A 112974-nucleotide genomic window follows, 5' to 3' on the forward strand; every position below is an offset into this window, starting at 1 on the left:
TTGTCGGGTGCGACCACCGGAACGGTAAGCTTCGCAGACGGAGAGACCTTCCAGACCATAACCATCGACGTGGTCGGCGACACCGTAGGCGAGCCGAGCGAGTTCTTCGATGTAGTGCTTTCCAACCCGACTGGCGGTGCGAGCATCGGCGCCGGAACCGGCGTCGGGACAATCGTGAACGACGATCCGCTCAATCTCGAAATCGGGGAAATTCAGAGCGCAGGCCACACCTCACTGTTTGTCGGCAACGAAGTTACCACAACCGGTGTTGTCACAGCGGTCGCTTCCAATGGCTTCTACATGCAGGACCCGGATGGCGACGGCGATAGCGCGACCTCGGACGGTATCTTCGTATTCACCGGAATTGCCCCGACAGTCGTCGCTGGCGATGGTCTGACCGTTGTCGGAACCGTGAGCGAATTCCAGGGTGGCGGCGATCCGGCGAACCTGACAATCACACAGCTGACCGACGCTGCCATCACGGTCGATTCAACGGGCAACGCACTGCCCGATGCGATCGTCATCGGCCCCAACGGCATCACCCCGCCGACTGAAGTGATCGAAGATGATGACTTCACCAGCTTCGACCCGCTAACCGACGGCATCGATTTCTGGGAAAGCCTCGAAGGAATGCTGGTCACGATCGAGAATCCGGTCTCGGTCGATTCCACCAATGGCTTTGGCGAATTGTGGACCGTAGCGAGCGACGGCGCGGGCAATCTGTCCGCGACCAATGTGTCCGACGAAGGGCTGGTCGTGATCGAGGGCGGCGACGGTGGCCTGGGCGAGTTTGACGCTGGTGCTGGCTCGGACTTCAATCCCGAGAGAGTGCAGATCGATTCTGCTGGCCCCTTGAACGGCGTCGATGTTGCCATTCCGGATGTCACGCCCGGCACGCTGCTCAACACTGTGACCGGTGTGGTGGACTATGGCTTTGAGAACTATCAGGTCCGACCGACGACCGATGTAACGGTCGCGCAGGCGAGCACCAATATCGCGGAAACCACCGCTCTGGTGCCGGGCGCGGTCAACCAGCTTTCGCTCGCGACTTACAACGTGCTCAATTTCGATATCAACGAAGCGGATGGCGACACAGATATCGCCGAGGGACGGCTTGCCGGAATTGCCACCGACATTGGCATCAATCTCGCCGCGCCTGACATCGTTGTGCTGCAAGAGGTTCAGGACGACAGCGGGTCAGCCACTGACGGGACCGTCTCTGCGCAGATGACGCTTGAGGCTCTGGCGACCGAGATCTTCAACCAGACCGGCATCCAGTATTCCGTGTTCGACAATCCCTTTGTTGTCGATGGTGAGACAGGCGGACAACCGGGCGGGAACATCCGCATTGCCTTCCTCTATCGCGACGACCGGGTCGATCTTGACGAGGCGTCTGCCTTCACGATCACCGATGATACCGGCGCAATCGACGCAGCGTTTGCCAACTCACGTGCGCCGCTGGGGGCGAATTTCACCTTCAACGGCCAGACCGTGACGGTGATCGGCAACCACTTCACTTCGAAAATTGGTTCCGACAGCAGCTTCAGCGCGATCCAGCCGCCGACCAATGCTGGCGCGGTGGCGCGAGCGGCTCAGGCAGCTGCGGTGAATGCGCATATCGATGAGCTGCTAGCCGCCAATCCCGATGCCAAAATCGCAGTGGCAGGCGACTTCAACGAATTCCAGTTCGAAGAGCCGATGGAAGTGCTGACAGGCGAGCTCGATTTCGACGGTGCGACAGTCAGCCCCGGCAGCGAAACCGTGCTTGAGAACCTGACCTTTAAGCTCGACGAGGACGACCGCTTCAGCGTGCTGTTCCAAGGCAACGCGCAGGCGCTCGATCACATTCTGGCGACCAGCAATCTGGCCGACGGAGCGCAGATCGATGCGGTCCACACCAATACACCCCTCGGCAATCCGAACTCCGACCACGATCCCTTCCTCGCGGTGTTCAATGTCGGCGTGCAGGACATTGTCGGCACGAACCAGTTCGACGACACGCTTGATGGCAATGACGGTGAAGACGACATCGATGGCCTGCGCGGTGATGACACGATCAACGGCAATGGCGGCGACGACAACATTGATGGCGGCCGGGGCGAAGACACAATCGATGGCGGTGATGGTGACGACATGATCGATGCCGGTGCCGACAATGACGATGTCATGGGCGGCGCAGGTGATGACATGATCGACGGCGGCGACGGCGACGACATGCTCGATGGCGGCGACGACAATGACAAGATCAACGGCGATCGTGGCAACGATATGATCATGGGCGGCGACGGCGACGACATGCTCGACGGCGGGCTTGGCGACGACATCCTTTTTGGCGGCGAAGGCAACGATATGCTGATCGGCGGGTCGCAGCGCGACATGCTGTTCGGCGAAGGCGGCGACGACAACCTCGATGGCGGTGCACGCGAGGACGAGCTCGATGGCGGCACCGGCATGGACACGCTGACGGGCGGCACTCAGTCGGACCTGTTCATCCTTCATGCCGACCAGACAGCAGCCGACGCCGACACGATCACCGACTTCGAACGCAACATCGACGGCATCCGTATCGATGGTTCGATGGGGCGGACGATCACCTTCGTTCAGGCTGGTCCTGACGTGCAGATCCTGTCGGATGGCGTTCTGGTTGCGACCGTGCTGAACGCGGCAGAAGCCGATGTGCAGGCCGCTTCTCTCATCGACGGAGGGGGTCTCACACTTCAAGGGACTCGCGGGCCGGACACGCTCACTGGCGGCGCGATGGATGACATCATCTTTGGCGACCGCGGCAATGACATCATCGACGGTATGGGCGGCGACGATACGATCGATGCCGGTCCGGGCGACGACAATGTCATGGGCGGCGCGGGCGAAGACACGATCCTTGGCGGCGATGGAGCCGACATGATCAGTGGCGGCGACAATGACGACACCATCACCGGTGATCGCGGCAATGATATCCTCAGCGGCGATGGAGGTGACGACATGATCACCGGCGGGATCGGTCTTGATATGCTGAGCGGTGGAGCCGGAATGGATATGCTATCCGGCGGCGATCAGGCAGACTTGCTGGATGGCGGCGCTGACAACGACACGCTCGATGGTGGCCGGAGCACCGATACGCTCGATGGCGGCACCGGGATGGATATGCTGACCGGCGGCACGCAGGCGGACCTCTTTATTTTGCACGCCGATCAGACCGCTGCCGATGCAGACACAATCACCGATTTCGAGCGCAATCTCGATACGATCCGGATCGACGGTGCGGGCGGCAAAGCGATCACGTTTACGCAGGTTGGCCTTGATACCGAGATTGCCGCGGACGGTGTGCTGGTGGCGACGGTGCTCAATGCGACGAGCGCTGACGTGCTTGCGCAGACCAGTTTCGATGCGCCTCCGGCCTCGGCCATGTCGCAAGCGGCTCCTTCGGCGGTGGCGCAGTCGATCGGCAGCGTGGCGGTTATGTTGAGCGACGTGAATGACGCGGCCTTCGTGTTCAACGATGCAGCATCTGCGCCTGTGACCACCACAGGTTACAGCCACACCAAGGTGCCGCTGTCCGACATGTTTGGAGCGGTGCCAGAACCCGCGACAGGCAAGTTCGCTCTCGATGGGATTGAAGCGGAAGATAACCCGTGGATCGAACACGGTTCGTTCGGGTTCGAACCGATTGCGTGATGGAAAGGTGACGGGCGGCGACCGAGAATTCGCCGCCCTCGCCCCGATATTTTAGTTGCGAAACGCGCGAGCGAACTGATCGACCAGCGGCTTCGTGACGAAGGAAAGCATCGAGCGGCTGCCAGTTTCAATAAACAGTTCGGCCGGCATGCCCGACACCAGTTCAAGCCGGTCGGTCACGTCTTTTGAACTTTCGTCGAGCACCACTCGCACCCGGAACAACCGTGCCCCTGTTGCGTCATCGGTCACTGGGTCGGCTGAGACGAAGGTCACCTCGCCTTCCAGCTCTGGCGTCGTCGCCTGATTGAATGCCGACAGCCTAATGCGGGCAGGCTGGCCGACTGCGACCCGATCGATATCGCTGGGCAAGACCAGGCCATTGAAGACGAGCGCATCGTCCTGCGGCACGATTTCGACAATGGTCTCGGCAGGCCGCACGACTTCACCGACCGCGCTGTAGGCGAGCTTGTCGACAGTTCCAGCGTATGAGGCGCGGATCTCTGACCGGTCGAATTGATCGCCTGCACTCGCACTCGCGACGCGCTGTTCATTGATTGCGGCTTCGACTTGCGCCAGCTCCGCACCAGCATCGGCGCGCGCGGTCTGGCCGATCTGGATGCGTTGCTCATTCGCCTGCGCGATCCCGGCATTGGACTGCGCGATATTGGCCTGCAGCGCGCCGATGTTCCCATCGAGATCGATCGCCGTGCGCTCCATCTCGTTGAGACGCCGGATGGTGACGTAACCCTTGTCATGCATCTCGCGCAGCATCTCCAGCTCGGGTTTGATCAGCGCCTGCTGCTGCTCGAGCGAAGAAATCTGCGCGTTGTAGCCATCGATCTGGCGGCCAAGCTGGTTCACCCGCTCGCCCAGCTGGGCGCGCAGGCTCGATTGCTCGGACCGATTGAGCGCGAAGCGCCGCTGTTCCGCCGCCATCGCCGCGCGCGCTTCATCGCTGTCATCGCTTAGCAACTCGGCGGGGAACCGGATCGATCCGCGATTTTCGATTTCAGCCGAAAGGCGTGCACGCTGGGCCAGCAATTGCGCGAGCGAGCGTTCCGAAAATTCCGCGCTGACCGCGCTCACTTCGGTGTCGAGCCGCAACAGCAGATCGCCTTCTTTCACAGCATCGCCATCGCGCACCAGAATCTCTGCAATCACCCCGCCGGTCGGATGCGCAATCCGTTTGACCCGCGTTTCAGGTGCGACTTCGGCCGTGGCAATCACCGCGCCGCCAATCGGCACCAATGCTCCGCCCACGATCACCAGAAGCGCCAGAATGCCAGCGGCGATCATCGCAGTGCGCGTGCGTTTGCGCGCCCGTGCATCATAGCTCTCAGCCAAATCGCCAACATCGGCTGCTGCGGTAATAGGAAGCTGCGCGTTCACGACTGCTTCTCCGCCAGCTCATCTGTGTCCGCATCCTTGGGCGGCCTGATCGGCGTCGCGTTGGGCGCGGTCACCATCTTCGAAAGCACATCATCCCGCTCGCCAAATGCCGACATCCTGCCATTCTGCAGCACCAACACCTTGTTCACTTGGCGCAGCGCCGAAGGCCTGTGCGCGACCAGAGCCACGATCGCTCCGCGTTCCCGGACCTCACCAATCGCGCGGTCCAAAGCCGCTTCACCATCGGCATCCAGGTTCGAGTTCGGCTCGTCGAGCACCACCAGAAACGGATCGCCATAAAGCGCGCGGGCCAATCCGATCCGCTGGCGTTGGCCCGCCGATAGCTGAATACCCCCGGCTCCGACCACGGTGTCATAACCTTGCGGCAATCCAAGCACCATGTCGTGCACACCCGCCGTCCGCGCCGCAGCAATCACGGTTTCGGGCGATGGATTGGGTTCAAACCGAGCAATATTCTGCGCGATCATGCCGTCGAACAATTCGACATGCTGCGGCAGGTATCCGAGATGCGCGCCCAGATCGTCGGGGTCCCATTGGTCGAGACTGGCCCCATCCAGCCGCACCGCGCCTTCCGCCGGGAGCCACAATCCCACGAGCGCGCGCGACAGAGTCGTCTTACCTGCCGCACTCGGTCCGATGATGCCCAGCGCATCGCCCGCCTCCAATTCAAACTGGATGCCTTCGAGCACCGGTGTCTCGCTACCCGGCGGGACGACGGCTAGGTGCTCGACCCGCAGGCTTTCGGTCGGAGGAGGCAGCTGCGTCGCTTGCGCATCCTCATCCGGAAACGCCTCGAACAGCCGATCAAGCCGCGTCCAGCCCTGTCTCGCGCTGGTGAACGCGCCCCAATGTGCAATCGCCTGATCAATCGGAGCCAGCGCTCGTGCGGCGAGGATCGACGCCGCGAACACAATCCCGCCGCTTGCCTCTCCTGCCAGATAGAGCAGCGCTCCGACCGTCAGAACCAGGCTTTGCAGGAAGAGGCGAAAGATACGACTCACACCGCTGAGCAGGCTGCCCGTTCGTGTGACCCGGTCCTGCGCGGCATTGAGCTGTGCATTGGCCGCATGCCACATGTCATACATCCGTTCGCCCATTCCGAGCGCGCGGATCACCTCGACATGGCGGCGGTTGTCATGCGCCAGTTTGGCGCGATAAGCGCGCGCCTGACTCGCATCTTCGCTGGGCGAACGCGATGCGCGATCATTGAGCAAAGTCAGCGCAATGAGCACCAGAGCGCCGACCAGAGCCGTCACGCCGAGCCAGACATGCAGCACGGTCAGCAGGGCGACAAACAACAGCAGCCATGGCAAATCCATTAACGCCCCCGGCCCCGGAGAACTGAGGAAGCTGCGAATGCTATCAAGATCGCGCATCGGAGTAAGGCCATCATCGCCATAATCCCCGGCCCGCAAAGCGAGCTGCGAAATCGCGCGGTGAACCCGGCCCGTCATCCGCGCATCCAGCGCTGCGGCGACGTCGCCCAGAATGCGAATCCGCAGCAGGTCGAACAGGCCCTGAAACAGGTAAACCACCACGATCATCGCCAGCAGCCCGAACAAGGTCGCGGTGCTGCCGCTGGGCATCACGGAATCGTAGATCAGCAGCATGTAGATCGGGCCGCCAAGCAGCAGCACGTTGATGATCGCGCTCAGCCAGCCGACCGAAATCAACGCCGACTTCGACCGCGCTATCGCGCTTCGCAATTCAGATTCTGGCGAAGGACCCATAGAGCGCCGGGTTGTAGTGCTTTTGCGACAAGATGGCGACTCAATGCTTCGCTTGGGCGCCCATTCGATCCGTCTGACGCCCTGCGTGATTTTCATGCCTCGCTCAGTACATTTGACGCGCGCGGCCGATCACCACTAGCGTGCGCGCATTGGTGCGAATGCTGAGTAAGGATACATGCATGGAATTGGCGGACCGCACGGAGGCGCTCTTTCGACTGCTGGATTGCGAGCGTGCATCGGCGACCGCCCTCGCCCATGCCATGCGGCCTTGCGAATACACACCGCGCACGATCTTGTCCCACCAAGGCGACCACGACGATCGGCTATGGCTGATCCTTGAAGGCACCGTGCAATTGCAGGCGATTTCCAGCGAGGGTCAATCAACCGTCATCTCTGCGTTCGGACCAGGGGAATTGGTCGGTGCGTTCGCCGCTGCGGAAGAGAACGCCTTCGATGCGAGAGCGCTTGGGCGTGTGCAGGCACTACAGGTGACCGCGATCGAGCTTGATCGGCTGTTTCAGGAATGTCCCGACCTGGCAGCGGGAATGTCGCGCATTTATTCGGGGCAGTTGCACACCGTGCTGGACCGATTGGCCGCGCGGGTAACCCTGTCAGCGGTCGGGCGTTGCTATCGCGAGCTGCTGGCCCTGGCAGGTCCATCGGATTTGATCTCGCCGCCACCAGTGATTGCCGCGCTCGCCCTGACCGCGCAGACCACACGCGAAACGGGTTCTCGCGCGATCAGCACGCTGGAGCGGCGGGGTATCATTGAGCGGTCGAGCGACAGGCTTGAAATCGTGTCGCGCAGGATGCTCGAGGATTTGGTCGTTTAACCGGTTATGAATTGATCGACCAAAGCGAAATCGGGCCGCTGAGCGAGGCCAGTTCGCCAAGCTCTTCGATGTGAATGTCAACCGCCAGAACGCGCGCGATCATCGCCGATTGATAGTCGGTCAGAAATTGCCCGCGCTCGGCTGCTTGGAGTAGCCGGTCGGTACGGTCGACAATCATCGGTCCGGGTTGTTGATCCGGGAAAACATCGATCGACAGCGCACCCGTGATCGCTCCGGCCTCCGCTACAACGCTCTCCATTGCGGCGAGGCACTCTTTGGGTTTGCCTACAAAGCCTGTGCGCGCTCCAATACCCTGCGGCGTGAGATCATTCCGATCAGCCAGGACGTCAGCATCGGCGGCACTCAGGCCATCGAAGCAGACAATCGCCGACAAGCAGATGTCGAGCGCTGAACCCTCAGAGCTAACGGTCGGATTACCTCCGCCAAAGGCTCGCGTGCTCTCGATCCGGTGCAGAGGCCTTCCCGACATCCGCCAATGTCCGACATGTAAACGCTCGGCCTCGCCCGGAGCAACGATCGTAAGAGCATGCGCATGGCTGCTCAAAATGTCGGCATTGCGAATGGCCTGCCCCATGGAGACAAGGCTGGCCGTATCAATCGATAGCGCGAAGGGGTTGTCCTCTTCGCCCGTGCCTGGAGGCACATGCTCCACCCGTTCTGCGCGCTCGATCAGAGCATCGAAGCGCTTGCCCCAATCCGCCCGGTATGGTTCGATCGATCTAGCGCGGAAATCCTCAATCGGGTTCGGCAAAGTGACTACAAGGCGCGCGCCCAATGCGACTGCGGCCTCGGCGATCATTATATCGGCCCCGGCGGCAAGCGCTCCAAAGGCAAAACCTGGTTTGAGATTGGCGATCGCCGCGTCGATCTCTTCGCGCAGCCCCGGCGCATCGGGATCAAGCCCAATCAGGCCACTGAAATGAAGCGAAGGAGGCGGACGGAACCGATCAAGCCAGGCCGGATCGCCTCCCTGCACCTCGGTAATCGCTGCAAATTGTTCGAGCGTGCGAGCATGATCTTCCCAAGCCTGCGGAAGCTTGGCGACGCCTTCGGCGAGCGCGGCCTCAGCCTTGGCTTGCTCGCCGAGCAACAAATGCGCCTCGGCCCGCGTAGCCTCGCGCCAGAACGGCGTCTCGCCCTCGTCGGTGTTGTTGTCGATCAGTTCGAGCACCTGCCGCGCGAGCTCATTCGTCCGATCCTCTTCACCCGCAAACAGCGCGAGCGCAGCGGCGTTGATCAGCGGATAGCTATCGGCCTTGAGCGCATGGGCCGCGAGATAGGCGTCGGTAGCCTCTCGAAACAGCCGAGCGCGTTCCTCATCAGCAGCGCGCCAAGCGAGGTCCTTAAGCAACCGCCCCTTGAGCGTGAGGACCTTGATGTCATTGGTAACGGCTCGAAGCCCCAACTCCCCAAACACACCCCAAGCCCGCACCGGATTCCCGGCACGGGCGAGTTGGAGGATTTTGGTTGGGAGGGGGGTCAAGGTCTATTAGTCCGTTGACTATGGTCTTCGTGGACGACCGTTACCGCTATCAGGGTCAACAGCGATGGGAATGACCTTCTTCGGATCGGCAATGTCGCATGTTTTGTTGATAGGGTCGGGCTCCTCGCACATTAGGAGGTTGAAGTTGATCGAATAACTCGTTTCACCCTTGTTGCTACTCGCCATGTCATTACCATCTTCATCTTTGAAATAGTTCTCGTAGTATAGCCCTTCGTGTGAAGAATTTCCGAGTCCACCTAATTCTGCACCACCAAAACTCAAATTTGGATGCCTCTTTATTGGCCTTGGCATTCTAAACTGATCGTCATGGGCGCCCCAATCAGTGAAAACCATTGGAGTCGTTGGGTTAAAGGCAATGTCTGTATTGTCTACAAAAACGTAAACTCTTTGCTGGGACCCATAGTAGATCTCATCGAAATGTGATCGGATTTTGCCCAGCCTAGGGTGCTCAATTGCGCCGCAATCCTCCCCACCGTTTCTCCTCAGGAATTCAATCGCACACACGACATCGTCGTCGTCCTTGGACTTTGAAGCGGGAAAATATGCGTGGCGAGCGTTCAGCTTGGCTACGCTAACTGGATCGCCAAACTTCATATAAATGACGTGAAAATACTTTGGCGCAAATTTGCCATTGGAACAGAGGTTTGGATCTCTGCCTTGAGTGTCTGGCACACCCTCTCTCTCCTCTGACTCCAAACAATTAATGTAGGATCGCGGATTGTTCCCAAAATTTCGGCCAACGCCGGTGGATGCATCAGGAGCAATCGCTCCAGCGTCAGTGTTTATACCGGGAAATTTTTGAAAGACCCTATCAGCAAATATCAAAATTGATGCGGAAACGAGTATTCCTGCAGTGAGAGTTCCAACAACGAAGTTTCTATTATTCATCGACCTCACCCCCTGTGAATTCTAATAGAATTTGATCCATTTGCGCCGAAAAGTGATGATCCGAATAATCAGATGCAAGGTCCGCTGCAGCGCGATAATCGAATTTCCAGTTTTTATTGGAACGGCGCTTTGCCTCGGCAACCAACAACAATGCTCGGACGCGAATAATTGCTATCTCACCATTGGCTGGATCTTGATCATTGAGCTTCGCAAGCTTCGAAATGACTGGTGCCAGATCGTCAGGGACACTGTCACCGATACCCGCCTCGATCGCGATCTCAGCCCGCCCGATTAGTGGCCAAGTATGCCTCAATTGATACTGGAAGTTTTCCGGGTCGTCGCTGAGCAGCTCCTCAATGAGGGTTTGCTCCAACGAGCGCTCAACTTGAGCCTCTTCGAATTGTTGTGCACGCATTAGCGTGTCTGCTAGCCATCCGCGACGATTTGCGAGAGCCATAATTGGCCCGCTTTCGGTCGGGGCAGCAGCGACTGCCTTTGTCATATAGGTTATGGCTGCGCGACAATTGTTGAGCGCATCTTCAATACGATCTTGCGAGACACGTAGTTCGCATAAGTTTCCGTAGGAGTACCCAAGTTCGGTGAGGCTTCGAAGCGTGCCGGGTTCAACTCTGAAAAGTCGTTTGGCATGAGCTAAGTACCCCATCCAGTGTTGCTCAACACTGATCACGCCAATCTGTGATGCAGCAAAGCCCGCCCAATACTCGCTTTGCGCGTGAGCGAATATCCGGTCAGGATTGTTGGGCTCTCGCTTCAGCAGCTCTTCGGTTGCACGGTGTGCTTCCGTAAACTTCGCGAACGCAGAATCCAGATCGCCGGTCGCTTCGTCATCTTCCCCCATCGCATGAAGAATGATGGCTCGCTGTTCGAGACTGTCGGGCGGCAGCTGCGAAAGATCGCCTTGTTTGGTGTAGTATTCCAGAGCCCGCTCATTCACCCCTTCCATGAGCTCGTAGCGACCGACGCCTTTCAACTGACTGCGCAAGTCGGTCATCATGTAGGCGACCATCCCGTCGGCCTCATCCCGCTGAAACTGCGCCTCGTTGCGCGCCTGGAGTGCGATCGTCGTCATGACGCCCATGGCTATGGCAATCACCGCGACCAGTCCCGTGACGGCCATCACGCGGCGCAATTGTCTTTGGGTGTCGCGTTGGACCAGCCGGTCGAGCGGGACGCCGGCGATACCTGCGACGACCTTCAGGAAGCCCAGCCGCCAGCCGTCGCCTTGTTTGCGCAGGTCCGCTGCGAGGGGTTCGGTGCCGCCTTCCGTTAGCGCCGCCGGGAAGGCCTCTGCCGGTTCGCCGCGCAGGATCGCCGCGAGGATCGGGCGATCGGGATGTCGTTCGCGGAAATAGGCGATTTCCTGATCGACCCATTCCGACGCTTTGGCATCGGGCGAGCACGCCACAACCAGCACTTCGGAACAGCCCAGCGCATCCTTGACCGCGACAGACAGGTCCTGCGCCGCCGAGAGATCTTCCCGGTCTCGAAAGACCTTCCCGATCTTGCCCTGCCGACCGTTCAACGCATCGATGTGGCCCAATCCCTTGGGCAATCGATAGCTCTCGATCTGCGAATGCAGCTTGCGCACTGCGGCTGCGTCCGCATGGCTGTAGCTGATAAATGCGCTGAATCGCTGCTCATGCGCAGTTTTGACACTGTTCGGCTTGTCCGCCCCGTTTTCCATCCCAACGCCCCCACGCTCAGGAAATATTGCGTGAGAGTGTCAATGAAAATTCTAATATTGCAAGACATCTGTTCTTCGACGAACGATAAACTTGGATCGTATGAACGCTCGAAGATTTTGGCGAGCTTAAGTATCAAGCGGCCGTGAAACAGAAATTGATCGGGAAGTGATCTTCTATTGAGTCCGAGCGACGTCCAACAAATGCATCTTAGTCTCCGCCAGCGAAACCACATCGCCGTATTTGGCATTCATATCGAAGAGATTGGCGCGGTGGACCTCGCGATGGCGATCACCCACCGCCTCTTCGACCACGACCGGAATAAAACCATGCTGGCAGGCATCCACACACGTCGCCCGCACACAGCCGCTGGTGGAAAGACCTGATATGATCAGACTGTCGTGCCCTTGCGCGGTCAATGTCGCTGCCAGTGATGTTCCGAAGAATGCACTCGCATATTGCTTAGAAATGACGAGCTCTTCTTCGTTGGGCTCCAGCCCCGCAGGCCATGCGCCAAGCGGACTTCCGCGAACGAAACTGGTCAATGCGCCAACCTTTTGCGCGAACCTGCCGCCGTCCACCATCGAAGGGTGAAATTCGACATTGGTGTAGATCACCCGAACGCCGGCATCCCGCGCAACATCGCGCAGTTCGATCGCCGCCGCGAGGGCGGCGTCGACACCGGCATAAAGCGGACTGTCTTTCGCGAAATAGGCTTCGACGAAATCGATCAGAATCAGTGCAGGCTTTCGCCCAAACCCAATCCGCCCCTCGAAGACGCCCGCATAATTGCTATTTACGTCTTCATCTGCGCTCACCTCGGGGCTCCCTTAGAAATTGTAGCCGACTTCGACACCAAAGCGGCGGCGCGCGCCCGGTGAGATGAATGATCCTCCAAACTCGATTGCGGGAATCACCTCGTTGAGGAACTCCCGGTTGAGCAGGTTGTCGGCGAATGCGGTGACCCGCCAGCTGTCGCTTTCAAGGCCAACACGCAGATCAAGCACGCCAAAGGCCTCGCGCTGGGTGACTGTATAGTCGGCATCACCAACGAATGCGGGGAGTGCGAGTGCCGATCCGGGCAGCAGGCCGCTGAATAGTGTAGGCGACGGATCGTCCTGCACCGTGTGGAACCAGGTTGGACCGGTGATGCGATAATCGGCGCGGACCAGCAGGTCGATCGTGCTCGCCAGCGGCGCCACGATCTGCGTGCCAAGGTTGATCGTGTAATCCGAAGTATAGGGCGACTCGTTTCCGACCGTGTTCGGGCGCGAGGCGTTCGCGATTATCTCGCTTTCGGTCACGTTGAACGCGCCGAAGAAGTCCCAACCGGGAATGACTTCGAAGTTCACGTTAGCCTCTGCCCCGTAGACCTCGACCTCATCGATGTTCGAAACAACGCGCAGCAGGCCAAAGGCGCCCACGAAGAATTCGAAGAACTGCATGTCATCGATTTCGGTGTAGTAGCCCGCGACGTCGAAGGTCAGCTTGCCATTGGCAGCCGAGCCCTTGATTCCCGCCTCAAACGCGCTTGATGTTTCCTTGCGGTACAAGTCCTCGATCAACACGTTGGTGCCGATGAACTGGTTGAATGCCTGGTCGACAATCGCGGCCGAGCCCTGATTGTTGAAGCCACCCGACTTAAAACCGATGCCCCAGTTGGCATACAGGTTCACGTTATCGCCGAGTTCGTAGCGCAACGAGATTTTCGGCTGAATTTGCTCGAATGTCTCCGACTGGGGAGGGATTGGTCCGAATGCCTGACCCGGATTGATCGGGCCGCCGGTAAAGGGGTCGGTAGCGTTCGGTACGAGGCTGCGGACCGAGCGATCTTCGATATCGTAGCGCGCAGCCAGACCGATTTCGAACCGGTCGCTGACCTCGTAGTCCACCGAAGCGAATACGGCATAGACGTCGGTCGAGAAGTCATCGTTGTAGAGCTGCGTTGTCGGGTTGATCGAGTTTGGCCCGTTGAACAGCTCTCGCGAGACTCCCTGCCCCAGATCAGCGCCAAGGCTGACACCGGTCTCCCGATCGATGTGAAGATAGTAGGCGCCGACCTGCCATTGGAACGGGCCGCCATCGTTTGAAGCAAGGCGGATTTCGCCGCTGATGTCGCTTTGCTCGCGGATCTGCAGCTGCGTGCCATCGCATGTTGTCGGGCTGAAACCACCAAAGGTCGAGCCTGTCGCTGGATCGAAGATAAATGGCACCGGAGTCTGGCCGATAAAGGTCGGCGCGTTAAGCGGGAAGCCGGTCAGCTGCGCTGTCGAGCCAAAGCACGCGGCAGACGCATCCGCCGATGCCTGCGTCCCCGTGGGGAAGGTGAAGCGCGCAAAGTCTGCCGATGTGCCGTCTGCGATCAGCAACTGATCGACGTCGCTGTACAGCGCCCAGGCCGTGAGCGTTACCGCGTCGAATTCATGCTCGATCTTGGCCGAAACCTCGAAAGTCTGCTGTTCATTGATCGGGCGGATATTGCCGTAGAAATCGAAGGGATGGTCGTTCACGTCCTCAAAGAACGCCGGATCGACGCCTGCGAAATTCGGCAGGTGGAACGATGTGTTGTAGTTGATCGACGCGCCCTTCAGATCGGCATAGCGCGCTTTGATATCGATCTCCGTGGCGGGTCCGAGATTGGCGACGAAGCGCCCGTCGACTGACCATGTTTCCTGATCGTCGACCACGTTGTCATTGAGGAAGCGGTTGAAGAAGAACCCGTCCGTGGTGTTGTAGCTGCCCGAGAGGACTAGACCCGCGTTCTGGCCGATCGGAGTGGAGATGTATCCGTTGGCCGAATAGGTGTTATCTTCGGCAGCGGACACTTCGATGCCACCTTCAAGGAAATCCGACGGCTTGAGCGTCTGGATGACAATTGCACCTGCGGCGGCGTTGCGTCCGTATAGCGCGCCCTGCGGACCTTTGAGTATCTCGATTTGGCGCAACGTGCCCTGATCCTGGTTTAGCTGGGCGGTGTTGGTTTTGAGGATGCCGTCGACGACGAGCGCGACCGAGCTTTCCGCGTCGCGTGCACCGTTAATCCCGCGGATGTTGATCTGGGTGTCGCCCGCTTCGGCGGTGCCGGTCACGATTGTGACACCGGGGGTTAGCTGTACAAATTCATCCGCACGTTCGATCCCCGTTTTCTCGAGCGTGTCGGCGGTGAAGACCGTAATCGAGCTTGGCACTTCACCGAGCGTTTCCGACTGACGGCGGGCAGTGACGATGATGGCGTTGTCATTCTCGCTCTCGGCGCTGGCCGTCGCATCTGCATTCTGCGCGACCGCCGGACTGGCAAATACTATTGCGCCAAGCGCGGCACCGAAAGCGAGTTGGGACTTCTGGAATTTCATCACCGGGTTCTCCCTGAACCAATCGAGTTGAAGATAGTTTTTGTTCTGGTCGGGGCGCCGGGCTCTTCCTTGCTCCGGCTGGATTGCCGCCCTGCCGCAAATGCGCCACGCGCGTCGCTTCTCACGATCACGCTCGCGATTGGTAGACTGACATTGACAGATGCGTTCTGCAACGCGCGGCAAACTCCCTTGACGCGGCCCCTATTGTATACAATTTGAATGCGTCAAGAATAATTGGGTTCCTACAAAATTTGGCTTGGAAAGGGTCTGGATTGGTGATTTTCTGCTACAGTCTGGTCTCGGGCGGAACGGCTCAATGCCGTTTCTGTTCCTTTCTGTACCCTTTAGGTGCCTTTCAATGACACGTGCGTCAGACCAGGCCTATGGCAAAATTCGCGGCTTTTTGCTGCGCGGCGAAGCCAAGCCTGGCGAGCAGCTGACCGAAGATCAGCTTGCGCAGATTACCGGCGTTAGTCGAACTCCGGTTCGCGAAGCGGTAAGTCGGCTTGAGGCAGAGATGCTGCTCGTCCGCAACGAGTCCAAACGCATCTTCGTCGCCGACTGGAGCCGCGATGATATCGACGAGATGTTCACTTTGCGCGAAATGCTGGAAGGTCACGCCGCAGAGCGCGCTGCGGACCGCCTGAGCGAAGCTCAGATCGACGAGCTTGCAGCGGTAAATGCAAAGCTCCACGCAGCCGTTGATTGCGAGCCGCCCAACGTCGTCGAATTCCTCGACGAGAACCGGATCTTTCACGAGATCATTACCGAGGCGGCGCAATCCCCACGGCTCGGTCAAGTGCTAGCCATGCTGGTGGAGCAGCCGGTCGTCCTGCACACCGCGCGCAGTTACTCAGTGAAGGACCTGCGGCAATCGGCACGCGATCATGACGAGCTGATCGCCGCATTCAGAGCCCGCGATCGCAGCTGGGCACGAGCGGTCATGGCGAGCCATCTGCGCCGTGCCTTTCATACTTTCGCCGATGCTGCGGAAGTGGCGGAATAAGGCTGCCAGTCCCGGCGTTCTACGTCAGATAATGCCGCGATCTTCGAGGTCAGAGCGGGTCGCGCTGTCCATGCCAAGCAGCTCGCCATAGATCTCTTCATTGTGCTGACCGAGATCGGGGCCAACCCATTCGATATTGCCCGGCGTCTCTGACAGTCTGGGCGCAACATTCTGCATTTTGAAATTCTCGTGGCGGGGATGCGGAACATCGACAATGGCTTCACGCGCGGCGAAATGCGGATCTTCCAGCATCTCCGGTGCACGGTACATATTGCCTGCCGGGACACCATGTTCCTCACACAGATCAAGTACTTGCTTGCTCGTATGCTGTTTGGTCCATTCGCCGATCAGGTCGTCCAATTCAGTCTGGTTCCGACCGCGCGCGACATGGCTGTTGTAGCGCGAATCATCGCCAAGTTCCGCCATGCCCATCATCGTCGCCATACGCTTCCACACGCTGTCCTGATTGCCCGCTACAAGCACGCTGCCATCGCTGGTAGGATAGACATTGGACGGTGCAACCTTGGGCAGGATTGATCCCGTCCGCTCGCGGATATGCCCGGTCACTGTGTACTCCGGCACAGTCGATTCCATCATCGCCAGAACCGACTCGTAGATCGCCGAATCAACCACCTGACCTTTGCCGGTTTTATGACGGTGATTGAGCGCCATCATCGCCCCCAGGCAGGCGTAGGTGGCAGCGAGCGAGTCGCCGATCGACAGCCCTGCGCGGCTAGGTGGACGGTCCGGCTCACCCGCGATGTAACGCATCCCGCCCATCGCTTCTCCAATCCCGCCATAGCCCGCGCGAGGCGAGTATGGGCCAGTCTGGCCGTAGCCGGAGACGCGGATCATGATGAGGGCTTCGTTGATCGCCGAAAGCTCTTCCCAACCGAGCTTCCAGCGCTCGAGCGTACCTGGGCGGAAGTTCTCCAGAAGAAAGTCGGACTTCGCGGCCAATTGCTTGACGATGGCCTGCCCCTCCTTCTCACGCAGATTGAGCGTGATCGACTTCTTGTTGCGCCCGACGACCGAGAACCACAGCGGCACGCCCTGCCCCCAATTGCGCATGGCGTCACCAACTTTTGGCGGTTCAACCTTGATCACCTCGGCCCCGTGATCGCCCATCAACTGTCCGCAAAACGGGCCAGCAATCAGCTGTCCCATTTCAATCAGTCGCAATCCGTCGAGAGCACCCTGAGCCATGTCTACGCCTTTCAAAACTGGTCTTTGATCATGGGTGACGGAAAGGAACCTAAAAGGACCAGAGAATGCCCTAGCGGTTCACAATCGCACCCAAGCAGGGCCGCGCCTATAATCGGATGATTTGCATTTGTATACAATTTGCGTATTGAGCGCGCTCATCATTTGACGAACGAGATGATTTTTCGATGGCCCAGAACAGCATTGAACTGGTCGAAGTAGGCCCGCGTGACGGGCTTCAGAACGAGCCGGATATTGTCTCGACCGCAGACAAGGTTGCGCTCATCGAAAAGATGATTGGCTATGGAGCCAGGCGGCTTGAAGTTGCCAGCTTCGTCCACCCGAAACGCGTGCCGCAGATGGCGGATGCCGAGGACGTGATCGCCGCTTTGCCCGACCGCGAAGATGTCACCTACATTGGCCTGACCCTGAACAAGCGCGGCGTATTGCGCGGGCTTGCGACGCGCGAGGGCGGCAAGCGCGGGATAGATCAAGCGGGGTGCGTGCTTGTCGCCTCCGACACGTTCGGACAGAAAAACCAAGGCCAAACCATCGCGGAAGGGATCGCCGAGAACCGGGACATGATCCGCTTTGCCAAGGCCGAGGGGATGCGCGCCCAGGTCACAATCTCAGCAGCCTTTGGCTGCCCATTCGAAGGCGAAGTGAAACCCGAAACAGTACTGCGAATCGCCGAAGAAATGGCAGCGGAGGAACCTGAGGAAATCGCATTTGCGGACACGATCGGTGTAGGCGTGCCTGCGCAGGTGGAGGATCTGTTCGGCAAGCTCGGCGAGCTCCTGAATAGGAAAATCCCGATGCGCTGCCACTTCCACGATACGCGGGGCACCGGCATCGCCAACGCCTGGGCCGCTTATCAAGCGGGCGTGCGTACCTTCGACGCGTCCTTGGGCGGGCTTGGCGGTTGTCCATTCGCACCCAACGCAACCGGCAATATCGCGACCGAGGACCTTATCTACCTGATGGAGTGTTCGGGAATTGCGACGGGCATCGATCTGAATGCCGCCATCAAATCCAACCGCGAGTTTGCAGAAGTGCTGGCCCGCGAACTGCCATCCCGGGTCGCGCGCGCGGCCTGACTAAATTGAGCCAGGAGAAACCATGACTTACAGGCTGGGCGTCGATGTCGGCGGGACCTTTACTGACCTGCTGCTATTTGACGAAGACACGGGAAATTTCTGGCGGCACAAAACGCCCTCAACCCCGCACGATAGCTCGGAAGGCATTCTGAACGGGGTTAAGGCGATCACCGCAGAAGCTGGCGTATCCGCCGAGGATATCGCCTACTTTCTGCATGGTACCACCGTCGCGACCAACGCCGTGCTCGAAGGCAAAGGCGCGAAAGTCGGCCTCATCACGACGCAGGGTTACCGCGACATCATGCAAATCGCGCGGAGCTTTGTGCCCGGCGGATTGGCTGCATGGATCGTCTGGCCCAAGCCGCAGCCTCTCGCCCATCTAGAAGATACTGTCGAAGTGCCAGGCCGGATGGATGCCGATGGCAATGAAGTATCGCCGCTCGAGGAAGACGCAGTGCGGGCGCAGATGCGCAAGCTCAAAGGCAACGGTGTCGAGGCGCTGACCGTCAGCCTGATCAACGCCTATGTAAACGGTGCTCACGAGGCCCGGATCGGGGAGATTGCTGCAGAGGAACTGCCCGGCGTGCCGGTCTCGCTCAGCCACGAAGTGCTGCCCGAAATGCAGGAATATGAGCGCACACTGTCGACCGTCGCCAACGCCGCCGTCCGCCCTGTGGTTAGCAAGTATGTCTCTAACCTGCGCAACCAGCTTGAGGATCAGGGGCTCAAAGGCCGGCTTTCGCTGCTCCGCTCCGATGGCGGGTTGATGAGCAGCCAGAAAGCCGAAGAGCATCCGGTCAACATCCTGATGTCCGGCCCTGCTGGCGGCGTAACCGGAGCCCTTTGGGTCGGGAAGAATGCCGGGTTAAAAAACATTCTCACCCTCGATGTCGGCGGCACGTCAACCGATGTTGCCTTGATCGAAGGGTTGGAAGCGCGCCGGGTGCGCACGACCGAAGTCGGCCACCTTTCCGTTCGTGCCTCCGCACTCGACGTGAAGACGGTGGGCGCTGGCGGCGGTTCGATTGCACACGTTCCCGAACTGACGAAGGCGCTCCGCGTCGGCCCGGAAAGCGCTGGGGCCGTTCCAGGTCCAGTCGCTTATGGCAAGGGAGGCGAAGTTCCGACCGTCACCGACGCCAATGTCGTGCTCGGCTATCTCCCCGAGGACCTTCTCGGCGGCTCGTTCCAGCTCGATCGCGAAGGCGCGAAGAAGGCGGTCCAAACCGTTGCCGATGCACTTGGCGTTGGCCTGATGGAGGCCGCACGCGGGATCATCGACATCGTCAATGAAAACATGTTTGGCGCACTGCGGATGATCAGCGTTCAGCAAGGCTACGACCCGCGCGAATTTGCGCTGATGGGGTTTGGCGGCGCGGGTCCTCTGCATGTCAACGCGGTGGCAAGGCTAATGGGCAGTTGGCCCGCTGTATCGCCGGTGTCTCCCGGAGTTCTGTGCGCATTGGGCGATGCGACTACCCAGATGCGAACCGAAACGGCACGCAGTTTCTCGCGTTTGGCCAAAGATACGACGATCGCAGATTTGCAGGGCGTGCTGGATGAGATGGCGGCCCAAACGCGCGGTGAATTGCTCGCTGACGGTGTGCCCGAGGACCAGATCACCAGCCAGTTCGAAGTCGACATTCGTTATGCCGGACAGGCCTTCGAAGTCCCGCTCACGATCGACAAGGCAATTCTGGATGCCGACGGTATTGAAGGCATTCTCGCGCGCTTTGACGAAGAGCACTTGCGCCTGTTCACTTTCAACATGGATACGCCGCACGAAATCGTGAACCTGCGCGCTGTGGCATTGGGGCAAGCCCCTGCCCTGCCCGCCGCTGAGCTGCCAAAGGGCGATGGTGATCCATCGGCGGCGAAGATCCGCGACCACACGTTATGGATGGACGGACGCGAACAGGCCGGTGCGATTTATGACCGAGCAAAACTGAAACAGGGGGACAAGATCCCCGGCCCGGCAATCATCACAGAAATGGACTCGACCACGTTGGTCGAAAGCGGCTGCGTCGCGACTGTCGATCCGGTCGGCAATATCCTTATCAATCCAGTGCAGGAGGGCTGAACCATGCCGGCACAGATAATCGAAACGAACTCCACGCCCTTCGCAAAGATCGACATCGATCCCGTCACGCTCGACATTATCGAGAACGCCTTACGCAATGCCCGGGTCGAAATGGACGCCACGCTCGTACGCACCGCAATGTCACCGGGCATCCGCGAGCAGGGCGACGCCTTTCCGCTGATCTCAGACCCGGCGGGCAAGATGATCGTCGGCCAGTTCGGCAGCTTCATCGACGGATTCCTGAAGCAGTTCGACGGTACAATTGAAGATGGGGACATGATCTTCCTGTCCGATCCCTATTCCTGCGACGGCGCGGTCAGTCACTCAAACGATTGGCTCGTCCTGCTCCCTGTATTCAAGGACGGCCGTTTGATCGCCTACACGGCAATGTTCGGCCACCAGTCGGATATCGGAGGCAGCGTGCCAGGCTCCATGCCGATCGGCGCTTCCAGCATTTTCGAAGAAGGCGTGCGCATTCCGCCCGTGAAGATCTGGAAGAAGGGCGAGTACAATGACGACCTGATGAAGCTCGTCATGCACCAGACGCGCAAACCCGATTGGTGTCAGGCTGATCTCAACGCGCTCATCGCATCGTGCCGGGTTGCTTCCAAACGCGTGGTCGAGATGGCTGAGCGGTTCGGTGACGACGTCTATGTGTCGGCGACGCAGGAATTGCTCGCCCGCAACCACCGCGCGATGAAAGCGCTGCTCTCGCAGGCTGTTGCCGAAACGAAGGTCAGTTTCGAAGACTATCTGTGCGACGACGGCAAAGGCTTCGGTCCATACAAGATCAAGTGCTCGATGTGGCGCGAGGGCGAGAAGGTCATTCTCGATTTCGACGGCACCGACCCGCAAAGCGCAGCTTCGATCAATTTCCTGCTGAATGAGAACATGTTCAAGATGTTCTTCGGGATCTACATGATCATGGTCTTCGACCCACAGATCCTGTTCAATGACGGGTTCTACGATCTGATCGAGGTGCGCATTCCCGAAGGCTCGCTGCTCAAGCCGCAATTCCCGGCTGCCCTATCGGGTCGCACCCACGCGCTGGGGCGGATTTTCGACATTCTCGGCGGTCTGCTTGGCCAGGGGACGCCAGAGTTTCTCAACGCCGCCGGGTTCAGCTCTTCTCCGCACCTGTTCTATTCGGGTTGGGACAATCGTCCTGCGAAAGAGGGCGAATGGTTCCAGCTGTTCCAGATCGGCTTTGGTGGCATTCCCGGCAGGCCTTTGGGCGATGGACCGGACGGACACTCACTATGGCCCGGCTTTACCAACGTGCCAAACGAGTTCCTTGAACGCTATTTTCCCATGCGGATCGAGCGCTATTCGAGCGAGCCAGACAGCGGCGGCGCGGGCCTGCACCGCGGCGGCAACGGCATTCATATGTCCTATCGTTTCCTCGCTGACGGCGAGATCGCAATTCACGATGACCGCTGGTTCGTACCGCCATGGGGTGTGAATGGCGGACATCCGGGCATGCGAGCCAAGAAAGTGCTCGAACGCGCCGATGGTTCAACCGAAATCGTTGGCAACAAGATCGAAGATGTGGCTGTCAAAGAAGGCGATCTGCTGCACTTCATCACCTGGGGCGGCGGCGGCTGGGGTGATCCGCTTGAGCGCGATCCCGAACTGGTCGGCCTCGAAATCCGTCAGGGATTGGTAACACCACAAGGCGCGCGCGATTACGGCGTTGTTGCAGACGGTGACGGTCAAATCGACGAAGCCGCGACGAACGCCCTGCGTGATGAGATCAGGTCTGCGCGCGGAGAATTGCCATTGTTCGACTACGGTCCAGGCATCGACGATCTGCGCGCCAATTGCGAGGAAGAAACTGGACTACCCGCTCCGGTTCAACCGCAGTGGAATAACCGGTCAGCGGGTCATCGCAACGCAGCGTGATTGAGCATTCCGAGGTGGGATGGGTCGGAGTTGATATCCGGCCTAATTCCTGCCGCGCAATCTGTCCGCGAAGCCGCGTTTGGCTTCGCCAAGGCGACCTTCGATTTCGCCGCGAAGCTGCGTAGCAACGCCGTCCCTCGCGCCGGACCGGCGAACCGGCGCGCCGTAGCTGATTGCGGCTTCCTCGACGCCCATGCCCATCAGGCGCAGGCCGGGTGCACGCTCAATCGCGCCGATGGTCCAGAACTGGTCTGGATGGGCGTATTTGAACATCACATCGAACGGGATGAGGATGTAGCCGTCCTTGCCATAGCCAGGCCCCCATGAATTGCGGGCGATGAACATCTTTTCGCTGAGGTCATAGCCGACCAGCAACATCGCATGGCCGCTGGGTGGGCTCTGCACCGGCAGCATCTCTGGCGGCGGAATGATCCCCGTCTGATGCGCAACCTTGTAGCATTCGCCGGGCAAAACGATCCCGAAAGCGACCGGCAATTCCTGCGCCAGCGCAGAGATCGCGGAGGCTCCGGGAGTCCGCGCAAACTGGATGGCTTCGTAGTGCGTGGCATTCTCGTAGCACCCTTGGGTCGGCACCTCGTTCACCGCCACTTGCTGGAACGGCCACATTCGCTCTTCGCAAATCCCGTGGGCCATAACCGCAGCCATGCCATGATGAATGTAAGTCCCCTCGTCGCGGTCCTCGCGATCGCCCAGCTTGCGCGCATTGTAGTAGAGGAACAGCCGCGAGAGATCGCGCTCCGTGCGTTTGTCCTTCTTATGCAGCAACTCAACCGCGCCGACGATTGCATTTGCAACGCAGCTGTTCGTGCGCTGCTGGTTCTCCACCGGCGTGCAATATGGCCGGAGATCGATTGCCTTGGGAATGGCGGAGGTGGAGGCACTGGCCCCAGACGTCTCAAGCGTGGGCGCAGGCGCCGGACTATCCTCGAACAGGCATCCATTAAGTGGGTGGCCTTCATATGTCAGGTCCATCATTTCGCCTCTCCTCAGGCCTAGAATCCCGCCGGACAAGGTTCGCCCGGCAGGTGATTGATGTGGTATCGGTCGGTGACGATCTGGCCCGCGACATTCAGAGAATTGTCGACGTGGCAATCTGATCCATTCCAGGTCAGTGTGCCCTGGAACACACCCAGCTGGCTCTGATATTGGTAGGTTGCGTTGTTGCCGACGAACTGACCGCTAACCGTGAACGGGACGTTGTAGGTTTCGTCCATCCCGCTCGCTTGAAATGAACCGTCGGCACTGATCGCGAAGGGTTCCGCTTCACCGCTAAGCTCGCTGTACCAGTCTCCCGCAAGCCGGGCATAGGGCGATTCCGGCGGAGGCGGAGGTGGAGGCGGATACTCATCGTCCGGCACCGGGGGCAGGTTAGCGATGAATATTACGACGAGCGCCAATGCCCCAAAGCACCCGATCCCGGCCATTTTCATGGGGCTTTCGGTGATGCTCGCCAAGCCAGTCTTGCCGCTGTCTTCCCCGCCGCTGTCATGCAGTTTCTGGATCGTGTTGTTGGGATTCCGCCGCGTGCCGGGCTTGCTATTCATGGCTGCCAGCAGCCGTGTGCGAAATTCGTCTACCGACTGCGGGCGGTCGTTGCGATTGACGGAAATTCCGGACAGGATCAGCGCATCGACCTCCTCAGGAACTTCGGATCGGCTCGCCGATGGCGGCTGCCACATCGTGTCCGGCAGAGCATCCATCAGCAATTTGTAGAAAATCTTCGACAGCGCGAAGAGATCGGCGGACGTATCCACCAGATCGGGATCGGTTCGCTGTTCCGGGGCCATATAGGCCGCCGTCCCCAGCGCGGTTCCGCCAAGGCTTTCTTCGGCTCCCGCCACACGAGCAATCCCGAAATCGAGGATCTTGATTGAGGCGTTTTTCTCGTCCGGTTCAGCCGTCAGGATGATGTTTTGCGGCTTGAGGTCGCGGTGGATGATCCCTGCCGCATGGGCTGCTTCAAGCCCCGCGAGTAGCTCCATGATGATCCTGGCCGCCACTCTGACAGGCACTTGCTCGCGATTGGCAATCCTTGCGCGGTGCCATTCACCCAAGGTCGTCCCGCCGACATATTCCATTGCCACATAAGGGACGTTGTCAGCCTCATCGACATTGTAGACCCGGACGATATTCGGATGTGCGAGTTCTTGTGTGGTGACACCTTCTGCGATCAGGCGCTTCACCGCTTCCGCACCCGACAAAAGGTCCGGCCGGATCAGCTTGAGCGCAACTTCGCGCTCGCCGTGACGGTCGACCGCCTTGTAAACCACGCCCATCCCGCCGCGACCGATCAGCGATTGGACCGTGTAGCGACCGGCGAAGACATCGCCTTCGCCAAATTCAAGCTCTTTCGAGATGGCTTTGTCGCCGCGCCCGACCGTTTCGAACATTCCAACGGTCTGCATCGAGTCGAGTTCTGGCGTGATGTCGCCAACTGTTTCCTGCTTTAGCGACGCACCGCATTGGCCGCAGAACTGGGCGCCCCCGGCATTCTCGTGGTCGCATTTGCTGCATTTTGTCATTGGGAAGCGTCCCTTAGCGAAGGTTTTCTTGTGAGTTTCACGCCTGTCACCCGGCGATGTTCTCGGTCGAACCTGACGGTCAGCGCCACGGTTCCTGGATGATCTCGGACAGGTTCGATTGTGTCGCCGTCCTTCAACACCGCCCGCTCTTCGCAGGACAGGACCTCGCCATTGACCTGCAATCCGTTTCGCCCGCGAACACGCAGGACAAGGCAGTCATTCTCGACAAACAGATCGAAATGCCGCCGCGAAACCAGCAGGGAAAGACCGTTATCCACCTGACCGCTTGGCGATGTTACGAGGAGCCTGACGTCACTTGCACCGCCGGTTTCGCGCGATCGCTCGCGGCCGAACGCAAGCAATCCGTCGGGGGTCATGATCGGAAAGCCAGACGGGATGTGATCATTCTCGGGAAAGCCGTCAAAGTGGAATGCAGCCGAGCGGCGAACGTGCAAATCGCCCTCCATCCCCCGCAGACCGAGCGTGGCTTCTTCGCGGTCGAGGCGGACCACATTCATGTCGATCGCTTCGATGACCTTGCCACTGCCTTCTTCACCTCCAGCGGTGTTGTCGTGGATCTGGATAACGTTGCCGTTCATCTCGTTCTCGCTCGAGATCTGGATCGTCGGTCCGGAAGAGCTGCTTTCGCCTTGCACGGTCAGCAGGACGCGGGTCGAAAAGGCGAAGCGTTCTTCGCGCTGTTTGTAACGGGTCGAGACCGCGAACATTATCTCGATCTCGTGCATGCCCGGCTTGTCGATCTCGCGCGCGATCACCGAAGCGGGCGCGCGTTCCTGCGGACCGAGTTCTTCCCAGCCAAGCCGCTCCTTGCGCCAGTCTCCAGCCTCGCGGCTCCATAGCCCTGTGATGAAGAGCGGACGATCCTTTAAAGACGCGTTCATCAGTGCGAATGGCAGCGCGACCGACCCTCCAACAGGAGCATGCATCGTCGCGCCCGGTTCAATGATCAGCTTTGGCCCGACGCAAACCTGGCATTGCCCGTCAGCACCAACCAGGCCGCCGCATTCTGCGAAGGCCATGCAGCGCACGAGCGGCTGACCGCACTCGCCGCACCATTGCCCTTCATTGTCTTGCGACAGAGTTGTGCGGCAGCAATCCTTGGGGGAACGCAACCGGCGCATCAGGTGCGCATCCGGTGCCCGCAAGAGGTGCAGAACTTGTCTTTCGCCGCCAGCACCTTGCCGCAATTCGCGCATTCGACCTTGGCGGAGGAACCAGCCGCACCATCGGACGAAGCCGGTGCGCCTTTGCCCCCTGCCCCAGCGGCGACCCCGGTTGCGCCTTTCATTCCGGTATCGAGCATGCGGTGTTCATGCTCACGGCTTTCAGCAGTCATTTCGCGGACGATTTCCACCATCTTTTCACCGGAGGCTGCGCGGGCCTGAGCCTGAGCAATCGCTGCTTGTGCCGCTTCCGGGCTGAAGCTGGCAGTGATCGCGCCAATCTGCTCGGCAGACATGCCAGCCGCTGCTGCCATCTGCGCGACTCGGTTCTGCGCCTCGGATTCGCCCTCACGGATTTTGCGGTCGGTATCGCGGTCGGCCTTTTCAGACTCGATATCGTTCACACCGGCCAGGTTTTCGCGCGCAATCGCGTTCCAGTCTTTGGTCTGCTTTTGCTTGGAGCCCACTTGCGCGTCGTCGACCTTGATGTTCGAAAACGCGGTCTTCTCGTTCACGTCGATCTGAGCATCGGTGGTCAGCGCAGTCAGAGTGATCTGGTGCTTTGTTTCGAGCAGCTCGGTGTCGCGCTGGAATGCCCGGACGCGCTCTTGTGCCCGGTGCACATCAAAGGAATGGGCGCTGTCTTCAAGTTCCATCGCGAACTTGGCGGCGCGTTCCTGGCCCAGGATCTTGATCTCGTGATCGAGCGCTTCGGCTTCCTGCCGCCGCGTGGCCGCTTCGCGCGCATCGACGAACGACACCTCGCTGTTAAGGACCATGAGCTTGAGCTCATCTTCACCTGCTTGCTCGACCTTCTGCAGATCGACTGCGGCAGTGAGTTTGACTTCGGTTGCTTCGCTCTGGCGTTCCACTTCACGCTTCAGCAGCTCGAGTTGGTGGTCCATCGCGGCCTGTTGGCGCTCAATCCGAGCCTTCTCGAATTCCTGCCGCTCGGCATCGTTCATCGCGAACGTGATCGAACCGTTTCTGACCATCAGCCCAAGATCGCCGGTGATCCGCTCGGCCTCTGTCATCATGTCGGCCTGCATCTGATCCTGCATGCCGCGATTGCCGCGAATTTCATCGGAGTTGTGACGGCCGATGATGTGTTCAAAAATTCGGTCCTGAAACTGCGGCTCGAGCCGCTGCTGCACGTCATAAACCGACAACGCTTTGCGCCCAGATGGAGATATCTCGCCGCTTTCCAGATCGGTGTTCTGACGGCTGACACCGCGCATCAGGCCGAGGATATTGCCCGCCTTGTCGGGATTGAGCTGCATTTCCAAAGTCGCAACGCCGGCGATCTCGACATTGTCTTTTGAAATCCCACGGATCGGGAACTGCACCTGAAACGGTTTCAGGTCCGCCAGCATGATCGCGTAGTGATGCGATCCGCCGATCACGCCTTTGATATTCTCCCACAGCCCGCCGACGGTGAACTGCGTGCCTTTGAAGGCATCGATCAAGGCACCATCGCGAAACAGCAACGCGGCAAGGTCTGGCGGTGAAGCAAAGCGTTTTTCAAAGATGGTCTTGAACAGGTCTTCGCGCGCAAACTCGGCGAGGACATTCGGATCGGACAGCACCAGAGGGTTACTTTCCATGGCTCAAGCCTCCCATTTTTTCTTGGTGAAGTAGTGATAGATGTGGATCCCGATCACGAGCAGGACGATGATCGTTCCGACCGTGTGCTCGCGGATGAGGTATTCCAGCCGGCCAGCGGTGCCGGCCTCTTCGAGGTAGTCGCCCATCCGGCCCACGCCGAGAACCACGCCGCTCATCGCCGATGCAAGCGTGAAGAGCGACATCAAAAGCGATGCGAGCGAGGCGAAGCGTTCCGCGAAGCCCAGCGGGCCCTTGGCCGCTTTCAGCGCGGCGATCTCGTCGTCTTTCTCGCGGTCTTCGAGGGCATCTTCATGGGCCTCGCCCCGGTCGATGGCAGCTGAGCGAGCCTTTTCATCTACGGAGAGGAAATCAGGCTGCGCCTTCTTGTTTCGGCGCGCTGTGGAGGCAACCGTCAGGTTGTAAGCCCGCCTGCGCCACCACGCGACGACCATCAGCAGGAACCAGACGATTGCCACCGCGACAGTGATGCGAAACGCGATGTCGATCATGGGCCAGGCATCGGGGGGAATGCGGTCGACCACTGTCTGCGCCCCCTGCCGCGTTGCCTCAATTGCTTCCTGCGCTCTCTTCATAACTTCCCCGCTATATTTACGGCACTAAATATTGATCAAGTAATACTAAATATTACTCGATCTATATATTTGATCTGAGAAGTTGAATGCTTGACTTTTCACCAATTCACTTCAATAAAGTGGGTCAGAGCGTCGCTCCATTCACTTCGTTGACGAGAATTCAATCATGGCAACACCTCTGACAAATCAGGACATTCAAGCCCTCACTAACCAAAGGCGGAAAAAACCGATGAACCGGATCAAACTTTTTTCGGACGTGTTCCCGTACCTCGCAATCCCGGTGCTGGTGTATAATCTCGTCGCGTTCTTCGCGGGCGACACGGCGGACGGAAATGCACCCGCCATCCTCGCGACCATCGAAGCGACGGTTATTTCCCTGCCGATGCTGTCAGGTGTGAGATTGGAACTGAGCTGGGCGGACTTGCTGGTCGCGCTCGCAGTTGCATTCCTGTTTGTCGAAGTGGTCAAGGCAACCAGCACCGCATCGGCTGGCATCATCAATCACATGCTTTCGATGCTTTTGTTCATCGTCTGCCTGATGGAATTCGTGGTGCTGGAGAGCTTCGCCACCGCACCGTTCTTCATCATCACGCTAATCGTCCTGCTCGACGCATTGGCCGGCATGGTCGTCACCATCGTCTCCGCCCGCCGCGACTTTGGGGTGGAAGGCATCGGGACATGATTGCCCTAGCGCTGCGATTGCTGGGTGCGGCGCTGGGGGCCGGTGCACTCACCGGATGCGCCTTCGCTCCGCAATTGCAGCGCGTCGCCATGGATCAGAACCAGATGGTGGCCGAGGTCGAGGACGAGTTGACGCTGCTGAATATCGTGCGCGCCAGCCACCGTTTCCCGCTGCACTTCACCGCCGTTAGCGAAGTGAACGGCAATGTGGAGGTCAGCGGCAGCCTTGGCCTGGATGCAACGCTCAAGAGCGGAATCGACACTTTCGAGCCTGGCACGGGCCTGGGTGCCAAGACCGCGCCGAACTTCAGAGCGACCGTGCTCGCGACCGAGAAATTCCAGCGCGGAATTCAGCAACCGATCACGGCCCAAACCGTGGCGTATTATCTGGATGCGGGCTGGCCCGATCAGCTGATCATGGCTCTGTTTGTCGAGCGGGTGGATATCTACCGGCCGGGCGAGCTTGATGACGCTGCACTCTCGATCAGCAATGAGCCGGAGAAGACAGCACAGTTCGCCGGGCTGCTGTGCAATTTTGGCCTCGCTGCTCGCCCCACCGTATCGTCCCGTCCGCTCGCCGGATTTGCCGACCTGATCGACCTCGCCAAGCTGGAAGACAAAGGCACTGGCGCAGTCGAGCGCCGCAAGGAAATCGCTGCATTCCTGAATCTGATCGAGCAGGACGGTGTCTCACTGTCAGGTGACACTCTGTTTCTGACCGGATCGAGCAATTCGGTGGTTGTCGAGCAATTGGACGAGCCCCGGTGTGACAATGCTGCTGCCGCTCCGCTCACTGCGCAAGACGCCGTTATCGTTCCGCGTTTCCGGTCGACGCAGGGCGTGATCTACTTTCTCGGCGAATATGTCCGCACCGCGCGGCGGGGGAGCCAGTACCTCCTCCCCTTCTCCAACAGCGATTGCGATCCCGCCGCAGGGTCCGTGCGTCAATTCCGGCCGATAATGACAGTCGATCAAGGCAAAGGCTCAGCGCTGATCGCGACCCGGTTCGCTGACGAGCGCTATTACATTCCCGCAGCCGAAATAACTTCATGCGAGGATGGCGCAGTGGTTGGCAGCAGGACAATGCAGGTTGTCGCGATCGTCCAGCAATTGCTCAATCTGCACAAAAGCTCAGACCTTCTGCCCGCATCGATCAGCGTGACCGGCATCAACTGACACAATGTCCGATCGATCAGCCTAGGCAATCGGCGCCCCGGAACTGTGATAGACAAGCGAGGAGAGACCAATCCACGCTGTGAACATGATCACATAAGGCCAGCGCCGCGGCCACAGCCAGGCCACCAGCAACGTCGCGAGCGCGGTTCCGCCAAGAGCAATCAAGGCAGAGCTTGCCGCGTCAGTGCCGGTTCCAGTGAGCGCCGATTGGATCGCCAGATTGGCCCATTGGGCTGGCAGCAAGGCCAGCAGCCAGTCCGGCAACATGCCCGGGCGCGCTGAGGCTGTCAGAACCACCGCAGCCTCACCGGCGACCACGAATACGGCAATCCACCAGCCTTTCCCGGCTGCAGAACGGGCAAACAGGGCACCGCGCGCAGCGAAACTGATGCTGGCGATCAATACGGCAAGCCCGACTGAAAGCGGGCTTATCGGCATAGGCATGCCTAGCGCACGCGCCAACACTATGAGGCCAGCGCCCGTCAGGACGGAAAGGAGGACGCCGACCCACAGGCGCCCAGCAGCGGCCGCTGCGATCATGCCTGCCCCCATCAGGCCAACCGCCAGTATCGGACCGCCTACCGAGACAAGCGGAACCGGAGTGGTTGCATTCGCAAGCAGCAGCATGGCCATGGCGGGTGCCACGGCCCCCGCCAGCGCCACGCAAAACCATCCCAGGAATGGCCAAGTCGGTGCCTGGGTCTGCGACAAGTGTTTCATGAAATAGGCACTGATCGAAGCACTCGGCATTGTCGAGCGTGGATCCGCGATGGTGCGCTGGGTCGGCTAAGGCGAAGTTGGAACGAGCAGCGGCTATACTTAGAAACGCAGGCTTAGTGTGTCGCAACGATATCAATTCGCTCATTCCGGATTGGACTTGGGCGATGCGAACTTGGCATTCGGCATACAATAGAGGGCACAATAGCGCGCGCTTGCTTTGTTGGAGACGCGACGTGATTTTCCCGGAACGATTGCGCCAGGCTTAGAGCGAACACTCTTTAGGGAGGCCTTTGTGGGAACGCAGCCGGAGTGGCGGAATTTTTGCGATGAAAAGTGCAGTAAGTGGCGGAGAGGGAGGGATTCGAACCCTCGGAACCCCTAAGAGCTCAACAGTTTTCGAGACTGCCCCGTTCGACCACTCCGGCACCTCTCCGCATTCCTGTCTGCGTTTCTGGCTCGGCTGACTGGGTCTTTTCAAACCCGGTCGCGTTGCCGGAAGGATGGTCGAATACCCTGCCGCAGTGCTTAGGAAGCGCGCCGGTTAGCGCAGCGCCTGCGCCTTGCCAAGACCCGAATTCGCACAAAAGACGGGCATATCTCTCCTGCCCACCGCCTCGCCGCTTGTTTTGCGGTTGCGAAGAGCCATATTCTGCAGACTATGGAACGCGCAGAGTTCTTCTCCAGCCAAGCAGGGCGTACGATTGTTGCACCGCGTCAGACGCGGGCGCGCTTTGGCATCGGCGACATTGTGCGCCACCGGCTGTTCGATTTTCGCGGTGTCGTGTTCGACATTGATCCCGTCTTTGCCAACAGCGAAGAATGGTACGAATCGATCCCTGAGGACATGCGCCCCAAGCGTGAGCAACCGTTTTATCACTTGCTCGCGGAAAACGAGGACTCAAGCTACGTCGCCTATGTCAGCCAAGGCAATCTGGTAGCGGATGCTTCAGGCGGCCCCGTCGAGCACCCGACGCTGTCGCAGCTGTTCGAACAGTTCAAGGACGGGCGCTATCGGATGCGCCGTTCTCTAACCCACTGATTGAGATAAACCGCACTGGCGGCGTCAGCTCTTTAATTTCCAGCCTGACCGCAGCACCGCGTATACGGCCAGCGCAATTGCAAGGTTGAGCACCGCAATTCCGACAGCCGCGACCATCACATCGCCGCTGGTGCCAATGTCACTTTCGCCCAGGAACCCATAGCGGAAGCCCGAGATCACGTAGAAAAACGGATTGGCGCGGCTTACTGCCTGAAATGTCGGCGCGAGGTTGTCGATCACATAGAATGTTCCCGACAACAATGAGAGCGGCGCGATCACGAAATTGGTGATCGCGGCATTGTGGTCGAACTTTTCGGCCCAGATCGATGTTGCAAGGCCCAACAGCGCGAGCAGCACCGCACCCATCAATCCGAACCAGACCACCGCCCATAGATGCTCAACGCTGAGGCTAACACCCGGCCACAGCGCCATGGCCAGTGCCACGGTGCACCCAACTGCGACCGCACGCGTCACAGCCGCTGCGACAATCCCGCCCATCAACTCCCCCGGAGACAGCGGAGGCATCAGCAGGTCAATAATCGTGCCCTGTATCTTGCCTGACAGCAGCGAAAACGAAGAATTGGCGAACGCGTTCTGCATCATTCCCATCACGATCAACCCCGGCGCGACGAAGCTGGAGAACGGCACACCCAGCACTTCACGGCCTCCGCGGCCCAATGCGACGGTGAAAATGATCAAAAACAGCAGTGTTGTGACCGCCGGAGCCCAAATCGTCTGCGTCTGGACCTTGAGAAACCGTCGCACCTCCTTCATATAGAGGGCGAACAATCCGATGCGGTTGATCCCGGTGATGACGGGAACTCCTCGCGGCGGAAACCGGGTGCTCTCCCCGGTGGAATTCTTTACGGGAGCAGCGTCCGAAACAGGGTTCGCAGGTGCAGTATCAGCCATGGCGTCAGCGCCTACGGCCTTGCCCCCGCCCTGACAAGCCGGTCGCTGATACGCAATTTGAACGGAAGCAGAAACTTATGAGTTGGACTGACGAGCGCATCGGAACGCTCAAGAAGATGTGGGAAGGCGGATCAACCGCCAGCCAGATCGCCGAGGAACTGGGCGGCGTCAGCCGTAACGCGGTAATCGGTAAGGCACACCGGCTTGGGCTGAAATCGCGCCCGTCCCCGGTGAAGGCCAACGAAAAGAAGAAAGCGGCGAAGAAAGCGGCGGCGAAACCTGCTGCCCCCAAGAAAGCAGCACCCAAGGCGGCCAAACCCGCAGCCAAGCCTGCTACCAAAGCAGCTGATAGCGCCGGACCAGCTGCGGCGCCTGCGGCTGGGTCGAGCGGCGGTTCGCCTTCGCAGCCTCTGCCCAATCCCACGCCAAACCTGCCCAAGATCGTCTCCGTCGGTCCAGGAGGGTTCCTACGGCAGGGCCCCGGCGATCAGCAGCCGCCAATCCCGCCGGCTCCGCCGCGCCGACTGGTTCCTGCAAAGCCCAGCCCAGAGATCGCGGACAAGACGAGCCTGCTTGATCTGTCAGACAAAGTCTGCCGTTGGCCGATGGGCCATCCGGGTGAGCCCGATTTCCATTTCTGCGGTACACCGGTGAATCCGGGCTTCCCTTATTGTGTCGAACACTGCGGCCGGGCCTATCAGGCTCAGCTGCCTCGCGGTGCGCGACGCCCCCCACCGCCTCTGCCGTTTGGTGGCCCCAGAGTCCGCTAGCGGGTTCGCTAAGCAGCTCGCTGTCGCATCTGCAGCGCAGCTTCTTCGTATCTCACAGCTGATCGGCGCGGGTAATTCCCGCGCCGTTTGGCATTGTGGCTGACACTCAAGTCCATTGAGCACGACGTTGTGCCGTGGATAGCGCGATGACGCGACGCACCTGCGTGCTTGTGCGCCAACGCGGCGAATGTAGAAAAGCGCGGATCATTCAGGAGACAGTCCATGCCACTCACACTGCACCAAGCCTTCGTCCCGAACTGCCAGCAAATCCTCGCTGGATTGAGCGGTCTGGTTGATAAGGCTGAGGCTTACGCCAAGGATAATGGCATGGATGCATCGGAACTGATCGATGCCAAGCTCGCCGAAGATATGTGGTCGCTTCCTTGGCATGTGCGCGCTTGCTGGGTGCACTCCAAGCTGGTGCTGGACCTGTTGCCCTCTGGCGAATTCAGCCCCGATTTCACCGACCTCCCGCAAGACTTGGATGCGATGCGGGCGATGATCGCCGATGCACAGAACACACTCTCCGCCGTGTCGCACGAAGCTCTCGAGGAAATGTCCGACAAAACGATTGGTTTCGTGCTCGGCGGGAAGCGCCTGATGGAACTGACCGGCGCGAACTTCCTCCTGAGCTTCTCGCAGCCCAACTTCTATTTCCACGCAACAACGTTTTACGACATCTTGCGCATGAAGGGTTTGCCGCTCGGCAAAATGGAATTCATGGGACCGATACGCGTTTTAGGAAGTTAAGACCCACATGAAGAAAATCGCCTTTGTTGCCCTCCCCGCAGCCGTAGCCCTTACGCATCCCACCGCTGCACTCGCCGAACTTCCCGAGCCAGTGCGCGCCATGATCGATGCTGCGATTGCAAGTGGCGACGAAGCCGCGGTGCGGACCGTGATCGACCTTGCCAAGCAAACCAATCCGGATGATGTGGACGAATTGGATGCGATACTGGGCGGCTACGAAACCGATCTTTCCGCTGCAAAGGCGGAAGCCGCTGCGATGGAAGAGCAGGAAATCCGCAGTGCCGGCTTGTTCGAGAACTGGACAGGCAAAGGTGAGCTTGGAGGCTTTCGCGCAACTGGCAATTCGTCAAATTCGGGTGTGACGGCAGGTCTTTCGCTCACGCGAGAAGGGATTGACTGGACTCACAAATTGCGAGCCCGTGCGGACTATCAACGCAACAATGGCGTGACCTCGCGTGAGCAGTACTTCGCATCCTACGAACCGAACTACAACCTGTCCGACCGAGTGTTCCTTTATGGGCTGGCTCAATATGAACGCGATCGGTTTCAAGGCTTCTCGGCGCGCTACGCAGTTTCCGGGGGTATCGGTTATCAGATCGTTGACGAGCCCGACTTACAATTGTCGGCCAAGGCTGGCCCAGCCTATCGCGTGACCGAATTCGTCGACGGTACCAGCGAAAGCAGGGTTGCGGCCTTGCTCGGTATCGATTTCGACTGGTCCATCACCGATCGCCTGAAGCTGACTCACGACACCAATGCGGTCGCAGAAACGGGCGGTTCGGCGACAGTCATCGTGGATTCAAACAACACCAGCCTCAATCTGGTGACCGGGCTCAATGCCAAGATCAGCGACAAGGTAAGCGCGCGTGTGTCCTATGCCATCGAGTATGACAGCAATCCGCCTGTAGGTGCGGTCCAGACCGACACGTTGAGCCGCGTGACCCTGATCTACGATTTTTGAGCGCGATCAAGTCTTTGACCGTAGTTTAGCCCTTGCGCGCGAACCAGATGATGTGATGCGCGCCTTTGTTGTTGGGGCGTGATCGCACGCGGCGTTCCTCGACCGCGAAACCGGCATCCATCAAACGGCGTTTGAACGCGTGGTCAGGCGCTGCCGACCAGACCGATAGAATGCCGCCAGGTTTCAGCGCGTCGCGCGCTTTGCCGATACCGGTGCGCGAATAGAGCCGGTTGTTGTGATCGCGAACCAGTCCGTCAGGCCCGTTATCGACGTCCATCAGGATTGCATCATACTTGTCGCAGGTGCCGTCATTCGCATCGTCGATCAACGCACCGACATCGCAGATTTTCAGGTCCAGCCGTGGGTCCGACATCGCCTCCCCGGTCAGTTCTTTCATCGGCCCATCGGCCCATTCGATGATGCTATGCGAGATTTCCGCGACCACCACATCGGCGCGCTCACCCAGTAGCGAGAGCGCCTTGCGCAAGGTAAAGCCCATCCCATAGCCACCGATCAGGATGCGCGGTGCGTCCTTTCCCAGCCGTTCCAACGTAAGCTCGGCCAGTTGCTCCTCGGAAAACTGCATCCGGGTGCTCATCAACTCGTTGCGGCCCAGCACGATCATGAAATCGCGCCCATGGCTGTAGAGCTCGAGCACTTCGCCGTCGTCGATTGTAGTGGAGTCGATGAGTTCGCGTTTCAGCATGGCTCGCCGCTAGACGATTTCGTCTTCGTCGAACAGTCCATCAGCGAAGGCTGCGTCTTCAATATCGTTCAAGCGATCTTCTGCCGTCGCGTGCCGGTCCACCTCGGCAATGTGCATCAAGGCGTCGCCCTGATTGACCACCGGCAAATTGCTGCGCCCGATAATGACGCCTGAAATATGCGCCTCGACAGCCTCGTCCATGTCGCCAAACGGATCGGCGAGGAAACCGACTGTCTCGCCCTTTTCGACCGCCGCGCCGTTGGTTTTGGTCGCGCGGAATATGCCCCCGGCAGGCGCGCGCAGCCAACTGGTGCGGCGGCTGCGGATGGGCGTGGCTCCGACTTTGCGTGGCAGCCGGACGTTCATTCCGAGATGCGCCATGACGCGAAGAATGCCCTGCACGCCAACCCGCATGCTGAGCTCATCGAACCGCAGTGCTTCGCCCGCTTCCAGCAGCAAGACGTCGCAATCGTGGTCTGCCGCTGTCTGACGCAGCGAGCCTTCCCGCAGGTTAGAAACAATGATTGCAGGCGCGGCAAAGACCTCGGCCAGTTCGGCGGCTTTTGCCCGGCCTTCGCTGATGCGGATTTGCGGAAGGTTTTCGCGGTGCAGGCCAGCGGTGTGCAGATCAATCCCGATGCTGCTGCGCCCGATGATCTGCTCGGTAAAGTGATGCGCCAATTGCGCCGCGAGCGATCCTTTTGGCGAACCGGGGAAGCAGCGGTTGAGATCGCGCCGATCAGGCAGATACCGCTGGTGCTGAACGAAGCCGTAGGCATTGACGATAGGAACGCACAGTAGTGTTCCAGCTAATCGTTTTGCCGAAACCGCGTTGATCACCCGCCTGCATATTTCCACGCCGATGATCTCGTCGCCATGCACGCTGCCGCTGATGAACATGACCGGGCCGGGTTTAGTTCCGTGGATCACACGCACACGCATCGAAATTTCGGTGGCCGTGGAAAGGCGGCTGACGGGAACATCGATGGTCGCGCTAGTGCCGGGCTCGACCGTGTGGCCTGCAAATTCGAATGGCTGGGCGGAAGGGGGTTTGGCCAAAGTCTCAGAACTTTCGAGATGGGATCGGATCGGTGGGACTTAGGCGAAGGCGCGCAGGAAAACATCCGGAAAACAAAAGGGCCGCGAAGGATTGCTCCTGCGCGGCCCTGTTTGTCTGTGTGTGAAGGATTAGTCCTTCAGGAAGTCGGGCATTGATGCCGGGCCGTCATTTCCGCCCTTGTCGCCGCCACCGCCGCCGCCTTCGCGGCGCGGACCGCGACCACGACCGCCACGGCGATCACCGCCGCCTCGTGGGCCACGGCCACCCTTGTCACCGCGCGGTTCGCGCGGCGGGCGGGTGTCTTCCAGCTCTTCACCAGTTTCCTGATCAACGACCCGCATCGAAAGGCGGACCTTGCCGCGCTGATCGATCTCGAGGACCTTGACCTTTACTTCCTGGCCTTCGCTGACGACGTCGGTCACCTTCTCGACACGCTCGTTCTTCATTTCGGAGACGTGGACGAGACCGTCCTTGCCGCCCATGAAGTTCACGAATGCGCCGAAATCGACGATGTTTACGACCTTGCCTTCGTAGATTTTACCGACTTCAGCCTCTTCGGTGATGCCTTCAATCCACTTTTTCGCAGCCGCAATCTCATCGGCGTTCGAAGAGCTGATCTTGATCGTGCCTTCGTCGTCGATGTCGACCTTGGCGCCGGTTTCAGCGACGATTTCACGGATCACCTTGCCGCCCGTGCCGATAACGTCGCGGATCTTTGACTTGTCGATCTGCATCGTTTCGATACGCGGAGCGTGCTTGCTGACTTCACCGCGCGATGCGCCGAGAGCTTCGGTCATCTTGCCGAGGATGTGCGCACGGCCGGCTTTCGCCTGCTCCAGAGCCTGAGTCATGATTTCCTGCGTGATGCCGGCAACCTTGATGTCCATCTGCAGGCTGGTGATGCCTTCTTCCGAACCGGCCACCTTGAAGTCCATATCGCCGAGGTGATCTTCATCACCAAGGATGTCGGACAAGACGGTGAACTCGTCACCTTCAAGGATCAGGCCCATCGCAATGCCCGAAACCGGACGCTTCAGCGGAACGCCTGCATCCATCATCGAGAGCGAGCCACCGCAAACTGTCGCCATCGAAGACGAGCCGTTGGACTCGGTAATGTCTGACAGAACGCGGATTGTGTACGGGAAGTCTTCCGTCGTCGGCAGAACCGGGTGCAGCGCGCGATAGGCGAGCTTTCCGTGGCCGGTCTCGCGGCGGCTGGTGAAGCCGAAACGACCCACTTCGCCGACCGAATAGGGCGGGAAGTTATAGTGTAGCATGAAGTTGTTGTACGAGAGGCCTTCCAGCCCGTCGATCATCTGCTCTGCGTCCTTCGTGCCCAATGTGGTGGTGCAAATCGCCTGCGTTTCACCGCGGGTGAACAGCGCCGAACCGTGGGTGCGTGGAAGCAAACCAACCATCGCCTCGATCGGGCGAACTTCGTCGGTCTTACGGCCATCGATACGCTGACCATCCTTGAGGATCGCCTTGCGAACGATGTCGCTTTCCAGCTTCTTCACGAGCTTCAGGATGCCCATATATTGGCCGGGATCGCTTTCAGCGAGATCGGCGTAATGGTCGCGCGCTTTGGCACGAGCGGCATTGACTGCATCCTGACGTTCGCTTTTCTCGGTGATCTTGTAGGCAGCAGCCAGATCGTCACCGATGACACCGCGCAGCTCTTCGAGAGCGGCGCTCTTGTCTTCGACCGGATCGAGTTCCCAAGGGTCCTTGGCGGCTTGCTCAGCGAGATCGATGATCGCGCCGATAACCTTGCGGCTTTCTTCGTGAGCGAACATCACCGCGCCGAGCATCTGCTCTTCGGTCAGTTCCTTGGCTTCGGATTCGACCATCATCACTGCGTCTTGCGTCGCAGCAACCACGAGATCGAGATTACCTTCTTCACCCAGAGCATCTGTGACGGTCGGGTTGAGGATATATTCGCCATCGTTCGAGTAACCCACGCGTGCTGCGCCGATTGGACCCATGAATGGCAGGCCGGAAATGGTCAGAGCAGCCGATGCCGCAATCATCGCAAGAATGTCTGGCTCGGTCTCACCATCATAGGAAAGGACCTGACAGATCACGTTGATTTCGTTGTAGAACCCTTCAGGGAACAGCGGGCGACATGGACGGTCGATCAGACGCGACGTGAGTGTTTCTTTTTCAGTGGCGCGGCCTTCGCGCTTGAAGAAGCCACCCGGAATACGTCCGGCGGACGAGAATTTTTCCTGGTAGTGGACGGTGAGCGGGAAGAAGTCCTGGCCTTCTTTCACCGACTTGGCGGCGGTCACGGCGCACAGCACCACTGTTTCGCCATAAGTGGCCAAAACGGCGCCGTCTGCTTGACGGGCGATCTGACCTGTTTCCAGAGTGAGGGTTTTTCCGCCCCACTCCAGCGATACGGTTTTCTTGTCGAACATGTATTTTCCTTTTGACCCACGCCGCCTGATTGCGTGCGCGGGGCCTATGTTGTCTGGTCGTATCGCGGTCGCAGAAACCGGTATCCACTTTCTGCTGCGATACTCCCAATTCCGGGTATGCCGTCCCGGTCCGGTGTGGGGTCTTTTCTAGCCCCTAGGCCCGCGAACCGGATGTTCGCAGCCCCATATGCAAGAAGCGGCCCATGAGCGGGCCGCTTCCAAAACTCTTATTTGCGGAGACCCAGCTTCTGGATCAGTGCGTTGTACCGCTCGACGTCTTTCTTCTTGAGATAGGCGAGCAGGTTACGGCGCTTGTTGACCATCATCAGAAGGCCGCGGCGCGAATGGTTGTCTTTGTGGTTACCTTTGAAGTGGTCAGTCAGGTTGCGGATGCGCTGTGTGAGGATCGCGACCTGGACTTCCGGACTTCCGGTGTCGCCCTTGCCCTGGGCGTTGTCTTTGATGATTTTTGCTTTTTCTTCGGCGGTTACCGACATATCTTTTCTTTCTTACTCAGCGACATCGGGAAGGTTGAAGCCCCGGACCACTTTGGTCCTACCGTCTGAAATCTCCACTAGCGCCACCGGCACATTGTCCAGCATCGCACAGTAAAGCCCAGATGGTTGGGGCAGCTCAGACAAGACCCGGCCCTGTCGGACCGCCTGCGCGTCTGTCTGATTGAGGTGAAGGGCCGGGATGTCGTCCAGCCCCGCCCCTAACGGCAGGAGGAGGTCTTCAATGGGCGCGCCTCTACCGATTTCGTTGAGTTTGTCCAGCGAAATCGCTTGGGATTCGGTGAAAGGCCCCGCTTTGATGCGACGTAAATAGGTAACGTGGCCAACCGTTCCAAGAGCTCGCGCGATATCGCGGGCTAGCGAACGTATGTAAGTGCCCTTCGAAACATGCGCTGTCAGGGTGATGCTGTCTGCCATTTCGAGCGGTGCAGAAGGGTCATACGGATCGGGGCGGCCTGCAGTGGTTTGGAAGGCTGAGACAAGCTCCCCCTCCCCGGCATAGCCCGATCCAATGGTGAGTGAATGAATCGTCACGTGGCGTGATTTAAGTTCGACCACTTCGCCAGCACGTGCCCGGTCATATGCCCGCTTGCCATCGACTTTGAGCGCTGAGTAAGCGGGTGGCACTTGCTCAATCGGGCCGGTGAAATGTTCAAGCACTGCCGCAATCGCGGCCATCGGCGGGAATCGATCGACACGCTGGGTGACCTCACCCTCTGTATCGAGCGTATCAGTCTCGACCCCGAACTGGATCGTGAACTCATAGATTTTGCTGGCATCCAGCATGCGCCCGGCCAGCTTGGTCGCCTCACCCAGTGCAATCGGCAGCACGCCCTCGGCCAAGGGATCGAGCGTCCCGCCGTGACCGACCTTGCTCTTGGGATAGCCACCTTCGCGCAGATTTCGCTTCACCGCTGCCACCGCCTGCGTCGAGCCCAACCCACGCGGTTTATCAAGGATCAACCAGCCATTCACCATGCGGCGCGCTCTAGGGATGTGAGCCAAGAGCGTCCAGTCACAGACTTAGGGGATTTCCGAAAGGTCCTGGCACGCCCTGAATTTACTGTGCTGTGGCAGTTAGGGCCCATGAAACTGATCATTCATCCCGGCCTGCACAAAACCGGATCGACCTATCTTCAGCATGTGCTGAACACCAACCACGCGCAGCTTACGGCGCGCGGAGTGTGGTATCAGCCGCAGCAAGGCTACCCCGCGCATCACAGCGCGGCTTGGCAAATCCTGTGCGGTGATCCCGAGCCTCTGGTGACAATGATCGAAGAAGCGCGGGCCGCCAATTGCCACACATTGATCCTGTCTTCGGAAGACCTCGAAGGCGCGCTCTATGATGACCGGCCGCTGCACGCGATCGACGATGCGACCAACCAGACTGAGGTTCGCGACATTGAATGGCATGTCGTCCTGCGCGATCCCGGTGAGGCCTTTGCCAGCCTGTTCGCGCAGTTGCAGCATCACGTCTATGCCGACGCTTTCCAGCTGTTCTTCGATGTGCTGCGACGTGGCTTTGTGCATATGGCGGCACCCATGCCCGATACCGGCACGCCCTACTGGTATTACAGCTTCGACCACCTCAACGATCTTGGTCGGCTGGAAAAGCGTGCAGGCGCCCCGGTCATTGCCCACGATTTCGCCGCAAAGGCCGCTTTTCCGGGCGCTGCGATCCTCGAACAGCTTGGCGTACTCGACGCCATATCAGCCCTCCCCGGCCCCGAAGCGCGCAATGCCCGGCCAAGCCGCGATGACATCATCAAAGGCTATGTAATGCGAGTAGCCGAAGCCATACCGGACGAAACCGAACAGCAGCGCGTAGTCGACGGCTTTCTAGGGTGCCTCGAAAACGGCCTGGACAATATCGGCACCTATGCCGCGATGGTTGGCGAGCGTTTCGGCGAAAGCCAGCGCGCCGCCCTTGCCGGCTTTGCGCCGGCTAGCGTTACGCGGCAGCCGGATCCGGTTCGCTAGCCCTACCGATCGCGAATTCAGCCCGCTGTCCGAAGATCACGAGGTTTGCGAGCAACGAGACCACGATGGCCAGCACCAAAGTCACCGCCATGCCGTGGATGTAGTGGGCGGGCTCCCACACCATGCTCCAGAAACCGTAGAAGGCTACGCCAGCGACAACACCAATCATCGCTGCCGCGGCTTTCACATTGCGGAAAGCCAAGCCCACGACGAAGGCTGACAGGATCGGCATCGAAAGCAGGCCATAGAGTTCCTGAACGGTGTTGATCAGGCTTTCCTGGCTAGCAAAGAAGGGCACCAGTGCGAGCGCCAAGACACTCATCACAATCGACACGATGGCGCCAAGACGCCCCACCCGCTTGGGCTCGTCGACATAGGCCTCGTGGATGTCGCACACATACAGTGCGGCACTGGCGTTCAGGATCGAGTTGAACGTCGTCAGCACGGCGGCAAAGATTGCAGCGGCAAAGGCGCCTGACAACCACACCGGCAACACCTCACCGACGATCATGCCGTAGGCGGGGTCGCCCACATCGCCGAACAGCTTGTAAGACACGATACCAGGTACGACGACGATGATCGGCACGATCGCCAGGCGAATGCCTGCCGCGACGAGCACGCCCTTCTGTGCCTCTTTGATGTTCGGAGCCGCCATAGCGCGTTGCGTGATCGTCTGGTTGGTCGACCAGTAGAATGTCTGGATGAAGATCATGCCTGTCAGCAGCGTGTGCCACGGGATTGGACTGTCATTGTCGCCCACGAGTGTAAGACGCTCGGCGGGGATACCTGTGAGGTCGAAGTCGATCGCCTGGAGAGCCAGAAACACCACAAGTAGCGCTAAGCCGAGGACCAATACACCCGAATATGTATCTGACACGGCCACGGCTCGCAGACCACCAAAGATCGCATAGGCTGCCCCGACAATCGCGATCACAACCGAGACGGTCATGATCGTCGTAAGGTCGGTGCTTTGCCCGGTCAGCGATAGAAGGAACAGCGAACCACCATAAAGAATGGCAGGCAAGAATATGAAAAGGTTGCCGAACAAGAACAGCAGGCTGATCAGTGCGCGGATATGCTTGTCGCCATACTTCTTCTGCAAGAGCTCGGTCGTGGTCGTGCAATTGTTGCGATAATAGACCGGCAGAAACACGAAGGCGAGAATGAACAGGCCTGCGACTGCGGCGAATTCCCACCACGCTAGCAAAGCCATCTGGTTGCCGTTCATGCCGATCAACTGATCGGTCGAAAGGTTCGTGAGCGTGATTGAGCCAGCGACAAAATACCAGGCCAGTCCACCATTAGCGAGGAAGTAGTCCCGCTCATCGCCGTCGCCCGCCCCTCGCTTGCCACGGCAATGCATGTAGGTGGCAAAAGCGATCAGCGCGGTGATGATCAGGAAGACCGCTATCTGGACTGTGCTCATTAGGTTGTCTCTCCCGAAGGCACTCTCGCGGCGCCTGTCATTTCGCTACCTGTCACAAGTTCAGCGCGTCTCGGCAAGCCTGCCCTTAAGGAAATGGCGGACATTCCGCACAAGGAATGTCCGCCTCCCCCACGCTGGTCGGGCCGTGCAGGCGGCCCTGCCTGCGATCAGAATTTGGCGCGAACACCTGCTGTGTAGCGTGCCCCGGTGCGCTCATAGGTGAGCACCCGGTTCGGGAAACGCGAAAAGTCACGCGTGTCTTCGTTCAAAACGTTGAGCCCCTCGACAAAGACCTGGAACTGATCGGTCAGTTCATAGCTGGCCGAGAAGTCTACTTGACCGAACGCTTCGCGTTGGCGCGGCTCGCTCTGCACGTCATTCTCCTGCACCAGGAAACCATCGCGGTAATTGTATGAAACGCGTGCCGAGAGCGGACCGTTCTCATAGAATCCCGTGACGTTGACCGTATGCGGCGTGAACCCGTTGAAGCCGAGATCGCCGACCGGCGCATTGTCCTGGCTGGAGGTCACATATGTGTAGTTGATGATCCCGCCAAAGCCGTTGTCGAACGTTTTCTGGAAGGCGATTTCAGCGCCGCTGATGCTGCCCGAAAGGCCGTTGCGTTGGCGCGTGTCCTGGAAGGTTACGTCTACCGGAGTATCGACCGTCAATCCGCCATTGCCCGCCGGGAAGATGACGACGCCAGGCACTGGCAAGGTCGATTCCTCAAGGAAACCACCCAGCTCCTTGTGAAAGCCAGCCACGCTGAAATAGCTAAGCGAGTCGAAGTACCACTCGAACGAAACGTCGAAATTGTCCGCTTCGAACGCTTCGAGCAGCGGATTGCCGCCACCGCTAAGCGGCGCGTCCGAACGCCCGCCGAACGTATTGGCCACGCCCAGAGCCGTTAGCGTCGGGCGCGTCACTGTGCGCGCGTAGCTAAGCCGCAACACGGTATCGGCAGTCGGCTCAACCCGGAAGCTGACCGAGGGCAGGAAGTTCACGTAATCGTTCGGCACCGAGATGTTCGTTGCCGGACCAAAGACCGTGACAAGCTGCGTATCGCCCGGCGTTTCACGGAATTCGATCACTGGCTGATCGATACCGCTCGATATCACGTCGGTGAAAGCGATGCGGAAGCCGATATTTGCCGACCACGGAAGCTCGCCACCGAAATCGCCGCCCCACTCCGTGCTGAAGTAACCAGCATAGATTTGCTCTTCCACCGCAAAGCTACCGCCCGGATTGAACGACGGCGTGTAGATGCCAAGCACCGGATCAAGCCCGCCGCTGTTCAGATAAGCCAACACCTCGGCAGTGTTGCCACCGGTACGATCCGGATTCTGCAGATTGGCGACGCTGTTCAGCTGAGCGAACGCGTCTTCGAAACTTGCAGTCAGGATAGTCGAAGGAACCGTGTTCGCCCCCTCGACACCGCTCAGGAAGCCATCGAACGAGAACTCGCTGAGGATCGAAGTGTCGAACGGCACCGTGTAACCGCAATAGGCGCAGAAGATTTCAGCCGCGGAGATATTGCCGAACCCGGGCGCGGCAAAGTTGTCGAACAGGTTCTGAACCTTTTCGCGATCGGTGTAGATCGCGCCAAAGGTCGCGTTCAGCAGCGGGCCTGCATCGATTTCCCACTCACCGTCGAAGCGCACTTCGAAGACCTCATCTTCCACTGTCGTGCGGTTGACGTTTACAAAGTGGAGGCGCTGGATCGAGGTGTCGACAAAGTCCGCGTCCAGAATATTGGTAATCGTCGAAATGCCGCCGGTGTTGGTGGATTCGATCAATGGCGATGTTGGCGCAAGCGCGCCAAGAACGACAAACGGGTTCGTCCCATCACGGGTTGCGCGCGACCAGGAAACATCCGCGACAAAGGTCAGTCGGTCGCTGGCTTCGAATTCGAAGTTTCCACCGAATGCGAATGTCTCTGCCTCGCGATTGTTCGATGTCAGCACATTGTCGTTCTGAGAAAGACCAACCGTGCCAGCAATGTCGGGGTTGCGAGCCGCGAAGTCCTGACTGGGCCGGCTGAACGATGTGACCGTGCCATTCGCGTCGATCTGAGGATCGAGGAATGGCGGACTGAAGAAGCCAGAAAACTGCTGGTCGAACGAGTCGACTTCAAACCGTGAGTACAGACCGTCGAAGGTAGCCGTGAACACATCTGAAGGAGCGAACTGAAGCGCGCCGTTCAATGTGATGCGCTCACGATCTTGAACATCGCGGCTGAAGATAACCTGCTGCTGGACCCGCGCACCTGCTGGCAGTGCGCCAATGTCGGTCGCTTGCAACCCGGTGGAGGATTCTGGAGCGAAAATCGCTGCATCACCCTGACGCAGGGCGTAGCCGTTGGTGATGTTGCGATCAATTTGCGCGTTACGCAGATTATACGAACCGCCAAACAGCACGCCAACCGTTCCGTTGGACCACGATACAACGCCGGTGATGTCGGTGCCGATGTCTTCGCTCAGGTTCTCGTAAATTGCCGCTGCTGAAACGGACGCATTGAAGCCGAGGCGATCGATCGGGCGTGCGGTCGTGATATTGACGACCGCGCCGATGCCACCGGATTGGAGACCAGCCTGCGAAGATTTGTAGACCTCTGCCGACTGAATGATGTCTGCTGAAAGTACATCGAACGAGAATTGACGACCGGGGTTGTCGGTAGCGAGCGTGCGACCGTTCAAGAGCACCGCGTTGAATTCCGGGCCGAGGCCGCGAACTGTGATAGACTGGCCTTCACCGCCCGAACGGTCGATTGCGACACCGGTGATGCGCTGCAACGCTTCTGCAACGTTCTGGTCGGGAAACTTGCCGACATCTTCGGCGGAGATCGCATCGACCACAACTGCGCTGTCACGCTTCAGATCGATTGAGTCCTGGAGGCTTTTCTTAAAGCCGGTGACGACGATGACATTCTCTTCGCCTTCCGCGCTGGGGGTATCTGCGTCTTGCGCAAGGGCGGGGCTGCAAACTGCGATTGCTGCGAATGCAGCAGACTGGGCCAGGACGGCCCGCTTTGAAAACAACATTGCTCTCTCCCTTTGGGTTCACCCCTGTTGAGCGATCGCTGGCGGATCGGGGCGATACCGGAGACCCGGTGGGGTCGGGCTAGAAGTCTGCCGTGCAAATTCACGAGTTCCATAGGCGGATTGGACGGGCATGAACTTTTTGGGTTCAATCCACAGCCGAACCGGACGACAAATCATCCAGTGTCATAATTTTGCAACGCCAATCCCTCGTGGAGGTCGGCAAGTGCAACGTGAAATCCCAAATCCTAAAATCGGCTCGGATCGCGGCCAATCCGTGTTCGGTACTCGGAAGGAGACCAACCAACTGTTTTGCTGAATTGGCGGCTAAAGTGGTATTCATCGCAAAAGCCCAGCTCGTCCGAGATGTCGCGCAGCAGCACGCCCGGCTCCCCGAGCATTTCGCACGCACGCTCCATGATCAGACTTGTTCGGTAGCGACCGGGCGATCTGCCCGAAAGCTTGCGAAAACGCTTGCGAAATCCCTCGTAGGATTGCTCCATTCGCCCGGCGGCTTGCCGAACGTCCATAGAATCGGCAATCGCCGATTTTGCTTGTTCAAGCCAAGCGATATCATCGACCATGTCCTGCTCACCGGCCTCAACGATGTCGGTGAGCAATTCCTGGAGCCGAACCGTTTCGCGCATCAACTCGCTTTCGGTTTGAGCACGCGCTCCCCCGATCAAACCAAGGATCCGATCGCGCCAGAAATCCATCGGACGGAGCGAGACAACCGGTCGATCTTGATCAAGGCATCCGGACGAGCGCCACAGGTCAAACACCGGACCTTCGAAAACCATGTAGAATTCGTCCCAGCTTTCGCCGGGTGGCGGACCATACCAGTGCTCGATTTCGGGAAAGACGATGATCACATCGCCCGCCTGCACTGGCAATTCAACCCCGCGTTCATCACGGTAGCTCCCGTGACCGCGAGTGACATAGACGAGGTTGAAATGCGGTAGAACGCGCTGCTCAGTCAGCACTCCGACACCGTTGTGGAGAAAGCACGCGATCTTTATCCCTCCAATGGGAGACAGATGCAGATTCTGTTTGTAGACTTTTTCTTCCCACATTTGCGGACCTTTAGCATTGCAACCGAACTGGAATACCAAAAACTTCATGCCCGGCCAAAACGCCTCTTCACAACGCGCCTGCTTTGGCGTGAATATCCCGGTTGGCTGGAATTCCGGCCAGGGGAGAGATCGCGCAACAGACGCGATGGGACGATGGATGGATTCCTTGGATGGCTGATAACGCAGAAACTGGTGGTGCGTTCGCGCAGAGCGAGCACGGCGATGCCGTGGCCGGTGACGAAATGGCAATGCAGCAGCACGGGCCGGTGCCAGCCCATGACCCTGCCGAAGACAATGTCGGCGAACATCAGTTCTTCGAGCTGCGCGCCGCGGGGACGCTGGTCGCGATTGAAGCAACGCATGGCATGCGCCCGATCATTCTATATGCGGGCCCCGATCTGCCGGGTGTCGCCGCGAAAGATCTGGCACTCCTTGCAACGCGTCAGCACGCACCCGGCAGCGCGTCGGTTCCGCTGCGCGGCTCGATACTCAACGAAATCGGGACGGGAATTTCCGGCCCTTCCGGCCTGGTCGCACATCGCGCGGGACAGGATTGGGCAATCGATCTACGGATCGAACAAGTCCAGACTGTCGGCGAGAACGCAATCGCCATCCATTGCCACGACACCAATGTCGCGGTTGCATCATGCCATCGGCTCGCAATCGATCCCGAAACCGGTGTTCTGACCTGCAGCACCAGCATCGAGAACCATGGCAAGGACAAGCTGGAGCTGGATTGGTGCGCAGCCTTGTGCCTGCCTCTCGATCAGCGACTGGACCGTGTCCTTAGTTTCACAGGCCGCTGGTCGGGCGAGTTTGAAATCGAGCAGATTGATGCCTTTCAGGGCAGCATCGTACGCGAAAACAAAGCGGGCAGGACCAGCCACGACGCGTTTCCCGGCGGTTTTGCCGTGGCGGCGGATACCAGCGAAACGCGCGGGCTGGCGGTTGGGTATCATCTCGCTTGGAGTGGGAACCACCGTCTGCGGATAGACCGCCACAGCGATGGCCGCTCACTGGTGCAGATGGGCGAAATGACCTTCCCCGGCGAGATTAGGCTGGGACGCGGTGAAAGCTATCGCTCGCCGGACTTTATCGCCGCGTGGTCCGAAGACGGGCTGAATGGTGTTTCTCAGAGGTTTCATGATTACGTGCGCGGAAGCGTGATGGGGCCGCGCAGCCTCAGGAAACCGCGCCCTGTGCACTACAACACCTGGGAAGCGGTCTACTTCAATCACGACACCGACACCCTGATAGAACTCGCCGAAGCTGCCGCCGCTGTCGGCGCAGAACGGTTCGTGCTTGACGATGGCTGGTTCGGCAGTCGTCGGCACGATGGCGCGGGCCTGGGCGATTGGTGGGTCTCGGAGGAAGTCTATCCCGAAGGTCTCCATCCGATCGTCAATCGGGTCAAAGAATTGGGCATGGAATTCGGGCTGTGGTTCGAACCCGAGATGGTCAATCCCGACAGCGATCTTTACCGCGCGCATCCAGACTGGGTGTTGCAAGCTGAAGGAGTTGAGGCGGTTCCCTTTCGAGGTCAATTGACGCTCGACCTGACGAAGCCCGAAGTTTTCGACTATCTCTTCGGCAAGATCACCCAGCTCGTCAGCACCTATGGCATCGCCTACATCAAGTGGGACATGAACCGGGATACCAACCATCCCGGCAGCAGCGGTCGCGGCGCGATGCATCGCCAGACGCTGGCGGTTTATCGTCTGTTCGAGCAACTGCGCGAGGCGCATCCCGAACTAGAGATCGAAAGCTGCTCGTCTGGCGGCGGTCGCGCCGATTTTGGGATCATGCGCCACGCTGACAGGATTTGGACTTCGGACAATAACGATGCGCGTCAACGTCAGGCGATACAGCGCGGAGCAACCCACTTCCTTCCGCTGCGCGTGCTTGGCAGCCATGTCGGGCCGAAGCGCTGCCATGTCACGGGCCGCGAATTCTCAATGGTATTCCGCGTCGCCAGCGCGGTGTTCGGACACATGGGGCTGGAGCTCGACTTGCGCGACGAAAGCCCGCATGACTTGAAAGTACTGAAGGCCGGTATCGCGCTTTACAAGGACCACCGCCAGCTGATCCACACGGGCCGCTTCCTTCGGCTCGCTTCACCCAGTCATACCAACCTGATCGGGTGCGTCTCGCAGGATCAGGGCGAAGCGATCTTCTCCTACGCAAAGCTGGAAACCGAGGTAGCAACCTTGCCACAGCGCGTGCATTTCGCCGGGCTCGATCCAGAGCGGACCTATCGGCTGCGCCTGATCTGGCCGCCGCACAACCCTTCGATCAGCTACCCCTCGATCGTCGATGCGGCAGAATTGCTGGGCGAAGGGCGGGTGTTTTCCGGTGCAGCCTTGATGGGGCATGGTATACAGCCACCGCTGACCTTTCCGGACACTTGCCTGTTCTACCACCTCGAAGCGGACATCTGACCCCTTGCCATGAGCGAACAATTCGACCTGCTTGTGATTGGCGGCGGCATCAACGGCGCAGGCATTGCGCGCGATGCAGCGGGTCGCGGGTTATCGGTTTGCCTGGTCGAGAAAGACGATCTCGCCCAGCACACGTCAAGCGCGTCGACCAAGCTGGTGCATGGCGGTCTGCGCTATCTTGAGCATTTCGAGTTTCGGCTGGTGCGCGAAAGCCTGATCGAACGCGAACGCCTGCTCAAGATCGCTCCGCATATCATTTGGCCGCTGCGCTTCGTGTTGCCACACGATGACGGATTGCGGCCGAAATGGATGCTGCGGCTTGGCCTGTTCCTGTATGACAATCTGGGCGGCAGGAAGCTTCTGCCGCCAACGCGAACCGTCGATCTGCGCGCTGCTCCGCATGGCAAAGTTCTCGAAGAACGGCTCGTAAAAGGTTTTGAATACTCGGATTGTTGGGTTGAAGACTCTCGCCTAGTCGCACTCAACTGCCTCGATGCGAAAGAGCACGGAGCCGACATCCGAACCCGCACGGAATGCGTAGGGCTGGAGCGGCAAGCGGATGGTTGGTCTGCAGAACTCCGGAGCGAAAGCGGCGAAGTGCAGATTCACGCCAGAATGGTCGTCAACGCCGCAGGGCCCTGGGTCGACAAGGTGCTCGGCCGCGCCATCCCCAGCGACAGCCACGAAAACCTGCGCCTCGTCAAAGGCAGCCATCTGATCTTCCCGCGCCTGTTCGAAGGCGAGCATTGCTACATCTTCCAGAACAAGGATGAGCGGATCATCTTCGCGATCCCCTATGAGCGCGATTTCACTTTGGTCGGAACCACCGATGTCGGTTTCGAAGGCGATCCATCGGGGATTCAAATCTCTGCCGCGGAGGCACACTACATCTGCGACGCCGCCAACGAGTATCTCGAAGTCGACATTGCGCCAGAACAGGCTGTGTCGAGCTATGCCGGAGTCCGCCCGCTTTACGATGACAGCTCCGCCTCAAACTCGACCGTCACGCGCGACTATGTCTTTGAGCTGGATCGGGGCAGCGACAACAACGCGCCACCGATGCTTTCAATCTTCGGCGGTAAGATTACAACCTATCGTAAACTTGCCGAACATGCGCTTGAGAAATTGGGTGTTTCCGGAAATTCGTGGACCGCTGACAAGCACCTGCCTGGCGGCAACATTGATCCAGAACACTTCGACGATTTCGTGGCAGAAACAGCACGGCGATACCCTTGGCTGCCCGAAAGCGCAGTCGCTCGCATGGCGCGTGCCTATGGCACACGGATCGACACGTTGATCGGGACAGCTCAGGGGCTCAACGATATGGGACCGCATCTGGGCGGAGACCTCTATGCTCGCGAGCTCGAATACCTAGCCGAGCATGAATTCGTGACCACTGCCGAGGATGCGCTGTGGCGGCGCAGCAAGCTGGAGCTCCATCTTGACGATGCGTCGAAAGCGCGGGTGCGCGATTGGTTTGCGCAGCGAAAGGTCGCGGCGTGAGCGGTGCCATTGCACTCGATCGTTCGCTCGGCGGGCGGGCGACTTTTCGCCGCGATCATCGCAAGGCCGATGGCCGCATGCTGCATCTCTATGGCCGCGAGCCGAACGATCTTCCGCTGCAATCGGAAAGCGCCGATGAGATCGCGCAAGGCGGCGAAATCCGTCATCACCCGCTCCGCGATGAGTGGAACGTTTACGCCGCGCATCGTCAGAACCGCACTTTCAAACCGTCAGCAGCGGACGATCCATTAGCGCCCACACTGCCCGGCGGCCCCGAAACCGAGATCCCGTTCGAGAGCTTCGAACTGGCGATATTCGAAAACAAGTTTGCCGCGTTCTACCCCAGCGCTTCCGATGCGTCTGCACTGCCCGGGATCACGTCGGAACCAGCAAAAGGCGCATGCGACGTCGTAGTCTACGCGCCCGATGGCAGCGGCAGCCTGCACACGATCGGTCAGGACCGCCGCGAGGTGCTATTGGCGGCGCTAATCGACCGTTACGAGACGCTGTTTGCGGCAGGGTGCGACTATGTCCTCCCCTTCGAAAATCGCGGAGACGAGGTCGGCGTTACGCTGCATCATCCGCACGGACAGATATACGGGTTCGAGCGCACGCCGGTCATCCAGCAGCGCGCCGTTGACGCGTTTGCAAGCGGATACGACTTAGCGGCAGAGATCACGGCCGCTTTGCCCGATTATGGCCTTGGTGAAGAAGGCGGTGTTGCAGCGTTCGTGCCCCGCTTCGCGCGCTTCCCCTACGAAGTTTGGCTCGCACCGCGCATTCGCCGCGAAGGGCCGTGGGATTGCAGCGACGAAGAGCTTGAAGGACTTGCGCATTGGCTGGGTGAGATCACGCGCTGCTACGATGCGCTGTTCCAGCAACCTGCCGCCACAATGATGGCATTTCATGCCGCACCGCGTGGTGGGTCGAACGGTTACCATTTCACCGTGCAATTTTACCCACTGTTGCGCGCGCCGGGACGGGTCAAATACCTCGCCTCAGTCGAACAGCACACCGGCACATTCACCGTCGATGTGATGCCCGAGAGTGCTGTTGGCGTTCTGCGAGACGTCGCCGATGGCTGAAACCTTCACGGGTACCGCACCGGGCCGCGTCAACCTGATCGGTGAGCATACGGACTATAATGGCGGGATGGTTTTGCCAGCCGCCCTCTCGATCGGGCTTGAAGTCACCCTCGCGCCTCGCACCGACAGCGCCGTGGCAGTTACGTCGAATGGCTACGATGCACCTGCAATCCGCGAGCTTTCGGACGATGCGGTCGGCGAATGGTCTGACCCCTGTGTCGGCGCAATCCGCGAGGCCAATGCGCTGGACCTGCTGAGCGGCGGCGCGACGCTCGACCTGCACTCGACCATACCGGAGGGTTCTGGCCTGTCGTCTTCGGCAGCCTTGATCGTCGCAATTCTGAAGGCCGCACGTGAGGCCGCTGGCGGCGGCCCTGACGATGTCGAACTCGCCATCGCCGCGCGCCGGGTCGAGAACTACTATATGGGTGTGCCCTGCGGGATCATGGATCAGATGGCGGTTGCGCTGGCGACGCCCGGCACAGCGATGGCGCTCGATACAAAGGCTCTTTCATACGACCTTGTCGCTCTGCCCGCCGGCTTCGAGATGGCGGTGGTGCACTCTGGTCTCACCCGGAAACTGACAGATGGTCGTTATGCCGCTCGAAAAGTCGAATGCGACGCCGCCAAACGACATTTCGGGACCGAAGACCTGTGCCTGCTGGACGAGGCAACCGTCGAAGCCGTCGATCTGGACGACATTCCAAAGCGCCGCACGATGCATTGTCTAACCGAACATGCCCGCGTGAAGTATGCGCTCGCGGCGATGCAGGCCTGCGATATGGATTCATTCGGCGCTCTGATGAACGAAAGTCACGCGTCGATGCGCGATCTATTCGAAATGTCACTGCCTGAGATTGATGCGTTGGTAGAAAGCGCGACCGAATTCGGAGCTCTTGGAGCCCGATTGACTGGAGGCGGCTTTGGCGGCTGCATTGTGGCGTGTCTGAAGTCTGGTCAGCGCGAGGCTTGGCTCGCAAAACTGCTCGAAAGACACCCGGACGCACGCTTTATCGACGCGGTAAGCGCGGATTAGGCTCCGCCAACAAAGCTCGCGAGCGTCAGATAATACCTCATCACCCAGTCCACTGGCGGCATGACAATCTGCTCGATCCAGCCGGTCCCGAATGCCCAGCTGCCAGCGATGATTGCGATGAGCAGGAAGATACCAACCTGCTGGAGTTTGTCCCACTGCGCTCGCATGCTGCGTGGGAGCAGGCCTCCAACAATGTGTGACCCATCAAATGGCGGGATCGGCAACAGGTTGAACAGGCCGAGAAACACATTGATCAACATGAAATAAAGCAAGCCACTAGGGAGGTATAGCACCTCGCCCGCTGCCCCTGCGACCAGAGCAAGCCCGGTTGGAGAGGGAACCAGTCCCCAGCTAGCCGGCGCCAGCACACCGAAGATGATCGCCCCCACTCCTGCGAGAACGAAATTGCTCGCCGGTCCAGCTGCCGCAACCGCCATCATGCCATAGCGCGGGTTGTTCAGCCGCCACTTGTTGACCGGCACTGGCTTGGCCCAGCCGAACGCCGGGCCTCCGAACAGCAACAGCACACCCGGAACCAACAGCGTTCCAATCGGGTCGACATGCACAATCGGATTAAGCGTCAGCCGACCGCGCTCACTCGCCGTCCCATCGCCAAGCGCCTTGGCCGCGTATCCATGTGCGACCTCATGAAACACGATGGCAATCACAAGGCACGGGACCAGAACCAGCGCGACGGTAAGGGTGTCGATCATGGAGTTGAGATAGGCGCGCCATTGGTGACGTACCAGAGCAGAACCGACTTACGCCTTTAGCGCCTCGCTGAAATGCTTGCGACACAGCGCAAGGTAGCGATCGTTTCCGCCGATTTCCGTCTGCTCGCCCTGCTTGATTGGTTTACCCTCCCCGTCGACGCGCAGGTTCATGCTGGCTTTGCGTCCGCAATGACACACTGCTTTCAGCTCGACGAGGGTATCCGCGATCCCCAGCAGCGCCGCCGAACCGGGAAACAGCTCGCCCTGAAAGTCGGTCCGTATCCCATAACAAAGCACCGGGATGCCCGCCTCGTCAGCCAACCGCGCCAACTCCCAAACCTGATCGTTGGTCAGGAACTGCGCTTCGTCGACCAGCACACAATCAATCGGCTCAGCTGTGTGGGCCGCGTGGATCGCGCTCCAGAGGTCCGTCTTGGGCGAATAGAGATGCGCCTCTGCATCAAGCCCGATCCGGCTTTTCACCATGCCTTGTGATCGGGTATCGAGCTCCGCCGTCCACAGCATCGTCCGCATGCCGCGCTCACGGTAGTTGAAGTCGGCTTGCAGCATGGTGGTCGATTTGCCCGCATTCATGCTGGCATAGTAGAAATAGAGCTTGGCCATGCCGGAAGCCTAACGGGACGAGGTGCCGAGTGCCAATGCCTGCCTCCCTCCGCTTTCCACAGGACGCGTTAAGCGGGAAGACAGGCAGAGGCAGCGATGCTAGCTCTTTCGCAACGACATTCTGAGATTTCGGGGATATTTCTGACATGGCAAGCGCAGCGCCCACACCGGACGCAAACGCCGCACCCGGCGGCATTCTTGGCTGGATCGAACGGAGCGGCAACAAGCTGCCCGATCCGGTCTTCCTGTTCTTCTGGCTGATCTTCATCCTGATCGCGATTTCGATCGTGGCGGAATTGCTCGGCCTCTCGGCATCGCACCCCACGGAGATCGATCCCGATACCGGCGTGGCCAAGGTCATCGCGGCCAAGAGCCTGCTTGCCGCTGAGAATATCCAAAAGCTCTGGGTCGATATGCCCAAGACCTTCACCCACTTTCATCCGCTCGGATATGTGCTGGTGGTGATGCTGGGCGCAGGCGTTGCCGAGCGGGCCGGACTGTTCGGCACCGCCATGCGAGCTGGTGTCCGTGACGCGCCCAAGGCTTTGCTGACGCCGATCGTCGTGTTGGTCGGGATGATTGGCAACCTCGCCGCAGACGCGGCCTATGTCGTGCTCATCCCGCTTGCCGGGATCATCTTCCACGCGGCTGGCCGTCATCCGATCGCTGGGATCGCGGCCGCCTTCGCAGGTGTTTCCGGCGGATTTTCCGCCAACTTGCTCCCCGGTCAGCTCGACGCATTGTTGTTCGGTATTACCGAGGCCAGCGTTGAGACCGTGTTCGGCGACTTCACCGCGAACATTGCAGGCAACTGGTACTTCATCGCAGCGATGACCTTTATCTTCCTGCCGGTGATCTGGTTCGTCACAGACAAAATGATCGAGCCGCGCCTCGGCGCTTTCAAACCGGAACTGGCCTCGGCCACCGATGCCGACCAAGACAGCGACCGTCCGCTGACAGCCGAAGAGAAAACTGGCCTGAAGTATGCCGGACTTGCGGTGCTGTTCGTGGTCGGCTTGTGGATGTTCTTCACATTTGGTCCCGGCACCCCGCTCATCAATGAGGAAGCCGAGCTGGAAAGCGCTCGCCTTACACCCTTCTATCAAAGCTTGGTCGCCGGCTTCTTCATCCTGTTCCTGCTTGCTGGCTGGGCCTATGGCAAAGGCGCAGGTACAATCGGCGATCACCGCGATCTCGTGAAGATGATGTCCGGCGCGATGGAAGACCTCGCCTATTACCTCGTTCTCGCCTTCGCTGCCGCGCACTTCGTCGCGATGTTCGCATGGTCGGAGCTTGGCCTGATCCTCGCTGTGCACGGCGCGGATTTCCTTGGCAGCACCAACATGCCGGCCTGGGCATTGCTCGCATCGATCATCATCGTATCGGGCCTGCTCAACCTGTTCGTCGGTTCGGCGAGCGCGAAATGGGCGCTCATCTCACCGGTTATGGTACCGATGTTGATGCTGCTCGGAATTACGCCCGAGATGGCCACAGCGGCCTACCGCGTCGGCGACAGCGCGACCAACATCATCACTCCGTTGATGGTGTATTTCCCGCTGATCCTGATCTTCTGCCAGCGCTGGAACAAGGACTTTGGTCTTGGTTCACTGGCGGCGACCATGCTGCCCTACTCGATCGGACTGATGGTTGCCGGCCTCGCCCTGACCATTGGCTGGGTCGTGCTCGATCTGCCGCTGGGTCCGGGCGCTGGCGTCTTCATGGAGATCCCGACACCGGAGAGTGCTGGCGCCGTTGCTCCCGCAAATTGAACCATTCGGCGGCTTCTTTCGATTGGACCATGAAACCAATCGCACGACGCAGACGTAAGACTGTGTAGAGGAGCCGCCGCATGCCTGCCGCAAAACCATTGTTGAACCGCTTGTTCTTGTTGCCGCTGCTTGCGCTGTTCGCACTCGGCAATTCTAGCGCGCCGTTGACGTATACTCTCGACGCAAGTGCCAGCTCGGTCTCGGCAAAGGTTCCGTTCTTCGGTCTGTCGAGCAAGACGGCCGAGTTCCCCAAGATGTCGGGCAAGGTCACAATTGTCCCTCGCCAGCCCGAGCGTGCGGTGATCGATGTGACCTTCGATGCGACGGCCTTGCAAGCGCCCGACAGCGTCACGCTGGAGCGGCTGCGCGGGGAGAAGTTCTTCTGGGTCGAGAAGTATCCGAGCGTCCGCTTCGTCGGAAAATCGCTGACAATGAAGTCGGCAACCAAGGGCACAGTGTCGGGCCAGCTCACTGCGCGGGGTGTGACACAGCCGCAGGTTCTCGAAGTGACCTTTGACACAGATCCTCTGAAGGCCCCGCGGGGCAAGGCCGTCAGCTTTACCGGCACGACCAAGATCGACAGGCGGAAATACGGGATGAAGAGCTACCAGCTGATCGTCGGCAACAAGGTCGACATCAAGCTGCGCGCGCGGATGTTGCCGCGCTGAAATCCTGAGGTTGCGCCAGCGAAGTTGACACAATTGACACTGTGTCACCCGGTCAACTGAGTGCATTCATATTTAATATCAGTATGTTGCTGGAAAAATGCGAAGTTGACACTTTGCCAACACGAAACGCCTTTTCGATGGGATTCAGTTTTCAAAGAGCATCACTGTGATGCCATCGGATTGGGCCTGTAGGAAAGCGTCGCTTCAGCCCGCTTCGTCCTCTTCACCCAGATCTCGCGCCACTTTAGGATCGCGCAGCAGCGCCTCGATCCGATCGGCTTCCTCGAAACTCTCATCCTTGCGAAACTTGAGCTTGGGCGCGAATTTCAGTCCGAGCCGCTTGGCGACTTCGCGCTGGAGATAGGCGGTGTTCTGGCGCAGCGCCTGCACCACATCGTCTTCATCGGCCCCGAGCAGCGGCTTAACATAGGCAGTGGCATTGCGCAGGTCCGGCGTCATCCGCACTTCGGTAACGGCAATGTTGGCGGCGCTGACGATGTCGTCATGCACTTCCTGCCGCGCCAGCAATTCGCTCAGGATATGCCGCACCCGCTCGCCGACTTTCAGGACGCGGACCGAATGCTGTTCGGCGGAATAAGGATCGCGTTTGGCCATCAGGGTTCCTTAATCCTCTCAGGCCATCTTCGAAATGATATTCTTGAGTGAGTTCATATTGCGCGCGGTACCTTTGCAACCGAGCCTGCGCTCAAGGAACTTGCTCGACAGGTCCGATACACCGACACCGTGCACATAATCGAGATACAGCACGCGGTCGCCGAGCGCGAGACGCTCGCTGCCCTTTGTACTGTGCTCTTCCAGCAGCGCATCGAACCGAGCTTGATCCGGCTGCTGGCTCAGGAAGATCGAATGCACCATCTTGTCCGATCCATGTTCCGGACCAGTGCCATGAAACGGATTGTCATCGACCGCAGTCTGCACCTGTTCCTTTGTGCGAACCATCACGCAGCTATTGAACTTGAAGCGATCGGCAAGCACACGCTCCAACTGCTTTTCGATATACACCGGGTCGCGTTCATCCGAGAGGATCAGATTGCCGCTCGCCGCGACGGTGACGAGTTCCTTGAAACCTTCCTCGGCAAAGGCAGCCTTAAGATCGACCATCTTCACCCGGTTGCCGCCGATATTGATGCTGCCGAGCAGAGCGAGAAGACGGGCCACTATCTCGGCTCCAGATCTGCCCCGGTCGGGCGCGGGGTCGGGATGTTAGTGGAGGTTGCACGGGCCAGCACTTCGCCATCTTCGCTTAGCAATTCGCCTTCGAGATAGATCACGCGGCGGCCGGCTTTCACCACCCGGCCCGTGCCGATGATCGGACCTTCACGGACGGGTTTGAGCAGCGACATGGAAAATTCGAGCGTCAGCGGCGCAAGCTCACCATCGGTCGACAGGACATGCGCATAGCCCATGACATCGTCGAGATAACCGCCGACCAAACCGCCCTGAACACCGCCGCGTGCCGTGATCATCTCGCGTTTGACGGTGAAGCGCATAGTCGCGGTTAGCGTGTCCGGATCCCAGGATTCGAACTCGGAGCCGAGCAAGGCGGTGTGCGGCGAGATATCAGAGGTGAGGAATATGTCGTCTCTCATCCTTCCGCTCCCGGCACGGCGGTCGGCAAAGCAGTCGAACGCGCACGGGCGAGCAGCTTGCCATCCTCGTCGTAGAGTTCGCCTTCAAGAAACGCGACGCGGTTTCCAGCGCGCACAACACGGCCCTTGGCGATGATTGGCGCAAGCGGGACTATGCGCATGAAGGACAGGCTCATATCGAGATTAAGCGGTAGGCGCTGCTCGTCGGTCACTGCCAGCAAAGCGCCGCCCATCACCTCGTCGAGAAACCCCGCAATCAACCCGCCCTGCACCGCTCCACGCGGAGAGGCAAAGGACGGCGGCGGTGTGAAGCGCGTAGTGAGCTCGCCCTTGTCCGCGTCGAATGACACAAACTCGCTGCCCATCAACTCAGCCGAGGGCGAGCGCGGACCTTCGTAGATTTTGGTCAAAACGAAAACCAATCAGGAATGACAAGGAACCCAGCCGCGAGCACGAGCGGGATTGGCAGACAGCCACTCAGCCATGACAAGCAGCCGTCTGCTTCCTTGTCTCGTTTCTTAAACTCTTCTTCCTGATCGGCGCCCTCGGTCACAGCGTCCATCCCTGCTCCTTACGAAACTCAAAGCGTCCGTTCACGCTCCTCGACTTCGAAGACTTCGAGGCTGTCGCCCGGCTGGATATCGTTGGTGTCTTCCAGCACGACGCCACATTCGAGGCCCGAGCGGACCTCGTCGACATCGTCCTTGAACCGCCGCAGTGATGCGATGGTGGTGGCCGACACGATGACATCTTCGCGGGTGAGACGCGCGAACAGGCCTTTGCGGATGACGCCTTCGGTGACGAGCAGACCCGCCGCCTTGTCCTTCTTGCCGGACTTGAAGACTTCCTTGACCTCGGCGCGGCCAACAACGGTTTCGATCCGCTCCGGACCAAGCTCACCGGCCATCTCCTTCGCGATCTCGTCGGTCAGGTGATAGATCACATCGTAATACATCATCCGAACGCCGTCGCGTTTCACCAGCTCACGTGCTTTCGCGTTAGGCCGGACATTGAAACCGATGATTGGAGCGTTCGACGCCGCAGCCAGTGTCACGTCGCTTTCGGTGATCGCACCAACGCCAGCGTGCAGCACGCGGACCTTGATCAGATCGTTCGAAAGGTTGTGCAGCGCGGTGTTGATCGCCTCAACCGACCCCTGCACATCGGCTTTCACCAGAACCGGAAATTCGACTAGATCGCTGGCGAGGTTGTTGAACATCGTATCGAAGTTCGTCGGCGCCAGCGCGGTGCGCATTTCGGTCGCTTTCTCGCGGCGATAATCTGCCACTTCGCGAGCACGCTGTTCGTTCTCGACCACGGTCAGCTGATCGCCTGCCGACGGCACGCCGCCGAGGCCCAGGACCTCGACCGGCATGGACGGGCCAGCTTCCTTGATCTGCTTGCCCTGATCGTTGACGATTGCACGCACACGGCCACTCTCGGTGCCCACCACGAAAGTGTCGCCGCGCTTCAGCGTTCCGCGCGTGACAATCACGCTGGCAACCGGTCCGCGGCCCTTATCGAGCTGCGCTTCGATCACGGTCGCATCGGCGTCGCGATCCGGACGTGCTTTGAGCTCGAGCAATTCGGCCTGCAGCGTGATGGCTTCGATCAGCTCGTCCAGACCCGTTTTCTTCATTGCCGAAATTTCGACATCCTGGACTTCGCCGGAAAGCTTTTCGACGATCACTTCGTGTTCGAGCAAGCGGTTGCGGATGTTGTCCGGGTTCGCCTCTGGCTTGTCCATCTTGTTGATCGCGACGATCATCGGAACGCCAGCAGATTTGGTGTGATTGATGGCCTCGATCGTCTGCGGCATGATGCCGTCATCCGCCGCAACAACCAGCACCACGATATCGGTCACGTTCGCGCCGCGCTGACGCATTTCGGTGAATGCAGCGTGGCCCGGCGTGTCGAGGAAGGTAATCTTCTGCTTGTTCTTGGTGGTGATCTGGTAGCTGCCGATATGCTGGGTGATGCCGCCGGCCTCTCCCTTGGTCACATCGGTGCCGCGCAGAGCATCGAGCAGCGAGGTTTTGCCGTGATCGACATGGCCCATGATCGTGACGACCGGTGGGCGCTCTTTCAGCGTCTCTTCCGGATCGGTGTCCTCCGACGTGTCGATGTCGACATCGGCTTCGGAAACCTTCTCGATATTGTGGCCGAACTGTTCGACCAAAAGCTCCGCAGTGTCCTGATCAATCGTCTGATTGACCGTCACCATCATATCGAGATTGAACAGCTCTTTGACGAGGTCTGCGCCCTTCTCCCCCATCCGCTTGGCGAGTTCGCCCACGGTGATGGCTTCCGGCACGATGACATCGCGAACCTGCTTTTCACGCGGCTTCGACGAACCGCCGCCCTGCATCCGGCGTTCTTTTTCACGCGCACGCTTGAGCGCGGCGAGTGACCGTGCCCGGCGACCCTCGTCTTCGTTGAGAGCCTTGGTGACGGTGAGCTTGCCCGAACGGCGTTTGTCCTTGCCTCCGCCTCCGGAAGCCTGGCGCTTGTCTTCTTTCTTCTTCTTCTCAGGGCGCTTGGGCTCGGGCCGGGCAACCGGTGTGAACTTGCGAGCGGCTGGTGCCGGGGTCGCATCCTGCTTGGCCGCTGGCGCAGCCTCTTCTGTCTCAGGCGCCGCTTCGGTTTCTGCTGTTTCGGTAGCAGCCTTGGCATCGGCTTCAGCCTGCTTGGCGGCTTCTTCCTCAGCCTTGCGATTTTCTTCCGCGCGCTTCTTCTCGTCTTCGACCGCCTGTTTGGCCTTTTGCTCGTCGCGCTTGCGTGCTTCTTCGGCAAGCTGAAGACGCTGCTCTTCCGCTTCGAGCTCAAGACGCTTCACGCGTTCTTGCGGCGTTTCGGCCGCCGGAGCAGGCTTCTTCGCCGCTGGAGCCGGTGCTGGCGCAGGGGCAGGTGCCGGTGTTGGTTCCGGCGCCGGTGCGGGCGCGGCCTCAGGCGCGGGCGTCTCACCCGGTTTAAGGAGCTTGCGGCGGCGCTTGACCTCAACCGCAACCTTGTTGGTGCGGCCGTGGCTAAAGGTCTGCTTGACCTCGCCCGGCTGAGCGCCCTTCAGGGTCAGCGGTTTACGGGTGCGTTTTTCTGTATCGTCGCTCATTCTAGCTCGTTAGTCCTTCAAGTATTCTCTACGTCGTCACCCGCCGTAGCGAGTGGGTCACCCGCATCGGGCTGGACAGGTTCGCCGGGATTGCTCCCAACAAAATTCGAAAGGCGGCTGATCGCCTGCCCCACTCGGTTGGCGGCCCTAAGGTCACCAGCATGGCCCGAAATGCCCAAGTGGACGACATTTTCGCGGCCCAATGCCACAGACAGAGCCGCGCGGTCCAGTGGTAACACCATGCCGCGATTGCCCGACCCTTCGGTTTCGGTCCCGACACGCCACGCCTGATCCAGCTTCTTGCGTCCATCTTCGCTGCTGTCGCTGGCATGCAGCAGCAACGCGATCCGGCCTGTGCGCGCCTGTTCTTCGATCCGGCTCGATCCGAGCACGACGTTACCAGCACGCAGTTCGAGACCCAGCCGATCGGTCAGCGCCCGAGCAAGCGCGCTGTGCACCTGATCCGGCAATTCATCCGAGTAGGAAAGCCCCACCTTGTCCGGCCCGCCTTTGAAAGCGCGCGCCAATGCCCCTTTGAATTGGCCATTGGCGATGGCGCTTTCAAGCGCAGCCCTGTCTGGCGCAATCCATGCCCCGCGTCCCGGTGCCTTGGCTCCGGGATCGGGCAGCACCAATCCATCCGGAGATACCGCCAACCGCACGAGGTCTTCGCGCAGGGCAGTCGCTCCGGAAAGGATGCAGCGCCGCTCGCTCCCGGAACCTTTGTTGGCCTTGGGGGAGTTGGCGTCTTCAGCGATGTCGGGCGTCAGGCGCTCATTGTGTGGAGTCCGCATCAGCGGCCTCCTGCGTGTCGGTCGTCTCGGCAGGTGCCGGAGCTTCCTCTTCGTCTTCGGACCCCGATGGAGCCGACTGCGGCTCTTCATCTTCGAACCAATGTGCGCGGGCAGCCATGATTATCTCGTTGCCCTGCTCTTCAGAAAGTCCGTAATCGCCGAGCACACCGCCCTTGTCCTGCTCACGCTGCGGGGGACGCCGCATGGGCGGGCCATCGGCTGCAGCGTTGTTCCGGCGGCGCGGAGCTTCGCGCTTCTTGGCGATCAGTTCGTCGGTGGCAAGGTCGGCCAGATCGTCGAGCGTCTTGATACCTGCCTTGCCGAGCGTGACCAGCATCGCCTCATTGAGGTGCGGCATGGTGGCGAGATCGTCTTCAACACCCAGCTCACGACGAGCGGCACGGAAGGTTTCTTCCTGACGATCGAGCGCTTCGATCGCACGGCTCTGAAGCTCTTCAGCGAGCTCTTCGTCAAAACCTTCGATCGCCGCCAGTTCAGAGCGGTCGACATAGGCGACTTCTTCCAGCATCGCGAAGCCTTCTGCGACGAGCAGCTGCGATAGCGTTTCGTCGACGTCGAGCTCTTCTTCGAACATCTTCGAACGTTCGGCGAATTCCTTGGAGCGCTTCTCCGAAGCCTCTTCCTCGGTCATGATGTCGATCTGGTGACCAGTCAGCTGACTGGCGAGACGCACATTCTGACCGCGGCGACCGATGGCCAGCGACAGCTGATCATCCGGAACGACGACTTCGATCCGGCCCTCTTCTTCGTCGAGCACAACACGGGCAACGGTTGCCGGCTGCAATGCGTTCACGACGAAAGTCGCGGTGTCTTCCGACCAAGGGATGATGTCGATCTTTTCGCCCTGCAATTCCTGCACGACGGCCTGAACGCGGCTACCCTTCATGCCGACGCAGGCGCCGACCGGGTCGATCGAGCTGTCATGGCTGATCACGCCGATCTTGGCGCGCGAGCCTGGGTCGCGGGCAGCGGCCTTGATCTCAATAATGCCATCGTAAATCTCGGGCACTTCCTGCGCGAACAGCTTGCGCATGAAATCCGGCGCAGCACGGCTGAGGAAAATCTGTGGACCGCGATTGTTACGCTCAACCTTGGTGATCAGCGCGCGAATACGCTCGCCGACACGGGTCGCTTCACGCGGGATCTGCTGATCGCGGCGGATAACGCCTTCGGCGCGGCCGAGATTGACGATCACATGGCCGAACTCGACCGACTTGATCACGCCGGTGATGATTTCGCCCGCGCGGTCCTTGAACTCTTCGAACTGACGCTCACGCTCGGCATCACGGACCTTCTGGAAGATCACCTGCTTGGCGCTTTGCGCATCGATGCGGCCCAGATCGACCGGCGGCAGCGGATCGACGATAAAGTCGCCAAGTGCCGCGCCTTCCTGAAGCTTGTTGGCCTGCTTCAGATCGACCTGCTTGAAGTAGTCTTCGACTTCCTCAACCACCTCGACCACTCGCCACAGCGTCAGATCGCCGGTCTGCGGATCGAGCTTCGCGCGAATGTCGTTCTCCGCACCGTAGCGGTTGCGCGCGCTTTTCTGGATCGCTTCTTCCATCGCTTCGATGACGATCGATTTATCGATCATCTTTTCGGAAGCGACAGCGTTTGCGATCGCGAGGAGTTCTGCCTTGTTGGCGGAAATGGCACTGGCCATCAGTCGTCTGCCTTTTCTTGAGTGTCTTCGAGTAATTCGTCGGCACCGCTTACGTCGAGCGGCTTAGTCGCGGCGATCAGCGCGTCTGTCAGGACGAGCTTAGCCGAGTGAATTTCGCTGCGAGGCAAGGATGCCTCGCCTGTTTTGGCATCTTTGATCGAAACCATGTCGCCTTCGATCCCAATGAGTTCGCCTTTGTATGTCCGCTGGCGCCCCGTCTCTTTGGCAAAGCCCTTGGCCATGACGATCCGCGCTTCGTGCCCGGCCCAGTCCGTGAAGTCCTTCTCACGCGTAAGAGGACGGTCGATACCGGGTGAGGAAACTTCCAGATGGTACGCGCCATCCACCAGCACTTCACCCGCTTCCTCGCGCGTATCCATCATCTCTGAGACGCGGCGCGACAATTCAGCGCATTGCTCGATCACCAGCTGGCCCGTCGCCGGGTCTTCGGCCATGATCTGGAGCGCTTCACCACCGTCTCCCGCTTCGGATGGCATCATCTTCACGCGCACGAGATCAAAACCGAGCGCTTTCGCCTCGGGCTCAATCAATTCGGTCAGGCGTGCCAGATCGGCCATCGTTCTCCAGTTTGCAGCAGCATGAAATGACAATGCTGTTTGGTACCGGCCCCTTGCGGCGCCAGCGCTTCAGTGTCTCGACGATGTCGGGATGAGTGGCAATTAGGCGCACTGCATCAATATGGCAAGTGGGTCTGACCGGATTAGGTCAAGAAACTGCGCTTCAGTATCCGCCTGTGATCCAATCGCGCGCGATCTGCCTGAAATCGCGGCGTTCCAGTTCGTCGAAATTCTCGGCCACCGTGCGGATGGCAAGCACTTGATCATGCGTCAGTGGCACTTCGAATTCGAGCGCATTGGTGCCTTTTTGGCTGCGAACCACATTGGCGAAGTGGTCTATGCTGGCGCATTGCAAAAACGCAGCGTCGCCAAGCGCCAGCGGATTTTCGAGACCCAAACGCGCTCCGGTTTGCGACAGATTCAGGATGATACACGGCCGCGTTTCATAGATCGTCACAAGTTTGGCTGGCATCGAAAGCCGCAAACGGGCGGCCGCCCGGCGTCCGATAGTGTGCCGCGGCGTGCCGAGTGCTGAGGTGAAAGGGGCGTGCATGGGTCATGACGGTAAGCAAACAGCCTGACCGCCACCCAAATGCATGGATACGCTTAATCCCTTAGCGGTTCAGATAGCCCGCTCGTCGTCACTTTCTCCGCTGACCCATTTTCGTGCGGTTTCGACCAGCGCGCGGCGTTCGCGCTCTTCGAAGTTTTCGTGATAGCGCCGGATGTGCAGCACCATTTCGTCGCTTAGTTCTTCTTCAAAAGTCAGCGCATTGAGCCCGAATTCACCCCGGCTGACGATCACAAACTGATCGATCTTCCCGCATTTCAGCACCGCGCCTTCGCCTTCGCGGAGTGATTCCAGGATCGCAATTTGCGCGCCTGTGCGCGACAGGTTCATGAGAATGCATTGATGCGTGCGCTCAACTGATACCAGCCGCGCCGGAAGGCTGAGCCGCAAACGTGGCGCGTTGCGTCTTCCGGTATTGGGTATGGATTCGCTCACCGTGTCGACCTGCGCGATCTCAGCCGAGGCGTCTGGCATGTCCCAAGCCATCTCCGCCTCCAAGGCTGCATTGTCGCGACCCGTCATCAAACTTACCGTTGAATTGCTATTGGCGCGAGGGACCGATTCGCGAGCAGCGAGTGGTCGATCTGGTGCTCAAGTCCTAGATGCATGGTTCTTACCGATACCCGCTGTCGTAGTCGTCCGCCCAGCTGCCATCGTCTTCGCCAAAGCCGTCGGCGTTCGGACTACGGGTATTGGAGCTGCCTGCGCCATAGCCCCAGCCTTCGCTGCCCAGTTCTCGATCTCGCCGCGCCTGTTCCAATCGATCTTCATAGCGATCGGCACGGTCAACGACCGAGTCTGCCACTTTGGGGGCCACATAAGTCGCGCCCGCTGTAACAAGGATCCCGAACCCGAAGATTGCGAGGAAAAACATCAGGAAAATGAATCGAATGCTCGCTCCAATGGAATCGACCAAATCGACAAGAACACGCATTGTCCGCCCCTCTGCATCTGCGACTAACCCGAGGAGCTTAAAGACGACTTGTAAACAAGCCGTTAGGTTTGGGCGCTGGGGCTAGAACTAGCGCTGCGCAATCACCGCTTCGGCATCTGGCATTTCGCCGTAGTCGCGGCGCTGACCGTCAGTGTAGAAAGCTTCCCACACGATGCCGTCCGGGTCGCGGGTCCAGCTCTTGAATGAATGAGCGTAACAGCACTCGGTCTCGCCTTCATTGAAAGTCGGTGCACCAGCAGCGGCGATATTCTGCCGGATCGCAGCCAACTCCCCGTCATTTGCAGCTTGCAGGCCGAGATGCGCGACACCCTTTTTCCCTTCAATCTCGGGTTCGATCGAGAAATTGATGAACGGATCGTCGAGCATCCATTTCTTGTAATCCGGCTCGTCCACTGTCGGCTGCGTGCCAAACAAGTGCGTGTAGAACGTCGTGGACTGATCGAGGTCTGCGACCCGCAGATTGAGATGAAAACGCTTCATTGAGGGGTTCCTTTGGTGAGTTCCTGGACCAATTGCGCTTCCACGCTGTCGCCCTCGCAGCAATTTCTGAGCAGGTAGGTGATGAGATCGCGCATCGCGCCAAAGTTGGCGGAATAGATGATCGATCGCCCTTCGCGCCGCTCATGCACCAATCCAGCCGATTTCAGATTTGAGAGATGAAACGAAAGCGAACTGCGCGGCACAGACAAACGCTCGGCCAGGACACCGGCTGGCAAACCGCAGTGTCCTGCTTGGACGAGCTGACGAAACACGCCGAGCCGGTGCGTTTGCGCAAGAGCGCCAAGCGCAGCGACGGCGTCTAGCAGTGAGGGATCATTGGGATCAAACATCATTTCCATATTTCTAGAATTATGGAAATGATGCAGTTTGTCAAGAGCTGAGAGAGCAGCCGACTACGCTTCGTCGCCTTCCATGAGGCCGTGTTTCTTGATCGCATGGCGGAGCTGATCGTAGCTCAGGCCGAGTGCTTTCGCCGTTTGGCGCTGATTCCAGCGATGTTTGCCAAGCGCGTGCTCGACGATCGACCGTTCATGAGAATCGACTGCAGCACGCAGGTCGTCGATCTGTTCGAAGCTCGCCCCCGCCGGGATCGCGCCATTGGACTGCGGCACATCGCCCGCACCGGCATTTACTGCCGCTGGAGGCGCGCTGCCGCGATGCGGCGGAGCCTTCGGTTTCCAGGGGCTTTCGAACGGGTCGAACTGCACATAGGAGATCGCTTCGCCCGGATCGTCCCAGCGATACACCGCACGCTCGATCACATTGCGCAGCTCGCGGACGTTGCCGGGCCAGGAATACTCCTCAAGCTGGTTCATCACATGAGGAGAAAAGCCAGGCCAGCCGTGCCAGTCTAGCTCAGCCGCCATGCGCCGCGCGAAGTATTCGGCGAGCACCCCAACATCACCTTCGCGCACACGCAATGGCGGCAAGGTGATGACTTCGAAACTCAGCCGGTCGAGCAAATCGGCGCGGAACTCACCTGACTTGGCCAAAGCTGGAAGATCGTCATTGGTCGCTGCGACGATCCGAACATCGACCCTGACGGGGCGTGACGATCCGATCCGCGTAACCTCGCCATATTCAACGGCCCTCAGCAGGCGCTCCTGTGCACCCATCGACAATGTGCCCAGTTCGTCGAGAAAAAGCGTGCCCTTGTCGGCTTCTTCAAACCTTCCCGCACGCGCTTTGGTAGCCCCGGTAAAGGCACCGGCTTCGTGCCCGAATAGTTCGGCTTCGATCAATGTCTCGGGCAAAGCCGCGCAGTTCATCGTGACCAGCGGCTCGTCCCAACGGGTCGACAGGCGGTGGAGACGTTCGGCGATCAATTCCTTGCCGGTGCCGCGCTCGCCGATGACGAGCACGGGGCGGCTCATCGGGGCGGCGCGACTGGCCCGCTCGACCGCATCAAGGAAGGCGCCAGACTGGCCGATAAACTGATTTTCCCGATCCATTCACCAACCTATAGTGAAAATTCCCAATGCTTGGCAATAGAAACCAACACCATCATCACCCGATGCTGCAAAACCCAAGCATTTCTGCGGCTTACCAAGTTTGGCACACCCCTTGCTGTGTTGTGAATGAACTCGAAACACATCTCATTCACTCCGAAGGGACCGACCATGTACAACCGCTCATTCTTCAGCAGCAAGCTTGGCCAAGCCGCCCTCGCCAGCATCGCTGCGATGACGGCATTTGTTGCGCTCTCGACGCAGATGACTGCCAGCCACGCCCACGCTGCTCCGATCGCTTACGACAGCGCAGCGGTCGAAATCGCTTGAGCCTGCCGCAATGAGCAAAGCCAACCCCAAAGATACCCTCGGGCCGGAGCGTTCAGTCCCCCCCGCAGATACTCCATCTGGCGCAGTCGATCACGCTGACGCCAGCGGAGACGCGCACGCTCCGGTCCACCCCTCTTCTGATAGGTTGTCCCCCGAACCGATCCCGCACCCGAAGGCGCTTTCAAGACTCGATGCCGAGATCGAGAAACTGCGCCGCAGCCCTACGCCGACACAAGGCGTTTCCCGTGCTAGAGAGAACCACAACACCGATACCCGTTCGGACAGCGATAACCCTTTTTTCGATGGAGTAGCCTTTATGGGCATTTTCAGCCGCACCCGTGACATCATTGCCGCCAACTTCACTGACATGCTCGATAAGGCGGACGATCCGTCAAAGATGATCCGCATGATCATCCTCGAGATGGAAGAGACTTTGGTGGAAGTCCGGGCAAGCGCGGCGCGCACGATTGCCGATCAGAAAGAAATGCATCGCCACGTCGTGAAGCTCGACAAGCTTCAGGCTGACTGGGGTGAAAAGGCACAGCTGGCGCTGTCCAAGGACCGCGAAGACCTCGCCCGCGCCGCTCTGGTCGAGAAGAAGAAAGCGGTTGGCATGGCCGACCAGCTCAAGGCCGAGATTGCGGTGCTCGATGACGCGCTACGCGCTTACGAAGCCGACATTCAGAAATTGCAGCATCGCCTGCGCGAAGCCCGCAGCCGCCAGACACAGATCGCGGCGCGGCTCGAAAGCGCGGAAAACCGCGTGAAGCTTCGCACGCTGATGAGCACCGAACGCACCGACGAGGCACTGTCGCGCTTCGACCAGCTCGAACGCCGGGTCGATTTTGCCGAAGGCCGCGCCGAAGCGATGTCGATTGCCGACCAGTCGGGCGGCCCCTCGCTATCCGATGAGATCGCAGCGCTCGAAGGTGCCGATGCGATTGATGACGAACTCGCTCAGATGAAAAAGGCGCTCGGCAAAGACGGCGCAGACAAGAAGGACTGACTAAGGTGGAACCAGAATATTTCTTTGTCCCGCTCTTCGCGATCGGCCTGCCCTGGTTGATCCTGCACTATGTAACCAAGTGGAAGACGGCAGCGACCATTACGACCGATGACGAGGTCTTGCTCGATGAACTCTATCAGCTCGCCAAGCGTCTCGATGAACGGATGGACACGGTTGAGCGGTTGGTCGCTTCCGATGACCCCTCGTTCTCCCCCGTACAACGCCTGATGCACGATCAGGAAGTCGACAATCAGCAATTGCGCGAACTCGATCGCATGATGGCCGAAAAGAAAGGAGCCAAGTGATGAACAGCCCCCGCACCACGCTTTATCGCGACAAATACAACGCCAAATTGATGGGTGTCTGTTCAGGCATCGCCGACTACACCGGCATCAACCCATTCTGGGTTCGCGCTGGAGCGGTCGCACTGACAGTGTTCGCGCTCGGCCCGATTGCCATCCTGGCCTACATCGCCGCCGGGTTCCTGCTGAACAAGAAACCGGCCCACCTGTACCGCGACGAAGGCGAGCAGAAGTACTGGCAGCGCGTCCGGCAGAGCCCGCAGCGCACCGCTCGGGAAATCCGCGCAAACTTCCGCGACATCGATCGCCGGCTGGCAGCCGTGGAAACCCACTATGTCAGCAGCAATCCGCGCCTGAATGCTGAAATCGAGCGCCTGCGCTGAAGCCACTCTGAGGGGAGAGACATCGCATGCCTATCCATGAATCTGTGATGATGGTGCTGGTAATGGCAATCCTGAGCCTTGGTGCTTTCGCCACCATCCATTCATTCCTCGCGCATCGCCGCAAAATGGCCGAGATCAAACATGGATCAGGTCGGCGTGACCTTGAAAAAGAGGAACTGCGCGAAACCGTGGAACTGATGCAGGACCGACTGGCCGTGCTTGAAAGCATAGCCATCGATCCAGCCCGGCGCACCGCCGATCAAATCGAACAACTGCGCTGAACAGCGCACCAAACAACTGAGGGACGAAAACATGGGCGAGTTAATACCAATCGTTGCCATCATCTTTGGATGCACGATCCCGATGGTCGCCATCTGGGCGAAGCACAAAGAGAAAGTCGCAGCGATGCAAGTCAACACGACTGCAGCGGCGACGGCAGAAAAGGCGGCACAATATGCCAGCCAGGTTCAGCGGCTCGAAGACCGGGTCCAGGTGCTCGAACGCATTGTCACAGACAAAGGCTACGACGTCGCCACCCAGATCGAAGCGCTGCGTGACACTCGCACAGCCGACCAAGCAGACGCCGGTGTACCGCTCGATCTTGCGCGCAAGGAGAACGTGTAATGGATTGGGGCGGTCCAGGATTTGTCATTACAATTATCGCCGTTTCGTATGGCGCTTGGCTGATCAACAACTGGATCCGCGCCAAGCACGGTTACGAGCTGGAAGACGAGTGGGGCGGCAAGTCCACAAAGAAAGAGGACAGCGCCGAGACCAAGCGTCTCAAAGCCGAAAACCGCGAACTCAACGGCAAGCTCGATGAGATGCAGGATCGCATGATCGTGCTCGAAAAGATCGTGACCGACCGCGGCTATTCGCTCTCCGAAGAGATCGAAGCGCTCCGCGACAAACCCTCGACCAACCGCGCCGATAGCGGCGTCCCCCTCAACCTCGACAAGAAAGAGCAAGCATGAGCCCCGATGCAGCAGCCACAATCATCCCGCACCTACCGTGGATCATCGGCGGTGGATTGGCTCTAGGCGCGGCAGGCGTCGCTGGATGGATCCACACGACCCGCCTGAAGATAGCCCATGGCTACCCACTAGAAGGCGCTTGGGGTCAGGCCCTGAAGCCATCGAGCGACCACGAAGCCAAGCAGCGCGTCACCTTGCTCACGCAAGAAAATGCGGAACTGCGCGCCGAGCTCGGCTCGGTGAAAGATCGGCTCGCCAATGTCGAACGGATCGTGACCGACGGTGGCTACCAGCTCGGATCGGAAATCGACGCGCTTCGCGATCGTGCACTGGAACACCGCAAGGATGAAGGAACCGCCTGATGTGGGGAGCCGACACACCTCTGGTTATTGATGCGCTGATCATCGCAGGGCTTGCGGCCACAGGAGCGGCCGGGCTGGTTATGATCGGCCTGAAACTGAAGCGCAAAAAACCGCCGCAGGAGCCGGTGTCAAAGGCCGGAAACCTTGAAGACAGGGTGCAGGTACTGGAGCGGATCGCCACTGATCGCTCACATGACCTCGCCGAGGAAATCGAACAACTGCGCGACAACGCAAACGTAAGAGGAAACGCCTGATGGAAGACGAACTGACCATCATCTTCGCGGCCTGTATCATTATGCTGATCATCCTGGGCCTGAGCGTGAACGGCATCGTCTCCAAGGTGCTTGAATTCAAGAAATCGCAGGCCGGGATTGGCAACGGTTCCGGAACAGCAGAGACCAAAGCTCTCTCCGACCGGACCGATATGGTGGAAGACCGCCTCGCTGTGCTCGAACGGATCGCAACCGATCGCGGGCAGGTGCTGGCCGATGAGATCGAACAGCTGCGACTGTCGAATGCCGCCGAAGCAAAGGACAAGGAGAAGCTGTCGTGAGTTTCTGGACCGCTGTTGTCATCATTGTCATCGTCGGCGCGATCGCCAGCGTGCTCAAGGCGCGGTACAACGCCCAGCACGGGATCACCGAGGACATGATGGGCAATCAGACCCTTAACGTTCGCGAAGACCGCAATGAAGCAGCGGAAGCAGCCCAGGCCGAAGTCGCCGAGCTGAAAGAGCGCATCAAAGTGCTGGAGCGCATCGCGACAGACGCCAACTCGGCAGACGCGCAGGAGCGCGCCCGCATCTCCGCTGAAATCGAATCTCTGCGTACCCCTGACCAAACTCCGGCCAGCCCAACTCCGGCCAACAAGGAGGATCTAAGCGAATGATTGATGCAACCGTCTTGGAACCGACACTCGTCATTGCTGCAACCTGCCTTGTTGGCATCACCGTCGTCGCCTTCGCGCTGCTGCGCGGGTGGCAGGGTTGGCTTGAGCTGAAGCGGCAGGAACTTGACCGTACGGAGCAATTGCGTGGCGGAGAGATCGAAGGCGGCGCCGGTGTCGGCGCAGCGCGGATCGAACTCGCGGATCTCAAAGAGCGGATCAAAAAGCTCGAAGCGATCGCCAGCGGGGTCGAGCTTTAATCCCGCTGCTGGTGGACACCGTTCGCTGGCGACCTACATAGCGCCTCATGCGCACACTCGACGACATCCTTGAAGAATACGATTTCCTCGAAGGCGACGAACGCTATTCGTTGCTGATCGAACTTGGCCGCGAGTTGGAGCCGATGCCCGACGCGCTGAAAACCGATGCCACTCTGGTGCGCGGATGCTCCGCGGCGGTGTGGGTCTACCCGACCGAAGCGGGCGAGAAACTGCATTTCCTCGCCGACAGCAATGCGGCGATTACCAAGGGGATTGTCGCTCTCGTCATTTCCGCTGTTCAGGATCAGCCGGCAGAGGCTGTGGCGCATATGGACGTGGCGGCCGCGCTCGAACCATTCAATCTCAAGAACCAGCTATCGAGCAACCGCACCCAAGGCGTCCCGAATATGATCGCCCTAGTTAAGGAACACGCGGCGAGACTGGCGGCATCATGATTTGTGCACCACCATCCGGTGGCGCGATATCCTCGCTCACGCGGCCTTTTGGCCGCATTGCTGCGGGCGGGCACTTGCCCTTGCGGTCCTTCGGACCGACTGCTTGAACAATGCGGCGGCTCTATCTCGCCGCTGGAGTGCTGTTCACCGGCTTCGGCGCAATCGGTGCCGTTCTTCCCATCGTACCTACCGTCCCGTTCCTGCTGGTGGCAGTGTTCTGCTTCGCGCGGAGCAATCCAGCTTGGGAGCAGAAAATTCTGGATCACCCAACGTGGGGTCCGCAAATCGAGGATTGGCGGGAACGCCGCGCAATCTCGCGCAAGGCCAAAGTGCTTGCCATCGCCTCAATCGCGGCGGGGGTCGGCTTCACTTGGGTTACCTTGGGCTTTCCATGGGTGTGGATTTCCGTCGCAGTGCTGGTGATCGTGGGCGGCTGGATCGCGACGCGCGATGAGTGATGCCAATTCCATTGGCAGGAAGGGCATTTTGCTGCGGGCTCCAGAGGAAAAGGAACTTCCCGCCGCAAGCGCGCTTTGCATGCGGTCAAAGGGCTATTGGGGCTACGATGCCGCCTTTATGGAGGCTTGCCGCGACGAGCTCACGCTGACGAAAAGAGACTTGGTCGAAAGCACTGTGATCTTGGCTGTTCAGGAGCAGACAATCGCGGGGATCGCCCAAGTCACATTTGAGGACGGCGAGGCAGGGCTAGACAAGCTGTTTATCGAACCTGACATGATTGGCCATGGCATCGGCAGGCTTCTGTTCGATTGGACATGCGCGCATGCCTTGGCGGAAGGCGCGACGAGCTTGACGGTAACCGCCGATCCCGATGCAGCGCCGTTTTACGAAAAGATGGGATTTGCGCGAACCGCAGAGGAACCGTCAGGCTCCATCCCAGGACGGGTGCTGCCCGTTCTCTCGCTAAAGCTCTAGCCTAAGCTCCGACGCTGTCGCGCACCACGGCCACACCGGCCTCGCGCTGCTCTTTCAGCTCTGCCTTCAGCACTTGCGGATCGCGCGCGAAGACAAATCCGAAGCTCACGCCGCCTTCCTTGCCAATGGTGGCATGGTGGAGCTTATGCGCCTGAACCAGTCGCTTGGCATAGCCTTTCTTAGGGACCCATTTGAAATAGCGCTGATGCACCAATCCGTCGTGGATCAGCGTGTAGATCACGCCGTAGAGTGAGATTCCAACCGCAAACCACCACAGCGCGTCCCAATAGAGCGAGCCGTAGATATACATTGCGGCGTTGATCGTGCCGAACACGACCGCGAACAGGTCGTTCTTCTCCAGCACATTGTCATGCGGCTCGTGGTGATCGCGGTGCCACGCCCAGCCCCAGCCATGCATGATATATTTGTGCGCGTACCACGCGAACAATTCCATGCCGATCAGTGCGGCCAAGACAGTCAGGATCACTTCAAGCCAGCTCATGCTGCAACTCTTTCTCTACGCCCGCTTTCCCAACGCCCGCTTTCTTTGCGCCGGGCAGCGCCCACCATGGCACATCGGGACGGCGGTGGTGCTCGAGATGATAGCCGAAATGGAAGCACGTGGCGAGACTTGCCAGAGTGCCGAAATCATTGGTGCGCGCATTGTGATCATCGGCAAACGGTTTGTCTTCAGCGTGATAATGCGGCCGGTAGGTGCCGAAATAGAAGAGTTGCAGAGACGATAGCAGCGCAGGCGCGCCATACAGGACAAATATCTGCGCCATCGGAATGCCGATCACCAGCCAGTAAATTCCGACCACCGTGTGGACATACAGCAGCGACCGCCAGCCGAAATAGCGCTTGAAAAACGTCCCGTACCATTTCACAAAATGGCTCGGATTGTTCTCGTCAAAGTCCGGATCACCCGCGTGCCCAGCCAGCTTGTGATGGGTGAAATGCGCATCGCGCAAGGTCTTCCATCCGAAGCCTGCATAAAGGAACAACAGCACCGTCGCGATTGCCGAAGTCAGTCGCTCTCGCCCTGGCGCGAGCGATCCATGCATCGCGTCATGGCACACGATAAACACGCCGACGCTGAGCCAACATTGCACCGCTGCCAAAGCCAATGCGAATGGCAGATTGGCCAGGGTCAGCTCAAAGATGAACATGCCGTAGATGTGAATACCTAACCACGAACCCGCGATAAGCGCAGCAAGCGCCAGACCGACCACAGTCTGCGCATGCTTGCTTGGAAGGGCGTAGTTTGGTGTCACAATGGTTTAGATACGCGTGAGCCGGTCATTCGGGTGCGTATAGGCCGAATAGAATTGGCTGCAATCGCAGGCTCAGTTGTTTGAACGCGCCAGCGTCCCAATGATCGGCCCCTCGCGCGTGTTCTGGATCATCCAGACCTTGTCCGACTGTGTTGCAAGCACAGCAACCGACAGGTCCAGCGCAAACATCGCAAAGACGTGGATTTCGGTTGGAGTTGGGTCAAGTGAATGCGAAATCGTCGTCGCAACCGGCTTTTCGTCATTTGGCCCACGATTACCCATCGTAATGCACGAATTGGTGAACTTTCGGCTCCCGACAATCTCGCCGTCTTTTACTTCGTATCGGTAGTGTCCGCCGAACGGCATTGTATCGAGCGATTCCTGCGGGACGAGGTAATAGACGTATAGGCTGCCGTCGCTCTTGCCGGTGGGCAGGACAACCGTGTTGAACGGCTTCTGCGAGCAACGCTGCATTTCCTCATTGACGGGCAACCGGCTCGCGACTGCCTTAGTAGCCTCGGCGGCGGTCAGAATTCGCGCTCCAGCCGGATACTCGGTTTTCTGACGAACTTTTTTGCCATCATAGACCCCTGACCAAACGGCTTCGAAGCCACCATCGATCGGGCGATAGAACACCGCCTCATGGCCCTTTGGCACATCATTGATGATCCAGCCGCGCACTCTCTTCGCGCCGGGGTTACGCACATCCTCAAGCATTGCATCGGTTGTGTGCCACGCTGCCTGATCGTGCCGATACAGCGCCTCGCCGCGTTGCAGGGCCAGCGCGATGGCTGCGGATTCGCTTTCGGTTGGGGGTTCCTGCGCGGCAAGTGGTGCGACGAAAACGCCCGCAATCAAAGCAACCCAATGTCCAATCCTTGCAAGCATTAGTGCGACCCCCTTTTCTCGGACATGCATGAAGGTTCGGTATTACCGCAGCTTAGTCAATCTCAGGAAAGAAAAATTCACGCATGTGTTCGCCGATCCGCGCCGGGCGGAGGGTTTTGGCGTCGATGCAGCACCAGCTGGATTTCACTTCGGCGAGCACATCTTCGCCGCGTTTGATCACAGTCGAATAGAATGCGCGCGCGCCATTGTATCGTTCCAGCACGGTGCTTGCGATCACGTCGTCTTCAAGAAAGGCGGGCTTGCGATACGTGATCTCGTGTTTCAGCGCGACCCATGCCTTGGTCGCCACCTCTTCCGCTGGGGCCAGTTTGTTCCAATGCGCCAACACCGCATCCTGCACCCAGTTCAGGTAGCGCGCATTGTTCACGTGCCCCATGAAATCGATATCCTCAGGGAGGACTGTAATCGGGAATCGGAACGGGATTGTTGACATAAGTGTAAGTTAAGCAGCCGATCGTTGCTTTTCCATGACTGATCGCCTGTCGAACATCATCTGGCTTGCCAGTGTTGCATCAACGCCGCTAGTCGATCCGAATGGCTAGCAAACCCCGCACGCTCTACGCGAAAATCTGGGACGATCACGTCGTCGAAACCCGCGATGACGGCACCTCGATCATCTATATCGACCGACATCTCGTCCATGAAGTAACCAGCCCTCAGGCGTTCGAAGCGCTAAGACTAGCGGGCCGTCCGGTGCGCCGTCCCGAGCTGACGCTTGCAGTGCCCGATCACAATCTCCCGACAACCGCTCGGCGAGATGCTGCAGGCGGGAAAATTCCCATTGCCGACCCGCAAAGCGCGGCTCAACTCGCGGCATTGGAGAAAAACGCGCCCGATTTCGGCATTCGCTACATCGGCGATGCGGATGATGAGCAAGGGATCGTCCACGTGGTTGGGCCTGAACAGGGCTTCTCACTTCCAGGCACGACAATCGTTTGCGGCGACTCCCATACTGCGAGCCATGGCGGGCTCGGCGCGCTGGCTTTCGGCATCGGCACTAGTGAAGTCGAACATGTCCTTGCGACCCAGACGCTGCTGCTCCAGCAGTCAAAGGCGATGGAAATCCGCGTCGAAGGATCGCTCGGCTCCGGTGTCACCGCCAAGGACCTGATCTTGCACATCATCGGCGCAATCGGCGCGGCTGGCGGGTCTGGCTACGTGATCGAATATCGCGGGCAGGTGTTCGAGGAAATGAGCGTCGAGCAGCGCCTGACGGTCTGCAATATGAGCATCGAAGCGGGAGCGCGAGCGGGCCTGATCGCGCCGGACGAAACCGTGTTCCGTTATCTCAAGAACCGCCCGATGGCTCCCAAAGGTGCCGAATGGGATGCAGCGGTCGCCTATTGGCGGACATTGCACACCGATCCGGGCGCTGAGTTCGACAAGTCGGTCGTCATCGACGCCGCCAATGTTGCGCCTACGGTCACATGGGGCACCAGCCCTGAAGACGTTGTGGCGATTGGCGGCGCCGTCCCCTCGCCCGAGAGCTTTGCGGACGAATCCAAGCAGGAAGCAGCGAGGAAGAGCCTCGACTATATGGGCCTCGCTCCGGGCACACCGATGACCGATATTCCGGTCGAGAACATCTTCATCGGCAGCTGCACTAATAGCCGGATCGAGGACCTGAGGGCTGCGGCAGAGGTGCTCAAGGGGCGCTCAAAGGCTGCCAATGTGCGCTGGGCTATCGTTGTCCCCGGCTCTGGTCTCGTAAAACGCCAGGCCGAAGAGGAAGGCCTCGACCGTATCTTCACCGAAGCGGGCTTCGAATGGCGCGAGCCGGGCTGTTCCGCATGCCTCGGCATGAATCCCGACAAAGTGCCTGCCGGAGAACGCTGCGCCTCGACCAGCAACCGCAATTTCGTTGGACGGCAAGGTCCGGGAGCGCGCACGCATCTGGTTTCACCGGCCATGGCAGCGGCTGCTGCGGTCAAGGGGCGATTGGCGGATGTGCGCGAGCTGACCTGATGTTCGGTGCCTGCCATTGCGGTGCAGTGACCGTCGCGTTGGTTGCCAAGCCGGAATACATCAATCTGTGCGATTGTTCGTTGTGCGCGAAATCGGGCGGCGCTTGGGGTTACTTCACGGCAAGCGACGTCGCGATCACCGGAATTACCTCCAGCTATCGCCGTGCGGACTATGAAAAGCCGGCAGTGGAAATGCACTTTTGCCCAAGCTGCGGCACGACAACGCACTGGGTGCTTACCGAACATCACGAAGGCGACCGGGTTGGCGTCAACATGCGCATCTTCGAGCCCAGTGAACTGAACGGCATCGAGGCCCGCACTCTGGACGGTCGCAACTGGACCGGCAAAACCGAGGCAGCCCATCGCCGAGCCCCCGGACAATTGGGCACCGATGTGTTTCTCTGAACGTTGACGTCTTGCAATGGTCGCACACGCGGAGCATGAGAATTCAATGACTGACGATACCCCCGAAGAAACTCCCAAGAAATCCGGCCCAAGCAAAGCAGCGATCGGCGCCGCGGCGACGATTGGCTCCGCTGCGATTGCAGCGGCGCTGCTCTATGCTGGCAAACGGTTCAAGAAAAAGCCCAACGAGCCGACCCAACCCGGGCCTATTCCTTCTGGCGAAAAGCCGGAAACCGACTGAGGCTATCTCATGGACAGACTTTCGCGCATTTCCGGCCGGGCGATCCCGTTCGGTGCCAAGAATATCGACACCGACATCATCATCCCTTCCAAGTGGCTGAAGACAATCACGCGCGAGGGCCTTGGCGAAGGCGCGTTTGAGACCATCCGGACCGAACCCGGCAATGTGTTCGATGATCCGGCTTACGCAGACGCACCGATCCTGATCGCGGGCGATAATTTTGGCTGCGGATCGAGCCGGGAACATGCCGCCTGGGCAATTCTCGATCTCGGCATCCGCGCGGTCATTGCGCCGAGCTATTCCGATATCTTCTCTGGCAACGCGGTGAAGAACGGTATCTTGCCGGTTGTGCTGCCACAGGAAGCCGTCGACCGCTTGCTGGAAATCGCACGTGACGGCCATCCGATCGACGTCGATCTGGAAACACAGACCGTCACCACCGAATTCCAGGATCGATTCACCTTCGAGATCGACCCGTTCCGCAAGCATTGCTTGCTCAATGGCCTCGATGAAGTGGCGCTGACGCTCGAGCGGCAAGCCGCGATCGGACATTTCGAAAGCCAGCGGGCATCAGCACAAGGCTGGCTCGCGCACGGCACCAATTCCTAAAAGAGAGACCCAAATGAAAGCCATCCGCACCCACGAAGTCGGCGGCCCTGAAACGCTTACGCTTGACGAAGTTGACGCACCCTCGCCCGGCAAAGGCGAAGTGCTGGTCGCGGTGAAGGCCTGCGCGATCAACTATCCCGACACGTTGATGATCCGCGATCTCTATCAATTCAAACCCGAGCGACCCTATTCCCCCGGCGGGGAGTTGGCCGGTGTGATTGAGGCTGTTGGCGAAGGAGTGGAAGGCTACTCGGTCGGCGACCGTGTCATGGCTGGGCTCGGCAATGGCGGGCTTGCGGAAAAAGTTGTGGTTCCAGCTGGCCGAATGTTCCCAATCCCTGACGGTGTGCCGTTCGAAAAGGCCGCCTCGCTCTTGATGACCTATGGCACCACGATCCACGGGCTGAAGGATCGCGGCCACATCAAGGAAGGCGACGTCGTCCTGATCCTTGGCGCGGCAGGCGGCGTTGGCCTGTCCGCAGTCGAACTGGCCAAGGCTTTCGGAGCGCGCGTTGTCGCAGCGGTCTCCAGCGAAGCCAAAGGCGAAGTGGCGCGCAATGCTGGTGCCGACGAAATCGTGATCTATCCGCGCGACGAAATGGACAAGGCCGCGTCCAAGGAACTCGCTGGCAAGTTCAAGGAAGCCTGCGGTCCGACCGGCGCCAACATTGTCTACGACATTGTCGGCGGGCAATATTCCGAACCGGCGCTACGATCGATCGCTTGGGAAGGTCGCTTCCTGGTAGTCGGATTCCCTGCCGGGATCGCGAAGATGCCGCTCAACCTGACACTGCTAAAAAGCTGTGACATTTGCGGCGTGTTCTGGGGTGCATTCACGGCGCGCGAACCGGCCAAATTCGTCGCTCAGGTCAACGAGCTGTTCGAATTGATGAAAGCCGGAAAGATCGATCCGCTGGTTTCCGAAACCTTCCCCCTGGAACGCGCAGGCGAAGCGATCGCCAAGCTGGAAAACCGCGAGGCAGTCGGCAAACTTGTGGTGACGATGGGGTAGTCGAAACTGCGCGGGTAATGCTTGCCGCTGGCCTCGCGCACGCCTATTTCCAAGATACGATTTTCCGGAGGGACACATGACAGATTTCAAGGATCGCGAACGCGCGGAAGAAGCCAAGTTCGCCATGGACGAAGAAACCGCGTTCAAGGTTGCTGCACGCCGCAACCGCTTGCTTGGCGAATGGGCCGCTGGCCTGATGAACCTGACCGAAGAGGAAACCGACGCTTACAAGAAAGCGGTCGTTCAGGCCGACTTCGAGGAAGCGGGTGATGAAGATGTGATCCGCAAGCTGCTCGGTGATCTGACAGCAGCCGATACCGACGTCAGCGAATCCGACATCCGCGCGAAGCTCGAAGAGATGACTGTCGAGGCCAAGCGTCAATTGATGGGCGATCAGTAACGCCATGCCGATGAAAGGCGCGGATATCGAAGCGGCGATCATCGCTGCGCTTCCCGGTGCGCTGGTCGAACTGACTGATCTTGCGGGCGACGACGATCACTGGGCAGCCAAAGTCACCGCGCCGCAATTTGCGGGCAAGAACCGCGTGCAACAGCACAAGATGGTCTATGCCGCGTTCGGCGAGAAGATGGGCGGCGAGCTGCACGCCTTGCAAGTGACGACCGTGGTCCCCACGTAATCTGCAACAGATCAACCAACTCCAAAGGCCTCTTCCAATATGGCTGAAGATACCAACGCTCGCATCCAATCCATTGTCAGCGAAAATGACGTCGTCCTGTTCATGAAGGGCACGCCGCTGTTCCCGCAATGCGGGTTTTCCAGCCGCGCTGTTGCAATCCTCGATCATTGCGGTGTCGCGTATGAAAGCGTCGATGTGCTGCAGGACATGGAAGTTCGCCAGGGCATCAAAGCGTTCTCCGACTGGCCAACCATCCCGCAGCTTTATGTGAAGGGCGAATTCCTCGGCGGAAGCGACATCATGATGGAGATGTTCGAGGCCGGGGAACTGCAGCAAACACTCGACGAACAGGGCGTGGCCAAGGCGTCCTAGTTTTTCGCACGCCCATCCGGGCGAGCGGTGTTCGGCCTAACCGGCCGACGGGCGGTCGCCCTTGCCGTCAGCTGCGCTGACCGTGCTCCACTACCAAGTTAACTACGTAGGACTGGTTCGACGCCGCAGGCGTCGCAAGCGCGACCGCGCGCCCGGAGGGGTGGCCCCGCAGGGGTCGGGTCCCCGGAGGAAAGCCAAGTGAGCGGATGCGAACGCCGGCGCCTGAGGCCAAAACAAAAAAGAAGCCGCCTCGCTGCACATTGCGAGGCGGCTCTTTTTTACGGGGAGGCGAAACCCAGAGACCAGGAGAGTCTCGCCTCAATTTGAAGACCACTCGGGGTGTGTAACGTAATGCACACCCCGTGCCAAAAGTGTCTGGTTGAGTGATTCCAGCGACTTAGATGGTTTCCACCGGTTAACCGAATTCTGAAATGTAAAACAAACCGACAGAATTGGGTGCGGTCTGCGCGTCCGCCCTTGGCAAGGGAGAATTGGGCGGTCATCACTAAAGGCAATGAGCACCGATTCCGGCCCCGAGGGCATTCCCGCAGCGACAATCATCATCTTTCGCAACGCCGCAGACGGCGGCGCTCCAGAAGTGCTGATGACCGTACGCTCGCGCACCATGACATTTGCGGGCGGTATGGCCGTGTTTCCCGGCGGCCGGGTAGATCCCGCCGATTTCGAATTGGGTGCCACTGTCGCTGCAGGCTCTGAGAGCACGATCGACACCGCCGAAGCAGCGCACCAGATTGCTGCGATCCGGGAAACTCTGGAAGAAACCGGCCTCGCGCTCGGTCTGTCCGGCGATATCACCGCCGACAAAGCCGCGGCAGCGCGCACCAAGCTGGAAGACGCAGGAGCGCTTGCGCCCGTGCTCGAAGCGTATGGCTGGTCACTCGATCTCGATCAGATCACGCCCTTCGCCCGCTGGTTTCCCAAGAACGAGAATATATCGCGTGTCTACGATACCCGCTTTTACCTCGCAGACCTCGGCACGGGCGCAGTCGATGTCGCGGTCGACCAAACCGAAAATACTCGCCTGTTCTGGACCAGCGCACAGGGTGCGCTGGAAATGGCAGAGACTGGCGAGATCAAGCTGATCTTCCCCACCCGGCGCAACCTCGAACGACTCGCGCTGTTTGCAAGCTACGAAGAAGCCCGCGCGCAGGCCGAAGCTATCCCGGTCAAGACCATCGTCCCCAAGATCGACACGAGCGGCGGTCAGCCGATGCTCACGATCCTCGAGGATGCAGGCTACCCGGTAACGTCTGAACTCTTGGAAACTGTCGCCAGGGGCTAGCGCCACCGCGCCCTTTTGCAGGGCACCACCGGTCGGCCTTGGATCGGGCACCGAACCAGTCGTTCAAGTATTGAAACTGCACTCGGGGCCAAAAGATACAATCGCGTCGCCGCGCCAAGTGCTAATCCCTCAATCAATGCACAGCAGAACATTGAGGGGATCATGAAGTGAGGCCATCAACGTCAAATTCCCGTATTCCGGTTTACAGAACTGCGCTTCGGACGCTGCTTATCTCCTCTATCGCGCTGGCTGGAACGGCCTGCACAAACCTCTCTGCAGTCAGCGATCTCTCGCATTCCCTGACATCGGCCTCGGCCTCCTGGGATGACGTTGCCAGCGATGTGGCGGGCTCTTGCCAGCGGCGGATCGCGATCAGTTCGGCGGGTTCGGATTGTCAGGCCGAACAGGCAGCCTCCGACGGGTTGATCGCCGCCAACACCGTCTTGCGCGAATACTTCGAAGCGCTCGGTGCCGCTGCGAACGAGTCCAGCTTCCGCGCGGATGATGGCATTGAAGCGCTCGCCGGTTCGATCGGGGCAATCCCCGGTGTGAACGCCGATCATGTCGCGGCAGCCTCAGGCCTCGCAACCTTTCTGAGCCGATTGGAGACAGAACGGCTGCGCGAGAGGACCCTGCGACAATTGATCGACCAAGGCGCACCTCCGGCTAGCGACGTCGTGACGATGATGGACGAAGTCCTCGTTACTCGGCTGACGCGGTTGCTCGGGGATGAAGAGCGAGTCCTGCGGGGTGCGTTTGTGCAGTGGCTGCAAGATGAGCGGTTTGAGAACTTCGCCTTGATCACCGCCTACTGCGCGCAGCCAACTCCGGGCTTCTTTGGCCGCGAAACGGATGGACCAAGCTATCTTCTGGTCGAAGCCTATTGCCAGCGTGCAGGCGTCATTGCCGCGCGCCGCGAAGCGATCGACGAATATCAGAAATCGCTGGCGATCGCCCGCGACGCTCTGGACACATTGCAGTCTTCCCGAGTCAAACTGAGCGGCAAGCAGCTCGCTGCCAATCTCTACAGGATCGGATCGGACCTCGATGATCAGATCAAGGCTGTCAGAAAAGCATTCGGATAGGGAGAATTCGTCATGGCGGTGAACATATACGACGAAGTGGCCGACCTGTGCCGGGCCGGTTCCCATGCCAGTCTCGATGCGCTGATGGAACTGGGCGTGCGCCCGGCCGATCCCGGCGAGGAAATTCTGTGGCGCATCAGATCGCGCCGCTTGCGCAATCAGATCGACAGCCTGACCAGTATGGCTTCCGATCTGACCGCTGCGGCGATCCTGTTGGACCTGTCGGAGTTCGAGGACGAACTCGCCACCATTCAGGCGGTCACGGACGATGCCAGGGAAAGCATCGCGAAGATTGAAGAGATTTCGCATAAGCTGTCGAAGTTCGCAAAGATCCTCGATCTCGGTCTCGCCCTGCTAGCCATTCCTGCTGCTACAGCGTCACCGGCCACGCTGGCCGCGGCAGTTGGCGGTGCCGTCACAGCGGCTCGGGAACTCGCCAAAACGGACGATCCCGAGGATGGCAGCGAATAGAAGGGGCCGAGATTACCGCCGCGCCATCCGCCTGCGGTTTTCACGGAAGCTGACCACGCGGTATCCGCGCTCGCGCATTTCCTTCGTGTAGTCATGCTTCGCGTCCCGGATTTCCTGGCGATACTCTTCATATGCGTCGCGGCGATCCTCTTCATCGGTTGCACGCCGCAAATCGCTGCGCAATTCGCGCTTCGCTTCGCTGATGTCGGTCCGGTAATCGAGCCACCATTTGTTGCTGTCATTGTTGGGTGAAATCGGCGCGCGGTAGCCGTCGACGTAAATGTCGTCATGTGCCGCTGCTGGAACAGCAAGCAAGGTGGCCGAAGCCGCAAGAGCTGCAAAGAGGATACGGGTCATGATGGTCTCCTGATTCTGCCTGAACGACTACACTTGTCATCCCAAGCTGAATGGAGGCTGTCACGGTTCATCGAGGGGGCCTGTCGCCCACAAAGAACCCGCGACATGTGTCGCGCGCGCGATGAAATGTGGATGCCAATTTGGCGCGCCCGGCAGGACTACTCCGCCTGCTGCGCGGCTCCGTCATCTCCGCAGCCTATGGCTGCTTCGATTCCGAACGGGTTCGGCCCTGCCATGACCCGCGAAGACTAACAGGCCAGTCCGCTGGACCGGCCTGTTAGTTGGCGCGCCCGGCAGGACTCGAACCTGCTGCCTCAAGATTAGAAGTCTCGCGCTCTATCCAGATGAGCTACGGGCGCGCACCCTTTGGCAAGGGCCACGCGCCCAATAGCGCGCTTTGCGTTATCATCAAATAAAGCTAACGCCGCGCCGATGGATAAGCCTGATTCAGCTCCAGATCCTGCCAGCGCATTCGACCGCGATCCGAGCGACGGGATCGTCGCCACCAGCCATGCCCCGGTGACGTTTCGCTACTACGACTTGGTCATGGCGTCGTTCGTGGCGATCCTGCTGCTGTCCAACATCATCGGCGCAGCCAAGCTGACCTTTGTCGAAGTACCATTCTGGCCGGATGGCTGGTGGCCTGCCGCCGATGGCGTGTTCATCTACGGCGCCGGCATACTGTTCTTCCCGCTCGGCTATGTAATCGGCGACATTCTGACCGAGATTTACGGTTTCGCCCGCGCGCGCCGCGTCATCTGGACCGGCTTCGCAGCGATGCTGTTCCTTGCCTTCATGAGCTATGTCGTGGTCAGCCTGCCCGCCTTTGACGGCTGGGCCTGTGCAGGATCAGACTCGCTTGAGATGCAGGGACAGCCTGATGCGGTGACCGGGTCGATCTGCCAGCAAACCTATGTTTCGGTTTTCGGCAGCACCTGGCGGATCGTACTTGCATCGATCACCGCTTTTTGGGCGGGTGAGTTCGTCAATTCGTATGTCATGGCGAAGATGAAAGTCTGGACCAAGGGAAAGGCTCTGTGGACCCGGACCATCGGCTCGACCGTGGTCGGGCAAGGCGTCGACAGCCTGATCTTTTACCCGATCGCATTTCTCGGCATCTGGACCACCGAAGCGGTGATCACCGTTATGGTCACCAACTGGCTGCTGAAGGTCGTTTGGGAGGCGCTGCTGACGCCGGTGACGTATCTGGTCGTTGGAAAGCTGAAGAAGGCCGAGGGGGTCGACCTGTTCGATACCCAAACCGATTTCTCGCCCTTCTCCAGCGAGAAAGAACGCGCCTGACCGGGGAGGCTATTTCGCCTCGACCTCAGCATCCTCAGGATCGCTGCGAAGCTCCTCATCGGGAACGACATCGACGCGGTAGTCCAGCTTCAGCTTGCTTGAAAGCAGCTTCATATCCTTCTCAGTCGGAATCCCGAACAGGTCGCTGTGGCTCACCGCAAGGCGCAGCACGAGATCGTCCTTGTCGACCAGCAAGCGGCTGACCTGAAGCGAACGGGGAGAGCGCGCTCCCAACCGTCGTGCAAGGCGCACGGCCAGGCCCCAACGGACCGCCTCTTCCAGCGCATCTTCGCTTGCCAGTTCGGTCACCGCCCCGGGCAGGTTCAACTGATTGCCATTGGCAGCGATTGCCGCCGCCAGCATCGCTCGGTCGGCGCTGCTTACTGCGATCCAGCGCTTGTGCAGCGCCCAGTCGATGGCTTGCGGAAGGCGGATGTTTGGTTCGATCTGCATCGATGCAAGCGCCAGCATTGTCGCCGCCAGCCTCAACCGTTCGCTGCCATGCTTGCGTGCCGGAGCCGCATCGAGCGTCCATGCAGCCATTCGCGCCGCAAGCATGGGCGGCGCACCCCGCTGCGTCGCGAAGACAGAGATGCCTGCCTGCAGCGGGTCCTGCGCCTTCGCGTGCGGCTCCAACCCGTCATACAGCAGCCCTTCACGCAGGCCCCAGGACGAAAACACCAAGCGGCTTGGTTCAAAGCGTGACAGCATGGCCTCGGCCAAGACCGAGGCATCGGGCAGCTTTTCCGCACGCATGGACGAGATCCGATCGCGCGATTTCAGGCTGTCGATCGTCTCGTTAGCCAGCGCCTTGCCCAGCAGCTTTCTGGCCTCGTCTGGCTCGATCTCAAAACCGTGCGGGTCGGACAGAGGATGCCCCTGTTCCTGCATCGCATAGACCGCCATCGTACGCAGCGTACCGCCGACGAGGTAGAGCGGCTGTCCTTTTTCGATCTTCGGCGCGCCCTTTTTCAGCGCCTTTTCGAGAGCCTTGCGCATATCACCGCGGCTCTTCCCGCGATATTCCGGCAGTCGCAGGGTCCCGAGCGGCAAGGAAATCGCCTCACCCGGCTCGCTCGCGTTGACAGTGACGAGTTCCAGGCTTCCGCCGCCCAGATCAGCAACCATGCCAGTTGCGCCGGGAAAAGCACCGGCCACACCGCTGGCGCTCAGACACGCTTCTTCTTCGCCTGAGATGACACGGGGATCGAACCCCAACTCGCGCAGGGTTGCGACGAATTGATCGCCGTTGGAAGCATCGCGGACAGCAGCAGTCGCGACCGTTTCCACTTCTTCGACGCCGAGATCATCGAGCAGCAACGCAAACCGCTTGAGGCCCCGTAGTGCCAGTTCGATCGCCTCATCCGCCAGCTTGCCAGTCTCGGCAATATCGCGCCCGAGCTTTGCAGTGACCTTTTCATTGAGCAGCACGGTCGGCGCGCGCATCGAGCCACCATAGATGACCATTCGGACGGTGTTCGAGCCAATATCGATGATCGCGCGCTGGGGCTTTGTGCCGGAAAAGGTGCCGTCGCGGCTGCCTTGCCGCCGTTTCGCGCTCATCCTGCGCGGCCTCTGCGCAGCGACAATTTCGGCACGCCGCCTGCTTCGAGAGCACCCCCGCGCCCTGAAAGCGACGGATTGGTCATGAAATATCGGTGGCAATTGAAAGGCTTCACGCCCTTGCCCTTGGCGGCTTCTACCCGCGAATAACTGCCATCACTATGCAACCACCAGCTTTGCTCGGTATCCAGCATGTTGGCGAGCAGCACCTGCTGCAGAACCTGATCGTGCACCGTGCGGTTGAGGATTGGGATCAGCGATTCAACGCGGCGATCAAGGTTGCGGCCCATAAGGTCGGCCGAGGAGATAAATACCGCAGCTTCCGGGCTGGGCATCGGGTGGCCGTTTGCGAAGGCGTAGATACGACTGTGTTCGAGGAACCGGCCGATGATCGACTTGACCCTGATATTCTCGCTCAGGCCCGGCACGCCCGGTCGCAGGCAGCAAATGCCCCGGCACACCAACTCGACCATCACACCGGCATCGCTGGCAGCATAAAGCCGATCGATGATTCCCTTGTCGGTGATCTGGTTGGCCTTCAACCAGATAGCCGCAGGCTTGCCCTTCCCCGCATTGGCGATTTCGATATCGATCCGGCGATAGAGCTCCTCGCGCAAATCAAGCGGCGCGATGGAGATCAATTCAAGAGCGCTCGGCTCAACATAGCCGGTGACGAAGTTGAACATCTTGGCCGCGTCGCGGCACAATTTGGGATCGGCGGTGAAGAAGCTGAGATCGGTGTAAATCTTGGCGGTGATCGGATGGTAGTTGCCGGTGCCGAAGTGGCAGTAGGTGCGGAAACCGTCATCCTCGCGGCGAACGACCATCGCGCATTTGGCGTGGGTCTTCCAGTCGGTGAAGCCGTAGATCACCTGAACCCCGGCGCGTTCCAGTTTGGTCGCCCATTTGAGGTTCTGTTCCTCGTCAAAGCGGGCCTTCAACTCGACCACGGCGGTGACCGATTTTCCGGCCTCCGCGGCTTCGATCAAAGCGTTGATGACGTTGGATTGCGTGCCCGCGCGGTAGAGTGTCTGCTTGATTGCGACAACATCCGGGTCGGCAGCTGCCTGACGGATAAAGTCCACCACCACTTCGAAGCTTTCATAAGGGTGGTGAATGATGATGTCTTTCTCGCGGATTGCGGAAAAGGCATCACCATCATGCTCGCGGATGCGCTCGGGATAGCGCGGCGAATAGGCGTCGAATTTGAGGTCCGGGCGATCTTCATCGACGATCTCGGCAAGGCCATCGATCCCGATCATCCCGTCGGTCTTGATGACGGCGGCTTCGTGTACGCCCAATTGCTCAAGCAGGATCGCCTCTGCCTGCGGATCGAAATCTTCTTCCAATTCGAGCTGGATCACCTGCCCCCGGCGCCGGCGCTGGATCGCGCTGCGGAAAGTCCGCACTAGGTCTTCGGCCTCTTCCTCGATCTCGATGTCGCTGTCGCGCAGCACCCGGAACAGCCCATCGCCTTCGATGGTGAAGCCCGGAAACATCTTCTTGGCGTAACGCTGGATCAGGCTCGCAATCGAGATGAATATCGCTTCGCCCGGCTCGCTGACATCGCCCGGTACACGCACAAAGCGTGGCAGTGCGCTTGGGATCAGGATCATCTCGATGATCTGGTCCTTGTCGGCATCGCGTGTGAGCGTGAAAAGAAGGCCCATCCCCTCATTCTGAACAAACGGGAACGGATGCGCCGGGTCGAGCGCCTGCGGAGTGATGACCGGCATGATCTCCTCTAGGAAGAACGCCTCCAGCCATTCATGCGCGGCGCGGCTAACGCGTTGTTCGTCGGCAATATGGATGTCGGTTTCGGCCAGCCGATCGTGCAGGTCGCGCCAGATATCTTGCTGCTGTTCGGAGAGAACCGCGAGCTTCTCCCGAATGGCGGTAAGCTGCTGCGTTGGCGTGCGCCCGTCGATGGCTGGCTTGTCGATCCCGCGCTGTGCCTGACCCACCAGACCGGCCACGCGGATCATCATAAACTCGTCGAGATTGCTGCCTGAAATCGACAGAAAACGGAGGCGTTCAAGCAGCGGATATTGCTCGTTTCGGGCTTCGGCGAGAACACGCTCGTTAAAGGACAGCCACGATAGCTCACGATTGAAATATGCGTCGCCATCGGGCGTGGAGGTCGGCGGCGCGGCAGGCGTCGCCGCAGCGGTTTCTTTCACACTGGTAATCGGTTGACTGCTCATCGCTTCCTTGTCCGTCCGGCGCTGACCGGAGTCGAATGAACTGGCACATTGCCCTTGCCCGAGTGCCATGTTCGCACGCCAGCAGCGTGTAAATCACGAAACGCGCGATGTCACATGATTGTCGATTTCTAACGGATGAGCGGCCCGCTGCCGCCGTCAGATCAGCGAGCGACTGTCTGCAATCTGCGTGATCCCGCGCTTGCCATTGGCATCGCGGCCCAGTTGGACGATCACGTCGATCACGCTCGCGGCGTAGGCGATCGTATCGGACCGTGTGAGACCAATTCCGGTCTGCATCACCATCAGAGAAAGCTGCTCGAGCGCCCCGCGCAGCGAATTCGCATGGATGGTCGAAAAACTGCCCGGATGGCCGGTGTTGATTGCGCGCAGGAAGCTGACGCTTTCCGCGCCGCGCAATTCGCCCAGCACAATCCTGTCGGGCCGCAAGCGGAGCGCAGCTTGCAGCAATTCATTTGGAGTGACTTTCGCTTCACCAAGCTCGCCCTTGACCGCGACCAGGCCAACCGAATTCTCGCCTGGGAATTTTAGTTCAGGTGTGTCTTCGACCAGCACAACACGCTCCTGCTGCGGGATCTCGCCGAGCATCGCGTTGAGGAAGGTCGTCTTACCGGTGCTTGTGCCACCCGAGATCAAGATCGTGCGGCGATGCCGGATCGCCTCGCGCAAATAGGCGATAGGCTGAAACTGTGGGTCGGGCAGCTCGACGTGCACCTCGCCAGCGAGCGGGCCGGTGTCATAGGCATCGAGCGGCAGATCGAGCCGGCGATGGCGGCGGATCGCCATCACCCAATGCTTGCGGCTCGCTGGCGGTCCGCAGAACTGAATTCGCGCGCCGTCGGGGAGCGTGGCACCGAGCAAAGGATGCTCGCGGTTGATGCCTTGATGCGAAACACGGGCGACCTGCTCGGCGAGGCGCTGTACGAGCCGGTCGTCGATCTCAGGCGTGTCGATCCGTTTGATGCCGGGATCGGAAGCGTCTTCGACCCACACCTCGCCCGGCTGGTTGACCATGATTTCAGTCACTGTGTCGCGGTCGAGCCAGCGTTTGAACGGCGCCAGATAGGCGTCGAGATAGACGCTGCGCTCACCCGTGCCGATCACACTCTCTTCTTCGCCCTCACCAGAAGCTGCGAGATTATGAATATCGGCGGTCATGATGTCGCGGCCTGCTCCAGATCACTGACTGACAGTGCTGAAATCGAGATCGCGTGCGGTGAACACCCGGATAGGCTCGCCCATCTTGACGCGAATAGTCGGGCTGATTTCACCATCCTGCTGCGCAGCGATACCTGCAGCGCTCTGTCCGGCACCGCCCAGCACTACCGAAGTGCCACCCGAAGCGATTGCGCCAAGCCCGCCAATCACGGAAAGCAGCATCGACGATCCAAAGCGGCGGAAGAAGTGATTGTCGACATCACCGGCAAGACCGGTGGTGCCGTCAAACGCCACCGCCGGCGAAGCTATATTGATCGATGCGCCGTCCGGCCGGATCAGCCGGGTCCAGATCACATAAGCGCGCTTCTGACCCTGTTGAACGCCCGATTGATATTGTCCGATCAACCGCGACGAGCGCGGGACCAGAACCTTGGTTCCATCGAAGCTGCGCACATCCTGGCTGACCACCGCGCGGACATAGCCGGGCACGTCGGTGTTGATCGCAGTTTCGAGGATCGCCGGGATCATTGTGCCTTCGGTAACGGTTGTCGCGGGATTGGTCATTGGACGCGCCTGAGCGGGCGCTCCGCCAACACCGCCGATGCGACTGGCGAAAGCTGCTGCCGCGCTCCCTGCCCCGACATCACCCGTGCTGGAAACCGGCCCAGCTGTTCCGGCAACCGCACCTGCAGCGCCGGTTGCTTGCGAGGAACTGGCCGCACGGCTGGCGTCGAAAATCAGTTGCGGGCTGGCATAGGGATTGACCGCTGGCCCGGTCGCGACGCCGGGATTGTTCGCGAGGATCGGGGCTGGAGCCGGATCGGGCCGCGCAGGAACCGGCACGTTCGGCGTCGGCGCGGGCACTTCGGGAGTGGGTGTGACAGCCGCCTGTTGTGGCTGCGACACGTTGGCATTGCCTATTGGTTCTGGCGGAGCGAGCCGCGCGGCGTTCATGCTCCAGAGCGTCACCGCGCCGAGCCCGAACACAATTGCGACACCCGCTGCGAGGCCCAACCCTTCGGTCTTGGCCTTGCGATCTGTGACGGCAGGGAAGGCGCTGCGGCTGGCGAGATCGATGATCTCGGCGCTTTCGCCCTCACGCGGATCGCCGTCATTTGCAGAACCGTTGCCGCCTTTTTTCGGCGGAAGACGCATTGCCAGACGCATCACTTCATCTCCATCGGATCGATCATTGCTTTTGCCTGTGCGCGGGCCATCATGAGCCCCGCACCCGATTGCCGCTCGCCCCGGCGCTGCGCGCATTTGCAGGGGGCGGACCGTTATTTGTGAGCGTCGCAGAATCGCGGCCAGACCGCAGGATGATCTGCGCCGGCACCGTGTCGAGAACAACCGTCTCACCGCGCACGGTGAAGTTGACCGGCCCTTCGTCACCGTCATCATTGGTCACGAGGATCGCAGGAATGGATACACCCGATGGCCACGTCAGAAAGACGGCCTGACCATCATCATAGGCACGCGTCGGCAGCAAATCGCGCTTCCCGTCGCCGGCCCATTCGAAGTTGAGATTGGCAGGATCGGCGACTGCATAGGGATCGTTGGCAGCAGCCAGCTCGAGCGCATTCGCTTGTTCCTGCTGCGCCTGCTCGGCGGCGGCGAGGCGCGCTTCTTCCTCTGCCTTTTCAAGCTCGGGATAGCGGAACTGGAGCACGTAGAGCGGCGAGTTTTTCGGGCTCGCCACCAGATCGAACAGATAGGTCCGCTTGCTGGTGACGACCGTCATGTTGGTCTTCGCACTCGGCGCGAGGGGTTTCACGAACAGGATCGTCTGCGCCTTGTTCGGCTGCACCTGCCACGCCTGGCTGTCGCCGATCGCGACGTTTTCAATCTGCTCGTCCTTGGCGAACTTTATGGTCGTCTGGACCTTCACCTTGCCGTTGATGCGGACGACAGCGGTTTCATCGAACACGCGGGTGACGAGGCGCGGATCGCCCTGAGCAATTGCCTCATCCTGTGCAGCAACAGGAGCCGAGAGGATGGGGGCAGATGCGAGTGCCATGGCGATGAGCGGAAGCCGAAGAGTGTCGGCGCGGATCATTTTGCTTTCTCCGAATTGCGCGAAATTGTGCCCGCGCCCACCGAGCGGAAACGATTGCCGATCCCGCGCGTACGCGAAGTCGGCGGATTGAGCGGCGTCACCTGACCGCCGCCTGAAGACGTAGCGTAGACCTTTGTCTCACGGGTTGTCGTGCCTGCCCCTGAACCCGTGTCATTGGCTGCTATCGAAGGCTGCGCGGGTGCGGCTTCGGCACGCCGCTGGCCTACTGCCGCGACGGCCACCGGGGCGACCTGGGCAGCGCGATTTGGCTGCGGCGCAGGGGCTGCGGCAGGCGGCGTGCGCGACGTGTCGGCGCCGCGCTCCATATCCTTGGACGGCACCAGACCGAATACCTGCCAGCCAGCGACCATGCTCGATGTGACCTTGAGCACCATAAACATCAGCGCGACGTGCACAGCGCCGACGAGGAAGAACGCCATTGCCGCTTGCTGGTCTATCTCTCCGGGCACGGAGACGAGAGCGGCGAGGATCGGCACGGCCAGCTCAAGCATGATCGTGCCGCCCAGCACCGCGAAGAGCGGAGCCAGTGAGAGCATCACGACCCCTTTGAGCCAGCCAGTGAACAGTCCGCGCGTGCCGTTGAACAAGGCCATCACGACAAAGATCGGACCCACGGCCAAGAGCAAGGCGAGGCCGATACGTGCCGTCACCAACAGGCCAACAGTTCCCAGCAGCAGTAGCATCGCGCCCACCCACATCATGCCAGGCGGTGAGAAGGCGCTGATATCGACTTGCCCAGTGCTTGCTTGCTGAACGGCGACAAAAACGACGTCGAGCTTCTGCGCGAAAGTGTAGGTCGCGGAGCCATCGGTGTCGGTAAGGACGCTGGCAACCTGGTCAGGACCGAGCACGAACAGGTTGTAGAATACCGTCGAAAACGCCGCAAAGCTGGTCGCGAATGTCAGCACCAATCCCAGCGTCATCATCTTGGGCAGGAGCGAGCGCACCGAAAGGTTGGAGCGGCCCAGCATCAGACTGATGCCAAAGAATGCGACGTAGAAAATGAGCAGCGTCGTCAAGACCACGGCCAATTGACCGTCGGTGCCAAAGATCCGGCCAAAGGCCTGTTCGCTGACTTGCGATGCGATGCAGTCGACCGCAGTCAAAGCGGCGGCGACACCGGTGCCCATTTCCTGGGCGGCGAGATCGCAGGTGGTGGTCATTCGGCGGCCTGCCAAACGGGCTCACCATCTTCGTCGACATCGCTCGCGCCATCCGGCCAAGCACGGTTGGTAAGCGCAGGATACCACGCGCTCGGCTCGTCACCCACCGCTTCGCGTAGAAGATCTAGACGGCGCACCGACGCCTCGCGGCCCGAGAGTATGGTCAGAACCTCTGGCGCGCCGGACAGGTCGAGCCGTACCACCACACTGGCATCAGGTTGGCGCACGAGGAAACAACGCGAATGAGCGGGCAAGGTGCGGATCAGCGCCAGCTCATGCTCGGTCAGGCCGAAGCCGTCGCAATAATCCTCTGGCCGGGCGCGGCTGTTGGGCATGAACACCATCGTCGCCGTCTGCTCGACCAGTGCGGTGGAAATGCGGCTTTCGAGCGCATCGCGGGCGGACTGTGTCGCAAATCCGACCAGCGCATTGCGCTTTCGCAGGGTCTTGAGCCAATCGCGAATACGCGCGGCGAAGACTTCGTCGTCCAGCGCCTTCCAACCCTCGTCGATCAGAATCATCGTCGGTTGCCCGTCGAGCCGCTCATCGATCCGGTGGAACAGATACATCATAACCGGAGTGCGCAGGCGCGGATTTTCGAGCAGCTGCGTCATGTCGAAACCGAGCACGCGCTGGTCAAGATCGAGCAGGTCGCGTTCATTGTCGAACAGCCAGGCGTGTTCGCCGCTATCCCCGCTAGCTGTGCCGATCCAGGCTCCCAAACGGTCAGCCAGATCGCCCGGTTCGGGACGCTTCGCCCCGGCCAGCAATTCCTTGAAATGTCGCAGGCGTCGTAGGCTCGCATCGTTCTGATACGCTGCGTCGACGGCGGCGCTGATCAACGCGAATTCTTCCGGGCCATCGGCTTTCAGCAGCACGCCCAGCCAATCGCGCAGAAACGCCTTGTTGCTTGGCGTGTCAGGCAACGAGAGCGGATTGAATCCGGTCGGTTCGCCCGGGCAGATCCGGTCATAGCGGCCACCGATTCCGCGAATGAACAGCTCCGCCCCGCGATCCTTATCAAACAGGATGGTGCGCGGATTGAACTTCTGCGCCTGCGCCGCAAGGAAGTTCATCACCACCGTCTTGCCCGAGCCGCTCGGCCCGATGACCGAGAAGTTGCCAAGGTCGCCGTGGTGGAAATTGAAGAAGAACGGTGTCGCACTGGTGGTTTCCAGCAGCGTGACTGCATCACCCCAGTGATTGCCGCTTGCCTGCCCCAGCGCAAAACCGTGGAAGCTGCCGAAGCTCGCCATATTGGCCGAGGATATCAGCGCACGGCGGACGACATATTCCTCGTTGCCGGGGAACTGCGCCCAGAAAGCCGGTTCGAGATTGGTGTCCTCGCGTACCGCAATCGCGCCGGTATCGGCCAAGGCCGCAGAGCAAGCGGCGGTCGCATCGTCCAGCCTGTCGAGCGATCGCTCTCGCACCAGCACCGTGAGGTGATGATCGCCAAACCCGACGCCGCCATTCCCCAGTGCATCGCGGGCATTCATCATGTCGGCGCGTTCGGCAGCCGCTTCTTCATCCACCGAACGCGAACGGCGCAGGGCAAGATCGATCCGTTCCTTGGCCGTAGTCCGCTCGTTAGGCGCGTAGCTTTCGCTGACGATCATCTCGTAAGGCAGCCGCAGCAGTCCATCGAGCAGACCGGGCGAGGTCGCTTCTGGGTAGTCCTTCAGCCCAAGGATAGCCGAGAAATCAGGCTGGCCGCTGCCGCGAAGCTCCATCGCGTCGAGACCGAAGCTCGCACGGCGATAGGGCAGCATGTGGCCGATATCGGTGTCTTCGGCTGGACGGCGCACAGGACGCATCTCGCCATTGTAGATCGCCGAGAGCAGCTCAAGCATCTCCGAATTGGTGGCGCCCGTCTCGCTGCCCGGCGCCTGATAGTCACCCAGGACGGCCGCACCGTATGACGATAAGGAAGCGACCAAACCCGTCACCGCCGCTTTCAGGCTGCGAATATCCTTGGGGTCGGCCTCAAGTTCTTCCTTGCTGCGACGCGAGAAAAATCGGCTGGCTCGCTCCGGCAGACCCGTCTTGCCCCGCGCAGGACGACGGATAAGGGTGACAAACTGGTCGTTGATGAACAGCGAACCGCCCGCGAGCCGCTCTTTCCACCGCGCATCGATATGGCGCGACAGCGGATCGTCGAAATCGGCCTCCAGCTCAACTTCGACCCGGCGGCGGATCACGTGGTGATACATCACAAAGCGCGCATCGAGTGTTGAGCGCAGCATGACTTCACGTGTCGCCGCGTGGGCGTTCAGCGCGTCGGAATCTTCGGTTTCGAACAACAGCCCCGGAACCTGGATCGCCGACATGACCGAGCCATCGCGCAGCAACACGGTATTTTCATCGACCAGCCGTTCGTACGGTAGGCGATCGCCGACGCGCGCTTCCTTCGCGCTCCATGCGGCAGGGCCAATCCATTTTGCCATATCGGGGCCTCCTTTAACGGGCCTCAAATGCGATCACGTCAGGGTGCGTAGCTGTTGCAGCCCCAGCGTTTGTAGTTCGGGATGCGCGGACATTTTGAGACCTTAGTGATCCACAGGTCGAAAATGCGTGGCTCGCGCAGCGAAGCGAAGTAGCCAATCAAATGCGTCGCCAGAGGCACCAGCAGGAAGGCCAGGAACATCACAGGGTTGGTCACCAAAAAGCCCTTGAAAATCAGGAAGGCTATGGTGCTCACCATCATATTGATGATGAAGAAATTCATCGTTACGCCCGCAAACATCTGCGGGCGGGTAATCGCGCGGTGCACCGGGTGGCGGATGAGATCGGCCATCGCTCGCCCCTACGCCGCGGCCGCCTGTATACCGGCGACGATGGTGGTCGCGCCGAACAGAATGAAGACGCCGATGATCACGGTCGCGCCAAAGCGCCAGTTCATCCGGCCTGTGAGCATCATGAAGCCAATCGCGGCGACCGCCATGACGGCGACCGTAGTCGCCACCGTGCCGAGCAGCGTGCCCTGCAGCCATGCGAGCGCGTTGACAATCGGCCCTGCGCCCTGCGGATCCGCAGCCTGCGCAAAAGCGGCGCTGGGGGTCAGCAGAAGTGTCAAAAGCGCCGCAATGCGGGTTGGAAGACGGTTCAGCGAGTTCATCAAATCGGTCACTTTCTTACATACGGCAATATTGTTGATCCGGGTCCATGGCTGCGCAATTAACGTCCCGCTGGCCGGGAATGGCTGGCGAGCCGCCCCATGATGGCAGCGACATAAAGCCGGGTTTCACGAATGTTCGGAACGCCATTTGCGCGGATCACCCTGCCCGGCCCGGCATTATATGCGGCCAGTGCTTTCTCAAGGTTGCCATCGAACCGATCGAGTTGCTCACGCAGATAACGCGCCCCGCCCTCCAAGTTCTGCATCGGATCGTCCGGGTTCACTCCGAGATATTTGGCGGTGCCCGGCATAAGCTGAGCGAGCCCGCGAGCGCCGGCATGGGAAACCGCGTTCTCGCGCCAGCGGCTTTCCTGCCAGACCAACGCCTCGAGCAGGCTTGGGCTGAGATCGAAACGGTGGGAGAGCTCTGCGACCTTAGCAGCATAGCGCGCGGGCACACCCGCCGCGTGAGCTGCTGTGTTCGCAACAATGCTTTCCGGGATGATCATCGCATTGAAATCGATTTGATCGGCTTCGGACCCGGCCGTGGAGAGCGCCACTGCTTCGCCAATGTCAGCAGACATGACGGCACCGCCGGCAACCCATCGGGCTCCGTCAGCGTCCAATTCCATCACATCCGCTTGTGCAGGCGCGGTCGCCAGTGCGAGCGCCAAGGCCAGCGGGGCTGTGACATAATGCAAGCTCGCGCGCGCGAGAATCATTAGATGCCCTCCAATCGCTCCCCTTTGTCTATCCTAAGTGACAGAGGGGTGACAAATGAGGGTCCGCGCAATTCGCGGCGAAACGGACGTTGGAAACGGGCAACAAAAAACGAGCGGGCGATTTCTCGCATGCCGCTCGTCTTTTGTCGCCGCGTTTGCGGCAATATCTCAGCGATGCTCAATCGCGCTGTGCGAAGCGTTCCGCGGTGGCGCGGAACTCGCCGCGATCGAGCATGCTCTTCGCCTTGCGGGCGAGTCGCTGCGAGTCCGAAGCGTTGCCGTCGGCCGTTTCCAGCTCCATCCGATCGCTGCTCTTGAGAGCTGCGTCGAACATGGCGCGCGCCTTTTCGTCCTTGCCCAAGTGAGCGTAAGCGATGCCAAGGTTGATCAGCAGAGCCGGATCTTCAGGCGCTGCTTCGCGCTGAATCTCTAGCGCTGCAATCGCTCTGATCGTGTCGCCGCGGGCGAGGCTGTCTGCTGCCAATTCGGTGTCGGACCCAATGCGGTCAGCCTGTTGAGCCGCCGCCGGTGCACCTGTGACCACAGCAAGCGATCCTGCTGCGGCGAGCGCCCATGCAAGTGCTGATTTGGTCATGATCGTGTCTCCTGTAATGTGTCATCATAATGAAACATGATTCATTGAGATGCAACATTACTGAAACATTGTCATAAATCAGCGAAAATCTTCAGTCATCTATCTGATTTTACGATGTAATTTTCCTGAAATATTGAAACATTTCCGCCATCTTCGCGAAAATTTTTGCGTCAATTTTGTCATTCTTCAGACATAATCGCGCGTTTGCCGCCGTTATGTAATGCTGAAAGAATTCTGTCATTCACGGCCCCTAGCGCCCCCTCAGCGCACGCTTTTGCGCACAAACGATTCTCGGTTTTTTTGAGGGGACCGCTCGCTGTGAAAAACATTACTCGCATTCTCGTCCTGGGTTGCAGCTCGCTCGCTCTTGCTGCCTGCGGCGCGGACGAAATCGTCTCGCCCGGCACCAGCGGCGACATCATCATCAACAACCCCTCACCTACGCCGACACCCACGGCAACCGGCACGCCGACCGTTACTCCGGCAACTGGATGTCCAACTATTGCTTCGACAGGTGGTCTTACGGACAACGGCACTTTGAGCGGCCCAACGGGCGAATACCGCGTCTGCACTCTGCCAGCGACGTTCAACGTCGATGACACCCTGCCGTTCGTCACCGGCCTTGTTTATCAAATCCAAAACCGCGTGGACGTGGGCTCGGATCAGGGCTTCAGCAGCACCGGTACCGACGTAACGCTGACAATCGAACCCGGCGTTATCCTGTATGGTCAGGGCGAATCGTTCCTCGTCGTCAATCGCGGCAACACGATTGAATCGAATGGCACCGCCGATCGCCCGATCGTCTGGACCAGCCGCGACAATGTACTCGGCGTCAGCAGCGACTCCAGCCAGGCACAATGGGGCGGCGTCGTGCTGCTTGGCCGGGCACGCGTTTCGGATTGCTCTACGCTGGTGTTCAACACCGCAGGCGCACCAAACGCGAACCCGCAATGCGAACAGCAGCTTGAAGGAACAGTGGCTGCAACACCTTTCGGCGGCACCAACGACGCCGACACGTCGGGTTCCTTCACCTTCAACCAGATCCGCTACTCGGGCTTCGAACTGCAGCAGTCCAACGAATTGCAGTCGCTCACGACAGGCGGTGTCGGATCGGGCACCACGATTGAGAACGTCTTCTCCTTCAACAGCTCCGACGATGGTCTCGAATTCTTCGGCGGCCAATTCAACGCCCGCAATATCGCGGTGATTGGGGCATCGGACGACTCGCTCGACGTGGACAGCGGCGCCCGCGTGAACGTCGAAACCGTGATTGTCGCCCAGCGCAACAACACTGGTGACAGCCTGATTGAACTCGACTCTCCCGATGATCTCGGCGACGGCACGCCCGGCAACGCGCTGCCACAGACCGTTTTCCAGGTGAACAACTTCACCTTCGTTCAGCGCTCGTCGGCTTCGTCGCAGATGATCCGTGCACGCGGCGGTGCTGCTCTGGGCCTCGCCAACGGTGTTCTCAATGCCGACGATGCCGGGGCAGGCCTTTGCTTCCGGATCGACGAGCAGCCGACACAAGACGCCATAACCGGTCTCAATTCGCTCGTCGGTGATTGTGATGCGGCCAGCCCGGTTCGCGGCTTCGACAATACCGATTCAAGCGATCAGGCTCTGCTCGCCCTGTTCGACACAAACAGCAATCTCGCCTTCGCCATCTCGCTCACCAACACATTCGTGAACGGGGCGAACGAGAATGCCATTGCGGCGTTCGACGCGACTGCGCTCTCGTCGTTCTTTGCGGCTTCAACCTTTATCGGTGCCGAGGACAACAACCTCGCCGATGTCTTCGGCGACTGGACCTGCAATTCGTCGATCGCAGATTTCGGCAGCGCGACCGGCACCTGCACTTCGCTGCCGGTCTACTGATCGCAGCTCTTGAATTGAGGGAGGTACCGCTTCGACGTGGTGCCTCCCCTGACCTTTTTTGGGCCTCTCACGGCCCGCCAAACAACAAGACCTAATAATTGAGGGGGTCTCGGATTATGTCGATCAGCAAACGCCTAGCAGGGTTGTTGCTTCTCACCACGTCACTCACCGTGCCGACAGTGCTTCACGCTCAGTCGGCGGATGACGCGGCAACCGATGACGCGGAAGAGCAACTGGCGCAGGACGATCAAGGCGCTCAGGTTGAAGAGGAAGCCGAAGAGCCGGAGATTTCGGTCCCAGGCGGCGGCATCATTGTTACCGGTCGCCGCAACCGAAACCCTGAACGCAATTCGACTCAGGTTCTGAACGTCCTCACCGAAGAATCGATTGCGCGTACCGGCGAAGGCGACATTGCCGGAGCGCTTGGCCGCGTATCCGGCCTTTCCGTGGTCGGGAGCGGGCGTGTGTTTGTTCGCGGTCTCGGCGATCGTTACTCGTTGGCGCTGCTCAATGGCCTGCCCCTGCCCAGCCCCGAACCGCTCAGCCGTGTTGTCCCACTCGACATCTTCCCAACCAATGTCGTTGCATCTTCGCTGGTCCAAAAGACCTACTCCGCCAACTATCCCGGCGAATTCGGCGGCGGCGTGATCAACCTCACGACCAAGGCCGTGCCAGTCGAGGACTTCCTCACGATCAGCATCAGCGGCGGCGGTGATACCGAAACCACTTTCCAGAATGGACTGACCTACGAAGGCTCCGGGCTCGACGGGTTCGGTTTCGACACCGGCATCCGTGACATCCCGACCAACCTTCAGGCGTTCCTCGACAGCGGAGAGCGGATCGGCTCGATCGACCTTGCCGCGTCTGAAGCCATCGCTGCAGAACTGTTCCCGACCAATCTCGTGACGCTGCAACGCAATGACACGATACCTGCAAACTTCTCCGCATCGATCACGGGCGGAGCTTCGTTTGAACTGGGTGCAGACACGTATTTAGGCGTGATCGCCACTGCATCGATCAAGAACGATTGGCGCAGCCGCACAGTTCTGAGCCAGAGTGGCAGCGGCGATCTGTCTGAGATTTTCCAGCAGCAGGAAACCTTCATCACCGACAACAATGTGCTGGTGAACGCCCTGATTGGTGTCGGTCTCGATTTCGGGTCCCACACGATCCGCTGGACCAACCTTTACATTCGCGACACGCTCAAGACCGCACGGTTGGAGGAAGGCTTCGATATCTTCCCTGGACTGACCGGGTTCGATTTCATCAACCAGCAGACCGCATGGTTCGAACGCCAGTTGATCGACACGCAGCTCGTGACCGAGCTCGATTTCGATCGCTTCGATATCGATGTGCGCGCAGGCTATGCCCGAACCGACCGCGAAGCGCCGTTCAACAGCAATTTCAGTTACACCCGCACAAACATCCCGAGCAGCCCGTTCGGCGATCAGTTCGTGGCCTATTTCAACCAGCTGTCGGATGCCGGAATCAGCACGGTTTCCTTCGATGATCTGCAGGAACAATTGCTGTTCGGCAGCGCCGACCTTTCGTACGAAGTGACCGACACGTTCGAGATCACGGTAGGCGGCGCCTATTCGGACACGGATCGCCGCTCGGAAAGCCGCGAATTCCGGCCATTCATCACCGGCGATGTGCTCGACGACTCGCTGGTCCCAGCCCTAGGCCTGCGCCGTCCGGGTGACATCATCAGCGGTGCGACCCTCGCCGGGTTCAACGTGACGCTTACCGAAGCATCACCCTTCCCCGTGTTCGACGCCGCGCTGGAAATCGTCGCAGGCTACGGCCTGTTCCGCTGGCTGCCAGCAGACACTCTGACCATTGAAGCCGGTGTGCGCTACGAAGAGGCAACCCAGACGGTCGACCTTGATCAGACGGTCTTCATCACCCCGATCACCGGGGCAACGCCAACCAACCTCAACAACGATTATTTCCTGCCAGGCGGCACGATCACCTGGGAGCCGATCGACGATCTTCAGCTGCGTCTGTCTGCATCCCAGACCATCGCTCGCCCGCAGTTCCGTGAGCTGGTCGAGCAGACTTACTTCGATCCGGACTCGAACCGCCGGTTCCGCGGCAATCCTTTCCTCGACGACAGCGAGCTGATCAACGTCGAGGCGCGCGCCGAATACTACTTGGGCGGTCAGAACCGCATCAGCCTTGCCGGTTTCTTCAAAGAGATCGACAACCCGATCGAGAACACGCTGGTGTCGGCTTCCGGCCAGATCCTCACTAGCTTTGCCAATGCACCCTCGGCGGAGCTTCTCGGGGCCGAGCTCGATGTTGCATACGGCATCGACCTGTACGGCCTCGGCGGCAGTTTCTTCGAAACCAAGCAGATCCTGCTGCTGGCAAACTACACCTACACGCAATCGGAAATCTCGGTCGGCGCGGATGATATTGCGCCGGTGCCGGGCAACCCGAACCAGCTTGCGAACTTGATCTTCGACGATGGCGCGGCGCTGGTCGGTCAGTCCGATCACGTCGCCAACCTCTCGATCGGCTTGGAAGATACCGAGAAGGTCCAGCAGTTCACCTTCCTGTTCAACTATGCGAGCGAGCGCATCACGCTGCGCGGCGGGGCTCTGCCTGATGTGGTCGAGGATCCCGGCCTGACAGTCGACTTCGTTGCGCGTTCAGAGGTCGCGGCTTGGGGCCTTCCGCTCGAGCTGTCCTTCGAAGTTCGCAACATCTTCGGACGCGACAATTTTGAATTCCAGGAGAACGGCACGAACCGGATCGAAATCAACACGTTCGATGTCGGGACAGCGGTCTCTTTCGGGATGAAAGCAACGTTCTGATTTGCACCAGCTCGAGGCTACGAAAGGGCCGCTCCGGAAACGGAGTGGCCCTTTCCATTGGCGATCACGGCATATCGAACACGTAACCCATTGAGCGGACCGTGCGCAGGGGATTGCCTCCGCCAGCGGCCTTGATCGACCGACGCAGGCGGCCAATCCAGACGTCGACCGTGCGCTCATCGATGGGCGGCTCGCGCTTGCCCAGCCCGTTGATCAGGTCTTCACGGCTGAGCACCTGATTGGGGTTTTCGGCAAAGAACCGCAAAAGGCGAAATTCGTTTGGTCGCAGATCAATCGGTTCGCCCCGCCAGCGCGCTTGGAGAGCGGCCAGGTCAATCGACAGGACACCCAGTTCAAGACTGCTCGTCGCATACCGACTGCCTGCCCGTGCTTGCAGTGCCAGCACCCGATCAAGCACGGCGGTGCGATCGAGCGGTCCGACCACATAATCGTCGGCACCGGCCTTCAAAGCGCGGCGGCGATCTTCAGCATCGTCCTCTTCGAGCACCATCGTGATATGCGCTTCACCCGTCCGCGGATCGGCACGCAGGCGGCGACACAATTCCAGACCCGCCAGATCGTCCATCACCCAATCGATGAAGGCCCAGGTCGGCCCCTCCACCAAGCGCCTAGGGCCATCTGCGCCCAACCGGTCGAAGGTGAAGCGACGCTGATCATGAACAAAGTCTTCCAGCGTCTCACCGAGCTCATTTGTCAGGAAGATATTGATAACGTCCATGCGCGCCCCGCTCGGTTGCGGGCTCAGGATTGGCTAGCCTCTGTGACGCGTTCGTGACGGGTTTTTGACCAGCTCTACGCGGTTGTCACATTAGGCGTTTTTTACTGTCACTTTGTCCATCTGAGGCAGCGGCATTCCCATCCCGGTCGGCGATTTAGGGCTATAGGGAGCCTCCAACGCGGCGATCTCTTCATCCGACAATTCGATATCCAACGCCGCCAGTGCCGCCTCGATATGATGCGGCTTGGTCGCGCCGATGATCGGCGCAGTCATGGCTGGCCGGGTGAAATGCCAAGCCAGAGCAATGCTGGCCATCGCATCGCCGCGCTTTTCGGCGAGTTCGGCCAATGCGGTGATGATGGCTTTGTCGGCTTCCTCGTCCTTGTAGAGCATCTTGCCCACGCCATCGGTCTCGCTGCGCACGGTCTCCTCGCCAACCGGTCGTGCCAGGCGGCCCCGCGCCAGAGGACTCCACGGGATCACGCCGACGCCTTCGTCTTCGCACAAGGGGAGCATCTCGCGTTCTTCCTCGCGATACAGCAGGTTCAATTGGTTCTGCATCGAAATGAACGGGGTCCAGCCATTCGCGCGCGCGGTTTCCTGCGCTTTGGCGAATTGCCACGCATACATCGATGAAGTGCCGATATAGCGCGCCTTGCCCGACTTCACGATGTCGTGAAGCGCCTCCATCGTTTCCTCGATCGGCGTGACGTCATCCCAGCGGTGGATCTGGAACAGATCGATGTAGTCCATGCCCATCCGTGTAAGGCTGTCATCGACCGCTTGCATCAGGCTCTTGCGCGAGTTGCCGCCCGCATTCGGCGCGGCCCGCCATGGGAAATACGCCTTGGTAGCGACCACAATCTCGTCGCGATGCGCCATTTCGTTCAGCAGCTTGCCAGTGATCTCTTCCGAGGTGCCGCCCGAATAGACGTTGGCCGTGTCGAAGAAGTTGATCCCGGCCTCCAACGCCGCGCGGAAGAACGGACGGCTATCGTCCTCGCCCAGCAGCCAGTCGCCGTGCCAGCCCTTAGTCGTGTCGCCATAGCTCATGCAGCCGAGGCACAAGGGGGAGACCATCAGGCCTGAGTTTCCGAGGCGGGTGAAGTTCATTGGAGGTATCCTTCTAGGAAAGTGTCAGCCCACCATCGACCACAAGCGTCTGCCCGGTCATGTAACTGGCGAGCGGTGACGCCAGGAACAAGGCCGCGCCTGCCATATCCTCGGGCGTTCCCATCCGCCGGAGCGGAATGGACTTCAGCGCACCTTCGCGGCGATCAGGATGCTCGGTTGTGACCGCTGTCAGCTTGGTCGGGACCAGCCCCGGCGCGATGCCGTTTACCCGTATGCCGTCGCGCGCCCAGGCCTCGCCAAGCGTCTTCACAAGGCTCGCCGCTCCCGCTTTGGATGCGGCATAGGCAGGCGTTCCAATGGTCGATTTGAATGCGGCCACCGACGAAACAACAATCATCGAACCACCACGGTCGGCCAATCCGGCATGAAAGGCGCGCGCGCAGTCGGCCACGGAATTGAGGTTGACGTCAACCACCGTATCCCAGCCTTCGCGCGCAAATTCCTGCCGCCCATAGCGAACGACACCCTGGCTCAAGACCAGCACGTCCGGCTCGCCGATGACATCGGGCAGGTCAACAACGGCTGACCGGTCGGTCACATCGAGCTGATGGTAGGTCAGCCCGGTTAGATCGCTGTCCTCGGCTTCGAGATAGTCGCCCGCATCGGGGCGCGTGCCCGTCACATGGACGGTCGCGCCGCGAGCACGAAACCCCTGGGCTATGCCATTCCCGATCCCGCTCGACCCGCCAATGACGAGAACGGTTTTTTCGGTGAAGTCGAGTGGATTGGTCATTACGATTAGTTCCTCAGATCGAGCGCCCTAAATGGACCGGCTGATCACTTCCTTCATGATCTCGCTGGTGCCGCCATAGATGCGCTGTACGCGCGCGTCGCGCCACAGGCGAGCGATGGCGTATTCGTTCATGTACCCCGCGCCGCCATGCAATTGCAGGCAGGCATCGACCATCTCCCATTGCATTTCGGTGTGCCACAGCTTTGCCGCGCTTGCTTCGTCCGTGGTCAGTTCGCCGCGCAAGTGACGGGCAATGGCCCAGTCGAGATGCGCCCAGCCAACCTGCAGTTTCGCCTGAAGATCAGCGAGCGTGAATTTGGTGTTCTGAAACTCGAACACGGTGCGTCCGAACGCCTTGCGCTCCTTCGTAAACTTGACCGCTTCGTCGAACGCACGCTGCGCCCCGCCCTGCGCGGTGACCGCAATGCTGAGGCGCTCCTGCGGCAGCTCTTCCATCAGGTGAACGAAGCCGCGGCCTTCCCCGCCAAGGATGTTGGTTTTGGGGACACGGCAATCCTGGAAGAACATTTCCGACGTATCGGCGGAGTGCTGCCCGATCTTGTCGAGGTTGCGGCCTTTCTCGAACCCTTCGGTTCCGGCATCGACCAGCACCAAAGATGTGCCTTTGGCTCCCTGCGCGGGATCGGTCTTGGCAACCACGATCACGCAATCGGCGTTCTGGCCGTTGGTGATGTAGGTCTTCGACCCGTTGATCACGAGGTGGTTGCCGTCCTCGATCGCGGTGGTGCGCACGCCCTGCAAATCGCTGCCCGCGCCCGGTTCGGTCATGGCAATGGCGGTTATGATATCGCCCGAGATCATGCCGGGCAGGTACTTCGCCTTTTGCTCATCGCTGCCGAGGCGTTCGAAGTAGTTGACTGTGATGTCGTTCTGCAGCGTGAACCCGGCGCTGGTGCCCAGGTATGAAAGCTCTTCTGCGATCACGCAGTTAAACCCGAAATCGAGGCCCAGCCCGCCATTTTCTTCGGCAACCGTGGGGCACAGCATGCCCGCTTCGCCCAGCGCCTTCCATGCCTTCTTGGGGACAATGCCCTCTTCTTCGTGCTGATCGAGATACGGTTCCATATGCTCGGCCAGCACTTTGCGAACAGTGTCGCGAAACGCCTCGTGATCTTCATTGTAGGCGGTGCGATGGGAGGTGTTGAGCATGGAGATCCCTCTTCCAGAAATGGGTTTTGTTCTGGAACGGGTTCAAGCGTGCGGGCGCGGCGCGGTCAAGCGCGAAAGATGCAAGTCATCACCTTCACAATTGAGCAGGGGAGCGGAAGTTGGTGACTTCAAACCCTTGCCTTAAGCGCGTGCCTCAAGCCCTACTGCAAAGAACCAGTACGCGCATCACTGTCCCATCGGCGCTGAATACGGGCGTTGCCTGACCTACTTGGATTTCCGTCAGCAAGTCTTGGACTTCATCGGGGAGTGCCGAGGCGCGGACAAAGCGATTTCTGGTCACCTTTGCGTCGAGCGCCTTGCCAAGATTCTTCGCATCGTTGCATGATCGGAGCGCTTCGGTTTTGGCCTTGAAGTCCGCGGGTAAAACTTCCGCCGTTTCGACCGACAATTGCATAAGGTCGTATCGCGGAACCGGCGACGTGCGTTCCTGCTGAGCCGACAGCGCAGCTGGAGCGATTGCGGCCGTGATTAGAGCACTGGTGGTGACGAGACGTGTGAGCATGCGGTCCTCCTTGATGGGGGAAGGGTGCGACCGCAATGCTGAACTCAAGATGAAACCGGGTGGCGACTAAATGCCTGAAATTAGCCTACGAACGCCCGTTCAATCACGAATTGACCGGGCTTGTTGTTGGCGCCTTCTTCAAAGCCGCGCGCTTCTAGATCGGCGGCGTGATCCTTGATCATCGCCATGCTGCCGCACAGCATTACGCGGTCTTCCTCCGGAACAAAACGCTGCGGACCATTGCTCTGCTCGAACAGGCGGCCATCGTCGATCAGCGTCTGGATGCGGCCCTGCGTGCGGAAGCTTTCGCGTGTCACGGTCGGCACATAAATGAACCGCTCGCGGTCTTCGTCTTCGAGCAGCGGATCGCCTTCGAGCTTGCTTTCGAGCAGCTCGCGATAGGCGAGGTCAGCGACATGGCGGACCGAATGCACGACGATGATCTCGTCGAACATGCCATAGACTTCGGGGTCGCGGGCGAGGCTCATGAAGGGTGCAAGGCCGGTGCCGGTGGACAGCATGAAAAGGCGTTTGCCTGGGAGCAGCGCATCGGTGACGAGCGTGCCGGTCGGCTTCTTGCCGAGATAGATCGGATCGCCGACCTGAATGTGTTGGAGCCGCGAGGTCAGCGGGCCGTCCTGCACCTTGATCGAGAGGAATTCGAGTTCCTCATCATAGCTAGGCGAGGCAACAGAATAGGCGCGCAGAAGCGGCTTGCCATTTTCCTGAGGCAGACCGATCATCACAAACTCGCCTGAGCGGAAGCGAAAGCTTGCCGGACGCGTCATTTTCAGCGTGAACAATTCTTCGTTCCAGTGATGGACATAGGTGATCGTCTCGACGGAGAGCGCACCGCTTTCCTGAAACTGTTCGCGATCGATAACGGGCTGGTTCAAAACGTGCCTCAAAAATTGAATAGGTTGCGCCAGACAGCGCGGTTGGGGGCGCAAATGGACGTTCCACCTGCGCGCTTCAAGGTAGTTTAGTGATAAGGGCTGAAAGCGCGCCTTGACCCGCATCAAGCGGACGGCGCGCTTTCAGACGGATCAGTTCCAGCCGGCACGGTCGAAAATCTGCACCGCTTTCGACTGGTTCTTGCCGATCTCGGCCGCGTTGAGCGTGTCAGGCTTGAACGTGCCCAATTGCTCGACGGCTGAGTTGGCCTGAAGGCCTTCGACTGCCGGATATTCATTGTTGCCATCGGCGAAGTAGCGCTGCGCACTCTCGGAGGTCAGATACTCGAGAAACAGAATCGCATTCTCGCGATTGGGAGAGGTCTTCACTAGCCCTGCCCCGCTGACATTGATGTGTGTGCCGGTGCCATCCTGATCGGGGAAGATCACTCCGAGTGCATCGAAGATCGCCTTCTGCTCGTCATCGCCGCCCGCGAACCGAGCGAGATAGTAGGAATTGACCACGGCGATGCGGCATTCGCCCGAGGCGACGGATTCGATCTGCGCGGTGTCGTTGCCTTGCGGATCTCGCGCGAAGTTTGCGACGACGCCCTTGGCCCATGCTTCGGCAGCCTCTTCGCCCTTATGCGCGATGACGCTGGAGAGCAGCGAAATGTTGTAGATGTTCGACGAGGAGCGAATGCAGATGTCGCCCTTGTAGGCCGGATCAGCAAGATCCTCGTAGCTCTCAAGACCTTCGGGTTCGCCAGCCGCCTTGTTGTAGATGATCACCCGGGCGCGGGTGGAAAGGCCGAACCACAGGCCTTCCGGGTGGCGCAGATAGATCGGAAGCCGCTCGGCCAGCACATCGGATTCAACCGGCGCGAGCACACCCGCTTCCTCGGCGCGCCAAAGACGACCGGCATCGACGGTTATCAGCAGATCGGCAGGGGAGAACTCGCCCTCGCTCGCAATTCGTTCGATCAGCGCATCAGCATCGGCTTCAATCCGGTTGACCGTAATGCCGGTCTGCTCGGTGAAGTCATCATACAGCGCAAGATCGGTGTCGTAGTGACGCGAAGAATAGAGATTGACTTCACCCGCACCGGCCGCAGCCTTGTCACCCGAAGCCTCATCACCGCCCGCGCAGCCCGTAATAACGAGCGCAAGCAGCCCGGCGAGAATACCCTGTTTCATGAAATGCCTTTCGATTCGTACTTGCGAATGATTTGCAATATAATCTAAAGCGACGCAACCGCTAAGATCGTGTTTGCCGAGTTCAGATGTCTTCGAAGAATGCAGCTACAACGTCGGAAACCGGTTCAGTCCGCAGCCGATCGGGGGTGTCGAACTGCACAATCCGCCCGGCATCCATCACCGCAATCCTGTCCGCGATATCAAGCGCCTCCTCGGGATCGTGCGTTACAAGCACCACGGTCGCGCCCTGCTCACACAACAGGCGTCTGCAATCGCGGCGCAACCTGCGGCGCAGCACTATGTCGACACTCGCAAATGGTTCATCCATCAGCATTGCTTTCGGCACCGGCGCCATCGCCCGTGCCAGGGCCGCGCGCTGCTGCTGCCCGCCCGAAAGCTCGTGCGGATACCGCTCGCCCAGACCAGCCAGACCGACCATATCGAGCCAGCCGTCGACCGCGCCCTGCTCCGAACGGTTCAGGCCAAAGCCGACATTCCTTGCAATGGTCATGTGCGGAAACAGAGCGCCGTCCTGGAAAACCAGTCCCACGGGCCGCTCCTCGGGAGGCGGATTGGTGCCGCTATCGGCGAGCAAGTCGCCTCCCAAATGGATACTCCCGTGCTGCACCGACAACAGTCCCGCGGCCAGACCCAGCAAGGTTGACTTCCCGCAACCCGACGCGCCAAGCAGGCAGGTGATCTCACCTTCCTGCGCAGTGAGGCTGATATCTTCCAGCGCGCGCACGGAACCGTAAGCATGGGCAATATGGCGAAATTCGAGGCTCAAATGAGTGTCCGTGTTGGCGAAGGGCGTCGCTGGTGGTGAGCCGCCTTAGGCAATTGGATGGGCCGGGCGCAAGCGCTGCGGTGGCACGGCCACAGCGTGCCCGCGCCTTATCGCTCAATGGGTGGACGCTGGGCGCGCTGGCAATTGCTGCGCTGGCAGCGCTCCCGATCCTCGCCATCCTGTGTTCCGCGCCAAGCGGCGGGTTCGAAGCAATCACCCACCTCGCGCAAACGGTGCTTGGCCGCTACATCGCTAACACGCTGGCGCTGATGGTTCTGGCGGGAGCGCTCGCGACAATCATCGGTGTGGGCTGCGCCTGGCTGGTCAGCGCAGCCGAGTTCCCCGGCCGCCGCATGCTCGGCTGGGCGCTAGTCCTGCCGCTAGCCGTTCCAGCCTATATCGGCGCGTATATCTACGCCGACCTGCTCGACTTCAGCGGCCCGGTCCAAAGCGGGCTGCGTGCCGTTTTGGGATTGGGCGTCGGGGGATACTGGTTCCCGCAAATCCGCTCCTTGCCAGGCGGTGCATTCGTACTCGGGATCGTACTCTACCCCTATGTCTATCTGCTCGCGCGCGCCGCTTTTGCCGCTCAGAGCACTCGCCAGTTCCGCGCGGCGCGATCACTCGGGGCAACGCCTTCGCGAGCCTTCTGGCAGGTAGCGCTGCCAGCTGCTCGCCCGGCCATCGCTGGTGGTCTGGCGCTGGTCCTGATGGAAGTGCTCGCCGATTTCGGGGTAGCGCAATATTTCGCGATCCCGACATTCAGCACCGGCATTTTCCGCAGTTGGCTGGCGATGGGAGACAAGCAGGCGGCGCTCAAACTGGCGGCGATCATGCTGGTGTTCGTCATCGCCCTGATCGCGTTCGAGGCTGCAACCCGGCGCGGGCGCAGTGACAGCCGCGATGGGTTGGCGGAGCGCTACAGCGGACCCTTAATTGACCTTTCTCCAACCGGAAAAGCCATGGCGCTATTCGCCTGCGCATTGCCAGTTCTGCTGGGCTTCGCCATTCCCGCTGCGCATCTGGGGATGCTTGCACTCGACGATACTGCAAGTGGTGCCGCACGCGACCTTTGGACCTATGCCAGCGGCAGTCTGTGGCTCGGCATTTCGACCGCACTGATCTGCGTGATCGCCGCACTGGTTCTGGCCTTTGCCAAGGCGCGTTCAAACAGCCGCATCGCCAATGGCGCAATCCGGCTTTCGACGTTGGGCTATGCACTGCCGGGGGCGCTGCTGGCGGTCGGACTGCTCGCGCCGCTGGGTATGGTCGATGTTAGCCTGACCCGTGCGGCGCGCGATGGGTTCGGGTATGGAGGCGGTCTGCTGCTGACCGGCACCAGCCTGGTCCTGATCTATGCGCTCTCGGTGCGGTTTCTGACCGTCGCTTATAACAGCGTCGATGGCGGGATGACCAAGATACCACCCTCACTCGATGCCGCAGCGCGCTCGCTCGGAGCCAGACCAGCTCGGGTGCTGACTCGCATCTACGCGCCGCTGCTGCGCCCCAGCCTGTTGGCGGCAGCGGCGCTTGTCTTCATCGACACCGTGCGTGAATTGCCTGCGACGCTGATCCTGCGCCCGTTCAATCTCGAAACACTGGCGACCCGCACCTATCGCCTCGCCAGCGATGAACGGCTTGTCGAAGCCTCAATCCCCGCGCTGATCCTTCTCGCGGCGGGCCTACTGCCAGTGCTGCTGCTGGCGCGAACCAGCCGCCAATAAAGTGTCAGGCTGAATTGTCAGCGGGGCTTGTCCAACCCTGCGCCCTCGTCCACAAGACGCCGAGAGCCTGTCCAGCGCAGGCAGTGATGCCTTGACGGAGCCTATTTGGGCTCAGTGCAAGGAAAGAGGAGGAAACCATGCTGGAGCATAGTGACCGACGATCGACGCGGCACTGGGTCCAAATAGGCCCGCCCCTGCGGGGTTGTGCTGTGCAGTCCCGTGGCAGCGTTGCGTCGCTCTACCGGGCAACCAGCCCGCTCGTCGCGCCGCGCCTCCCCACAGGA

Annotated in this window: 113 protein-coding genes and 2 tRNA genes (1 of these 115 running past the window's edge); 49 read left to right on the forward strand and 66 right to left on the reverse strand. The window is 59.7% G+C overall.

The genetic code is table 11. The annotated features are described in order from the left end of the window. Positions 1 to 3675, forward strand: the 3' portion of a protein-coding gene (locus Q0837_RS09470) for a Calx-beta domain-containing protein (RefSeq protein WP_298468066.1). The gene continues 2673 nt to the left of window position 1, outside the view; only the last 3675 of its 6348 coding nucleotides appear in the window; its start codon lies off the left edge, out of view; the stop codon is at positions 3673 to 3675. A gap of 51 nt (positions 3676 to 3726) precedes the next feature. Here the strand turns inward: Q0837_RS09470 and Q0837_RS09475 are convergent, their stop codons facing one another. Further along, positions 3727 to 5064: an HlyD family type I secretion periplasmic adaptor subunit gene (locus tag Q0837_RS09475; RefSeq protein ID WP_298468068.1), complete on the reverse strand. Its 1338-nt coding sequence runs from the start codon at positions 5062 to 5064 to the stop codon at positions 3727 to 3729. Further along, complete coding sequence (locus Q0837_RS09480) at positions 5061 to 6815, reverse strand: type I secretion system permease/ATPase (RefSeq protein WP_298468071.1); 1755 nt, start codon at positions 6813 to 6815, stop codon at positions 5061 to 5063. The genes Q0837_RS09475 and Q0837_RS09480 overlap by 4 nt, the downstream gene beginning before the upstream one ends. A 179-nt stretch (positions 6816 to 6994) precedes the next feature. On the opposite strand from Q0837_RS09480, the gene Q0837_RS09485 reads away from it, so the two are divergent. Then, positions 6995 to 7648: a Crp/Fnr family transcriptional regulator gene (locus Q0837_RS09485; protein WP_298468073.1), complete on the forward strand. Its 654-nt coding sequence runs from the start codon at positions 6995 to 6997 to the stop codon at positions 7646 to 7648. Positions 7649 to 7652: 4 nt separating this feature from the next. Here Q0837_RS09485 and Q0837_RS09490 read toward each other — a convergent pair whose 3' ends face one another. The 5 genes from Q0837_RS09490 to Q0837_RS09510 form a co-directional block, all read right to left on the reverse strand. Further along, positions 7653 to 9152, reverse strand: a complete 1500-nt coding sequence (locus Q0837_RS09490; RefSeq protein WP_298468076.1) for a tetratricopeptide repeat-containing protein — start codon at positions 9150 to 9152, stop codon at positions 7653 to 7655. A gap of 18 nt (positions 9153 to 9170) precedes the next feature. Next, the gene (locus tag Q0837_RS09495; RefSeq protein ID WP_298468078.1) at positions 9171 to 10061 is read right to left on the reverse strand and encodes a hypothetical protein; all 891 of its coding nucleotides are present in this window, start codon (positions 10059 to 10061) and stop codon (positions 9171 to 9173) included. Further along, on the reverse strand, positions 10054 to 11766 hold the full coding sequence (locus tag Q0837_RS09500; protein WP_298468080.1) for a TIR domain-containing protein: 1713 nt from the start codon (positions 11764 to 11766) through the stop codon (positions 10054 to 10056). The genes Q0837_RS09495 and Q0837_RS09500 overlap by 8 nt, the downstream gene beginning before the upstream one ends. 174 nt (positions 11767 to 11940) lie before the next feature. After that, a complete protein-coding gene (locus Q0837_RS09505; protein ID WP_298468083.1) occupies positions 11941 to 12582 on the reverse strand; it encodes an isochorismatase family protein in 642 nt (213 codons plus the stop codon). 12 nt (positions 12583 to 12594) lie between these two features. Beyond that, positions 12595 to 15117, reverse strand: a complete 2523-nt coding sequence (locus Q0837_RS09510) for a TonB-dependent receptor (protein WP_298468085.1) — start codon at positions 15115 to 15117, stop codon at positions 12595 to 12597. A 358-nt stretch (positions 15118 to 15475) separates the two neighbouring features. On the opposite strand from Q0837_RS09510, the gene Q0837_RS09515 reads away from it, so the two are divergent. Then, positions 15476 to 16123 carry a GntR family transcriptional regulator gene (locus tag Q0837_RS09515; protein WP_298468088.1) on the forward strand — a complete coding sequence of 216 codons (648 nt, stop codon included), beginning with the start codon at positions 15476 to 15478 and terminating at the stop codon, positions 16121 to 16123. A 24-nt stretch (positions 16124 to 16147) separates the two neighbouring features. On the opposite strand, the gene Q0837_RS09520 is transcribed toward Q0837_RS09515, so the two are convergent. Next, complete coding sequence (locus Q0837_RS09520) at positions 16148 to 17329, reverse strand: CaiB/BaiF CoA-transferase family protein (protein WP_298468090.1); 1182 nt, start codon at positions 17327 to 17329, stop codon at positions 16148 to 16150. A 185-nt stretch (positions 17330 to 17514) separates the two neighbouring features. Between Q0837_RS09520 and Q0837_RS09525 the strand changes: the two genes are divergently transcribed. From Q0837_RS09525 to Q0837_RS09535, 3 genes are read left to right on the forward strand one after another with little or no spacing between them, the layout of a single operon-like run. Further along, positions 17515 to 18423 carry a hydroxymethylglutaryl-CoA lyase gene (locus Q0837_RS09525; RefSeq protein WP_298468092.1) on the forward strand — a complete coding sequence of 303 codons (909 nt, stop codon included), beginning with the start codon at positions 17515 to 17517 and terminating at the stop codon, positions 18421 to 18423. Positions 18424 to 18445: 22 nt separating this feature from the next. After that, positions 18446 to 20503 carry a hydantoinase/oxoprolinase family protein gene (locus Q0837_RS09530; RefSeq protein WP_298468093.1) on the forward strand — a complete coding sequence of 686 codons (2058 nt, stop codon included), beginning with the start codon at positions 18446 to 18448 and terminating at the stop codon, positions 20501 to 20503. Between the two features lie 3 nt (positions 20504 to 20506). After that, entirely contained in the window at positions 20507 to 22405 is a 1899-nt protein-coding gene (locus tag Q0837_RS09535) for a hydantoinase B/oxoprolinase family protein (RefSeq protein ID WP_298468094.1), read from the forward strand. A 42-nt stretch (positions 22406 to 22447) separates the two neighbouring features. On the opposite strand, the gene Q0837_RS09540 is transcribed toward Q0837_RS09535, so the two are convergent. The 5 genes from Q0837_RS09540 to Q0837_RS09560 all read right to left on the reverse strand — a co-directional run bounded on the left by Q0837_RS09540 (position 22448) and on the right by Q0837_RS09560 (position 28330). Then, entirely contained in the window at positions 22448 to 23401 is a 954-nt protein-coding gene (locus Q0837_RS09540; protein WP_298468095.1) for a C1 family peptidase, read from the reverse strand. Between the two features lie 17 nt (positions 23402 to 23418). Beyond that, the gene (locus Q0837_RS09545) at positions 23419 to 24948 is read right to left on the reverse strand and encodes a serine/threonine-protein kinase (protein WP_298468098.1); all 1530 of its coding nucleotides are present in this window, start codon (positions 24946 to 24948) and stop codon (positions 23419 to 23421) included. After that, entirely contained in the window at positions 24945 to 25988 is a 1044-nt protein-coding gene (locus Q0837_RS09550; protein WP_298468100.1) for an FHA domain-containing protein, read from the reverse strand. The genes Q0837_RS09545 and Q0837_RS09550 overlap by 4 nt, the downstream gene beginning before the upstream one ends. Before the next feature lie 101 nt (positions 25989 to 26089). Further along, on the reverse strand, positions 26090 to 27736 hold the full coding sequence (locus Q0837_RS09555; RefSeq protein ID WP_298468102.1) for a hypothetical protein: 1647 nt from the start codon (positions 27734 to 27736) through the stop codon (positions 26090 to 26092). A gap of 3 nt (positions 27737 to 27739) precedes the next feature. Beyond that, entirely contained in the window at positions 27740 to 28330 is a 591-nt protein-coding gene (locus tag Q0837_RS09560) for a hypothetical protein (protein ID WP_298468105.1), read from the reverse strand. Positions 28331 to 28559: 229 nt separating this feature from the next. Between Q0837_RS09560 and Q0837_RS09565 the strand changes: the two genes are divergently transcribed. Both Q0837_RS09565 and Q0837_RS09570 read left to right on the forward strand, forming a co-directional pair. Next, the gene (locus Q0837_RS09565; RefSeq protein ID WP_298468107.1) at positions 28560 to 29012 is read left to right on the forward strand and encodes a hypothetical protein; all 453 of its coding nucleotides are present in this window, start codon (positions 28560 to 28562) and stop codon (positions 29010 to 29012) included. Continuing rightward, entirely contained in the window at positions 29009 to 30187 is a 1179-nt protein-coding gene (locus tag Q0837_RS09570) for a hypothetical protein (protein WP_298468110.1), read from the forward strand. The genes Q0837_RS09565 and Q0837_RS09570 overlap by 4 nt, the downstream gene beginning before the upstream one ends. 21 nt (positions 30188 to 30208) lie before the next feature. Here the strand turns inward: Q0837_RS09570 and Q0837_RS09575 are convergent, their stop codons facing one another. Together Q0837_RS09575 and Q0837_RS09580 are read right to left on the reverse strand one after the other, a co-directional pair. Next, positions 30209 to 30907: a hypothetical protein gene (locus Q0837_RS09575; RefSeq protein WP_298468112.1), complete on the reverse strand. Its 699-nt coding sequence runs from the start codon at positions 30905 to 30907 to the stop codon at positions 30209 to 30211. 343 nt (positions 30908 to 31250) lie between these two features. Next, positions 31251 to 31340: transfer RNA gene (locus tag Q0837_RS09580), tRNA-Ser, on the reverse strand. A gap of 225 nt (positions 31341 to 31565) precedes the next feature. Here Q0837_RS09580 and hspQ point away from each other — a divergent pair. After that, complete coding sequence (hspQ, locus tag Q0837_RS09585; protein WP_298468115.1) at positions 31566 to 31946, forward strand: heat shock protein HspQ; 381 nt, start codon at positions 31566 to 31568, stop codon at positions 31944 to 31946. A gap of 24 nt (positions 31947 to 31970) precedes the next feature. Here the strand turns inward: hspQ and Q0837_RS09590 are convergent, their stop codons facing one another. Next, positions 31971 to 32858, reverse strand: coding sequence for an ABC transporter permease (locus tag Q0837_RS09590; RefSeq protein ID WP_298468118.1), 888 nt, complete (start codon positions 32856 to 32858; stop codon positions 31971 to 31973). A gap of 77 nt (positions 32859 to 32935) precedes the next feature. On the opposite strand from Q0837_RS09590, the gene Q0837_RS09595 reads away from it, so the two are divergent. From Q0837_RS09595 to Q0837_RS09605, 3 genes are all read left to right on the forward strand, one after another. Next, positions 32936 to 33628 carry a GcrA family cell cycle regulator gene (locus tag Q0837_RS09595; protein ID WP_298468121.1) on the forward strand — a complete coding sequence of 231 codons (693 nt, stop codon included), beginning with the start codon at positions 32936 to 32938 and terminating at the stop codon, positions 33626 to 33628. A 222-nt stretch (positions 33629 to 33850) separates the two neighbouring features. Then, positions 33851 to 34378, forward strand: a complete 528-nt coding sequence (locus Q0837_RS09600) for a DUF1993 family protein (RefSeq protein ID WP_298468124.1) — start codon at positions 33851 to 33853, stop codon at positions 34376 to 34378. Positions 34379 to 34385: 7 nt separating this feature from the next. Further along, the gene (locus Q0837_RS09605; protein ID WP_298468128.1) at positions 34386 to 35339 is read left to right on the forward strand and encodes a YdiY family protein; all 954 of its coding nucleotides are present in this window, start codon (positions 34386 to 34388) and stop codon (positions 35337 to 35339) included. Between the two features lie 25 nt (positions 35340 to 35364). On the opposite strand, the gene Q0837_RS09610 is transcribed toward Q0837_RS09605, so the two are convergent. From Q0837_RS09610 to truB, 5 genes are all read right to left on the reverse strand, one after another. Further along, positions 35365 to 36045, reverse strand: coding sequence for an MnmC family methyltransferase (locus tag Q0837_RS09610; RefSeq protein ID WP_298468131.1), 681 nt, complete (start codon positions 36043 to 36045; stop codon positions 35365 to 35367). A 9-nt stretch (positions 36046 to 36054) separates the two neighbouring features. Further along, a complete protein-coding gene (locus Q0837_RS09615; protein WP_298468134.1) occupies positions 36055 to 37104 on the reverse strand; it encodes a succinylglutamate desuccinylase/aspartoacylase family protein in 1050 nt (349 codons plus the stop codon). A 129-nt stretch (positions 37105 to 37233) separates the two neighbouring features. After that, positions 37234 to 39525 carry a polyribonucleotide nucleotidyltransferase gene (gene pnp / locus Q0837_RS09620; protein ID WP_298468137.1) on the reverse strand — a complete coding sequence of 764 codons (2292 nt, stop codon included), beginning with the start codon at positions 39523 to 39525 and terminating at the stop codon, positions 37234 to 37236. A 227-nt stretch (positions 39526 to 39752) separates the two neighbouring features. After that, entirely contained in the window at positions 39753 to 40022 is a 270-nt protein-coding gene (gene rpsO / locus Q0837_RS09625) for a 30S ribosomal protein S15 (RefSeq protein WP_298468140.1), read from the reverse strand. 12 nt (positions 40023 to 40034) lie between these two features. Then, complete coding sequence (gene truB / locus Q0837_RS09630; RefSeq protein ID WP_298469873.1) at positions 40035 to 41018, reverse strand: tRNA pseudouridine(55) synthase TruB; 984 nt, start codon at positions 41016 to 41018, stop codon at positions 40035 to 40037. Between the two features lie 108 nt (positions 41019 to 41126). Here truB and Q0837_RS09635 point away from each other — a divergent pair, with 108 nt between their 5' ends. After that, positions 41127 to 42020, forward strand: a complete 894-nt coding sequence (locus tag Q0837_RS09635) for a hypothetical protein (protein ID WP_298468144.1) — start codon at positions 41127 to 41129, stop codon at positions 42018 to 42020. Here the strand turns inward: Q0837_RS09635 and Q0837_RS09640 are convergent. The 3 genes from Q0837_RS09640 to Q0837_RS09650 form a co-directional block, all read right to left on the reverse strand. Then, positions 41992 to 43446 (reverse strand): SLC5 family protein, encoded by a 1455-nt coding sequence (locus Q0837_RS09640; RefSeq protein ID WP_298468148.1) that lies wholly within the window; start codon positions 43444 to 43446, stop codon positions 41992 to 41994. The genes Q0837_RS09635 and Q0837_RS09640 overlap by 29 nt on opposite strands. Positions 43447 to 43613: 167 nt before the next feature. Then, positions 43614 to 46487 carry a TonB-dependent receptor gene (locus tag Q0837_RS09645; protein ID WP_298468150.1) on the reverse strand — a complete coding sequence of 958 codons (2874 nt, stop codon included), beginning with the start codon at positions 46485 to 46487 and terminating at the stop codon, positions 43614 to 43616. Between the two features lie 245 nt (positions 46488 to 46732). Further along, positions 46733 to 47605, reverse strand: coding sequence for an AraC family transcriptional regulator (locus Q0837_RS09650; RefSeq protein ID WP_298468152.1), 873 nt, complete (start codon positions 47603 to 47605; stop codon positions 46733 to 46735). Positions 47606 to 47727: 122 nt separating this feature from the next. On the opposite strand from Q0837_RS09650, the gene Q0837_RS09655 reads away from it, so the two are divergent. The 4 genes from Q0837_RS09655 to galK are packed head-to-tail and all read left to right on the forward strand — an operon-like array spanning position 47728 to position 53619. Next, a complete protein-coding gene (locus Q0837_RS09655) occupies positions 47728 to 49995 on the forward strand; it encodes an alpha-galactosidase (RefSeq protein WP_298468155.1) in 2268 nt (755 codons plus the stop codon). Positions 49996 to 50004: 9 nt separating this feature from the next. After that, on the forward strand, positions 50005 to 51498 hold the full coding sequence (gene glpD, locus Q0837_RS09660; RefSeq protein ID WP_298468158.1) for a glycerol-3-phosphate dehydrogenase: 1494 nt from the start codon (positions 50005 to 50007) through the stop codon (positions 51496 to 51498). Then, positions 51495 to 52583: a galactose-1-phosphate uridylyltransferase gene (locus tag Q0837_RS09665; protein WP_298468159.1), complete on the forward strand. Its 1089-nt coding sequence runs from the start codon at positions 51495 to 51497 to the stop codon at positions 52581 to 52583. The genes glpD and Q0837_RS09665 overlap by 4 nt, the downstream gene beginning before the upstream one ends. Continuing rightward, positions 52576 to 53619 (forward strand): galactokinase, encoded by a 1044-nt coding sequence (galK, locus tag Q0837_RS09670; RefSeq protein ID WP_298468162.1) that lies wholly within the window; start codon positions 52576 to 52578, stop codon positions 53617 to 53619. Before Q0837_RS09665 ends, galK begins: the two co-directional genes overlap by 8 nt. Here the strand turns inward: galK and Q0837_RS09675 are convergent. Both Q0837_RS09675 and Q0837_RS09680 read right to left on the reverse strand, forming a co-directional pair. Continuing rightward, a complete protein-coding gene (locus tag Q0837_RS09675) occupies positions 53616 to 54332 on the reverse strand; it encodes a site-2 protease family protein (protein WP_298468165.1) in 717 nt (238 codons plus the stop codon). The genes galK and Q0837_RS09675 overlap by 4 nt on opposite strands. A gap of 48 nt (positions 54333 to 54380) precedes the next feature. Continuing rightward, positions 54381 to 54956, reverse strand: a complete 576-nt coding sequence (locus Q0837_RS09680) for a thymidine kinase (RefSeq protein ID WP_298468168.1) — start codon at positions 54954 to 54956, stop codon at positions 54381 to 54383. A 146-nt stretch (positions 54957 to 55102) separates the two neighbouring features. Between Q0837_RS09680 and Q0837_RS09685 the strand changes: the two genes are divergently transcribed. Further along, positions 55103 to 56725 carry an AbgT family transporter gene (locus Q0837_RS09685; protein WP_298468171.1) on the forward strand — a complete coding sequence of 541 codons (1623 nt, stop codon included), beginning with the start codon at positions 55103 to 55105 and terminating at the stop codon, positions 56723 to 56725. An 80-nt stretch (positions 56726 to 56805) separates the two neighbouring features. Next, a complete protein-coding gene (locus Q0837_RS09690; RefSeq protein ID WP_298468173.1) occupies positions 56806 to 57393 on the forward strand; it encodes a YceI family protein in 588 nt (195 codons plus the stop codon). Positions 57394 to 57597: 204 nt separating this feature from the next. Here Q0837_RS09690 and rbfA read toward each other — a convergent pair whose 3' ends face one another. The 15 genes from rbfA to pspF form a co-directional block, all read right to left on the reverse strand. Further along, the gene (gene rbfA / locus Q0837_RS09695; protein WP_298468176.1) at positions 57598 to 58008 is read right to left on the reverse strand and encodes a 30S ribosome-binding factor RbfA; all 411 of its coding nucleotides are present in this window, start codon (positions 58006 to 58008) and stop codon (positions 57598 to 57600) included. 18 nt (positions 58009 to 58026) lie between these two features. Continuing rightward, a complete protein-coding gene (locus Q0837_RS09700) occupies positions 58027 to 58572 on the reverse strand; it encodes a DUF1697 domain-containing protein (RefSeq protein WP_298468179.1) in 546 nt (181 codons plus the stop codon). Beyond that, on the reverse strand, positions 58572 to 59003 hold the full coding sequence (locus tag Q0837_RS09705; RefSeq protein ID WP_298468182.1) for a PaaI family thioesterase: 432 nt from the start codon (positions 59001 to 59003) through the stop codon (positions 58572 to 58574). Before Q0837_RS09705 ends, Q0837_RS09700 begins: the two co-directional genes overlap by 1 nt. Then, positions 59000 to 59413 (reverse strand): PaaI family thioesterase, encoded by a 414-nt coding sequence (locus Q0837_RS09710; RefSeq protein ID WP_298468184.1) that lies wholly within the window; start codon positions 59411 to 59413, stop codon positions 59000 to 59002. Before Q0837_RS09710 ends, Q0837_RS09705 begins: the two co-directional genes overlap by 4 nt. Beyond that, the gene (locus tag Q0837_RS09715) at positions 59410 to 59565 is read right to left on the reverse strand and encodes a hypothetical protein (protein WP_298468186.1); all 156 of its coding nucleotides are present in this window, start codon (positions 59563 to 59565) and stop codon (positions 59410 to 59412) included. The genes Q0837_RS09710 and Q0837_RS09715 overlap by 4 nt, the downstream gene beginning before the upstream one ends. Before the next feature lie 18 nt (positions 59566 to 59583). Beyond that, a complete protein-coding gene (gene infB, locus Q0837_RS09720) occupies positions 59584 to 62112 on the reverse strand; it encodes a translation initiation factor IF-2 (protein WP_298468188.1) in 2529 nt (842 codons plus the stop codon). Between the two features lie 17 nt (positions 62113 to 62129). Beyond that, on the reverse strand, positions 62130 to 62906 hold the full coding sequence (locus tag Q0837_RS09725; protein WP_298468191.1) for a DUF448 domain-containing protein: 777 nt from the start codon (positions 62904 to 62906) through the stop codon (positions 62130 to 62132). Beyond that, positions 62887 to 64590 carry a transcription termination factor NusA gene (nusA, locus tag Q0837_RS09730; RefSeq protein ID WP_298468194.1) on the reverse strand — a complete coding sequence of 568 codons (1704 nt, stop codon included), beginning with the start codon at positions 64588 to 64590 and terminating at the stop codon, positions 62887 to 62889. The genes Q0837_RS09725 and nusA overlap by 20 nt, the downstream gene beginning before the upstream one ends. Beyond that, positions 64590 to 65168, reverse strand: coding sequence for a ribosome maturation protein RimP (gene rimP / locus Q0837_RS09735; RefSeq protein WP_298468196.1), 579 nt, complete (start codon positions 65166 to 65168; stop codon positions 64590 to 64592). Before rimP ends, nusA begins: the two co-directional genes overlap by 1 nt. A 163-nt stretch (positions 65169 to 65331) precedes the next feature. Then, positions 65332 to 65721 (reverse strand): PilZ domain-containing protein, encoded by a 390-nt coding sequence (locus Q0837_RS09740; protein WP_298468199.1) that lies wholly within the window; start codon positions 65719 to 65721, stop codon positions 65332 to 65334. Positions 65722 to 65790: 69 nt separating this feature from the next. Then, a complete protein-coding gene (locus tag Q0837_RS09745) occupies positions 65791 to 66261 on the reverse strand; it encodes a PilZ domain-containing protein (protein WP_298468202.1) in 471 nt (156 codons plus the stop codon). Between the two features lie 91 nt (positions 66262 to 66352). Further along, a complete protein-coding gene (locus tag Q0837_RS09750) occupies positions 66353 to 66673 on the reverse strand; it encodes a hypothetical protein (RefSeq protein WP_298468205.1) in 321 nt (106 codons plus the stop codon). 87 nt (positions 66674 to 66760) lie between these two features. Continuing rightward, the gene (locus Q0837_RS09755) at positions 66761 to 67174 is read right to left on the reverse strand and encodes a VOC family protein (protein WP_298468208.1); all 414 of its coding nucleotides are present in this window, start codon (positions 67172 to 67174) and stop codon (positions 66761 to 66763) included. Next, a complete protein-coding gene (locus Q0837_RS09760; RefSeq protein ID WP_298468211.1) occupies positions 67171 to 67533 on the reverse strand; it encodes a helix-turn-helix transcriptional regulator in 363 nt (120 codons plus the stop codon). Before Q0837_RS09760 ends, Q0837_RS09755 begins: the two co-directional genes overlap by 4 nt. Positions 67534 to 67587: 54 nt before the next feature. After that, the gene (pspF, locus tag Q0837_RS09765; RefSeq protein WP_298468214.1) at positions 67588 to 68646 is read right to left on the reverse strand and encodes a phage shock protein operon transcriptional activator; all 1059 of its coding nucleotides are present in this window, start codon (positions 68644 to 68646) and stop codon (positions 67588 to 67590) included. A gap of 126 nt (positions 68647 to 68772) precedes the next feature. Between pspF and Q0837_RS09770 the strand changes: the two genes are divergently transcribed. The 15 genes from Q0837_RS09770 to Q0837_RS09840 all read left to right on the forward strand — a co-directional run bounded on the left by Q0837_RS09770 (position 68773) and on the right by Q0837_RS09840 (position 74533). After that, the gene (locus Q0837_RS09770; RefSeq protein ID WP_298468217.1) at positions 68773 to 68973 is read left to right on the forward strand and encodes a hypothetical protein; all 201 of its coding nucleotides are present in this window, start codon (positions 68773 to 68775) and stop codon (positions 68971 to 68973) included. A 316-nt stretch (positions 68974 to 69289) separates the two neighbouring features. After that, on the forward strand, positions 69290 to 69979 hold the full coding sequence (gene pspA / locus Q0837_RS09775; RefSeq protein ID WP_298469876.1) for a phage shock protein PspA: 690 nt from the start codon (positions 69290 to 69292) through the stop codon (positions 69977 to 69979). 5 nt (positions 69980 to 69984) lie between these two features. Continuing rightward, positions 69985 to 70284, forward strand: a complete 300-nt coding sequence (gene pspB, locus Q0837_RS09780; RefSeq protein WP_298468220.1) for an envelope stress response membrane protein PspB — start codon at positions 69985 to 69987, stop codon at positions 70282 to 70284. Next, entirely contained in the window at positions 70284 to 70664 is a 381-nt protein-coding gene (pspC, locus tag Q0837_RS09785) for an envelope stress response membrane protein PspC (protein ID WP_298468223.1), read from the forward strand. The genes pspB and pspC overlap by 1 nt, the downstream gene beginning before the upstream one ends. A 26-nt stretch (positions 70665 to 70690) precedes the next feature. After that, on the forward strand, positions 70691 to 70945 hold the full coding sequence (locus tag Q0837_RS09790) for a hypothetical protein (RefSeq protein ID WP_298468225.1): 255 nt from the start codon (positions 70691 to 70693) through the stop codon (positions 70943 to 70945). Between the two features lie 31 nt (positions 70946 to 70976). Then, on the forward strand, positions 70977 to 71288 hold the full coding sequence (locus Q0837_RS09795; protein WP_298468227.1) for a hypothetical protein: 312 nt from the start codon (positions 70977 to 70979) through the stop codon (positions 71286 to 71288). Then, the gene (locus Q0837_RS09800; RefSeq protein ID WP_298468229.1) at positions 71288 to 71638 is read left to right on the forward strand and encodes a hypothetical protein; all 351 of its coding nucleotides are present in this window, start codon (positions 71288 to 71290) and stop codon (positions 71636 to 71638) included. The genes Q0837_RS09795 and Q0837_RS09800 overlap by 1 nt, the downstream gene beginning before the upstream one ends. After that, positions 71635 to 72000 carry a hypothetical protein gene (locus Q0837_RS09805; protein ID WP_298468232.1) on the forward strand — a complete coding sequence of 122 codons (366 nt, stop codon included), beginning with the start codon at positions 71635 to 71637 and terminating at the stop codon, positions 71998 to 72000. The genes Q0837_RS09800 and Q0837_RS09805 overlap by 4 nt, the downstream gene beginning before the upstream one ends. Next, a complete protein-coding gene (locus Q0837_RS09810) occupies positions 72000 to 72254 on the forward strand; it encodes a hypothetical protein (RefSeq protein WP_298468235.1) in 255 nt (84 codons plus the stop codon). Before Q0837_RS09805 ends, Q0837_RS09810 begins: the two co-directional genes overlap by 1 nt. Further along, complete coding sequence (locus Q0837_RS09815; RefSeq protein ID WP_298468238.1) at positions 72254 to 72553, forward strand: hypothetical protein; 300 nt, start codon at positions 72254 to 72256, stop codon at positions 72551 to 72553. Before Q0837_RS09810 ends, Q0837_RS09815 begins: the two co-directional genes overlap by 1 nt. Continuing rightward, on the forward strand, positions 72550 to 72888 hold the full coding sequence (locus Q0837_RS09820; protein ID WP_298468241.1) for a hypothetical protein: 339 nt from the start codon (positions 72550 to 72552) through the stop codon (positions 72886 to 72888). Before Q0837_RS09815 ends, Q0837_RS09820 begins: the two co-directional genes overlap by 4 nt. Then, a complete protein-coding gene (locus tag Q0837_RS09825) occupies positions 72885 to 73145 on the forward strand; it encodes a hypothetical protein (RefSeq protein ID WP_298468243.1) in 261 nt (86 codons plus the stop codon). The genes Q0837_RS09820 and Q0837_RS09825 overlap by 4 nt, the downstream gene beginning before the upstream one ends. Before the next feature lie 47 nt (positions 73146 to 73192). Further along, positions 73193 to 73600 (forward strand): SufE family protein, encoded by a 408-nt coding sequence (locus Q0837_RS09830; protein WP_298468245.1) that lies wholly within the window; start codon positions 73193 to 73195, stop codon positions 73598 to 73600. 110 nt (positions 73601 to 73710) lie between these two features. After that, on the forward strand, positions 73711 to 74058 hold the full coding sequence (locus Q0837_RS09835; protein ID WP_298468247.1) for a YbaN family protein: 348 nt from the start codon (positions 73711 to 73713) through the stop codon (positions 74056 to 74058). After that, positions 74051 to 74533 (forward strand): GNAT family N-acetyltransferase, encoded by a 483-nt coding sequence (locus Q0837_RS09840; protein WP_298468250.1) that lies wholly within the window; start codon positions 74051 to 74053, stop codon positions 74531 to 74533. Before Q0837_RS09835 ends, Q0837_RS09840 begins: the two co-directional genes overlap by 8 nt. 1 nt (position 74534) lies before the next feature. Here Q0837_RS09840 and Q0837_RS09845 read toward each other — a convergent pair whose 3' ends face one another. From Q0837_RS09845 to Q0837_RS09860, 4 genes are all read right to left on the reverse strand, one after another. Continuing rightward, the gene (locus tag Q0837_RS09845; RefSeq protein WP_298468252.1) at positions 74535 to 75035 is read right to left on the reverse strand and encodes a sterol desaturase family protein; all 501 of its coding nucleotides are present in this window, start codon (positions 75033 to 75035) and stop codon (positions 74535 to 74537) included. Then, on the reverse strand, positions 75022 to 75807 hold the full coding sequence (locus Q0837_RS09850; protein WP_298468254.1) for a fatty acid desaturase: 786 nt from the start codon (positions 75805 to 75807) through the stop codon (positions 75022 to 75024). The genes Q0837_RS09845 and Q0837_RS09850 overlap by 14 nt, the downstream gene beginning before the upstream one ends. 72 nt (positions 75808 to 75879) lie before the next feature. After that, positions 75880 to 76695 (reverse strand): hypothetical protein, encoded by an 816-nt coding sequence (locus Q0837_RS09855; protein WP_298468256.1) that lies wholly within the window; start codon positions 76693 to 76695, stop codon positions 75880 to 75882. 52 nt (positions 76696 to 76747) lie between these two features. Then, positions 76748 to 77149 carry a thioesterase family protein gene (locus tag Q0837_RS09860; protein ID WP_298468259.1) on the reverse strand — a complete coding sequence of 134 codons (402 nt, stop codon included), beginning with the start codon at positions 77147 to 77149 and terminating at the stop codon, positions 76748 to 76750. Between the two features lie 101 nt (positions 77150 to 77250). Between Q0837_RS09860 and leuC the strand changes: the two genes are divergently transcribed. The 11 genes from leuC (at position 77251) to Q0837_RS09915 (ending at position 84816) form a co-directional block, all read left to right on the forward strand. Beyond that, positions 77251 to 78681, forward strand: a complete 1431-nt coding sequence (gene leuC, locus Q0837_RS09865; RefSeq protein WP_298468261.1) for a 3-isopropylmalate dehydratase large subunit — start codon at positions 77251 to 77253, stop codon at positions 78679 to 78681. Next, positions 78681 to 79085: a GFA family protein gene (locus Q0837_RS09870; RefSeq protein ID WP_298468263.1), complete on the forward strand. Its 405-nt coding sequence runs from the start codon at positions 78681 to 78683 to the stop codon at positions 79083 to 79085. Before leuC ends, Q0837_RS09870 begins: the two co-directional genes overlap by 1 nt. A gap of 46 nt (positions 79086 to 79131) precedes the next feature. Beyond that, complete coding sequence (locus Q0837_RS09875; RefSeq protein WP_298468266.1) at positions 79132 to 79326, forward strand: isopropylmalate isomerase; 195 nt, start codon at positions 79132 to 79134, stop codon at positions 79324 to 79326. 9 nt (positions 79327 to 79335) lie between these two features. Then, on the forward strand, positions 79336 to 79935 hold the full coding sequence (leuD, locus tag Q0837_RS09880; RefSeq protein ID WP_298468268.1) for a 3-isopropylmalate dehydratase small subunit: 600 nt from the start codon (positions 79336 to 79338) through the stop codon (positions 79933 to 79935). Positions 79936 to 79948: 13 nt separating this feature from the next. Beyond that, the gene (locus tag Q0837_RS09885) at positions 79949 to 80947 is read left to right on the forward strand and encodes an NADPH:quinone oxidoreductase family protein (protein ID WP_298468271.1); all 999 of its coding nucleotides are present in this window, start codon (positions 79949 to 79951) and stop codon (positions 80945 to 80947) included. Between the two features lie 76 nt (positions 80948 to 81023). Further along, positions 81024 to 81347 carry a DUF1476 domain-containing protein gene (locus tag Q0837_RS09890; protein WP_298468274.1) on the forward strand — a complete coding sequence of 108 codons (324 nt, stop codon included), beginning with the start codon at positions 81024 to 81026 and terminating at the stop codon, positions 81345 to 81347. Positions 81348 to 81351: 4 nt separating this feature from the next. Further along, positions 81352 to 81585: a BolA/IbaG family iron-sulfur metabolism protein gene (locus tag Q0837_RS09895; RefSeq protein ID WP_298468277.1), complete on the forward strand. Its 234-nt coding sequence runs from the start codon at positions 81352 to 81354 to the stop codon at positions 81583 to 81585. A gap of 39 nt (positions 81586 to 81624) precedes the next feature. Continuing rightward, positions 81625 to 81957, forward strand: a complete 333-nt coding sequence (gene grxD / locus Q0837_RS09900) for a Grx4 family monothiol glutaredoxin (RefSeq protein WP_298468280.1) — start codon at positions 81625 to 81627, stop codon at positions 81955 to 81957. Between the two features lie 514 nt (positions 81958 to 82471). After that, complete coding sequence (locus tag Q0837_RS09905; protein ID WP_298468281.1) at positions 82472 to 83260, forward strand: NUDIX domain-containing protein; 789 nt, start codon at positions 82472 to 82474, stop codon at positions 83258 to 83260. Between the two features lie 341 nt (positions 83261 to 83601). After that, positions 83602 to 84345, forward strand: coding sequence for a hypothetical protein (locus Q0837_RS09910; protein WP_298468284.1), 744 nt, complete (start codon positions 83602 to 83604; stop codon positions 84343 to 84345). 12 nt (positions 84346 to 84357) lie between these two features. After that, positions 84358 to 84816 carry a hypothetical protein gene (locus tag Q0837_RS09915; RefSeq protein ID WP_298468286.1) on the forward strand — a complete coding sequence of 153 codons (459 nt, stop codon included), beginning with the start codon at positions 84358 to 84360 and terminating at the stop codon, positions 84814 to 84816. 12 nt (positions 84817 to 84828) lie between these two features. On the opposite strand, the gene Q0837_RS09920 is transcribed toward Q0837_RS09915, so the two are convergent. Further along, entirely contained in the window at positions 84829 to 85173 is a 345-nt protein-coding gene (locus Q0837_RS09920; RefSeq protein WP_298468288.1) for a hypothetical protein, read from the reverse strand. Positions 85174 to 85455: 282 nt separating this feature from the next. Beyond that, positions 85456 to 85532, reverse strand: a tRNA-Arg gene (locus tag Q0837_RS09925). A 73-nt stretch (positions 85533 to 85605) separates the two neighbouring features. On the opposite strand from Q0837_RS09925, the gene Q0837_RS09930 reads away from it, so the two are divergent. Then, the gene (locus Q0837_RS09930) at positions 85606 to 86475 is read left to right on the forward strand and encodes a queuosine precursor transporter (RefSeq protein ID WP_298468290.1); all 870 of its coding nucleotides are present in this window, start codon (positions 85606 to 85608) and stop codon (positions 86473 to 86475) included. 9 nt (positions 86476 to 86484) lie between these two features. Here Q0837_RS09930 and Q0837_RS09935 read toward each other — a convergent pair whose 3' ends face one another. From Q0837_RS09935 to Q0837_RS09985, 11 genes are all read right to left on the reverse strand, one after another. Next, positions 86485 to 88038 carry a Ppx/GppA family phosphatase gene (locus Q0837_RS09935; protein ID WP_298468293.1) on the reverse strand — a complete coding sequence of 518 codons (1554 nt, stop codon included), beginning with the start codon at positions 88036 to 88038 and terminating at the stop codon, positions 86485 to 86487. Further along, complete coding sequence (locus tag Q0837_RS09940; RefSeq protein WP_298468295.1) at positions 88035 to 90242, reverse strand: RNA degradosome polyphosphate kinase; 2208 nt, start codon at positions 90240 to 90242, stop codon at positions 88035 to 88037. The genes Q0837_RS09935 and Q0837_RS09940 overlap by 4 nt, the downstream gene beginning before the upstream one ends. Positions 90243 to 90398: 156 nt before the next feature. After that, positions 90399 to 91418, reverse strand: coding sequence for a P-type DNA transfer ATPase VirB11 (gene virB11, locus Q0837_RS09945; RefSeq protein WP_298468298.1), 1020 nt, complete (start codon positions 91416 to 91418; stop codon positions 90399 to 90401). A gap of 21 nt (positions 91419 to 91439) precedes the next feature. Further along, positions 91440 to 92585, reverse strand: a complete 1146-nt coding sequence (locus tag Q0837_RS09950) for a TrbI/VirB10 family protein (protein WP_298468301.1) — start codon at positions 92583 to 92585, stop codon at positions 91440 to 91442. A 49-nt stretch (positions 92586 to 92634) separates the two neighbouring features. Further along, the gene (locus Q0837_RS09955) at positions 92635 to 93474 is read right to left on the reverse strand and encodes a TrbG/VirB9 family P-type conjugative transfer protein (RefSeq protein WP_298468304.1); all 840 of its coding nucleotides are present in this window, start codon (positions 93472 to 93474) and stop codon (positions 92635 to 92637) included. Continuing rightward, the gene (locus Q0837_RS09960; protein ID WP_298468307.1) at positions 93471 to 94658 is read right to left on the reverse strand and encodes a type IV secretion system protein; all 1188 of its coding nucleotides are present in this window, start codon (positions 94656 to 94658) and stop codon (positions 93471 to 93473) included. The genes Q0837_RS09955 and Q0837_RS09960 overlap by 4 nt, the downstream gene beginning before the upstream one ends. Beyond that, a complete protein-coding gene (locus tag Q0837_RS09965; protein WP_298468310.1) occupies positions 94655 to 97105 on the reverse strand; it encodes a VirB4 family type IV secretion/conjugal transfer ATPase in 2451 nt (816 codons plus the stop codon). Before Q0837_RS09965 ends, Q0837_RS09960 begins: the two co-directional genes overlap by 4 nt. A gap of 38 nt (positions 97106 to 97143) precedes the next feature. After that, a complete protein-coding gene (locus tag Q0837_RS09970; RefSeq protein WP_298468313.1) occupies positions 97144 to 97455 on the reverse strand; it encodes a VirB3 family type IV secretion system protein in 312 nt (103 codons plus the stop codon). A gap of 9 nt (positions 97456 to 97464) precedes the next feature. Beyond that, positions 97465 to 97776 carry a TrbC/VirB2 family protein gene (locus tag Q0837_RS09975; RefSeq protein WP_298469879.1) on the reverse strand — a complete coding sequence of 104 codons (312 nt, stop codon included), beginning with the start codon at positions 97774 to 97776 and terminating at the stop codon, positions 97465 to 97467. Positions 97777 to 97835: 59 nt separating this feature from the next. After that, on the reverse strand, positions 97836 to 98498 hold the full coding sequence (locus tag Q0837_RS09980) for a lytic transglycosylase domain-containing protein (protein WP_298468316.1): 663 nt from the start codon (positions 98496 to 98498) through the stop codon (positions 97836 to 97838). Between the two features lie 178 nt (positions 98499 to 98676). Continuing rightward, entirely contained in the window at positions 98677 to 99093 is a 417-nt protein-coding gene (locus Q0837_RS09985; protein WP_298468319.1) for a tetratricopeptide repeat protein, read from the reverse strand. 318 nt (positions 99094 to 99411) lie between these two features. Here Q0837_RS09985 and Q0837_RS09990 point away from each other — a divergent pair, with 318 nt between their 5' ends. Next, complete coding sequence (locus Q0837_RS09990; protein WP_298468322.1) at positions 99412 to 100971, forward strand: hypothetical protein; 1560 nt, start codon at positions 99412 to 99414, stop codon at positions 100969 to 100971. Between the two features lie 116 nt (positions 100972 to 101087). Continuing rightward, on the forward strand, positions 101088 to 103790 hold the full coding sequence (locus Q0837_RS09995; protein ID WP_298468324.1) for a TonB-dependent receptor: 2703 nt from the start codon (positions 101088 to 101090) through the stop codon (positions 103788 to 103790). Positions 103791 to 103854: 64 nt separating this feature from the next. Here the strand turns inward: Q0837_RS09995 and Q0837_RS10000 are convergent, their stop codons facing one another. The 8 genes from Q0837_RS10000 to Q0837_RS10035 form a co-directional block, all read right to left on the reverse strand. Beyond that, the gene (locus tag Q0837_RS10000; RefSeq protein WP_298468326.1) at positions 103855 to 104529 is read right to left on the reverse strand and encodes a response regulator transcription factor; all 675 of its coding nucleotides are present in this window, start codon (positions 104527 to 104529) and stop codon (positions 103855 to 103857) included. Positions 104530 to 104619: 90 nt separating this feature from the next. Then, positions 104620 to 105642, reverse strand: coding sequence for an aldo/keto reductase (locus Q0837_RS10005; protein WP_298468329.1), 1023 nt, complete (start codon positions 105640 to 105642; stop codon positions 104620 to 104622). Between the two features lie 13 nt (positions 105643 to 105655). Next, positions 105656 to 106396, reverse strand: coding sequence for an SDR family NAD(P)-dependent oxidoreductase (locus Q0837_RS10010; protein WP_298468331.1), 741 nt, complete (start codon positions 106394 to 106396; stop codon positions 105656 to 105658). Between the two features lie 27 nt (positions 106397 to 106423). Then, the gene (locus Q0837_RS10015; protein WP_298468334.1) at positions 106424 to 107566 is read right to left on the reverse strand and encodes an acyl-CoA dehydrogenase family protein; all 1143 of its coding nucleotides are present in this window, start codon (positions 107564 to 107566) and stop codon (positions 106424 to 106426) included. Between the two features lie 154 nt (positions 107567 to 107720). Beyond that, positions 107721 to 108089, reverse strand: a complete 369-nt coding sequence (locus Q0837_RS10020) for a hypothetical protein (protein WP_298468337.1) — start codon at positions 108087 to 108089, stop codon at positions 107721 to 107723. An 80-nt stretch (positions 108090 to 108169) separates the two neighbouring features. After that, positions 108170 to 108985 (reverse strand): ferredoxin--NADP reductase, encoded by an 816-nt coding sequence (locus Q0837_RS10025; protein WP_298468340.1) that lies wholly within the window; start codon positions 108983 to 108985, stop codon positions 108170 to 108172. Between the two features lie 150 nt (positions 108986 to 109135). Continuing rightward, positions 109136 to 110179 carry a Fe(3+) ABC transporter substrate-binding protein gene (locus tag Q0837_RS10030; RefSeq protein WP_298468343.1) on the reverse strand — a complete coding sequence of 348 codons (1044 nt, stop codon included), beginning with the start codon at positions 110177 to 110179 and terminating at the stop codon, positions 109136 to 109138. 82 nt (positions 110180 to 110261) lie between these two features. Further along, a complete protein-coding gene (locus Q0837_RS10035) occupies positions 110262 to 110966 on the reverse strand; it encodes an ABC transporter ATP-binding protein (protein ID WP_298468346.1) in 705 nt (234 codons plus the stop codon). Positions 110967 to 111001: 35 nt separating this feature from the next. Here Q0837_RS10035 and Q0837_RS10040 point away from each other — a divergent pair, with 35 nt between their 5' ends. Continuing rightward, positions 111002 to 112690, forward strand: a complete 1689-nt coding sequence (locus Q0837_RS10040) for an iron ABC transporter permease (protein ID WP_298468349.1) — start codon at positions 111002 to 111004, stop codon at positions 112688 to 112690. Positions 112691 to 112974: the final 284 nt, after the last annotated feature.

The organism is uncultured Erythrobacter sp. (assembly GCF_947499705.1).
GTDB lineage: Bacteria > Pseudomonadota > Alphaproteobacteria > Sphingomonadales > Sphingomonadaceae > Erythrobacter.

Bases quoted from the DNA above. Each gene is read 5' to 3' on its own strand.
- Q0837_RS09530 (WP_298468093.1), top strand. From the start codon at position 18,446: ATGACTTACAGGCTGGGCGTCGATGTCGGCGGGACCTTTACTGACCTG.
- Q0837_RS09725 (WP_298468191.1), bottom strand. From the start codon at position 62,906: ATGCGGACTCCACACAATGAGCGCCTGACGCCCGACATCGCTGAAGAC.
- Q0837_RS09655 (WP_298468155.1), top strand. From the start codon at position 47,728: ATGGCTGATAACGCAGAAACTGGTGGTGCGTTCGCGCAGAGCGAGCAC.
- pnp (WP_298468137.1), bottom strand. From the start codon at position 39,525: ATGTTCGACAAGAAAACCGTATCGCTGGAGTGGGGCGGAAAAACCCTC.
- Q0837_RS09985 (WP_298468319.1), bottom strand. From the start codon at position 99,093: ATGACCAAATCAGCACTTGCATGGGCGCTCGCCGCAGCAGGATCGCTT.
- Q0837_RS09545 (WP_298468098.1), bottom strand. From the start codon at position 24,948: ATGACAAAATGCAGCAAATGCGACCACGAGAATGCCGGGGGCGCCCAG.
- Q0837_RS09890 (WP_298468274.1), top strand. From the start codon at position 81,024: ATGACAGATTTCAAGGATCGCGAACGCGCGGAAGAAGCCAAGTTCGCC.
- Q0837_RS09920 (WP_298468288.1), bottom strand. From the start codon at position 85,173: ATGACCCGTATCCTCTTTGCAGCTCTTGCGGCTTCGGCCACCTTGCTT.
- rpsO (WP_298468140.1), bottom strand. From the start codon at position 40,022: ATGTCGGTAACCGCCGAAGAAAAAGCAAAAATCATCAAAGACAACGCC.
- Q0837_RS10005 (WP_298468329.1), bottom strand. From the start codon at position 105,642: ATGAACTTCACCCGCCTCGGAAACTCAGGCCTGATGGTCTCCCCCTTG.
- Q0837_RS09590 (WP_298468118.1), bottom strand. From the start codon at position 32,858: ATGGCTGATACTGCACCTGCGAACCCTGTTTCGGACGCTGCTCCCGTA.
- Q0837_RS09510 (WP_298468085.1), bottom strand. From the start codon at position 15,117: ATGAAATTCCAGAAGTCCCAACTCGCTTTCGGTGCCGCGCTTGGCGCA.
- Q0837_RS09815 (WP_298468238.1), top strand. From the start codon at position 72,254: ATGGAAGACGAACTGACCATCATCTTCGCGGCCTGTATCATTATGCTG.
- pspC (WP_298468223.1), top strand. From the start codon at position 70,284: ATGAACAGCCCCCGCACCACGCTTTATCGCGACAAATACAACGCCAAA.
- grxD (WP_298468280.1), top strand. From the start codon at position 81,625: ATGGCTGAAGATACCAACGCTCGCATCCAATCCATTGTCAGCGAAAAT.
- glpD (WP_298468158.1), top strand. From the start codon at position 50,005: ATGAGCGAACAATTCGACCTGCTTGTGATTGGCGGCGGCATCAACGGC.
- Q0837_RS09495 (WP_298468078.1), bottom strand. From the start codon at position 10,061: ATGAATAATAGAAACTTCGTTGTTGGAACTCTCACTGCAGGAATACTC.
- Q0837_RS09770 (WP_298468217.1), top strand. From the start codon at position 68,773: ATGAACTCGAAACACATCTCATTCACTCCGAAGGGACCGACCATGTAC.
- Q0837_RS09520 (WP_298468090.1), bottom strand. From the start codon at position 17,329: ATGGCTCAGGGTGCTCTCGACGGATTGCGACTGATTGAAATGGGACAG.
- Q0837_RS09955 (WP_298468304.1), bottom strand. From the start codon at position 93,474: ATGATCCGCGCCGACACTCTTCGGCTTCCGCTCATCGCCATGGCACTC.
- Q0837_RS09845 (WP_298468252.1), bottom strand. From the start codon at position 75,035: ATGAGCTGGCTTGAAGTGATCCTGACTGTCTTGGCCGCACTGATCGGC.
- Q0837_RS09535 (WP_298468094.1), top strand. From the start codon at position 20,507: ATGCCGGCACAGATAATCGAAACGAACTCCACGCCCTTCGCAAAGATC.
- Q0837_RS10015 (WP_298468334.1), bottom strand. From the start codon at position 107,566: ATGCTCAACACCTCCCATCGCACCGCCTACAATGAAGATCACGAGGCG.
- pspF (WP_298468214.1), bottom strand. From the start codon at position 68,646: ATGGATCGGGAAAATCAGTTTATCGGCCAGTCTGGCGCCTTCCTTGAT.
- Q0837_RS09715 (WP_298468186.1), bottom strand. From the start codon at position 59,565: ATGGACGCTGTGACCGAGGGCGCCGATCAGGAAGAAGAGTTTAAGAAA.
- Q0837_RS09805 (WP_298468232.1), top strand. From the start codon at position 71,635: ATGAGCCCCGATGCAGCAGCCACAATCATCCCGCACCTACCGTGGATC.
- Q0837_RS10020 (WP_298468337.1), bottom strand. From the start codon at position 108,089: ATGCTCACACGTCTCGTCACCACCAGTGCTCTAATCACGGCCGCAATC.
- Q0837_RS09760 (WP_298468211.1), bottom strand. From the start codon at position 67,533: ATGGAAATGATGTTTGATCCCAATGATCCCTCACTGCTAGACGCCGTC.
- leuD (WP_298468268.1), top strand. From the start codon at position 79,336: ATGGACAGACTTTCGCGCATTTCCGGCCGGGCGATCCCGTTCGGTGCC.
- Q0837_RS09855 (WP_298468256.1), bottom strand. From the start codon at position 76,695: ATGCTTGCAAGGATTGGACATTGGGTTGCTTTGATTGCGGGCGTTTTC.
- Q0837_RS09915 (WP_298468286.1), top strand. From the start codon at position 84,358: ATGGCGGTGAACATATACGACGAAGTGGCCGACCTGTGCCGGGCCGGT.
- Q0837_RS09555 (WP_298468102.1), bottom strand. From the start codon at position 27,736: ATGGAAAGTAACCCTCTGGTGCTGTCCGATCCGAATGTCCTCGCCGAG.
- Q0837_RS09860 (WP_298468259.1), bottom strand. From the start codon at position 77,149: ATGTCAACAATCCCGTTCCGATTCCCGATTACAGTCCTCCCTGAGGAT.
- Q0837_RS09560 (WP_298468105.1), bottom strand. From the start codon at position 28,330: ATGAAGAGAGCGCAGGAAGCAATTGAGGCAACGCGGCAGGGGGCGCAG.
- Q0837_RS09930 (WP_298468290.1), top strand. From the start codon at position 85,606: ATGGATAAGCCTGATTCAGCTCCAGATCCTGCCAGCGCATTCGACCGC.
- Q0837_RS10010 (WP_298468331.1), bottom strand. From the start codon at position 106,396: ATGACCAATCCACTCGACTTCACCGAAAAAACCGTTCTCGTCATTGGC.
- Q0837_RS09825 (WP_298468243.1), top strand. From the start codon at position 72,885: ATGATTGATGCAACCGTCTTGGAACCGACACTCGTCATTGCTGCAACC.
- Q0837_RS09705 (WP_298468182.1), bottom strand. From the start codon at position 59,003: ATGAGAGACGACATATTCCTCACCTCTGATATCTCGCCGCACACCGCC.
- Q0837_RS09935 (WP_298468293.1), bottom strand. From the start codon at position 88,038: ATGAGCGCGAAACGGCGGCAAGGCAGCCGCGACGGCACCTTTTCCGGC.
- Q0837_RS09570 (WP_298468110.1), top strand. From the start codon at position 29,009: ATGATTGCCCTAGCGCTGCGATTGCTGGGTGCGGCGCTGGGGGCCGGT.
- Q0837_RS09595 (WP_298468121.1), top strand. From the start codon at position 32,936: ATGAGTTGGACTGACGAGCGCATCGGAACGCTCAAGAAGATGTGGGAA.
- Q0837_RS09755 (WP_298468208.1), bottom strand. From the start codon at position 67,174: ATGAAGCGTTTTCATCTCAATCTGCGGGTCGCAGACCTCGATCAGTCC.
- Q0837_RS09600 (WP_298468124.1), top strand. From the start codon at position 33,851: ATGCCACTCACACTGCACCAAGCCTTCGTCCCGAACTGCCAGCAAATC.
- Q0837_RS09830 (WP_298468245.1), top strand. From the start codon at position 73,193: ATGCGCACACTCGACGACATCCTTGAAGAATACGATTTCCTCGAAGGC.
- Q0837_RS09550 (WP_298468100.1), bottom strand. From the start codon at position 25,988: ATGGCCTTCGCAGAATGCGGCGGCCTGGTTGGTGCTGACGGGCAATGC.
- Q0837_RS09950 (WP_298468301.1), bottom strand. From the start codon at position 92,585: ATGCGTCTGGCAATGCGTCTTCCGCCGAAAAAAGGCGGCAACGGTTCT.
- Q0837_RS09750 (WP_298468205.1), bottom strand. From the start codon at position 66,673: ATGCGTGTTCTTGTCGATTTGGTCGATTCCATTGGAGCGAGCATTCGA.
- rimP (WP_298468196.1), bottom strand. From the start codon at position 65,168: ATGGCCGATCTGGCACGCCTGACCGAATTGATTGAGCCCGAGGCGAAA.
- Q0837_RS10000 (WP_298468326.1), bottom strand. From the start codon at position 104,529: ATGGACGTTATCAATATCTTCCTGACAAATGAGCTCGGTGAGACGCTG.
- Q0837_RS09875 (WP_298468266.1), top strand. From the start codon at position 79,132: ATGACTGACGATACCCCCGAAGAAACTCCCAAGAAATCCGGCCCAAGC.
- Q0837_RS09960 (WP_298468307.1), bottom strand. From the start codon at position 94,658: ATGACCACCACCTGCGATCTCGCCGCCCAGGAAATGGGCACCGGTGTC.
- Q0837_RS09575 (WP_298468112.1), bottom strand. From the start codon at position 30,907: ATGAAACACTTGTCGCAGACCCAGGCACCGACTTGGCCATTCCTGGGA.
- Q0837_RS09690 (WP_298468173.1), top strand. From the start codon at position 56,806: ATGCCTGCCGCAAAACCATTGTTGAACCGCTTGTTCTTGTTGCCGCTG.
- Q0837_RS09645 (WP_298468150.1), bottom strand. From the start codon at position 46,487: ATGTTGTTTTCAAAGCGGGCCGTCCTGGCCCAGTCTGCTGCATTCGCA.
- Q0837_RS09635 (WP_298468144.1), top strand. From the start codon at position 41,127: ATGAAACTGATCATTCATCCCGGCCTGCACAAAACCGGATCGACCTAT.
- Q0837_RS09965 (WP_298468310.1), bottom strand. From the start codon at position 97,105: ATGGCAAAATGGATTGGCCCTGCCGCATGGAGCGCGAAGGAAGCGCGC.
- virB11 (WP_298468298.1), bottom strand. From the start codon at position 91,418: ATGACCGCCGATATTCATAATCTCGCAGCTTCTGGTGAGGGCGAAGAA.
- pspA (WP_298469876.1), top strand. From the start codon at position 69,290: ATGGGCATTTTCAGCCGCACCCGTGACATCATTGCCGCCAACTTCACT.
- Q0837_RS09980 (WP_298468316.1), bottom strand. From the start codon at position 98,498: ATGATTCTCGCGCGCGCGAGCTTGCATTATGTCACAGCCCCGCTGGCC.
- Q0837_RS09895 (WP_298468277.1), top strand. From the start codon at position 81,352: ATGCCGATGAAAGGCGCGGATATCGAAGCGGCGATCATCGCTGCGCTT.
- Q0837_RS09610 (WP_298468131.1), bottom strand. From the start codon at position 36,045: ATGCTGAAACGCGAACTCATCGACTCCACTACAATCGACGACGGCGAA.
- Q0837_RS09835 (WP_298468247.1), top strand. From the start codon at position 73,711: ATGCGGCGGCTCTATCTCGCCGCTGGAGTGCTGTTCACCGGCTTCGGC.
- Q0837_RS09745 (WP_298468202.1), bottom strand. From the start codon at position 66,261: ATGACGGGTCGCGACAATGCAGCCTTGGAGGCGGAGATGGCTTGGGAC.
- nusA (WP_298468194.1), bottom strand. From the start codon at position 64,590: ATGGCCAGTGCCATTTCCGCCAACAAGGCAGAACTCCTCGCGATCGCA.
- Q0837_RS09525 (WP_298468092.1), top strand. From the start codon at position 17,515: ATGGCCCAGAACAGCATTGAACTGGTCGAAGTAGGCCCGCGTGACGGG.
- Q0837_RS09480 (WP_298468071.1), bottom strand. From the start codon at position 6,815: ATGGGTCCTTCGCCAGAATCTGAATTGCGAAGCGCGATAGCGCGGTCG.
- truB (WP_298469873.1), bottom strand. From the start codon at position 41,018: ATGGTGAATGGCTGGTTGATCCTTGATAAACCGCGTGGGTTGGGCTCG.
- Q0837_RS09975 (WP_298469879.1), bottom strand. From the start codon at position 97,776: ATGAACTCGCTGAACCGTCTTCCAACCCGCATTGCGGCGCTTTTGACA.
- Q0837_RS09940 (WP_298468295.1), bottom strand. From the start codon at position 90,242: ATGAGCAGTCAACCGATTACCAGTGTGAAAGAAACCGCTGCGGCGACG.
- Q0837_RS09800 (WP_298468229.1), top strand. From the start codon at position 71,288: ATGGATTGGGGCGGTCCAGGATTTGTCATTACAATTATCGCCGTTTCG.
- Q0837_RS09840 (WP_298468250.1), top strand. From the start codon at position 74,051: ATGAGTGATGCCAATTCCATTGGCAGGAAGGGCATTTTGCTGCGGGCT.
- hspQ (WP_298468115.1), top strand. From the start codon at position 31,566: ATGGAACGCGCAGAGTTCTTCTCCAGCCAAGCAGGGCGTACGATTGTT.
- Q0837_RS09790 (WP_298468225.1), top strand. From the start codon at position 70,691: ATGCCTATCCATGAATCTGTGATGATGGTGCTGGTAATGGCAATCCTG.
- Q0837_RS09795 (WP_298468227.1), top strand. From the start codon at position 70,977: ATGGGCGAGTTAATACCAATCGTTGCCATCATCTTTGGATGCACGATC.
- Q0837_RS09485 (WP_298468073.1), top strand. From the start codon at position 6,995: ATGGAATTGGCGGACCGCACGGAGGCGCTCTTTCGACTGCTGGATTGC.
- infB (WP_298468188.1), bottom strand. From the start codon at position 62,112: ATGAGCGACGATACAGAAAAACGCACCCGTAAACCGCTGACCCTGAAG.
- Q0837_RS09540 (WP_298468095.1), bottom strand. From the start codon at position 23,401: ATGATGGACCTGACATATGAAGGCCACCCACTTAATGGATGCCTGTTC.
- Q0837_RS09680 (WP_298468168.1), bottom strand. From the start codon at position 54,956: ATGGCCAAGCTCTATTTCTACTATGCCAGCATGAATGCGGGCAAATCG.
- Q0837_RS09500 (WP_298468080.1), bottom strand. From the start codon at position 11,766: ATGGAAAACGGGGCGGACAAGCCGAACAGTGTCAAAACTGCGCATGAG.
- Q0837_RS09605 (WP_298468128.1), top strand. From the start codon at position 34,386: ATGAAGAAAATCGCCTTTGTTGCCCTCCCCGCAGCCGTAGCCCTTACG.
- Q0837_RS09870 (WP_298468263.1), top strand. From the start codon at position 78,681: ATGTTCGGTGCCTGCCATTGCGGTGCAGTGACCGTCGCGTTGGTTGCC.
- Q0837_RS09810 (WP_298468235.1), top strand. From the start codon at position 72,000: ATGTGGGGAGCCGACACACCTCTGGTTATTGATGCGCTGATCATCGCA.
- Q0837_RS09740 (WP_298468199.1), bottom strand. From the start codon at position 65,721: ATGCACGCCCCTTTCACCTCAGCACTCGGCACGCCGCGGCACACTATC.
- rbfA (WP_298468176.1), bottom strand. From the start codon at position 58,008: ATGGCCAAACGCGATCCTTATTCCGCCGAACAGCATTCGGTCCGCGTC.
- Q0837_RS09675 (WP_298468165.1), bottom strand. From the start codon at position 54,332: ATGATCGACACCCTTACCGTCGCGCTGGTTCTGGTCCCGTGCCTTGTG.
- Q0837_RS09685 (WP_298468171.1), top strand. From the start codon at position 55,103: ATGGCAAGCGCAGCGCCCACACCGGACGCAAACGCCGCACCCGGCGGC.
- Q0837_RS09885 (WP_298468271.1), top strand. From the start codon at position 79,949: ATGAAAGCCATCCGCACCCACGAAGTCGGCGGCCCTGAAACGCTTACG.
- Q0837_RS09905 (WP_298468281.1), top strand. From the start codon at position 82,472: ATGAGCACCGATTCCGGCCCCGAGGGCATTCCCGCAGCGACAATCATC.
- galK (WP_298468162.1), top strand. From the start codon at position 52,576: ATGGCTGAAACCTTCACGGGTACCGCACCGGGCCGCGTCAACCTGATC.
- Q0837_RS09565 (WP_298468107.1), top strand. From the start codon at position 28,560: ATGAACCGGATCAAACTTTTTTCGGACGTGTTCCCGTACCTCGCAATC.
- Q0837_RS09515 (WP_298468088.1), top strand. From the start codon at position 15,476: ATGACACGTGCGTCAGACCAGGCCTATGGCAAAATTCGCGGCTTTTTG.
- Q0837_RS09970 (WP_298468313.1), bottom strand. From the start codon at position 97,455: ATGGCCGATCTCATCCGCCACCCGGTGCACCGCGCGATTACCCGCCCG.
- leuC (WP_298468261.1), top strand. From the start codon at position 77,251: ATGGCTAGCAAACCCCGCACGCTCTACGCGAAAATCTGGGACGATCAC.
- Q0837_RS09995 (WP_298468324.1), top strand. From the start codon at position 101,088: ATGTCGATCAGCAAACGCCTAGCAGGGTTGTTGCTTCTCACCACGTCA.
- Q0837_RS10030 (WP_298468343.1), bottom strand. From the start codon at position 110,179: ATGAAACAGGGTATTCTCGCCGGGCTGCTTGCGCTCGTTATTACGGGC.
- Q0837_RS09650 (WP_298468152.1), bottom strand. From the start codon at position 47,605: ATGAAGTTTTTGGTATTCCAGTTCGGTTGCAATGCTAAAGGTCCGCAA.
- Q0837_RS09640 (WP_298468148.1), bottom strand. From the start codon at position 43,446: ATGAGCACAGTCCAGATAGCGGTCTTCCTGATCATCACCGCGCTGATC.